General features: G+C 52.8%; 99 protein-coding genes (2 of these 99 cut by a window edge). 53 read left to right on the top strand and 46 right to left on the bottom strand.

Annotated features, from left to right (window positions below):
• Window positions 1-238: the 3' portion of a TroA family protein gene (locus tag MTHE_RS01765; RefSeq protein WP_011695536.1), read on the top strand. 17 nt of this gene lie to the left of the window's left edge; the window shows 238 of its 255 coding nt (coding positions 18-255); the start codon falls outside the window, past its left edge; it ends in the stop codon at window positions 236-238.
• A 1,477-nt stretch (window positions 239-1,715) separates the two neighbouring features.
• On the opposite strand, the gene MTHE_RS01770 is transcribed toward MTHE_RS01765, so the two are convergent.
• The gene (locus MTHE_RS01770) at window positions 1,716-2,399 is read right to left on the bottom strand and encodes a HisA/HisF-related TIM barrel protein (RefSeq protein ID WP_011695538.1); all 684 of its coding nucleotides are present in this window, start codon (window positions 2,397-2,399) and stop codon (window positions 1,716-1,718) included.
• Window positions 2,400-2,425: 26 nt separating this feature from the next.
• Here MTHE_RS01770 and MTHE_RS01775 point away from each other — a divergent pair, with 26 nt between their 5' ends.
• On the top strand, window positions 2,426-3,124 hold the full coding sequence (locus MTHE_RS01775; protein ID WP_175265687.1) for a (5-formylfuran-3-yl)methyl phosphate synthase: 699 nt from the start codon (window positions 2,426-2,428) through the stop codon (window positions 3,122-3,124).
• A gap of 94 nt (window positions 3,125-3,218) precedes the next feature.
• Here MTHE_RS01775 and MTHE_RS01780 read toward each other — a convergent pair whose 3' ends face one another.
• From MTHE_RS01780 to MTHE_RS01825, 10 genes are all read right to left on the bottom strand, one after another.
• Entirely contained in the window at window positions 3,219-3,764 is a 546-nt protein-coding gene (locus MTHE_RS01780) for a hypothetical protein (RefSeq protein WP_011695540.1), read from the bottom strand.
• Entirely contained in the window at window positions 3,761-4,900 is a 1,140-nt protein-coding gene (locus tag MTHE_RS01785) for a radical SAM/SPASM domain-containing protein (protein WP_175265688.1), read from the bottom strand. The genes MTHE_RS01780 and MTHE_RS01785 overlap by 4 nt, the downstream gene beginning before the upstream one ends.
• Window positions 4,873-5,742 carry a polyprenyl synthetase family protein gene (locus MTHE_RS01790; RefSeq protein ID WP_011695542.1) on the bottom strand — a complete coding sequence of 290 codons (870 nt, stop codon included), beginning with the start codon at window positions 5,740-5,742 and terminating at the stop codon, window positions 4,873-4,875. The genes MTHE_RS01785 and MTHE_RS01790 overlap by 28 nt, the downstream gene beginning before the upstream one ends.
• 200 nt (window positions 5,743-5,942) lie before the next feature.
• Window positions 5,943-6,416, bottom strand: coding sequence for a TspO/MBR family protein (locus tag MTHE_RS01795; RefSeq protein WP_011695543.1), 474 nt, complete (start codon window positions 6,414-6,416; stop codon window positions 5,943-5,945).
• Window positions 6,417-6,773: 357 nt separating this feature from the next.
• Window positions 6,774-7,139 carry a hypothetical protein gene (locus tag MTHE_RS01800; RefSeq protein ID WP_011695544.1) on the bottom strand — a complete coding sequence of 122 codons (366 nt, stop codon included), beginning with the start codon at window positions 7,137-7,139 and terminating at the stop codon, window positions 6,774-6,776.
• The gene (locus MTHE_RS01805) at window positions 7,136-7,903 is read right to left on the bottom strand and encodes a DUF6834 family protein (RefSeq protein ID WP_175265689.1); all 768 of its coding nucleotides are present in this window, start codon (window positions 7,901-7,903) and stop codon (window positions 7,136-7,138) included. Before MTHE_RS01805 ends, MTHE_RS01800 begins: the two co-directional genes overlap by 4 nt.
• An 85-nt stretch (window positions 7,904-7,988) precedes the next feature.
• Complete coding sequence (mptA, locus tag MTHE_RS01810; RefSeq protein WP_011695546.1) at window positions 7,989-8,957, bottom strand: GTP cyclohydrolase MptA; 969 nt, start codon at window positions 8,955-8,957, stop codon at window positions 7,989-7,991.
• 11 nt (window positions 8,958-8,968) lie between these two features.
• Window positions 8,969-9,172 carry a hypothetical protein gene (locus MTHE_RS01815; RefSeq protein WP_175265690.1) on the bottom strand — a complete coding sequence of 68 codons (204 nt, stop codon included), beginning with the start codon at window positions 9,170-9,172 and terminating at the stop codon, window positions 8,969-8,971.
• Window positions 9,173-9,854: 682 nt separating this feature from the next.
• Complete coding sequence (locus tag MTHE_RS01820) at window positions 9,855-10,739, bottom strand: permease (RefSeq protein WP_011695548.1); 885 nt, start codon at window positions 10,737-10,739, stop codon at window positions 9,855-9,857.
• Between the two features lie 107 nt (window positions 10,740-10,846).
• Window positions 10,847-11,137, bottom strand: coding sequence for a hypothetical protein (locus tag MTHE_RS01825; RefSeq protein ID WP_232840875.1), 291 nt, complete (start codon window positions 11,135-11,137; stop codon window positions 10,847-10,849).
• 226 nt (window positions 11,138-11,363) lie between these two features.
• Here MTHE_RS01825 and prf1 point away from each other — a divergent pair, with 226 nt between their 5' ends.
• The 9 genes from prf1 (at window position 11,364) to MTHE_RS01870 (ending at window position 21,545) form a co-directional block, all read left to right on the top strand.
• Window positions 11,364-12,605, top strand: a complete 1,242-nt coding sequence (gene prf1, locus MTHE_RS01830; protein ID WP_011695550.1) for a peptide chain release factor aRF-1 — start codon at window positions 11,364-11,366, stop codon at window positions 12,603-12,605.
• Between the two features lie 63 nt (window positions 12,606-12,668).
• Window positions 12,669-13,082: an RNA-binding domain-containing protein gene (locus tag MTHE_RS01835; protein WP_011695551.1), complete on the top strand. Its 414-nt coding sequence runs from the start codon at window positions 12,669-12,671 to the stop codon at window positions 13,080-13,082.
• Entirely contained in the window at window positions 13,079-13,840 is a 762-nt protein-coding gene (locus MTHE_RS01840) for a sugar phosphate isomerase/epimerase family protein (protein WP_011695552.1), read from the top strand. Before MTHE_RS01835 ends, MTHE_RS01840 begins: the two co-directional genes overlap by 4 nt.
• A 44-nt stretch (window positions 13,841-13,884) precedes the next feature.
• A complete protein-coding gene (locus MTHE_RS01845; protein ID WP_011695553.1) occupies window positions 13,885-14,556 on the top strand; it encodes a translin family protein in 672 nt (223 codons plus the stop codon).
• A gap of 66 nt (window positions 14,557-14,622) precedes the next feature.
• On the top strand, window positions 14,623-16,260 hold the full coding sequence (sepS, locus tag MTHE_RS01850; RefSeq protein WP_011695554.1) for an O-phosphoserine--tRNA ligase: 1,638 nt from the start codon (window positions 14,623-14,625) through the stop codon (window positions 16,258-16,260).
• A complete protein-coding gene (gene rpiA, locus MTHE_RS01855; RefSeq protein WP_287262669.1) occupies window positions 16,238-16,942 on the top strand; it encodes a ribose-5-phosphate isomerase RpiA in 705 nt (234 codons plus the stop codon). The genes sepS and rpiA overlap by 23 nt, the downstream gene beginning before the upstream one ends.
• Window positions 16,932-17,951 carry an S-methyl-5-thioribose-1-phosphate isomerase gene (locus MTHE_RS01860; protein ID WP_011695556.1) on the top strand — a complete coding sequence of 340 codons (1,020 nt, stop codon included), beginning with the start codon at window positions 16,932-16,934 and terminating at the stop codon, window positions 17,949-17,951. Before rpiA ends, MTHE_RS01860 begins: the two co-directional genes overlap by 11 nt.
• Window positions 17,952-19,237: 1,286 nt before the next feature.
• Window positions 19,238-19,546, top strand: a complete 309-nt coding sequence (yciH, locus tag MTHE_RS01865) for a stress response translation initiation inhibitor YciH (protein ID WP_011695557.1) — start codon at window positions 19,238-19,240, stop codon at window positions 19,544-19,546.
• 682 nt (window positions 19,547-20,228) lie between these two features.
• Complete coding sequence (locus MTHE_RS01870; RefSeq protein WP_232840876.1) at window positions 20,229-21,545, top strand: sodium:solute symporter family protein; 1,317 nt, start codon at window positions 20,229-20,231, stop codon at window positions 21,543-21,545.
• Window positions 21,546-21,791: 246 nt separating this feature from the next.
• On the opposite strand, the gene MTHE_RS01875 is transcribed toward MTHE_RS01870, so the two are convergent.
• Window positions 21,792-23,090 (bottom strand): tryptophan--tRNA ligase, encoded by a 1,299-nt coding sequence (locus MTHE_RS01875; RefSeq protein WP_011695559.1) that lies wholly within the window; start codon window positions 23,088-23,090, stop codon window positions 21,792-21,794.
• Between the two features lie 378 nt (window positions 23,091-23,468).
• Here MTHE_RS01875 and MTHE_RS01880 point away from each other — a divergent pair, with 378 nt between their 5' ends.
• Window positions 23,469-24,803, top strand: a complete 1,335-nt coding sequence (locus MTHE_RS01880; protein ID WP_011695560.1) for a signal recognition particle protein Srp54 — start codon at window positions 23,469-23,471, stop codon at window positions 24,801-24,803.
• Here the strand turns inward: MTHE_RS01880 and MTHE_RS01885 are convergent.
• Window positions 24,800-24,997 (bottom strand): hypothetical protein, encoded by a 198-nt coding sequence (locus MTHE_RS01885; protein WP_011695561.1) that lies wholly within the window; start codon window positions 24,995-24,997, stop codon window positions 24,800-24,802. The two genes, MTHE_RS01880 and MTHE_RS01885, sit on opposite strands and share 4 nt — an antisense overlap.
• Window positions 24,998-25,337: 340 nt before the next feature.
• On the opposite strand from MTHE_RS01885, the gene MTHE_RS01890 reads away from it, so the two are divergent.
• The 3 genes from MTHE_RS01890 (at window position 25,338) to MTHE_RS01900 (ending at window position 28,442) form a co-directional block, all read left to right on the top strand.
• A complete protein-coding gene (locus MTHE_RS01890; RefSeq protein WP_175265691.1) occupies window positions 25,338-26,066 on the top strand; it encodes a hypothetical protein in 729 nt (242 codons plus the stop codon).
• A gap of 102 nt (window positions 26,067-26,168) precedes the next feature.
• Window positions 26,169-27,188 (top strand): AI-2E family transporter, encoded by a 1,020-nt coding sequence (locus MTHE_RS01895; RefSeq protein WP_011695563.1) that lies wholly within the window; start codon window positions 26,169-26,171, stop codon window positions 27,186-27,188.
• 18 nt (window positions 27,189-27,206) lie between these two features.
• On the top strand, window positions 27,207-28,442 hold the full coding sequence (locus MTHE_RS01900; protein WP_011695564.1) for a tRNA (N(6)-L-threonylcarbamoyladenosine(37)-C(2))-methylthiotransferase: 1,236 nt from the start codon (window positions 27,207-27,209) through the stop codon (window positions 28,440-28,442).
• A gap of 50 nt (window positions 28,443-28,492) precedes the next feature.
• Here the strand turns inward: MTHE_RS01900 and MTHE_RS01905 are convergent, their stop codons facing one another.
• Window positions 28,493-29,035: a hypothetical protein gene (locus tag MTHE_RS01905; RefSeq protein WP_011695565.1), complete on the bottom strand. Its 543-nt coding sequence runs from the start codon at window positions 29,033-29,035 to the stop codon at window positions 28,493-28,495.
• Between the two features lie 402 nt (window positions 29,036-29,437).
• Window positions 29,438-30,235, bottom strand: a complete 798-nt coding sequence (locus MTHE_RS01910) for an HAD family hydrolase (RefSeq protein ID WP_011695566.1) — start codon at window positions 30,233-30,235, stop codon at window positions 29,438-29,440.
• 187 nt (window positions 30,236-30,422) lie between these two features.
• Here MTHE_RS01910 and MTHE_RS01915 point away from each other — a divergent pair, with 187 nt between their 5' ends.
• The 3 genes from MTHE_RS01915 to MTHE_RS01925 all read left to right on the top strand — a co-directional run bounded on the left by MTHE_RS01915 (window position 30,423) and on the right by MTHE_RS01925 (window position 33,835).
• Window positions 30,423-31,307: an MBL fold metallo-hydrolase gene (locus tag MTHE_RS01915; RefSeq protein WP_011695567.1), complete on the top strand. Its 885-nt coding sequence runs from the start codon at window positions 30,423-30,425 to the stop codon at window positions 31,305-31,307.
• 829 nt (window positions 31,308-32,136) lie between these two features.
• Window positions 32,137-33,066: an ABC transporter ATP-binding protein gene (locus MTHE_RS01920; RefSeq protein ID WP_011695568.1), complete on the top strand. Its 930-nt coding sequence runs from the start codon at window positions 32,137-32,139 to the stop codon at window positions 33,064-33,066.
• Entirely contained in the window at window positions 33,056-33,835 is a 780-nt protein-coding gene (locus MTHE_RS01925; RefSeq protein WP_232840877.1) for an ABC transporter permease, read from the top strand. The genes MTHE_RS01920 and MTHE_RS01925 overlap by 11 nt, the downstream gene beginning before the upstream one ends.
• A gap of 228 nt (window positions 33,836-34,063) precedes the next feature.
• On the opposite strand, the gene MTHE_RS01930 is transcribed toward MTHE_RS01925, so the two are convergent.
• Window positions 34,064-36,721 (bottom strand): cation-translocating P-type ATPase, encoded by a 2,658-nt coding sequence (locus tag MTHE_RS01930; RefSeq protein ID WP_011695570.1) that lies wholly within the window; start codon window positions 36,719-36,721, stop codon window positions 34,064-34,066.
• 309 nt (window positions 36,722-37,030) lie between these two features.
• Between MTHE_RS01930 and MTHE_RS01935 the strand changes: the two genes are divergently transcribed.
• The 7 genes from MTHE_RS01935 (at window position 37,031) to MTHE_RS01965 (ending at window position 48,321) form a co-directional block, all read left to right on the top strand.
• The gene (locus MTHE_RS01935; RefSeq protein ID WP_011695571.1) at window positions 37,031-37,924 is read left to right on the top strand and encodes a beta/alpha barrel domain-containing protein; all 894 of its coding nucleotides are present in this window, start codon (window positions 37,031-37,033) and stop codon (window positions 37,922-37,924) included.
• Between the two features lie 436 nt (window positions 37,925-38,360).
• Window positions 38,361-39,020 carry a hypothetical protein gene (locus MTHE_RS01940; RefSeq protein WP_175265692.1) on the top strand — a complete coding sequence of 220 codons (660 nt, stop codon included), beginning with the start codon at window positions 38,361-38,363 and terminating at the stop codon, window positions 39,018-39,020.
• A gap of 140 nt (window positions 39,021-39,160) precedes the next feature.
• Window positions 39,161-39,796 (top strand): hypothetical protein, encoded by a 636-nt coding sequence (locus MTHE_RS01945; RefSeq protein ID WP_011695573.1) that lies wholly within the window; start codon window positions 39,161-39,163, stop codon window positions 39,794-39,796.
• A 15-nt stretch (window positions 39,797-39,811) separates the two neighbouring features.
• Complete coding sequence (locus MTHE_RS01950; RefSeq protein ID WP_175265693.1) at window positions 39,812-40,417, top strand: cyclase family protein; 606 nt, start codon at window positions 39,812-39,814, stop codon at window positions 40,415-40,417.
• Between the two features lie 28 nt (window positions 40,418-40,445).
• The gene (locus MTHE_RS01955) at window positions 40,446-45,524 is read left to right on the top strand and encodes a PAS domain S-box protein (RefSeq protein WP_011695575.1); all 5,079 of its coding nucleotides are present in this window, start codon (window positions 40,446-40,448) and stop codon (window positions 45,522-45,524) included.
• Window positions 45,525-45,640: 116 nt separating this feature from the next.
• Window positions 45,641-47,113, top strand: coding sequence for a cobyric acid synthase (locus MTHE_RS01960; RefSeq protein ID WP_011695576.1), 1,473 nt, complete (start codon window positions 45,641-45,643; stop codon window positions 47,111-47,113).
• A 59-nt stretch (window positions 47,114-47,172) separates the two neighbouring features.
• Window positions 47,173-48,321: a molybdopterin molybdotransferase MoeA gene (locus tag MTHE_RS01965; protein ID WP_011695577.1), complete on the top strand. Its 1,149-nt coding sequence runs from the start codon at window positions 47,173-47,175 to the stop codon at window positions 48,319-48,321.
• 408 nt (window positions 48,322-48,729) lie between these two features.
• Here the strand turns inward: MTHE_RS01965 and MTHE_RS01970 are convergent, their stop codons facing one another.
• Window positions 48,730-49,212: a hypothetical protein gene (locus tag MTHE_RS01970; RefSeq protein WP_011695578.1), complete on the bottom strand. Its 483-nt coding sequence runs from the start codon at window positions 49,210-49,212 to the stop codon at window positions 48,730-48,732.
• Window positions 49,213-49,781: 569 nt separating this feature from the next.
• On the opposite strand from MTHE_RS01970, the gene MTHE_RS01975 reads away from it, so the two are divergent.
• Both MTHE_RS01975 and MTHE_RS01980 read left to right on the top strand, forming a co-directional pair.
• Window positions 49,782-50,162 (top strand): hypothetical protein, encoded by a 381-nt coding sequence (locus MTHE_RS01975; protein ID WP_011695579.1) that lies wholly within the window; start codon window positions 49,782-49,784, stop codon window positions 50,160-50,162.
• 73 nt (window positions 50,163-50,235) lie between these two features.
• Complete coding sequence (locus MTHE_RS01980) at window positions 50,236-51,762, top strand: helicase HerA domain-containing protein (RefSeq protein ID WP_011695580.1); 1,527 nt, start codon at window positions 50,236-50,238, stop codon at window positions 51,760-51,762.
• 81 nt (window positions 51,763-51,843) lie between these two features.
• On the opposite strand, the gene MTHE_RS01985 is transcribed toward MTHE_RS01980, so the two are convergent.
• A complete protein-coding gene (locus tag MTHE_RS01985; RefSeq protein ID WP_011695581.1) occupies window positions 51,844-52,611 on the bottom strand; it encodes a hypothetical protein in 768 nt (255 codons plus the stop codon).
• A 138-nt stretch (window positions 52,612-52,749) separates the two neighbouring features.
• Here MTHE_RS01985 and MTHE_RS01990 point away from each other — a divergent pair, with 138 nt between their 5' ends.
• Window positions 52,750-53,211 (top strand): hypothetical protein, encoded by a 462-nt coding sequence (locus MTHE_RS01990; protein ID WP_011695582.1) that lies wholly within the window; start codon window positions 52,750-52,752, stop codon window positions 53,209-53,211.
• A gap of 115 nt (window positions 53,212-53,326) precedes the next feature.
• On the opposite strand, the gene MTHE_RS01995 is transcribed toward MTHE_RS01990, so the two are convergent.
• Together MTHE_RS01995 and MTHE_RS02000 are read right to left on the bottom strand one after the other, a co-directional pair.
• The gene (locus tag MTHE_RS01995) at window positions 53,327-53,797 is read right to left on the bottom strand and encodes a GNAT family N-acetyltransferase (RefSeq protein ID WP_011695583.1); all 471 of its coding nucleotides are present in this window, start codon (window positions 53,795-53,797) and stop codon (window positions 53,327-53,329) included.
• Between the two features lie 16 nt (window positions 53,798-53,813).
• The gene (locus MTHE_RS02000) at window positions 53,814-54,269 is read right to left on the bottom strand and encodes a lamin tail domain-containing protein (protein WP_175265694.1); all 456 of its coding nucleotides are present in this window, start codon (window positions 54,267-54,269) and stop codon (window positions 53,814-53,816) included.
• 150 nt (window positions 54,270-54,419) lie between these two features.
• Here MTHE_RS02000 and MTHE_RS02005 point away from each other — a divergent pair, with 150 nt between their 5' ends.
• The 6 genes from MTHE_RS02005 to MTHE_RS02030 all read left to right on the top strand — a co-directional run bounded on the left by MTHE_RS02005 (window position 54,420) and on the right by MTHE_RS02030 (window position 61,646).
• The gene (locus MTHE_RS02005; RefSeq protein WP_011695585.1) at window positions 54,420-55,388 is read left to right on the top strand and encodes a radical SAM protein; all 969 of its coding nucleotides are present in this window, start codon (window positions 54,420-54,422) and stop codon (window positions 55,386-55,388) included.
• A 434-nt stretch (window positions 55,389-55,822) separates the two neighbouring features.
• Window positions 55,823-57,250: an NAD-dependent succinate-semialdehyde dehydrogenase gene (locus MTHE_RS02010; protein ID WP_011695586.1), complete on the top strand. Its 1,428-nt coding sequence runs from the start codon at window positions 55,823-55,825 to the stop codon at window positions 57,248-57,250.
• A 12-nt stretch (window positions 57,251-57,262) separates the two neighbouring features.
• Window positions 57,263-58,636 (top strand): potassium channel family protein, encoded by a 1,374-nt coding sequence (locus tag MTHE_RS02015; protein ID WP_011695587.1) that lies wholly within the window; start codon window positions 57,263-57,265, stop codon window positions 58,634-58,636.
• The gene (locus tag MTHE_RS02020) at window positions 58,627-58,917 is read left to right on the top strand and encodes a TrkA C-terminal domain-containing protein (RefSeq protein WP_011695588.1); all 291 of its coding nucleotides are present in this window, start codon (window positions 58,627-58,629) and stop codon (window positions 58,915-58,917) included. Before MTHE_RS02015 ends, MTHE_RS02020 begins: the two co-directional genes overlap by 10 nt.
• Window positions 58,918-60,219: a tRNA pseudouridine(13) synthase TruD gene (gene truD / locus MTHE_RS02025; protein ID WP_011695589.1), complete on the top strand. Its 1,302-nt coding sequence runs from the start codon at window positions 58,918-58,920 to the stop codon at window positions 60,217-60,219.
• A gap of 188 nt (window positions 60,220-60,407) precedes the next feature.
• Entirely contained in the window at window positions 60,408-61,646 is a 1,239-nt protein-coding gene (locus MTHE_RS02030) for a multidrug effflux MFS transporter (protein ID WP_175265695.1), read from the top strand.
• A gap of 288 nt (window positions 61,647-61,934) precedes the next feature.
• Here the strand turns inward: MTHE_RS02030 and cobT are convergent, their stop codons facing one another.
• Window positions 61,935-62,990: a nicotinate mononucleotide-dependent phosphoribosyltransferase CobT gene (cobT, locus tag MTHE_RS02035; RefSeq protein ID WP_011695591.1), complete on the bottom strand. Its 1,056-nt coding sequence runs from the start codon at window positions 62,988-62,990 to the stop codon at window positions 61,935-61,937.
• Between the two features lie 1,482 nt (window positions 62,991-64,472).
• On the opposite strand from cobT, the gene MTHE_RS02040 reads away from it, so the two are divergent.
• Complete coding sequence (locus MTHE_RS02040) at window positions 64,473-67,943, top strand: COG1361 family protein (RefSeq protein ID WP_175265696.1); 3,471 nt, start codon at window positions 64,473-64,475, stop codon at window positions 67,941-67,943.
• Between the two features lie 308 nt (window positions 67,944-68,251).
• Here MTHE_RS02040 and MTHE_RS02045 read toward each other — a convergent pair whose 3' ends face one another.
• From MTHE_RS02045 to MTHE_RS02055, 3 genes are all read right to left on the bottom strand, one after another.
• Window positions 68,252-69,703, bottom strand: coding sequence for a thiamine pyrophosphate-dependent enzyme (locus MTHE_RS02045; RefSeq protein ID WP_011695593.1), 1,452 nt, complete (start codon window positions 69,701-69,703; stop codon window positions 68,252-68,254).
• A complete protein-coding gene (gene mmp11 / locus MTHE_RS02050; RefSeq protein WP_235619478.1) occupies window positions 69,688-70,608 on the bottom strand; it encodes a methanogenesis marker protein 11 in 921 nt (306 codons plus the stop codon). The genes MTHE_RS02045 and mmp11 overlap by 16 nt, the downstream gene beginning before the upstream one ends.
• 325 nt (window positions 70,609-70,933) lie before the next feature.
• Window positions 70,934-71,323 (bottom strand): hypothetical protein, encoded by a 390-nt coding sequence (locus tag MTHE_RS02055; RefSeq protein ID WP_011695595.1) that lies wholly within the window; start codon window positions 71,321-71,323, stop codon window positions 70,934-70,936.
• A 640-nt stretch (window positions 71,324-71,963) separates the two neighbouring features.
• On the opposite strand from MTHE_RS02055, the gene MTHE_RS02060 reads away from it, so the two are divergent.
• Both MTHE_RS02060 and MTHE_RS02065 read left to right on the top strand, forming a co-directional pair.
• Window positions 71,964-72,809: a phosphate ABC transporter substrate-binding protein gene (locus MTHE_RS02060; RefSeq protein WP_011695596.1), complete on the top strand. Its 846-nt coding sequence runs from the start codon at window positions 71,964-71,966 to the stop codon at window positions 72,807-72,809.
• A gap of 155 nt (window positions 72,810-72,964) precedes the next feature.
• The gene (locus MTHE_RS02065) at window positions 72,965-73,810 is read left to right on the top strand and encodes a deoxyribonuclease IV (RefSeq protein WP_235619494.1); all 846 of its coding nucleotides are present in this window, start codon (window positions 72,965-72,967) and stop codon (window positions 73,808-73,810) included.
• Here MTHE_RS02065 and MTHE_RS02070 read toward each other — a convergent pair.
• The 3 genes from MTHE_RS02070 to MTHE_RS02080 all read right to left on the bottom strand — a co-directional run bounded on the left by MTHE_RS02070 (window position 73,788) and on the right by MTHE_RS02080 (window position 76,475).
• The gene (locus tag MTHE_RS02070) at window positions 73,788-74,192 is read right to left on the bottom strand and encodes a response regulator (RefSeq protein ID WP_175265698.1); all 405 of its coding nucleotides are present in this window, start codon (window positions 74,190-74,192) and stop codon (window positions 73,788-73,790) included. The two genes, MTHE_RS02065 and MTHE_RS02070, sit on opposite strands and share 23 nt — an antisense overlap.
• A 73-nt stretch (window positions 74,193-74,265) precedes the next feature.
• Window positions 74,266-75,165 carry a 4-demethylwyosine synthase TYW1 gene (gene twy1, locus MTHE_RS02075; protein ID WP_011695599.1) on the bottom strand — a complete coding sequence of 300 codons (900 nt, stop codon included), beginning with the start codon at window positions 75,163-75,165 and terminating at the stop codon, window positions 74,266-74,268.
• A 62-nt stretch (window positions 75,166-75,227) separates the two neighbouring features.
• Complete coding sequence (locus MTHE_RS02080; RefSeq protein WP_175265700.1) at window positions 75,228-76,475, bottom strand: NAD(P)-dependent malic enzyme; 1,248 nt, start codon at window positions 76,473-76,475, stop codon at window positions 75,228-75,230.
• A 357-nt stretch (window positions 76,476-76,832) separates the two neighbouring features.
• On the opposite strand from MTHE_RS02080, the gene MTHE_RS02085 reads away from it, so the two are divergent.
• A complete protein-coding gene (locus MTHE_RS02085; RefSeq protein WP_011695601.1) occupies window positions 76,833-77,771 on the top strand; it encodes a nucleoside recognition protein in 939 nt (312 codons plus the stop codon).
• Here the strand turns inward: MTHE_RS02085 and MTHE_RS02090 are convergent.
• The 11 genes from MTHE_RS02090 to MTHE_RS02140 form a co-directional block, all read right to left on the bottom strand.
• A complete protein-coding gene (locus MTHE_RS02090; protein WP_217417065.1) occupies window positions 77,709-78,782 on the bottom strand; it encodes a cation diffusion facilitator family transporter in 1,074 nt (357 codons plus the stop codon). The two genes, MTHE_RS02085 and MTHE_RS02090, sit on opposite strands and share 63 nt — an antisense overlap.
• Window positions 78,783-78,789: 7 nt before the next feature.
• Window positions 78,790-79,638 (bottom strand): ribose-phosphate diphosphokinase, encoded by an 849-nt coding sequence (locus MTHE_RS02095; protein ID WP_011695602.1) that lies wholly within the window; start codon window positions 79,636-79,638, stop codon window positions 78,790-78,792.
• Between the two features lie 139 nt (window positions 79,639-79,777).
• Entirely contained in the window at window positions 79,778-81,130 is a 1,353-nt protein-coding gene (locus MTHE_RS02100) for a TldD/PmbA family protein (protein WP_011695603.1), read from the bottom strand.
• Window positions 81,090-81,857, bottom strand: coding sequence for a proteasome assembly chaperone family protein (locus MTHE_RS02105; protein ID WP_011695604.1), 768 nt, complete (start codon window positions 81,855-81,857; stop codon window positions 81,090-81,092). The genes MTHE_RS02100 and MTHE_RS02105 overlap by 41 nt, the downstream gene beginning before the upstream one ends.
• Complete coding sequence (locus tag MTHE_RS02110; protein ID WP_011695605.1) at window positions 81,854-82,036, bottom strand: RNA-protein complex protein Nop10; 183 nt, start codon at window positions 82,034-82,036, stop codon at window positions 81,854-81,856. The genes MTHE_RS02105 and MTHE_RS02110 overlap by 4 nt, the downstream gene beginning before the upstream one ends.
• Before the next feature lie 2 nt (window positions 82,037-82,038).
• On the bottom strand, window positions 82,039-82,812 hold the full coding sequence (locus tag MTHE_RS02115; protein ID WP_011695606.1) for a translation initiation factor IF-2 subunit alpha: 774 nt from the start codon (window positions 82,810-82,812) through the stop codon (window positions 82,039-82,041).
• A gap of 5 nt (window positions 82,813-82,817) precedes the next feature.
• Window positions 82,818-82,988 (bottom strand): 30S ribosomal protein S27e, encoded by a 171-nt coding sequence (locus MTHE_RS02120; RefSeq protein WP_011695607.1) that lies wholly within the window; start codon window positions 82,986-82,988, stop codon window positions 82,818-82,820.
• A complete protein-coding gene (locus tag MTHE_RS02125; protein WP_011695608.1) occupies window positions 82,985-83,266 on the bottom strand; it encodes a 50S ribosomal protein L44e in 282 nt (93 codons plus the stop codon). Before MTHE_RS02125 ends, MTHE_RS02120 begins: the two co-directional genes overlap by 4 nt.
• Window positions 83,244-83,840: a hypothetical protein gene (locus tag MTHE_RS02130; RefSeq protein WP_011695609.1), complete on the bottom strand. Its 597-nt coding sequence runs from the start codon at window positions 83,838-83,840 to the stop codon at window positions 83,244-83,246. The genes MTHE_RS02125 and MTHE_RS02130 overlap by 23 nt, the downstream gene beginning before the upstream one ends.
• 42 nt (window positions 83,841-83,882) lie before the next feature.
• Window positions 83,883-85,070 carry a DNA primase catalytic subunit PriS gene (gene priS, locus MTHE_RS02135; RefSeq protein ID WP_011695610.1) on the bottom strand — a complete coding sequence of 396 codons (1,188 nt, stop codon included), beginning with the start codon at window positions 85,068-85,070 and terminating at the stop codon, window positions 83,883-83,885.
• A gap of 17 nt (window positions 85,071-85,087) precedes the next feature.
• A complete protein-coding gene (locus tag MTHE_RS02140) occupies window positions 85,088-85,825 on the bottom strand; it encodes a nitrilase-related carbon-nitrogen hydrolase (RefSeq protein WP_011695611.1) in 738 nt (245 codons plus the stop codon).
• 171 nt (window positions 85,826-85,996) lie between these two features.
• Between MTHE_RS02140 and nifB the strand changes: the two genes are divergently transcribed.
• From nifB to MTHE_RS02195, 11 genes are all read left to right on the top strand, one after another.
• Entirely contained in the window at window positions 85,997-86,896 is a 900-nt protein-coding gene (gene nifB / locus MTHE_RS02145) for a nitrogenase cofactor biosynthesis protein NifB (protein ID WP_011695612.1), read from the top strand.
• An 882-nt stretch (window positions 86,897-87,778) separates the two neighbouring features.
• Window positions 87,779-89,392, top strand: coding sequence for a hypothetical protein (locus tag MTHE_RS02150; RefSeq protein WP_011695613.1), 1,614 nt, complete (start codon window positions 87,779-87,781; stop codon window positions 89,390-89,392).
• 5 nt (window positions 89,393-89,397) lie between these two features.
• Window positions 89,398-90,840, top strand: a complete 1,443-nt coding sequence (locus MTHE_RS02155; protein WP_011695614.1) for a hypothetical protein — start codon at window positions 89,398-89,400, stop codon at window positions 90,838-90,840.
• Window positions 90,837-91,418: a hypothetical protein gene (locus MTHE_RS02160; protein ID WP_011695615.1), complete on the top strand. Its 582-nt coding sequence runs from the start codon at window positions 90,837-90,839 to the stop codon at window positions 91,416-91,418. The genes MTHE_RS02155 and MTHE_RS02160 overlap by 4 nt, the downstream gene beginning before the upstream one ends.
• Window positions 91,415-92,944, top strand: coding sequence for an FtsZ/tubulin family protein (locus tag MTHE_RS02165; RefSeq protein ID WP_011695616.1), 1,530 nt, complete (start codon window positions 91,415-91,417; stop codon window positions 92,942-92,944). The genes MTHE_RS02160 and MTHE_RS02165 overlap by 4 nt, the downstream gene beginning before the upstream one ends.
• A 133-nt stretch (window positions 92,945-93,077) precedes the next feature.
• Complete coding sequence (locus MTHE_RS02170; protein ID WP_011695617.1) at window positions 93,078-93,962, top strand: DUF4352 domain-containing protein; 885 nt, start codon at window positions 93,078-93,080, stop codon at window positions 93,960-93,962.
• Window positions 93,963-94,729: 767 nt separating this feature from the next.
• A complete protein-coding gene (locus MTHE_RS02175) occupies window positions 94,730-95,830 on the top strand; it encodes an ABC transporter substrate-binding protein (RefSeq protein ID WP_232840878.1) in 1,101 nt (366 codons plus the stop codon).
• Window positions 95,831-95,840: 10 nt separating this feature from the next.
• Entirely contained in the window at window positions 95,841-96,668 is an 828-nt protein-coding gene (locus MTHE_RS02180) for a class I SAM-dependent methyltransferase (protein WP_011695619.1), read from the top strand.
• A gap of 8 nt (window positions 96,669-96,676) precedes the next feature.
• A complete protein-coding gene (locus tag MTHE_RS02185) occupies window positions 96,677-97,462 on the top strand; it encodes a slipin family protein (RefSeq protein ID WP_011695620.1) in 786 nt (261 codons plus the stop codon).
• Window positions 97,459-98,583, top strand: coding sequence for a FecCD family ABC transporter permease (locus MTHE_RS02190; RefSeq protein ID WP_011695621.1), 1,125 nt, complete (start codon window positions 97,459-97,461; stop codon window positions 98,581-98,583). The genes MTHE_RS02185 and MTHE_RS02190 overlap by 4 nt, the downstream gene beginning before the upstream one ends.
• Window positions 98,580-99,368 carry an ABC transporter ATP-binding protein gene (locus MTHE_RS02195; RefSeq protein WP_011695622.1) on the top strand — a complete coding sequence of 263 codons (789 nt, stop codon included), beginning with the start codon at window positions 98,580-98,582 and terminating at the stop codon, window positions 99,366-99,368. The genes MTHE_RS02190 and MTHE_RS02195 overlap by 4 nt, the downstream gene beginning before the upstream one ends.
• Window positions 99,369-99,743: 375 nt before the next feature.
• Here the strand turns inward: MTHE_RS02195 and MTHE_RS02200 are convergent, their stop codons facing one another.
• The 3 genes from MTHE_RS02200 to MTHE_RS02210 form a co-directional block, all read right to left on the bottom strand.
• Window positions 99,744-100,841: a radical SAM/SPASM domain-containing protein gene (locus MTHE_RS02200; RefSeq protein ID WP_011695623.1), complete on the bottom strand. Its 1,098-nt coding sequence runs from the start codon at window positions 100,839-100,841 to the stop codon at window positions 99,744-99,746.
• Window positions 100,842-100,847: 6 nt separating this feature from the next.
• Complete coding sequence (gene cobN, locus MTHE_RS02205; RefSeq protein WP_011695624.1) at window positions 100,848-104,582, bottom strand: cobaltochelatase subunit CobN; 3,735 nt, start codon at window positions 104,580-104,582, stop codon at window positions 100,848-100,850.
• 66 nt (window positions 104,583-104,648) lie between these two features.
• Window positions 104,649-105,737, bottom strand: coding sequence for an ABC transporter substrate-binding protein (locus tag MTHE_RS02210; protein ID WP_011695625.1), 1,089 nt, complete (start codon window positions 105,735-105,737; stop codon window positions 104,649-104,651).
• A gap of 1,090 nt (window positions 105,738-106,827) precedes the next feature.
• Here MTHE_RS02210 and MTHE_RS02215 point away from each other — a divergent pair.
• The 4 genes from MTHE_RS02215 to MTHE_RS02230 are packed head-to-tail and all read left to right on the top strand — an operon-like array spanning window position 106,828 to window position 108,763.
• Complete coding sequence (locus MTHE_RS02215) at window positions 106,828-106,995, top strand: ribbon-helix-helix domain-containing protein (protein ID WP_011695626.1); 168 nt, start codon at window positions 106,828-106,830, stop codon at window positions 106,993-106,995.
• Window positions 106,992-107,354, top strand: coding sequence for a 6-carboxytetrahydropterin synthase QueD (queD, locus tag MTHE_RS02220; RefSeq protein ID WP_011695627.1), 363 nt, complete (start codon window positions 106,992-106,994; stop codon window positions 107,352-107,354). The genes MTHE_RS02215 and queD overlap by 4 nt, the downstream gene beginning before the upstream one ends.
• The gene (gene queC / locus MTHE_RS02225) at window positions 107,347-108,021 is read left to right on the top strand and encodes a 7-cyano-7-deazaguanine synthase QueC (RefSeq protein WP_011695628.1); all 675 of its coding nucleotides are present in this window, start codon (window positions 107,347-107,349) and stop codon (window positions 108,019-108,021) included. The genes queD and queC overlap by 8 nt, the downstream gene beginning before the upstream one ends.
• Window positions 107,924-108,763: a 7-carboxy-7-deazaguanine synthase QueE gene (locus tag MTHE_RS02230; protein WP_175265703.1), complete on the top strand. Its 840-nt coding sequence runs from the start codon at window positions 107,924-107,926 to the stop codon at window positions 108,761-108,763. The genes queC and MTHE_RS02230 overlap by 98 nt, the downstream gene beginning before the upstream one ends.
• A gap of 109 nt (window positions 108,764-108,872) precedes the next feature.
• Here MTHE_RS02230 and MTHE_RS02235 read toward each other — a convergent pair whose 3' ends face one another.
• The 5 genes from MTHE_RS02235 to MTHE_RS02255 form a co-directional block, all read right to left on the bottom strand.
• Window positions 108,873-109,247, bottom strand: coding sequence for a hypothetical protein (locus MTHE_RS02235; protein WP_011695629.1), 375 nt, complete (start codon window positions 109,245-109,247; stop codon window positions 108,873-108,875).
• A 192-nt stretch (window positions 109,248-109,439) separates the two neighbouring features.
• Window positions 109,440-113,018: a cobaltochelatase subunit CobN gene (locus MTHE_RS02240; protein WP_011695630.1), complete on the bottom strand. Its 3,579-nt coding sequence runs from the start codon at window positions 113,016-113,018 to the stop codon at window positions 109,440-109,442.
• Window positions 113,009-113,794, bottom strand: coding sequence for an ABC transporter ATP-binding protein (locus tag MTHE_RS02245; RefSeq protein ID WP_011695631.1), 786 nt, complete (start codon window positions 113,792-113,794; stop codon window positions 113,009-113,011). Before MTHE_RS02245 ends, MTHE_RS02240 begins: the two co-directional genes overlap by 10 nt.
• Window positions 113,788-114,855: a FecCD family ABC transporter permease gene (locus MTHE_RS02250; protein ID WP_011695632.1), complete on the bottom strand. Its 1,068-nt coding sequence runs from the start codon at window positions 114,853-114,855 to the stop codon at window positions 113,788-113,790. The genes MTHE_RS02245 and MTHE_RS02250 overlap by 7 nt, the downstream gene beginning before the upstream one ends.
• 19 nt (window positions 114,856-114,874) lie before the next feature.
• On the bottom strand, window positions 114,875-115,343 hold the 3' end of the coding sequence (locus tag MTHE_RS02255) for an ABC transporter substrate-binding protein (protein ID WP_232840880.1). The gene runs 575 nt beyond the window's last position; the window shows 469 of its 1,044 coding nt (coding positions 576-1,044); the start codon falls outside the window, past its right edge; its stop codon occupies window positions 114,875-114,877.

The raw sequence follows: 115,343 nt of genomic DNA on the forward strand, positions 1-115,343 counted from the left end.
TGAGATAATGTCTCTAACGGGTTTTGATTCAATCGATGCGGTCAAATCCGGGCGTGTATACGTTATGGACATAAACATGGCCAGCGGCCTTTCAGAGCTTATAACACTGCTGTATTACGCCAAGTGGTTCCATCCGGATCTCTTCCAAGATATCAATCCACGGGAGGTACATGCTGAGCTGCTCAAGAAGTACTTCGGCATGGAGATTGATGGCATCCACCAGGTGTACCCAGAATAACTACTAAGGCTATAGGCCGATTCATCTGAGTGGTGAGCTCTGTACAACTAGCATCAATCGCCTCTACTCAATATGCAAGATTGCTGATCCGCTGAATCACAGGGACAGATGGGCCTGTCCGAATAGGGATTAAACGTCTCAGACATCCAAAAGCAAGGCCCAAATCCCCTGCCCTCAGCTTTCTCAGCTCTTATTCAGACGGGTTCGGATGAGCCACCACCAAATTTAACTCTGGGAGAGGGCGCAGTGAGGATGAAAACGAAGCCCTCCCTGCTTCTGGCATGCTCAACGATTTGATGTAATAGATCGATATTATAATTCAATAAATGATTATTATTACAAATATCCGATATTCTCAGATAGTGTGACTCAGCAAAAAGCTAGCTGAAGCGCTGGATGCTTGTAGATGGATAATAGACTTCTCCAAGAGCTGAAAGTAGCCAGAGAAGGGGCGTAGAGCTCAAAATCTATGACACTCAGAACATGATACCGCTTCTGAAACTTGAGCATCCCAAACTGAACCTGATCTATTCTAAAGTGCTTCAGATGGTGAACTACGCGCTTTCTATCATCAAAGGTCTTTCAGCTTCTAAGAATAATGGCCAGAAGATAGGACATCTCCGATTCAAAGGCCCTGGATGATTATGTTTGCCACTATCCGATATTGACAAGCTATGGGCAGAAGGATAGGACATCTCAGAGCCAAATGTCCTAGCTGGCACAAAACCATGAACCATAACCAGTCAGGGTTCAAGCTGGATCAAGATCATGGTCGTTTGCACCTCTCCAAGATAGGTGATATCAGAATCAGAATAGGACCTGTCCGGATAAGAGCTGAGGCCAGAAATTTGGACCTTATTGCTTCTGCATATCATAAACACCTAATCCTTATTCGGACACGTCCTCAGAATACATCGCAAGGTTCAAGGAGTCATCAAAGCAATCCTGATGCATGCATCGTGACATCCATGAGGCATTACTACAATGCTTCCAGGAACATACTCATCGCAGGGAATAACAAAAGCATGCATCGTGACATCCATGATGCATTCTGGTCCAGGTTCATGTTCATGCTCTCGTACGAGGCTGAATGTGCTGGTCGAAGGCTGATCAAATCCCATGAACACCACTCAAAGGTGTTCTGCCTGTGGAAGCATTGTAGAAAACACCCATGACCCAAGGTCACCCATGTGGATGAAAATGGACCTTTGCGAAAACCATTTTCTTACCAAGAGTTATCGGACAGGGTTCATGAGTGTCCTCACTGTGGATTCTCAGTGATATAGACTGCAATGCTTCCATGAACACACATCGCAGGGATGGGACAGCCCGTAGCGCCCATGGAGTCAACTTCTACATCACATTTCTGTGATGCAGGTGTTGGCTATGAGGTGGGAAGCCCTGCTCTTCAGGGTGGGGTAGTCCACGCTATGGCGTGACCTCCTGAAGATTGGAGTTCACATCATGCCGCTTTCTCTCATAGCTGGATCATCTCGATGGGCATTGCCCTTGAGTGCACAGCGGTTGCCACAAGCACTCCATGGACACCGATCTCTTCAAGAGCATGAACATCGCTCAGGCCACGAACGCCGCCGCCAACCAGTACAGGATGATCGCTTGAGGCCACAGCACTGCTCAGAAACTCGATATCTACGCCTGCTGATGTCCCAACTCTGTCTAGCTCCAGAAGTATGATACCGAGAAGATCGAGGTCATTCATCTCTTTTATTAACTCCAGCGGATCCAGGAGACCGCTATGTGATATGACCTTTCTGTGCTTCATGTCTATGCTCACAACTATATCGCGAAGATCAGATGCATCTGAGATCAGATCCAGCGATGCGGTCTCGGTCCCCAGGACAGGTGTTGTGGGTTCTGGAAGCAGAGACAGGTCTGAGAGCGTGGAGATGCCGATGTCTGCCATGGTGATGGCCTTCGACGATATCCTCTCGATCGTCTTGAGATTATCCCCGCTGCCAGAGAGCCTGTTCAGATCTGCGACATACACCTCTTTCGGGGCGAGAATCTCGATGATCTCGATGGGATCCGGGGTTGATACAACTCTGCTGAATGTATTTATTGAGCGGTATCTGGACCTCTCCCCGCGTACCGCATGAACCACCTTACTGTTATATATGTCCATCACGAAGATGCAACGCATCCTTATCCTCTCGGGAACTGATGAATATGAGGCTGTTGGTAAGTCCGATGGATCTAGAAGAGGCAGTAGCTGCCCTGGACGGTGGTGCGGATATAATCGATGTCAAGAACCCGCGGGAGGGATCCCTTGGCGCGAACTTTCCTTGGGCGATCAGGTCTGTAGTGGAGCTGGTTGCAGGGAGAACGCCGGTCAGCGCCACGATCGGGGATCTGCCGTTCAAGCCAGGAACTGCGAGCCTAGCCGCTCTGGGCGCAGCAGTATCAGGCGCCGATTACATCAAGGCGGGCCTGCTGGGTGTGAGCGAGCCAGAGGAGGCGATCGAGCTTCTGAGGCCGATCGTGAGGTCTGTGAGGGATTACGATTCGCGAAGAAAGATCGTGGCAGCGGCATACTCTGATTTCAGACGGGCGGGCTCGCTGCCGCCGCTGGTGCTTCCGGAGATAGCTGCCGAATGCGGGGCTGATGTTGTTATGGTGGACACTGCCATAAAAGATGGCAGATCCACACTGGAGTTCATGTCTGTGGAGGAGCTGAAGCATTTCGTCGAATCCGCCCATGATCTCGGGATGGAGGCAGCGCTCGCCGGGAACCTCGGGGTGAGAGATCTCGAGGCGATCAGAGCGGCATCTCCTGACATACTCGGGGTAAGGGGGGCTGTCTGCGGCGGAGACAGGAACAGCAGGATACGCGCGGAGCTTGTGAGGTCGCTGAAGGATTCTCTCTGATACGTGCGAATCTGATGGAGCGCATGCGGATATAAACGAGGATAACGTCATCGCATATCTATTGCTCAGAAAAGAAAAAGAAGCGGCGGGGGTCTCAGCTCAGCGTTCTGGGCACGTCCTTCTCGCCTCTGATCGTCCCCTGCAGGGATCCGCCGGAGGATGAGTAAGCATCGAAGTATCCTGCGGCAGATCTGCCGCCACCTCCGATCTGGTTCAGTCTTGCGCTATATAGCTCCACATTTGGATATGTCACGATGTTCAGCGTGAGCATGTTATCGACAATCGCGCCATTTGCCGTTACGATCGCATTCGAGCCCCTGACAGTGCCGGCACCGAAGACCACAGTGCCGATCTGGGCCAGGTTCAGGTTGACTGTTCCAACCATCTTATCATCCAGAGTCCTGAGCTCGAAAGACCAGTTCCCCCTGATATCTATGCTCGTGTACGTGGTTGCGCTGCCGGTCGCGCCCCCCGTCTTCGCCAGGTACTCGGCGGTATGCTCTGGGCTCACTATGTTCATCCATCCAAGACCCCCGCCAAGTGAATCATCGTACTGCGGTGGTGTTGATTCGTACCTCTGCGCGCCGGCATTCATCGCCATGAAGGCGATGAGCAGAATAACAGCATAGCAAAACCTCATTTTGGGACCTCCTTTTCAAGGTGCAAACTCCTGAAAACATCATCCTTCATCTGGCATGAGCAGCGATGCCGGAACCAGCTGTACCTGCTCATCCTCCTCCAGATGTTCTTAAGAGAGCTCTTTTTAACGTTGCCGAAGCTGATCGGCATGTATGCACATGGCATGGCATCGCCGGATGGATCAACATGTATCCATCGCCTTCCTGCGAAGCATCCGAACATCTCCGGCGAAAGAAGGTACGGCAGGGCTGTGACCCTCGGCCCGTCTGGCTGCCTGTTCTTCCTCATATGAAACTCGGCTAGACGCTCGATATCTTTGGAGGAGAGAACTTCGTCCAGATGATCCTCCCACCGCCCTACTGCCACGATCTCGTACAGTGAAAGTTCGTGTGCCCCGAGATCTGATGCCAGGGAGTACGCATCTTCAAGCTGGTCTATGTTGTATGGCGAGACGACCATGAAGAGATCCACCAGAAGTCCGGCTTGCAAGGCGTTCCTGGCGCCGGAGATGGCATCTCCGAACGCGCCCCTTCTTCCTCGGAAATGATCATGCTGCTCCTCCACAGGGCTGTCTATGCTCACCCTTATAGCGTAAAGGCCTCTCTTCTTGAGCTCCAGCGCAAGCTTCTCGCTCAGGGCGTATCCGCTGGTGAAGCAGGTCGCTATCGCTCTGTCGTCGACGCTCGCAACCAGATCGGGCAGGTCCAGCCTCAGCATAGGCTCTCCGCCGTCGAATGTGACAAGATACGATCCGAGATCCAGGGCCTCGGAGATCACCCTTTTAACGACATCCCCCTCCAGGACATCCCCGCTTCTCGAGGGTGCTGAGCAGTGGATGCAGCTGTTAGGGCAGCCGCGGAAGACCGAGATCGAGAGCTGATCTGGAACCTTCCTGCGCATTAGATGTCTCAGCTGAGCTGATATCATCCTGTCGAATGCCATGCTGGGCGCAGGCGGGATCCATGTGGAGAATATCAGCCTGTCGCCAGAGCTGATTGGCTTCTCGTTCGCAAAGATGCTGTTGATCTTTTTGACGATCGGCTTAGCAACTGGAGCGAGAGGGCCGGTCGCAGTCATCCGGAGGCCGCCATCCAGATCAACAGCCAGCCTCAGAAGAGGGGACTCGGTAAGCTGCATCTCTTCACCATGCTCTCTGTCATGCAATCCAGTATCATGAGCAGACGCTCCTTCATCTCTGGATCGCCACCTGCGCTGCGCAGTGATGTGTGTGCATTACCTGTGTGCTCTCTCACAGCATCAACACACATCCTCAAGGTCTCCTCCGGCCCGGACCGCAGGGCGTAGATCCTCGGCAGGGTCATCGATTTCTTGGTAGACCTCTTGCCCTGGTCGATGCCGATGAGCTCCTCGAGATCATCCACTATCTGGTAGGCGAGCCCGAGCTCTAGACCGTACCTCTCGTACAGTATCTGATCCTCGCGATCCGCGCCTGCTATCATGCATCCGAGCCTGGCAGATGCCGCGAAAAGGGATGCCGTCTTCTTTGTTATGCACTGGTAGTACTCCTGTGGAGATGCTATCCTCGAGAGATCTATGATCTCCCCCTCTGCCATATCCATGCACGCCTTTGAGAAGAGCCTGATTGCGGGCTCACCGTATGAGGAGATCAGCCCTATAGACATCGATATCAGATAATCACCTGCGAGCAGAGAGGCCTCCATGCCGAATCTCCTGAACGCGCTTGGGGCTCCACGCCTCTCCACCCCGCAGTCGAGTATATCATCATGTATGAGGGATGCCGCGTGTGCGAGCTCCACTGCGAGCGCCGCGTTGAGCGCGTATCGCGGATCGCATCCGAAGGCCTCTGAGGAAAAGAGGAGTATCAGGGGGCGAACCCTCTTGCCAGGAGACATGAGCACGTACTCGATCACCTCACCCACGTGCAGCCCCTGGGACTCCTGCACCAGCGCCCCCAGGCCGTCCTCGATGAGCCCGTGCTCTTCCCAATTCGCAAACATCCAGGCATTCTCTGCGGGAAGGATATTTAGCTTTTGCGTGATTCATCTTGTGGACATTCAGGCTGCTGCATCTATATAAAAATCAGAAAAATGTTTGGATCTGGCATGCCAAGCGCGATGAGGGCGAAGCTCTCTTTGATTCTGATGCGTTTACCGATCAGAGACATCCCGCTCGGAACATCTAAGATCTCCTCGTATGTTCAGTTCAGCCTCCAGATCGTGTAATTGAGGTATGCCGCAAAGCTCACCCACATGATGTAGGGTATAAGAAGAACGCCCGCAATTCTGGAGACATCGTAAAACCGCCTCATGGTTATTATTATCGAGAGCCAGAGTGCAGCTATGACCACCAGCGCGTACAGTGGCGATCGCAATCCGAAAAATGCTCCGGACCATGAGATGTTGAGAAGAAGCTGAACGCCGAATGGTATCAGAGCACTCTTCAGGGTTCCTGACTCTGGCTTCGAGTCCAGCACCAGGAACAGCGATATTCCCATGAGCGTGTATAGCACCACCCAGACAACGCCTATGAGCCATCCTGGCGGGGTGTACGATGGTTTGATCAGCATCGGGTACCACGTGGAGACGGACATATCTGTAAAGTACGACCCGAGGACACCGGCAAGCTGACAGACCGTTATGCACAGAACGATCAAGATGAATCTTTCTCTCATGAAAACCCCACGTAATCTGAAATTCGCTCTTCAGCCTGGGAATGCAGCGTTGATCCCAGTTACCATGTGCATATGTTCCAGGATCTTATTATCTTTTGGCTCATTGGACCTGTCCGAATAAGTGCTGAATTCAGAGATCTGTGGCTTGCTCCTTTTTGATGGAGAATACCCTCAATCCTTATTCAAACAGGCTCAGCTCATACGTGTGATTCGCGGATCGGCAATCCTGCATATGGGGTAGAGGCGATTGATGCTACTTGTACAGAGCTCACCACTCTGACGATTTGGCCTCATGAGCCTGTCTTTCTTCGTACAGGGAACACGTCTGCACACCCGCGCCTGGAAGAAACTCTGGACTCAATCCTCCTCCAGCCTGCAGAGCTCACAGCTGTGATGCCACTTGGGCTCAACCTGTACCTTAACAGGGTTGCTCATCGTATATGCACCGGCCTTAATCTCCCTAATGATCCTGCGCACCTCGTCCTTGTTGTGAGATGAGACCCTTCCAACCTCTGTTCCCACAATGCCGTGGTGTCCCTCAGTCCTCTCGATCCTCACCACAGAATACTCAGGGGCGTCTTCCCTGTCACCGTCTCCGAGATACAAGAGGTCTTCGTGGTAGAATCCATAGCACAGGGGCCATGTGTGCTCCGTGATCGCCTTCACAAGATCATCCTCACTCTCCACCTCCATGAAGGAGAATATACGGTCTGGGTGTTTCATCGGATGAACCTCCATCTCGATCTGACCAGCGATGCAAGCTTCGGGTTCTTGAATGCCATGTATATCTCAGGATCTGTCGTGAATCCCATGAAGGGGTCGATTGTGCCCTCCTCCATATTGGCCACCCATATTTGAACATCTGTGTCCTCGAGGTGGCTCACATGTTCCCGGTAGAACGCCATAAAAGGATCCAGGTTCTCCTCATGTGGCACAATTGCAGCCATACTATCGTAAAGCTCGGAGGCGAGGATGCACTCCTCAACATCGAGCATGCTTATCCTGGGATAGACGAGAACCTCCAGCCTGTCATCGCCCTTCACAAAAGACAGCCTGCCGAGACCTCTGTGAGATTGTGAATATCCGGCCCGGATGAGAAAATCTGTCGTCAGGTCCTCCAGATTGAAGCGGACGAGCTCCAGCAGCTCACCCCTCAATCTTTTGAACGTCTCGTATGCCCTCTCGAAATCCGGACGGTCGTACTTTCCAGAAAGCGGGAAGTGAAAGATCCTTCCATGTATTACTATGAAGCTGTCAAGCTTTGGAGTGTCCGGGAAGACCGGATGTCCGCTCATCATGCTCGAGAATATCCCCGGCGCCGGTCTATCCCCAACCATTCTCCTAAGAATATCCATCTCAGCATCGCTAAGATCTGCCTCGCGAACCGCCTGGTAGATCCTGTGAAGGAGCTCGCATCTCGCGATGATCCCCCTCTCCTTCAGGAGGCTGTTAATCCTCTCACCGATAAGCCCTATCTTGTCTGTCATGATCTCATGAAGCCCCATTTTATCGAATTTGCCTGCAAGCCGTGCATGTGACCTGCTGATATCATCTGCAGGTGCACAGAATTCTTTACATCTGAGAGGCACCGCAGGGCTGCATCTCATGGATTGCAGCGAGCTCCGCCCTCAGCTCTCCCATCTTCGCCACTCTCTCTGCGAATGCATTGTGCCTGTGTATGCTCTCCTCGTTTATCTGCTTCAGCGTTACAACAGCGTCATCTGGAAGTTCTACGAAGGTTGCGACGACCCTCTGGGCCATCTCCCTGACGCAGTCCTCCACAAACATCGGGTTCATGTGCGCCCTTGATACGACAAGCGCCTCATCAGGGCGCTTCAGCAGGCCGTAGACCTTCGAGGACATCGACTCCTCTATGATTCTTATTATGCGATCTATGGGGACGCACTTCCTGTCCCTGACCTCTATGGATATGCTCCCGCGGCCCCGCTGGTTATGCGTGGCCACCGGCACCTTCTTCAGGAAGCCCTCGATCGCGTCCTCGCTTAGCCCGAGGTTAAGGAGATCCCTGCGCATCTGCTCCCTGACTATCTCTTGGGCACAAGGGCAGGCTGTTGTACCAATGACCTCCGCGCCGACGATCTTCTTGACGTGTGGATCAGGTCCGGAGGTGGCCATCGCTTCCGCGAAGATATCCACCACCTCCTGGCAGTTCACCCTTGTGGCAGGGGTCTGCCTCTTCACTATGTACTCGCTCTTCATCTTCACCTCAGCCCTCGTCGCATACTCATGCCGCTCGAGGAGGCGCAGAGCGATCTTGCCGCAGAGCTCCTCTATCTCATAAACAGGCCTCGAGATCTCCTCCTCGAGAACCTCATCGATTGCCTCGGTGTTCCTCGAGAGATTCGCGCCCTTCCTGCTCGATGGCAGATCCACAAACACCTCGAAGTTCGATATGAGAACAATAGGCCTCTCGCCGCTCCTTTCGACCTTCACGAGCTTCTTCACTCCTGTCACCCCGACCCTTGTGAGGTTGATCGGGTACGCCGGGTGACAGGCCTGGACATCCGGCAATCTCTCCAACTCACTCCACCTTACTCATCATCCAGGCCGAGCTCGTCCATCAGCAGCAGGAGCCTGTCGACCTCCTCAAGAAGCTCATCCAGCATCTCTGAGATCCGGCAGTCCCTTTCGTTTATGCCATCCAGAATGGACTCAAGCTCTGCCCGAACACTTCCATCATAGCCTGTGAGCATCAGCTCACGAAGCTGTCTCTCGATATCGTCTGGATCATGCATGTGATTATCCTCACGGTAAAACACCTGTGCCAAAGATATTTGAGCCTTTTCTGATATTCGCGGATCCGCCATAGCTGAATACCTCTGCTGGAAACAGCAACAAACGAGATCTTCCGTGGGTCTGGATGGACTGAGGTATTACCATGAACATGGCATGGGTTTTAACCTCATACGACTCATTTTGAGAAAACGACCATCAAGTGGTTTCGCGAACGCGCAGATCCGATAGGGATTGCAAGATTCCCAAAAGGCTTGAGTGGCTCAGAGTCAGTTGCCCGATCTGTGGAGAGGAGATAACACAGTACCTCTCCATCAGAAGATGGATCGCGCGATAAGCGAGAACTGATACACCGAGAGAGCACGCTCTCTTTGAGGCTGAGATCACACTCGACCCGCAGACGTTCTCGCCCGTCACAGATTGAGCTGAGATGCGAGCTCAATACGTGGGGCTGAAGGAAACGACAACTGCACTCTTCGGATAGCATGAAAAACTATGGAAAAGCTGAGCTTCAGAGTGCGCATAATATAGTGCGCATAATATGAAGGCTCTGAAGTTACTCGGTTCCACCTGAAGAGGGTTCATCGCCCCATAAACAGCATCTGATCATTCCCCATATGCTTTCGTCATCTGCATGAAGACAGAAGACGTTGGTTTCCAACTTCTGTGAAAAAGAAACACGACCTAGAGGAGGTTTCCCATGAAACCTGCAGCCACTGCTATGGTGAAGATGGTGAGCACAAATGCCGCAAGCAGTTTTCTCTCGAAGATGGCCGACAGGAGGGAGAGTTCTGGGATGCTTGCCCCAGCACCACCTATGACGAGCGCCAGCACAGCCCCCACACTCATGCCCTTCTCGATGAGGGCCAGGCCGATTGGCAGAATCGTCTCCGTCCTGATATATAGAGGAATGCCGATGATGGCAGCCGCGGGGATGGCAAGAGTGTTGTCCTGCCCTGCGATCTGGACGACGAGATCTGACGGCACGAAACCGTAGATGAACGCACCAATACCTGCGCCAAGGAGGAGATACGGCATGAGCTGGCAGAACAGTGTGAGGGCAAAATCCGCGGATCTCCGTATCCTCGATCCTGCATCCTGCGCTGGCAGATCGTCCCTCACAAAAGCCACGGATTTCACCTGTGATTTGAAGCCAAGTGCATCCAGCACGAGACCAGCAGAGACTGCCACCAAAAAAGTTACGGCGAGGTACAGCAGAGCGACCCTCCATCCCAGCAGCACAACGAAGAGCGACAGTATCACGGGATTTAACAGCGGTGAGGAGAACAGAAATGACATGCATGCTGCAAATGGCACTCCGGCATTGAGCATCCCGAGAAGCATTGGTATCGTGGAACAGGAGCAGAACGGCGTGAGAGCTCCAAAAGCCGCGCCTAAAACGCTGCCTGCAACAATATGCCTGCCTCCAAGCGCTCTCTTTACCGCATCATCTGACACATACTCGTGGATGAGCCCCACGAGAAAGCTCACGCCTATGAACAAGACGGTCAGTTCTAATGCAATCTTCACAAAGAAATTGATGACTATCATTAAGCTGTCATAAAACACACAAACCACCCCTAACACGCAGAGCGCAGAATCTGGTAGAAGGTAGAGGGCGCAAACTCCTTTGGAGGAAGCCCGTGCGAAAGATATAGATGAGCGGATGACCCGCTCTACTTCGTTCTGGCCTCGTAGTACCGCCTGTACTCCCTCAAGAAGGCCTCTTTGTAGTACTGTTCTGCTCCCTCAGCGATGTAGTTGAACTTTCTGAGGTCTTTTACGAGCTCATCACCGGTCACATCATCAGGCGTTTTTCCTTTCTTGAAATACTCCTGGAATACCTCGTTCATCCCCATGATGCCTATGATGCGCCCTCCAACGTTTATCTGCTGAAGGCTGACAACACGCCCGCAGCAGCCACCACTCATCCTGCCAAAGACCTTATCCAGCAAGCTACCACCCAAAAACGCATCAAGTTTAATTGATATATAAACATTGCGTGAAGAAATTTTGATGCTTTTATACAGCTAAATAAAAAATACGCATCTACAAATGTTGATGCTAATTACAGATCGACTCGAAGAGGTTGGACTGCCCGGCATTTGCATTTGATGGATGCCTGTCCAGCCACGCAAAGGATTTTATCTGGGTCTGCGACTACTTCAGCCAGTATCAATCTGAGGAGAGAAGATGGAGATCTCTGCACAGGAAAAGTACGAGTTCAAGCGTCTGCTGGATGAGCTCAGATCAAAATCAGGAAGGGGCACGGAGCTCATCTCCCTATACATACCGCCGGACAAACAGATCTCTGATGTGATGGCACAGCTCAGAGAGGAGCACGGCCAGGCTGCCAACATAAAGTCCAAGCTCACGAGGACCAATGTTCAGAGCGCGCTGGAGTCAGCAATGGCCAGGCTCAGGTTAATCCCGAGAGCACCTGAGAACGGGGTTGTTCTCTTCATCGGCGCTGTGGACATCGGCGGCAACAGGACTGACATGTACACAAAGGTCATAGAGCCGCCGGAGCCGATCACCACATACCGGTACCACTGCGATTCGTCGTTTCTCCTGACACCGCTCGAGGAAATGCTCTCGGAGAAGAAGACATTTGGTCTGATAGTTCTTGACAGGAGAGAGGCGACCATAGGCATACTCAAGGGCAAGAGGATTGAACCTTTAAAGCATCTAACATCCACAGTTCCTGGTAAGCAGAGGAAGGGAGGGCAGTCTTCTCACAGGTTCCAGCAGCTGAGGCTAATAGCGATCCACGACTTCTACAAGAGGATCGGGGAGGCAGCAAACGATGCGTTTCTGAGCATAGATCAGAAGGAGCTCCAGGGCATCCTCATAGGCGGGCCATCCCCAACAAAGGAGGAGTTCATAGCCGGAAACTTCCTGCATCACGAGCTTCAGAGGAAGATTGTGGATGCATTCGATGTATCATATACAGATGAGGCAGGACTCTCGGAGCTCGTCGAGGCTGCGCAGGACAGGCTTCTCGATCTGGAACTCACCCAGGAGAAGCTGGCCATGCGCCGGTTCATGAAGGAACTCGTGAGCGACAGAGGTCTCGCATCTTATGGAGAGAAGGAGGTGCGCCACAACCTCGCCCTCGGCGCGGTTGATCTCCTTCTCCTCTCTGAGGAGCTCAGGAAGACGAGAGCAAAGGTCAGATGCCAGAACCAGAGCTGTGATTATTCAGAGGAGATGACGAGAACACCATCCTCCCCTGCGATAGGGACGTGCCCCAAATGCGGCTCGCCCCTCACGATAACTGAGGAGGTGGATCTGATAACAGAACTCTCCCAGCTGGCAGAGCAGAGCGGAGCAGCCGTGAAGATCATATCCACAGACTTCGAGGAGGGTGCGCAGCTCCTGCATGCATTCGGCGGGATCGCAGCTGTACTGAGGTACAAAACATCGCATCGCTGATAGAAAAGCTTCGTGCGGATTCAGGTGCTTACATCCAATCGTAAAAGATACACGGATACGACCATGATCGAAGTCACAGTTCGCACCCTGGTGAGGCCCACCGAGAGAGTGGAAAAGGTTGTGGCGGCAATAGAGCGGATCTTTCCCGGACTGACGCTTGACATAAGAGATGACCTGGTACAGGGCTACGGAGGAATATCCTCCCTTCGGGTTTTCCGCAAGGTATTAAGAGATGAGAGGATACTGGATACAGCGAGGTCTGTGATGCTCGCGGGCAGGATAGGCGATTCGTATCAGTTCAGGATAAGCAAACCCGGAGCCTTCATGGGGCGTGTGGGCTTTCCGCCAGAGGAGGAGCCGCTCGGATCGATTCATGTCGAGATATCCGGCGGCGAGGAGGTCATAGACTGGCTTGCGCCCAGAACCATCGATGGGAAGCCGGTCGCGGAGATAGAGCTGGATGAGGTGGAGCAATGATAAGTTTCTCCTCAAGCGCGCTGGTGGACAGGCCATTCGACTGGGCATACCAGCTTGAGGATTTAGGATACACAGGCTGGGAGATCGTCTGCGAGGGCATGCAGCGTCTCACCGAGGATAACGTGGACGAGGCGAGAAGGATCGCGGAGACGACAGATCTGGTGATAACACTGCATCTTCCCTACTCGGATCTGAACCTCGCATCTGTGAACCAGCCGATATGGGAGGAGAGCGTCAGGCAGATGAAGAGCTGTCTGACTCTGGCAGCGGATTTCACAGAGCTCGCTGTGGTCCACCCGGGCCATCTCTCCCCGCTCGGAGCGCAGGTGCCGGAACGCGCGTGGGAGCAGAACATTCTCGGCATACGGAGCATATGCGATCATGCAGAAGATCTGGGAATCACCATTGCCGTTGAGAACATGGTCAACATACCCACGCTGCTGGGCAGGGCACCGTTCGAGATAGTTGGAATCATGGACACAGTCGACAGGGAGAACCTTGGATTCACGCTCGATGTGGGGCATGCAAACACAAATGGAAACCTGAAGGAGTTTCTGCAGCTACGAGAGAGAATAACACACATCCACATACACGACAACCATGGAGAGAGGGACGAGCACCTGCCTGTCGGCTCAGGGACTGTCGACTGGAGGCTGGTTTTCTCCTCGCTCAACGGATACAGAGGCAGATACGTCACAGAGGCGAGATCCCTTGTACAGGGTCAGACCAGCCTGAGCAGAATAAAAATGTTGATGTAAAAGGGCAGCATATTACCCTGTATTCCGCGCCCCTGATTCACGAGATGCACCCGAAAGAAGAGTCCAACAGGAGTGATCTGGACGATCTCATCGATGCGCTTCTGAAACACTTCGATGAGAAGGATGCTGCCAGAGAGGAGGCGCTGAGGTTGTCCAGAATCGTCATTAGATTGTCATCAACCGCCATACGCGCCACTCACAGAAGAGAGAGGCGCGAGGCGGAGAGTCTGCTTAAAGATGCGCGTGAGCATCTCACCACGATAAAGGACCTCTTGGTCGAACATCAGGACGTGAGGTACTCAGGATTCGTGGATGATGCGGAGCAGGAGTTCGTCGAGGCGAGCGTACTCTACTCCCTGATATTCGAGGGCAGGATGCCCACACATGAGGATCTGGAAGTTGACCCGGTGAGCTATCTCAGTGGCCTTGGCGATCTGACCGGCGAGCTCAGGCGGAACATCCTGGAATTAATAAGAAACGGCAGGCCTGAGGACGGAGAGGTCCTCCTCGAGATAATGGAGGAGATATACCACATGCTCATGCGGTTCGATTACCCTGATGCACTGATGCGCGGTCTCCGCAGGAAGACAGACCTGACGAGGTCGATGATAGAGAGGACGCGCGGCGATATCACAAACGCGCTCCAGATACAGTCACTGGAGAGGCATCTCGCCCTTCTGGAGGATAAGCTTAAAGGCTTATACTCCAAGCTGTAGAGCGTCAACTACTCCGGTCTGAAGACCAGAGTTTCTGCTGCCCTGCACCCCCCAGGAGGTTACTTTATGAAATTCGACCCGGCCGAGATCAGAGAGGCTGCTGAAAAGGACTTTGATGGCACATGGAAGCGTGGCGTTGACTATCTTGAGAGGCCCTCGCTGGAGAGGATCTATCCGAGGAGGAGCTATCCTCACGGAAGACCGCATCCTGTGTTTGAGACCATCCAGAGGCTCAGGGAGGCGTACCTGCGCATGGGGTTCACGGAGATGATGAATCCCGTCATAGTGGATGCGCAGGAGGTCCACAGACAGTTCGGGTCTGAGGCACTTGCAGTTCTTGACAGATGTTTTTACCTCGCAGGCCTGCCGCGGCCGGATATTGGCATCTCAGAGAGCAGGCTGTCAGAGATAAGCTCCATAGTGGGAAAGGAGCTCACTGCTGAGGAGATCGAGGCTCTCAGGGAGATCCTGCACAGCTACAAGAAAGGGGCTGTGGAGGGCGACGACCTGGTTCCGGAGATTTCTAAAGCGATCAACGCATCAGACTCCCAGGTCTCGATGATGCTCGAGAGCGTGTTCCCCGAGTTCAGGGAGCTCAGGCCGGAGCCTACGAGCAGAACCCTTAGGAGCCACATGACCTCAGGGTGGTTCATATCGCTCTCGAACCTATGGTACAGGATGCCCCTGCCAGTGCGTTTGTTCTCTGTGGACAGATGCTTCAGAAGGGAGCAGTCTGAGGACGCGGCCCGTCTGATGTCCTATCACTCCGCGAGCTGCGTCGTGATGGACGAGGATATGTCTGTGGATGAGGGCAAGGCGATCTCAGAGGGACTCTTGAGCCAGTTCGGCTTCGAGAACTTCAGGTTCAGGCCGGACGAGAAGCGCTCGAAGTACTACATCCCCGGGACGCAGATAGAGGTCTACGCATACCATCCGGGCCTTGTGGGTTCAGAGACGAAGTACGGCAGCGGCTGGGTCGAGATTGCGACCTTTGGGGTTTACTCGCCAACAGCGCTGGCGCAGTACGATATCCCATACCCTGTTCTGAACCTCGGCCTCGGCGTCGAGCGCCTGGCAATGATACTCTACGGATCGAAGGATCTGCGTGCTCTCTCATACCCGCAGCTCCAGCCAGACTGGAGTCTGAAGCCGATCGAGATCGCCAGGATGATACATGTGGATAAAAGCCCGATGACCGTTACGGGAAAAGAGATCGCGAGATCGGTCGTGGAGACATGTGTGAAGTACGGGAATACACCATCGCCATGTGAGTTCGACGCATGGGAGGGCGAGCTCTTCGGCCGGAGAATAAAGGTATCTGTGGTCGAGCCCGAGGAGAACACAAAGCTCTGCGGTCCCGCTTACCTCAATGAGATTGTTGTCTACAGGAATGAAATACTTGGAATACCGAGGACTCCGAAATGGGAGGCTGCCTTCGAGGAGGGCGTCCAGACAGGAATAAGGTTCATAGACGCGTTCGCGGAGCTGGCAGCGCATGAGATCGAGATGGCGACCATTGAGGGAAGAGGGAGCGAGACGAGAGTGAGGATTGTGAGAACAGCGGGCGAGATCAATGTGAGAATCGATCCGGCGCTGGAGAGGTACATCACGAGCTATAAGAAACGGATAGACATCCGGGGACCGGTATTCACGACGGTGCGCTCAGAGCTTATGCAGGGGGATAAACACGGAGAGAAAACCTGATCGCAATATCGATGAGAAGAGGCTCGCCGGCGAGTCTGCTGCATTGCTTGTCAGGGATGGTATGGTCGTTGGCCTAGGCACAGGCTCCACTGTTGCATGGACGATCAGGGCGATCGGAAGGATGGTGGCTGAGGGGCTCGATATTCTCGCCGTTCCAACATCCTATCAGTCTGAGGCGCTGGCGATAGAGTGCGGGATTCCGCTTACAACATTATCGCAAAATCCAGTGCTCGATCTGGCCATAGATGGCGTTGATCAGATTGATATCAGGATGAACGCCATCAAGGGCGGAGGCGCAGCGCACACCAGGGAGAAGGTGGTATCGATCGCTGCCAGGCGCTTCGTGGTCGTGGCAGATGGATCGAAGCGTGTGGAGGTGTTGAACAGACCGGTCCCTGTAGAGGTCCTGCCGTTTGCTGCAATGGTCGTCGAGCGCGAGCTGGTCAGGATTGGCGGGTATCCTGTGGTCCGTCAGGCCCGGATGAAGGACGGCCCGGTGATAACGGACAACGGGAACTTTGTGATGGACGTATCATTTGGGGAGATCCGCGATCCTGCAACTCTCGCTCAGGAGATATCGCAGATACCGGGCGTTGTCGATCACGGGATTTTCACAAAGATAGATGAGCTGCACATCGCCCACAACGGAACGGTGGAGGTGATCAGGAGAAATGATCTCTGAGTCCAGAACCATCTGGTGGGACAATGGAATAAAGACCATCGACCAGACCAGGCTCCCGGCGGAGTTCGTCGTGATCACGATCAGAAGCATTAAGGAACTCGTAAACGCGATCACCTCCCTCAAGATACGCGGCGCGCCCGCGCTCGGTGCAGCCGGGGGGTACGGCATCGCACTGGCAGCGATGCGTTCGAAGTTTCAGGAGAGGGACGGCGTGCTGCATGAGATGGAGATCGCCGCGGAGATGATCAAAAACTCGAGACCTACAGCGGTAAACCTCTCATGGGGCGTGGATAGGGTTCTGAGGGCAGCTCAGGAAGGAGAGATAGCTGATGAGGTGAGGGAGATCGCACTTCGCGAGGCGGAGAGGATCGCCGAGGAGGATCTGATCATCAATAAGATGATCGGCAGACATGGCGCGAAGCTCCTGAATGATGGTGACAGTGTTCTGACGCACTGCAATGCCGGCAGGCTTGCCTGTGTTGGGTGGGGCACCGCACTCGGTGTTATACGCCAGGCTGTGATGGACGGGAAGGAGATTCACGTCTACGCATGCGAGACCAGGCCTCTGAATCAGGGATCGAGACTCACATCCTGGGAGCTGATGGAGGACAATATAGATGTGACACTAGTGTGCGACAGCGCATCTGGCATCCTCATGCGCAGGGGCATGATCGACAGTGTGATCGTGGGAGCAGACAGGATCACGAGGGACGCGGTATTCAACAAGATAGGAACCTACACGCATGCAGTCCTCGCGAAAGCACATGGAATCCCGTTCTATGTGGCTGCGCCGCTCTCGACGTTCGATGCATCACACGATGAGAGCGAGATAGTGATCGAAGAGAGGGATGGAGACGAGCTCAGGCGTCTCGGTGTGACGAGACTTGCGCCTGATGGCGTGAAGGTTTACAATCCAGCGTTCGACGCCACACCGATTGATCTCGTCAGTGCGATGATAACAGAGAAGGGGGTCTTCAGGCAGCCGCTCATGCCTCCGGGGATTCTGTGAGGTTGATGGTCGAATGTTTAACATGATGTAAGTTACAAAACAGAGCATGACCCCACAGTCAATCTTGGTGTGCTTGCTCAGAATCCAGCAGCTTAACTCTGGGGAGTGGAGAGGGCGCATTGGGGATGAAAACGATGCCCTCCCTACCTCAGGCATGCTCAACGATTTTATGTAATAGATCGATATTATAATTCAATAAATGATTATCAGCTACAAGAGTATTCCTATAAACCCTTATTTTTACAATGGCGGATTCTCGCTGATATCGTATTTGGCTCACATTTGCCTCAAAACCGGAATACTCACAAGTATCCTATATTCCAGACGTGACTCAGCAAAAGCTACCAGATGCGCTGGATGCTTGTAGATGGCTTTATAACATGCTTCTTCAAAATTTCCCTTTTTATATCCATCCACTTCTGACTTCAGTCAGCCTGATCAAGCGTCGTATTTTGTATCTTGGATATTTGACGACCATGAACCGCGGGTCTTCTTCGATTAATGTGCGTAGCTGTTTTGCGCAATGGTACGTGACGCTGAGCAGTTTCGCGGCCTGTGTAAACGTGACCTGCCGGAGGCTGTTTCTTTTCATTACCGGGTAGAGATCGTCGATGCAATTGAATGGCCGATCGATGTGGACAAAGGTCTTCAATCTCGTGATCCTCTTCCGATCCTGCGCGACCTCTAACTGCAGATCGACGTATATCTTATCAATTTCAGCGATGTGTGAATATTTCACTTCCTCGAAGCCATGCGCGGTTACGAAACAAGACGGTACTGGCGGTAGATCGTGGATTTTATGGTCTCGGATCTCATCCGCGCTCTCTGGATGGCTCTCAGTTGATGGCTGCGCAGAATGCAGCGGGTCAGAAATTTCCATTTTTGAAGGGGAAATTTGAGCGAGCTATTCCTCTAAATCCGCGCGATAAGAGGCTCTGTGGCTGCTTTTACAGCATGCTCTATGATCGCCTGTGTGCAGGCGTCAGGACGATTGGCTGATCGATGGGTTTGTGCATTGTTCACAGGACCTGTGAGGATAAGAGCTAAGGCCAGAGATTTGGGCCTTACTGATTTTGTATGTCTGAGATACTCTATCCTCATCCGACACACGCCCTTACGCGGACGTGTCCGAATAAGGATTTGGTGTTTATGATGTGCAGAAGTGGGGAAAGATCCAGATTTCCGACCACAGCTCTTATCCGGACAGGTCCATGTGAGACACCACCAGATTTTAATAGCAAATCCTACGGATATAGATTGGGTTTTATGGAGGTACCTGCAAAAAGATGAGCTCAGAGATGTGCACGGTCTGCGGTCTTCCCAAGGAGCTCTGCATATGTGAAGAGGTAGCCAAGGAGCAGCAGAGAATCGTCGTCAAGATCCACAAAAGGAGATATGGCAAAGAGGTCACAGTCATTCAGGGCATAGATCCACATGAGATAGACCTGCAGGATCTCTGCACCTATCTCAAGTCCAAACTTGCATGCGGCGGGACTGTGAAGGACGGCGTCATCGAGCTCCAGGGCAATCACATCGGCAGGATCAAAGACCTGCTAAGTAAAAAAGGTTTCAGCGCCAGTCAGATAAGCCTCTGAGAGCGTATTCGGCGAAGCCTGCCTTCGGAGCATAGCTTTGCATGCAGATCTTTGCGGTCTGGCGCACAACATCTCTTTTAGTTTATAGATTGTCTCATCACTGGAGAACATGCCTGAATAATAAGTTGAAGCCGTAAATTTGGGCCTTACTGCTTTTGGATGGGATGTTTCCGAATAAGAGCTGAATTCAGAAATCTGTGGCGTGCTGCTTTTGCAGGGAGGAGCTACTCGATCCTTATTCGGACAGGTCCTTTGGATGTCATAGACATTTACGCTCTTATCCATTTGATGACTTGCCCGAAGGAACAGTGGTCATGATATGCGTTCGTGTCGAATGAATGCGTGCTATCACCAACCACATCGCATGCCCTACAAGTTGCCACGTACATATGAGAGAACATTTAATCCTTATTCGGACAAATCCTCGCTGCTGTTGAGTGGATCGGTGATCTCACAGAGCGAGGTATGGGGCGATTGATGCTGGTTGAATACATTTGCTCCCCTGGTGCTTCGGCCTCATGGATTTATAGGCGATCTCAGCGGGTGCATCAGCAGCCTTCTGATTTGAAGCATGTAACCGCACCATTCAGAGGAGAGCTACAGCGCTGCAGATTGGCGTTGGCGTTCGATATCCTATTGTAAACCGAAATTGAAATAAATGTTTACAATTTCATTTGTAGGTATGCACGATGGCCACCTGATGCTGATACCTATACTTCTGTACCTTCTGATAACAGCATTCCTGGGATACCTTGTCCGAAGCGAGCGGTCCTGGAATGATTTCTTTCTTGGGGGCAGAGGATTTGGCACGCTTCACATCACAGGATCGCTCGTTGCCACGATATTGGGAGCATCATCCACGATAGGTCTTGTCGGCCTCGGATACTCCAGAGGACTCCCCGGGGCATGGTGGCTCCTCTCCGGCGCCCTGGGACTTCTCGTCCTGTCAAAGGTGGCACATGCTGTGAGAAGAACTGGAGCGCGAACGCTGCCCGACCTGATAGGAATTTTTTATGGATCTTCCGCTAAAAAAACAGCTTCCATCCTCATCTTGATCTCATGGCTTGGAGTGATCGCAGCCCAGATTGTCGCTGCCGGGAGGATCATGGGCGCGCTGTTTGGGCACGACTGGTTCTGGATGTCTGCCATGGCAGTCGTGCTGGTTGCGTACACGGCACACGGCGGACAGCGTGCGGTTGTCAGAACAGACTTGTGGCAGATCTATGTGATTCTTGCAGGAGTGATCCTCATGTTCGCGATATGCCTGAGATCTGCGCCCGAAGCTCTGAACCGCCTGGAATTTCCAATGTCTGAGCAGATGAGTCTGCAGGATATTATATCAATGGTTGTGGTGGTCGGGTCGATGTACCTCATCGGCCCTGATATCTACTCAAGAGTCCTCTCTGCCAGAAACCCCGAATCTGCCAGGGTCGCCGCGATATTCTCAGCGATGATAATCATACCACTTGCATTCGTCATCACATCCATCGGGATATTCGCGCAGCATCTGCTCCCTGATATCCGGCCGGAGGACGCGCTGCCACTGCTTATAACTGATATCCTTCCCCCGTGGGCGGGAGGAGTGGTCGCAGCAGCATTTCTGGCGGCCGTGATGTCATCAGCCGATACATCTCTCCTGACCGCATCCTCCATACTCACCCTCGATCTCGGCCTGGGATCGGGAGTGAGAGCACGATGGCTGGCGGCGCTCTTTATAGGCACATGTTCCATGTTGCTGGCGATGAGCACTCCAGGGATCATATCAACGCTGATGCTCGCCTACACTGTATTTTCAGGGGGCTTTCTGGTTCCGGTGATTGCAGGTTTTCACAGAGAGCGGCTTGGACTGACCCAGAGCTCAGCAACTGCCGGCATGCTATGCGGTGGAGCCACATCGCTACTGCTGGCTGAAGTTTTCCCACTCTCTGGAATATGCGTATCAGCTTTAACGATGGCGATTGTCAGCGCAGTGGAGAAAAGACGTAGAGTGACTGAATGAGTTCAGAGACATGAGTGCCCGGAGAATGCCGGTAGTGAGATCTTACCAACCTCTCCACGACTTTATTCCCTCCCCTAAAGGGTCGGAGACCCTCTGCGATTCAACAAACTTGAACGATTAAGTGATCTGGTTCATCAAGTGGTGCACGACCGATGTGGGGAGACGATTGATACGGGTCTGAATACACCCGAACCCGGATCTCCTCCGATACAGCAACGTGAGCCAGAAGAGAAGATCTGGCTCAGATCACGCCTTCAACCCGAACTCCTTCAGTCTGTTAATCGCATCCCTACGGGCGCTCTGATGCTCTTTCAGGAACTCCCTGATTCGGGCTGCAGCGATCTTCTTGCACGAGCCACACATCTGCCTGCCGCTCCTGCATTCCTTGTACAACTCCTCCAGCTCACTGTCATCCTCGGCTAGGTGGAACAGCAGAAACTCGTAGACAGCGCACCTCTCGGGTTCCCCTCCATAGCGTCGATGCTCGGCGAGAGATTGCTTCCCTCCGGTTATCGCCTTCATGATCTTGTTCGCAGCCTCATCAGGATCCTCTGTCAGTGCTATGTAGCTCTCCGGCCGGCTGGACGACATCTTCCCTCCTGTCAGGCCGGTCATGAACCTGTGGTATATGGAGGCTGGTGGGATGAAGCCGAACTCGCCGTTATTCACCTCAACCTCTCTTATGAGCTCGTCGATCCTCTCAGCACTGACACCGTCGAAGAGATCTATGTGCTCTGAGTACTGCTTTATCGTGTATCCAGCCTCGCTAAGCGCATTTGCAGCCGCTTTGATGAGATCAGGACCCGCCGCCTTGCCCCGAATGCTTATGTATCCTTCCCTCTGCTCGACCAGAAATTTTCGCATCCTGTATGCGAGATCTCTGGTCAGCCTCATGTGTGCATCCTGGTCGGACCCCACCGGAACGACAACAGGCTTCGGACCACCGTAGTCCGGAAGCTGCGGATGGAGGATGTCTGCGCTCTGAGCCATCACGCTCTCCATGTGGCCGATTGATGTTTCTCCGGAGAATCCGTATATCGCGCTCACCTCCGAGAAGTTCGCCTCCGCGGCTAATTCAAAGGCAAGATCTCTCATCCTGTAGTTCTCAGATTGGAAGTATATGTGGCCTGTGGGCTCGAAGCCGAGCGCTATTAGGCTTAGGATATAATCATTGATGCCGAGCTCCCTGCACCTCTGCCAGCTGATCCCGCGCACGGCATGTGCCTCCATGTTTGCGATGGCCACAAACGCATCCGCGCCGTGCTTCTGATGCCATATGATCTCGTTCATCACCATCATATGGCCGAAGTGCGCCTTGCCGCTGGGCATGAAGCCGCTCATGACTGCAAACGGCCTATGCTCATTCATCGCCCTTAGGACGACATCATAATCTCTGTGCCCGAATATTATACGCCTTCTCATGTATGGATGTGGATCATCGATCTCCGGCAAGATCTCCTCGAACCGAGAGATGCCAAACTCCTCAAACAGCTTTGAGTAATCTTCGATCTGAGATGTGCCCCAGGGGTCCAGCTTCACTTCCATGGCTGGGGGCAATGATCCGGACGTATATTTAAGTTATCTCATCCCCGATCCAGACCTATCCGAACAAAGGCCGTGTGTTTGAATCGTGCGCCTTGAAGATATTGTCCATCAAATAGACTCCCTCCTTATCCGGACACGTCCCCCGGGCCGGACATGTGCAAACAAGGATTTAAGCGCTTGCGACGCATGCCTAGTGATTGTGATAGCGCCACCCCCATGCAAGCCGGACATGTGCAAACAAGGATTAAGCGCTTGCGACATCCGAAATCAGTAAGGCACAAATTTCTGGATTTATCTCATATTTCGGACAGGTCCGGGTTTTCAATGCCAAAAGTTATGAACATGTAGATACAGCTTCTGTAAGTCTGTGTGAGAAATATGGTGCTCGATAACCTAGGCGGATCGCTTCGAGGTGCCCTGAAGAAGATAGCCTCGGCAACACGTGTTGATAAGGCTCTTGTGGACGACGCTGTGCGCGACATCCAGCGCGCCCTGCTGCAGGCTGATGTGAATGTCAAGCTGGTGATGAGCCTCTCGAACAGGATACGCGAGCGTGCGCTCAACGAAAAGCCACCTGCAGGGATGAATCCCAGAGAGCACGTGATAAACATAGTCTATCAGGAGCTGATCAATCTCATCGGGAGGGGCACGGACATCCCTCTTAAAAAACAGACGATCATGCTTGTAGGCCTCCAGGGAAGCGGCAAGACCACCACAGCTGCAAAGCTTGCGACATACTTCCAGAGGAGGGGGTTGAGAACAGCTGTCATATGCGCGGACACCTTCCGGGCGGGGGCGTACGATCAGCTCAAGGCACTCTGCGACCGCCAGGGGATATTTTTCTACGGGGAGAAGGGAAACGAGAACGCGCCTGAGGTCGCAAAGAACGGCCTTGAGGCAACAAAGAAGTACGACGTGCGAATAGTGGATACAGCTGGTAGACACGCACTCGAGAGCGATCTGATCCAGGAGATGAAGGATATCCATGCGGTTGTGAATGCGGATCACAAGCTGCTCGTCATGGATGCTGCTATAGGACAGCAGGCGAGCGAGCAGGCCAGGGCATTCAACGAGGCTGTTGGGATTACAGGGGTCATAATAACAAAGCTCGACGGCACCGCGAAGGGCGGTGGTGCGCTGAGCGCGGTCGCCGAGACGAAGACATCAGTCGCGTTTATAGGCGTTGGCGAGACCGCATCGGATCTAGAGAAGTTCGAGGCTGACAGGTTCATATCACGCCTTCTCGGCATGGGAGACATAAAGGGATTGATCGAAAAGGCGCAGGAGGTCCAGATCGAGAGCGATGTCGATGTCGATGCGATGATGAAGGGGAAGTTCACCCTGAAGGACATGTACAAGCAGCTCGAGGCCATGAACAAGATGGGTCCGTTGAAGCAGATTATGCAGATGCTCCCATTTGGTGGAATAGGCATCGAACTCTCTGATAAAGAGTATCAGGTAACAAAGGAGAGGCTCGAAGCATACAGGTTCATAATGGACTCCATGACAGATGAGGAGCTTGAGGACCCGAAGATAATTAACGCCAGCAGAATTAAGAGGATCGCACGCGGAAGCGGCACACGGCCTGAGCTTGTCAAGGAGCTTTTGAAGTCACATGCTGCAATGCAGAAGGCCATAAAAGGAATGAGAGGGGGAATGGGGCGCATGAACATGAAGAAGCTCATGAAGCGTCTGGGCCAGCCGAAGGTCTAGACCCTCGACTCCTCATATGCTATCCATACTATCACAATTCCCACCAGTATCAGCAGCGGGCCTATGGACCCTTTGATTATGCTTGCTGTGTACGACCACCAGTTCAGCCCGTACATCCAGCTATTATGCCCGAACCATGCCGGGTTGGCCATGGTCCATATGCCCACGACAGCCACCAGAATGCCAATGATCACCTTCAGAACATCTCCAAGCTTCAGGCATATCCCTCCCTTCAGATTATCCTGATGTAAGTGAATGGGAACGAATCAATATATAAATGCCCATCCCCTCAGGAGGATCGGTCCGAATAAAAGGTTGGGGCCAGAAATACTAGCCATACAGCACTTGTTTGCCATGCATTACATTCTTATGCGATTATACAACTCTGGGTTCGATGGCGCAGCAATGGCCATGTGTGTATCCATTTACTCAGAAAGGTATTTAAATGATGCTACATATTCTCGCAATGATGATTTACTTTGTGTTACTATAGGGGTGATATGATTGTATACACGTCTGTCTTTTGTCTTTATTATGCTCGTGATGCTGCTCACAATCTCCTCTGCCCAGGAGCCGTTATGGCTTGGACGCGGCGCTACTGAGGATGTCATGAACCTGAATGTAGGTGCGAGGTCGCCGGGATATGTTCCCGCATTTGGGACCAGCGGATTTGCAGCGCCTGCATCCCCACAAGTGATGGCGCTGAGCACCAGCGCGATGGTGCATCAGGCAGAATCATTGCTGTCTGAGATGAAGAGAGAGCGAGATGAGATCCTCTCGATATACAATCTGACGAGAAAGATGGCGGTTTATGCATCTGAGAACGCGAGCATTGCCAGATCGATGGCTGAATCGGCTGAGATGAATGCGAGAAGAGCGGAGACGAGCGCATACGAATGCAGGGTTGCACTCAATGAGACCGAAAGTGTGAGATCTGAGATCCTCTCGATATACAATCTGACGAGAAAGATGGCGGTTTATGCATCTGAGAACGCGAGCATTGCCAGATCGATGGCTGAATCGGCTGAGATGAATGCGAGAAGAGCGGAGACGAGCGCATACGAATGCAGGGTTGCACTCAATGAGACCGAAAGTGTGAGATCTGAGATCCTCTCGATATACAATCTGACGAGAAAGATGGCGGTTTATGCATCTGAGAACGCGAGCATTGCCAGATCGATGGCTGAATCGGCTGAGATGAATGCGAGAAGAGCGGAGACGAGCGCATATGAATTCAGGATGGCGATCAACACGAGCAGCTGAAGCTCCAGCTGAGATGAATCCGATCCCCGCAGCTGGGGCTGTATCTGTGCTCATCGGAAAAGATTTTTACAGTTTGACATTCTTGGGCAAAGCAGTGAGACCTTGAACATCAAGCGTAACTGGATGATAGCTGTTGTTCTCATAGCGTTCATCGCCATAGCCTACTTCATGTTCCCGCTAGTGGATGGCATCATCCTCGGCACAGTCTTCGCATACATCGGCAGGCCGATACGCGATATGTTCGGGCCCCGGAAACGCCTCGGCTCAGCCATCGCCACCATAGGGATAATAGTGCCAATCTCGCTGGTTCTGATCCTGGGTGTGATGGAGATAGCGAATTTCTTCATGTGGATCGCCCAGAACCCTGGCAGCATGGCGAGGGAGATGAGCAGCACCATATCTGGCCTCGAGATTCCTGATGAGATATACACCCTCATCACAGGAAGCCTTCAGAGCATTCTGAGCTTTGTTGCTGACGTTGCAGCGAGGATGCCACTGCTCGATTATGGGAGGAGAGTGGTTCTGCTGGCGGTGAATATCATAGTTGCAATACCAGTATGCTATTTTCTTCTCTGCGATGGCGAGCGGTTTGTCGATTCCTGGTTCACAATAGTTCCTGAGGAGAGCCTTGACACATACAGGGCGTATTTCAACAGGATCGACAGGATCCTGAGCGGTATATTTCTCGGCAGCATGTACACCGCAATCGTTGGAAGCGTGATCTCTGCCATAGTCTTCTATGCATTCGATGTCCCCAGGCCGTTTGCGATGGCGAGCCTGGTTTTCATAGCAGGGCTGGTGCCTGCACTAACAGCATGGGCTGTCATTGTGCCGGTATCTATATACAGATACATCCACATGGGGCCTGCCGAGGCGCTCATGTTCTTCGCCGTAGCATCCGCCCTGATCTACCTCCCATCTGAGCTGATCGTGCGCCCGTATCTTGTGGCCGCACGCTCGTCCATACATCCTCTGCTTGTGATGCTCTCTTTTCTGGGCGGAGCGATGGTGGCTGGCATAGGCGGTTTCTTCCTGGCACCTGCGGTCATGGGTGTGATCGTAGGCATATATCAGGTCAGGAGGGAGCAATCCCTGGCAGCGAAAGAAACTCAGAATCTGTAAGGTCTCTGAGGTAGAGGCATGAGGTTCTGCATAGAGACATACGGCTGCACATCGAACACCGGGAACTCCATGGAGCTAAGGGGAGCGCTGATTGCGCATGGGCATCAGGAGAGCGATCTTGATGGCTCGGAGGTCGTGATCCTCAACACATGCGCAGTGACATCGCGCACGGAGCGGAACATGCTCAGGCGGATCGGCGAGCTCAAAGGCAGGAGGCTGATAGTGGCAGGCTGTTTGCCTGCTGCCATTCCAGAGCTGATTGAGAGTGTGGAGTGCGTGGGTGTTCTGAACAGATGGGGCATAGACAGGGTCCTCGATGCTCTCGGAAGATCCGAGCATCCAACATCGGAGCTCTCTGCATCCTGTCTGCCCGGCAGCCTCTGTGGCGTTGTCAACATCTCAGAGGGGTGCCTGGGAGCATGCGCATACTGTATAGTGAAGAGGGCCAGAGGGACTCTGAGGAGCAGAGAACCGCACGAAATAGAGAAAGACGTCATGCGTCTCATAAGCAGCGGTGCTGTTGAGATCCAGCTGACCTCACAGGATGCCGGAGCTTACGGATGTGACATTGGCGCGTCGCTTCCGGAGCTTCTCGATCTTCTCTCTGATATAGATGGAGCGTTCATGATACGGGTAGGTATGATGAACCCCAACTCTGTCCTGAAAATTCTCGACGATCTCCTGGATTCTTACAAAAACGAGAAGATTTACAGATTCATTCACCTCCCACTCCAATCCGGCTCCGACAGGGTCCTGGAGAGGATGAGACGGGGTTATACATCCGATGATTTTGTTAATGTCGTGAGTGCGTTCAGATCGAGATACCCGGAGATCTCGCTTACAACAGATGTCATAACCGGTTTTCCGGGAGAATCTGATCAGGATTTCAGAATGACGGAGGATGTGATAAGAATAACGCAGCCTGATAAGGTGAACGTCACGAGATTCTCGCGGAGACCTCACACACTTGCCTTTATGATGCATGATATGCCTGACAGAATAAAGAAAGAGAGATCGCGCAGAGTGACAGAGCTCTGGATGGATATCGCGCTAATACGGAACAGGCGGTACATAGGGGAGACGCTGGATGTGCTGGTCACCGAGCAGGGGAGAGCTGGCACCATGAAGGCGAGGACCAGGAACTATACCGGAGTTGTGGTTCATGGTCTCAGCTCACCCGGGAAATGGGTGAAAGCGAGAGCGATAGATGCAACACCCTTTTACGTAAAGGCCAGATACACTGAAAGTCTGTGAACACTCCAGTCGGAGTGAAAGTCTACAGAGCTCGACTGTATGTCAGCCATCTATGTGAGGGCCATGAGCTCTAGCTTCATGCGCTCCCGATCGCTCATATCAGACCCACTGTTGGATGTGAGCGATTCGTCCAGCAGGTATGTCAGTGTCAGCTTCCTCCGCTTGCCGTGTGTGAGCCTGACATGTCTGGGATCGAGCTCTGCGGCACGCTTCATAACCGAGATCACGGTCGTTTTATTGAGCCCAAGCATATCAACAAGCTCCGCAGTGGTGTATTCCCCGGGCCTCTCGCTCATGATCTCTATCAGCGCTCTGGCATGCCTGTCTATCGCACGCCCCTCACTGTGCTCAAGATCCTTTGCGGCTCTGGCATGTCTCGCTCTGAGCTGAGTCTTCAGATCTGCGACCTCTTTTGATAATCTGTCTACCTGATCGATCAGTCGACCGAGCAGCTCAACATCCCTTCCATACCCAGCACTCTCTGTCAACCTGTTTACGGCAGTTATGAGCTCAATCATGGCCTGCTCTTCCCTCAGCTTCCGTTCAGTTTCAGCGGCCCTGTTTTTATACACCTCTAAAAGCTCTTCGAACATCTGCTTACACCTATCAGTTATATGGTTTGTTTGGATTAAGCAAAATATTATTTGCTCTTAAACAGACGCTACTATATATAGATTTCGATGTACACTCTGCGGTTTCCACAGGAGATTTATGGGTCACAGCGATCCATTATACCAGATCAGCCGTGTTTATGAGCTCGCTTTTATCCATGTAAATGCTTGCCAGAAGAGGCACCTGTCCTGCTATACATTCCTGGAGAATAAATGAGTACTTCCAGAGCCAGATTGCATGTCCTCCAAGTTATTGAGACACAAGAGCTTATGAGGCTTGTGCAGCGTTATGAGCCTGTCTCAGGTTTCTGTTCACAGGATATATGTCTTCGCAACACTGCTGACTGGATGCGCCACATGAACTACATTGTCTCAAGTTTCTGTTCACAGGATATATGTCTTCACTGCAGCCGGAAGCTGGCGGATATCTCTTATCATGACATCCGCCACCTCTAGCAGCCTGGGGTGCGGGTCTGGATTCTGCTGGATTGTAAGCACCCCCAGATCTGCCTCCTCTAAGGCATAGATATCGTTGAGACCATCGCCGACCATCACCACGGCTCTGTGATTCTCCTTGAGCCTCTTAACGATCTCCCTCTTCCGCATCGGATCTGCAACAGAGTATATATTTTTAGGATCGATGCCGTAATCGACCATATGGATCAGACTTCTGGCGCTGTCTCCAGACGCTATGTAGATATCCGCTCCCATATCCCTGAGCTCATCCAGGACAGATCTGACACCGGGGAACGGCACGCCACCGGTGCTTACAATGTACGGTACAGTCATATCCACGGCATCCACGATTAACCCTGTCGTGTGATATGTTTCAGGGCATCTCTGTCTGACTGCATTATGTGCTATCAGCAGATCCCTGACGGTCGCATCTGAGCACCTTATTGCTTCAATCACATCCGAATGTGAGACGGGTGTGCTGTAGCAGCTTATCTCTATGCCCTCAGAGCTCATCTCTATCAGCTTGAGCAGATGTGTGTCCTCTGGGCACCTCTGGATATCCCCCGGATCCATCTGGGGCACAACAAGCGCCCGCCCCGGCCTCTCTATGATGAGCTGCGCTGTCACAATCCCCTCCAGGATCCTCCCGTGAATTAGATCATTGGCCACACGATACATCCGAAGCAGCGTGCCTGCCACATCAAGAACAACTGCCAGCTCGCCCATTACCACTTGATATTCGCGGATGGGTGATGAATATATCGATCAGGAGCAGAGGGTGAGATGCACCTGATGGGAGAAATCGGGGACGCTTTTCGAGGTATCGGAAGAGATAACTCCAATGAGCGCGCATCCGTTGATCGTCAGGTGCTCCGGTATGCAGCCCGGATCCTTCGAGCACCATGGAGGCGTTATGAACCTGATCCCCATCGCCTTCGATAGCCTTGGTGTGAGATCGATGGCCACATGCCTGGAGGCAAGAGGCCTCAGGGTCATGATAGATCCTGCTGTCTCTCTTGGCCCGAGAAGATACGGCCTACCGCCGCATCCCATTGAATTGGACCGGCTGAATACAACATGGCAGGATGTCAGAGGTCTCGCGGAATCCAGCGACATACTTATTGTCACACATTATCACTACGACCATCATAATCCCAATGATCCTGATCTCTACAGAGGAAAGATCGTTTATATCAAGGATCCAAAGAACAGGATCAACTTCAGCCAGAAGCGCCGCGCTCATTACTTTCTGAGCAGAATCGAGGACGCTGATATACAGATCGCGGATGGAGGGGAGTTCGGTCACGGCCCGCTTACTATAAGGTTCTCCCAGCCGGTATACCACGGCACCGGAAACAGACTCGGTTATGTTATCGAGGCCTCAATATCATGTGGAGAAGATAAGGTAGTGTATACCAGCGACGTGGAGGGGCCGGCAATGGATGATCAGGTCACTTTCATACTCGAGGAGAGCCCAAGGACTCTGATTCTTGATGGACCGATGACCTACATGCTCGGCTACCGTTACTCGGAGGAGGATCTACGCAGATCTGTGAATAATATTATAAAAATAATATGTAATACATCCGTTAAGACAGTTGTTATCGATCATCATTTCATGAGGGACATAGGTTATGCGGAGAGAATACCTGAGGTCTACAGGAGTGCTGAAGATGCTGGCGTTAGGGTGCTGTGCGCGGCAGAGCTCATCGGCAGGGCACCGGATCTGCTGGAAGCCAGGAGAAAGGAGCTATACAGATCCTCTCCGGTTGGCGAGGAGAGCAGCAAGCAAGAATGACGTGCAGAATATCCAGAACCATGCGCAGGCAACCCTCCACCATGCCCGGCCCTCTCGACCTAGAGCGGCACCACAAACCGGGGTATAAAGCCAGCCCTCAATGCTGAGTCAGTGCCTAAGTCGGTGCTGGGACCCAGATGAAATAAAATTACGCTGTACTGGCACTACATCAGACCAAAGAGTGCCGACAGCAGATATACCGGGAACATGAATGCGATCAGGAAACCCAACACCATCACTGCTATTGCGAAACCGTTTCCTCCCATACGATCCACCACCATATGCCATTCTAAGGGGCGATATATTAACCTTTGGGAGAGCGACGCGGACCTGTCCGAATAAGGATTGGGTATCTCCTCCATTTAAAAGCAGAAAGCCACAGATCTCTGATTTCGGCTATTATTCGGACACGTCCAGCGATGCTGCTGTGCGGTTGGATCGCGTGATCTGCATCGCTGTGCTTGGGACATTGTATTGTACGCGTATCACTGAAATCAGAGACATACGACCTCGTGGTGTTCGTGTAGCATTATGCCGGTGCACGCTAATCCCTGAGAGCCTATTCAGCTATCCGAGTATACGGCAGCGTGTACTCAGATCATCGAACTCAGCAGTGGCATCGCGGGATTTGCGATCTGTTGTGACAGTGTATGCAATTCCCGAATTTCCATTCAGCGATCTGGTACATGACCTGAGCACAAATGTTTTAGGCATGCCAGCTCAGAGATCGGATGCTCGAGATCGGTCGTCTCTGGCTGGCATGATACCTTGGCGAACGGTCGAATGCGCAGTGAAATGAAGAGCATTTACTGCTGGAGAATGTGAGATAATGAAGGATGCGGTCTGTGCATCGGGGATATGCAAGGGATTCAACACGATATTTCGGGGAAAAAAAGAGGTTCTCAAGGACATCAATCTCCTGATAGACGGAGAGGAGATATTCGGCATACTTGGTCCGAATGGCTCCGGGAAGACCACCTTGCTCTCGATATTCTCCACGCTCATCTACCCTGATAGTGGTGAGCTCACCATCCTGGGGATCGATGCCCGGAGGAACACACATGAGGTTAGGAAGCTCATAAACATAAGCACTGGGAAGCCGAACTTTCCGTGGAGCCTTACCGTCAAAGAGAACCTGCGCCACTCAGGCATGCTCTACGGTCTCCATGGAAGAGAGCTCGATAGGGCCGTGGACTGGTCGATGGAGAGCTTCGAGCTGTACCAGTATCAGGACACTCGCTTCGAGAACCTCTCCACCGGGGTGAAGCAGAGACTGTCGCTTGCGAAGGCGATGCTGAACGGTCCGAAGCTTTTATTTTTGGATGAGCCGACGACCGGCCTGGATCCTCAGATGGCGCAGAGGACAAGGGCACTCGTGAAGAGAATTCACAGAGACATGGGAGTCTCTGTTGTCATGACCACGCACTACATGCCAGAGGCAGAGGAGCTTTGCGGGATGATAGCGTTCCTGAAGGAGGGGCGCATCATCGCCCAGGACACGCCTGCCAGGCTGAAGAGGAACCTGAAGATCGGAGAGAGGATGCGGATAAGGTACAGTGGAAATATAGATTGTGACGCCCTGAGATCGATTCCGGGGCTGATTTCAGCTGAGATCTCAAAAGGAAGGGCGGATCTGGTCGTCGATAAAAACGAGGCGACATTCAGCAGGGTCATGCGCACCTTCCAGAGTGCTGAAATACTTGAGCTGGAGCTTGAAGAGCCGGATCTGGAGGATGTCTTCATTGAGCTTGCAGGGTGAGATCAACAAGTGCCTCTCAGCGGCATACAAGAACTGGATAATATCCAAGAGGAACGTGTTCACGGTCTTCGAGCTCGTATTCTGGCCTCTTATCAGCCTCCTCTCCATAGGTCTGATGACCAGATTTTTGGGGGTGGGAGGAGACACTGTCGCATTTCTCCTGGTAGGGGCGATCGGGCTTACAATACTCCAGATATGCCAGATAGATGTTGCATACGTCCTGCTCTTCGATATGTGGTCTAAGAGCATAAAGAACACGTTCGTCTCTCCTGTGCGCGGATACCATCTCGTCCTTGGTGCCCTCCTCTTCGGAATGGTCCGGGGAACATTTGCATTCACGATACTTGTTGTCATCAGCAGGATCCTGTTCGGATTCGATTTTCTCGCAGGAGGATTTCACACAGTGTTGATATTTCTGGCAGGGGTATTCGCGGTCTCAGCTATCATCGGTATGATCGTCTGCATCTCGATACTTCTCTTCGGGCAGAAGGCAGACGTTGCAGCATGGAGCCTCAGCGGTGTGATAATGCTCATAAGCGGGATATACTATCCTGTCAGCGTCCTTCCGGAGCCGCTCCAGCTCATGGCCCGTGCCGTGCCGCTGACGTATTTTCTGGAGTATTACAGATCTGCGTACGGCTTTGGAGATCACAACATCGTGATAGGGGTGTTAATGGTGGCTGCATACATGATCGCGGGCCTGATCGTCCTCGAGATGACGATCGAGAGGGCGAGGAAAACAGGCATACTCCTGCGTCTATCAGAGTGATCTGGGGGTGCGCAAGGAATTCTCCTGGGATGGAAGCTACTCAAAAGCCAGCTTGACATGTCTCCTTATTCCTGGAGAAGAGTGGAGAATAACTGCAGTCAGCTCCTGCGTGCTCAGCAACCCGGAGGAAATGCAATCCGGCTGCTGGAAGCACCACTCATTCTCCAAAAACGCATAGCAATACAGGTGCCTCTTTCCGGCAAGCCCATTGGAATAAGTGCGTTGCAATCAATGGCTTGCACATGTTTTAGACGCCTTGAGCATCGACCTCTTCAGCACCTCTGCTACGACTATCACTATCGTCGAGACCAGCCAGACCTGGAGCCAGGAGTTCATTGTCAGCGGCAGCGTCTCGAATGCCCCCTGAAACACCGGAACGTATATGACCATCAGGACGGACGCGAGCGAGGTCACGATCCCAGCAAGCAGCTTCCTGTTCCCCATGGGATTCATCTGAAGCACGGAATGATGGAATGATCTGCTGCTGTATGCATTATATATCGCGCATATGCCGAGAGACGCGAATGCCACAGTTCTAGCGTAGCCGAGCCCGCCATCGATGTTGAGGAGAAACAGCCCCAGCGTTCCGATGAGCATCGCAGCCGACGTGCCGATGGTGTATATGAGAAGATCCCTCGACAGAATCGGCTCCTTCGGGTTTCTCGGGCGCTCGTTCATGATGCCCGACCTTGCTGGCTCCACAGCAAGGCCTATCGCGGGGAAGTCCTCTGCCACCACATTGATCCAGAGTATCTGGAGCGCCAGGAGCGGAGCGGGGAGGCCGACAAGCACCGCAATCAGAATGACAGCGACCTCTGCGAACGTCACTGCTAACATATATGATGATGCCTTCCTGATGTTCTCATAGATCCTCCTGCCCTCCTCAACGGCTGCGACTATCGTGGCGAAGTTGTCGTCCGCCAGCACCATATCCGATGCCTCCTTGCTAACATCAGTTCCGGTCCGGCCCATCGCGATCCCGATGTCTGCCGACCTTAAAGCAGGTGCATCGTTCACCCCATCCCCTGTCATTGCAACGACATGGCCATGCTCCTTCAGCGCCTTTATTATCCTCATCTTGTGCTCTGCCGTGGCCCTTGAGAACACAGAGATTCTTTCTATGCGATCACTGAGCTCCTGATCGCTCATGCTGTCGAGCTCAGAGCCATCCAGAACTTCCCCGTTGAGCATGCGCAGCTCACTCGCGATAGCCTCAGCTGTGCGCTTGTGGTCTCCTGTGATCATCACAGGTCTTATGCCTGCTTTCTTGCACACATCTATAGCTCCGCAGACTTCATCACGCGGCGGGTCCATCATCCCGAAGAGACCTGTGAAGATGAGATCACTCTCCAGAACCTCCCTGTCCGGTTCTTCGGATTCGATCCGCTTGAACGCAGCTGCCAGGACCCTCAGAGCCCGTCCCGCCATCTCATCCGCGATCTCCAGAATCCTCCTCCTGTCCACATCTGTAAGAGGTTTAAGACCGGTGGAGTCCATCATGTAGGCGCATCTCTCCAGGACAACCTCGACCGCGCCCTTCATCGAGACTCTGAGACCACTGTCGCACTCGTGCACCGTGGTCATTCTTCTGGTATCAGATGCAAATGGGTACTCGGTGACCTCCCTGCACATCTCGCGGACGTCAAGACCTGCTTTTCTGGCGAGCACGATCAGCGCACCCTCAGTCGGATCACCGACGACATGCCATCCATCCTCAAATACGATCTCGGAGTTGTTGCAGAGAGCGCCTGTGATTATCGTCTCCCTCACAGCAGCATCAGATCCTAGATCGATCTCAGATCCATTGACCCTGAAGACGCCCTCGGGCACGTATCCCGAGCCGGTCACCTCGACCCTGCACCCGCACCAGACCTCTCTCACAGTCATCTCTCCTCTGGTCAGAGTGCCGGTCTTGTCGGTGCATATCACTGTCGTGGATCCGAGCGTCTCGACTGCGGGAAGCCTTCTCACAATGGCGTTCCTCCTGGCCATGCTCTGCGTTCCGTACGCCAGAGCGAGTGTCACAACGAACGGGAGAGCCTCAGGTATGCCGGCGACCGCAAGAGCCGCTGCGATCAGAAGCGTGTCAAGAACGGGATAGCCCCTGTAGACCTGGATCGAGAAGACCACTAGGGCTGCGATGAATACCAGAACCGCGAGGCTTTTGGAGAGCTGCTGCAGACGGATCTTGAGCGGAGGCTCTGCAGGAGTCTCCTGGATCATCCCCGAGATCCTTCCGATCTCTGTATCGGAGCCCGTAGACGTCACAACAGCTTTGCCGTTGCCGTAGATGACCATTGTGCCCATGAACACCATGCTGCTCCGATCCGCCAGAGGCGCGCCCTCCTCCACAGGATCCGGACTCTTCCTCACCGGAGTGGATTCCCCGGTCAGTGACGACTCCACGGTCTTCAGGGCGGCTGCATCAAGTATCCTCGCATCCGCGGGGATGATATCGCCGGCCTCCAGGTAGATGAGATCCCCAGGTACAAGATCTCTGGCAGGAAGTGTGATCAGTTTGCCGCTTCTGAAGACCCTCGCCTCGGGGGCGACCATCTTCCTGAGCGCTTCCATCGCCCTCTCCGCCCTGTACTCCTGGACGAACCCCAGGATGGCTATGAACAGCAGTATTCCAAGAACAACGATCGCATTCGATCTCTCCCCCGAGAGCCACGATATCACAGCGGCAGCCATAAGTACAATTACCATGTAGTTCTCGAACTGTCGCAGCAGAATCCTGACAGGACCGGGTCCGGAGATCCGGGCGAGGTCGTTCGGCCCGAACCTCTCAAGACGGGATGCGGCCTCCGCATCTGTGAGCCCGTCGGGTCCGGAGTTCAGGAGCTTCAGAGCCTCTTCAGGCGGCAGAGCATGCCAGTTTGCCATAAGCTCGCAGTCTGTGGTCGGTGCTATTAACCCTTGTGATGGCAACACATCATCTGGCAGAGACCCGTCCGGAGTATGAGATGGTGCCAGAAATTTGGGCCTTACAGCTTTTGCATGCTGGAGATACTTAACCGGATACACCCTACTGCAGGAACCTGTCCGGATAAGGATCGAGCACCTTCTCCATCCAAAAGCAGCACGCTACAGATTTCTGAATTCAGCTCTTATTTGGACGCATCCTACTGCAGTGCAGCAAAAGATTAAGGGGATGAAGGCTGAAACTATTGCAAGACTATCGGGGTTATGTGAATGGATCTGAATGTGCCACTTGATGTTCCGAGAAACGCCAGGGATGAGTACATCAGGAACTACATGGAGATCACGAGGGGTTCGGGCAGACTGATGCTGTTTGCAGGCGATCAGAAGGTTGAGCATCTGAACGACGACTTCTACGGTCCGGGGATATCAGAGGACGATGCGGATCCGGAGCATCTCTTCAGGATAGCCAGCAGGGGCAGGATCGGCGTTTTTGCGACGCAGCTAGGCCTGATCGCCAGATATGGCATGGATTATCCTGAGGTCCCCTATCTGGTCAAGCTGAACTCCAAGACGAATCTTGTAAAGACATCACAGGCAGATCCCCTGAGCAGGGCGTGGCTGGACGTCTCGCAGGTCATGGAGTTCAGGAGGGAGAGCGGGCTCAGGATACTGGGTGTCGGCTACACGGTCTACCCGGGGAGCGAGCACGAGGTTGTGATGCTGAGAGAGGCAGCTCAGGTGGTGCACGAAGCTCACAGGCACGGTCTTGTCGTGGTTCTGTGGATGTATCCGAGGGGCAAGGCTGTGAAGGACGAGCGTGACCCGCATCTGATCGCCGGAGCATGTGGGGTTGCAGCCGCACTGGGAAGCGATTTCGTGAAGGTGAACTACCCCAAGGCGGAGAATCCCGCTCTCGCATTCAGGGAGGCTGTGATGGCAGCAGGCAGAACAAAGGTGATATGCGCTGGCGGATCGAGCGAGGATCCTGAGTTATTCCTCCAGCGGCTCCACGAGCAGATACACATCTCAGGTGCATCCGGAAACGCCACGGGCAGGAACATACACCAGAAGCGCCTCGAAGATGCGATCAGGATGTGCAACGCGATATACGCCATAACCGTCGAGAACAGATCTTTGGAGGAGGCGCTGCGCATGCTGCGCTGAGCCCCGGGCTTCACGCAGATCCTTCGATACTCTCATAGGCAGCCGGTTCTGCTGCATCATCCATTCGAGACCGCGGCCCCGGTGCGCCCACACGCGGCGGCGCTCTTTTCCTGTAAATCCAAGTGAGTCACTCAATCGTATACTGTGCAACCGGTCCGCACTTCAGCAGCACAGGGCTCACAGAACGAAAAGCGCATCGCGTTACTGATATCCAATACCTCCATACATCATGAAAGAGACACATACAGCATCTCTGTCAGAGATTGATCCGTCTGAATAAGAGGCATGTGCCAAAATTATGTGCCTTACAGCTCTTGTTTATCACAATTATTTTTCGCTTATTCGGACAGGTCTATCAGAGATGACGATAAAATTTAAATCAAGTAATGATGATATTTCATGTGAAGGGGGTATAAAGACGAGAATTCTCATCCTCATGGCTGTGCTCATTACTGTTAGCTCAGCTGTCGCAGACCCGAGCTACGGCTCCAAGGTCCTGCCATATGATGCTGATGAGTCAAGAGCACTCAGCGCGTTCTCATCCGCGCCTGTGTTCGCCTACTCCGATGCGAACATACGTGGAATCTTTGACATCTCAGATCCTGTTTACATCGATGTTGACCCATCAGATGATGCCGTCAACGAGAACGATGTGAGGCTGACGCCTTTCGGATCGTATCCTGCTGGAAGCCAGGTCAGGCTGGGTGATCAGGATTACGGTTACAAGCTCACGCCATTCGGCGTCAGTGGCATGCCCGGCGCACAGCTTGTCTACTTCGATGTTGACGGAGATGAGGCGTACAGCATCGTGGATCCTGTTTACCTCGACGTCGGTCCGGAGTACGGCAGGATCGACGCAGGGGATGTGCGCATAACAGGATACATGACGCTCCAGGCGGGAACCAGGGTCAGAGATTCGGATCCTGATAACGACAAGCCCGCGCCTGTGCTGCCAGCGATGCTGTGCTTCATGAACCTGAACGGAAACATAAACAGCGGTGGCTGGGCAATCTACGACCAGGGAGATCGCATATATGTGGATACACAGTATCCGTTCTATACGGTGACCGTGAATGACATAAGACTTTTTGTATAAGCATGCATTCCTCATAGCCGGAGCGCGAGGGACGGCATGATTGCCCTGTAGATCTACCGATGGCGCTCCGCCCAAGCCGAACCTCGCCATCCCGGTTATGCAATGGCAAATATTAATATTAGCAGAGATACCTGCTATCTATGCTCAGATGTAAGTGGTCTCATGCAGCCCTTCTGGTTGTGTTCGTGTTCTGCACATGCGGAGGGCTGGCTCAGAACGCGACCATCGATCAGCCAGCTCTCGAGGGCATATGGAGGCTCTCGCTCGGCCAGAAGGCCGTGACGATGGTCATCCATCAGTACGAGGACCAGCTCTTCGGATCCGCCAGCTCCTCTGAGGAGTCGTGGAACGGCGTTGCTATGGGTTCGACGAACAACAGCACAGCGGAGATTATAATTACATTCTTAAGAGATGGCGGCATCGCTGAGATAAGACTGATCGGCAGCTGCTTGGCCGAGGAGATGCGCGGAACCTTCTACAGATCTGACAGCATCGGAAACGCAGAGAGCGGAGAGTTCGATGCTATCCTTATAAATCCAGATACCTCTGGATACACCCCAGTAAAGGAGGCGCAGTCAGACATCGTTACCACACAGCCTGAATCCACAACCACATCCTCCAACACAACATCCGTGGACTCATCTGAGACGCAGGGTACCGGCGCCCAGAGCAGGTACACAGATGTCCACTCCCTGGCGCACCTCGTGCCTCCTGCGGCAGGTGTGATCCCGCCAGGCATCAACATGGGTGGAGCCGGTGGCATGGGGATGAGTTGATAGATGCGCTCTCATTTGATTTATGATGTAACGCATACGATGAGCAGCAGCCTGCCCGTATATCCAGGGGATCCAGGGTTCTCAAGAGATGTGCTGAAAAGCCTGGACAGAGGAGATCCGTACACGCTCTCAGCACTCCATCTCAGCGCCCACGCTGGCACGCATATCGACGCGCCCTCTCATTTTATCAGCAGCGGCAGATCTGTTCATGAGATACCGATCGAGAGGTTGATCATGATGGTGGCTCTCATCGACTCTGGAATGGTCGTCTCTCCTGAGAATCTATCGGGCCTGAACCCTCCTGCAGAGGGAGTCATGTTCAGAACAGGATCTCTCATGGGAGAGATCTCAGAGAGCGCTGCCAGGGCGTGTGTGGATCTCAAGTTAAAACTAGTGGGAACAGATGCGCTTTCTGTGGACAGTTTAGAAGGAGATGTTGTGCACAGGATTCTGCTATCGAATGACATTCTGATCCTGGAAGGGTTGTGTCTGGATGGCGTTCCAGCCGGCATTTACACGCTTATCTGCATGCCGCTCAAGATCGAGGGCGCTGAGGCGTCTCCGGTGAGGGCCATCCTGGCTCCGGCTGAGTGGCGTCTAACTACTGAGACTCCGTCCTGAAGGTAGGAGCATGTCATGAGGGAATTGTATGGATGCAGATCAACCAGCAGTATACGTGTTCGATGAAAAGGGCCGCATCAGATACCTGAGCAGGACCGCTGAGATGTTATCCGGGGGAATCTCGAAATGCAGATCCATCCATGAGGTCCTGGGGGTATCGTGCAGCGAATCCCTTGCATCCGCAATTGCATCTGATGCTCCCTCGAGGATCAGGGCGCGGATAGGCTGCTCCGGCTCCGAGATCCCTCTATCGGTTATTCCACTCAGGGATGCCGACGGCTCCAGGGGGCTGATGATCATCTCAGACCCCTCAGGTTCTTTCAGGGAGGAGGGGAGAGAGGAGCGATGGTACAGAACAGCGCTCGACAGATGCAGGGAGGCTGTATTTTTCGTGGAGGCCGAAAGCAGAAGGATACTCGATGCAAACGCTGTCTTCCAGGAGCTGCTGGGGTACCCTCCTGAGGAGATCCACTCTCTCACGCTCTACGACATAATGGAGCAGGACAGGGAGGAGATCGATGAGATCATCAGGCACGCGATGAGCCGGGAGACCGAGAGCATCCAGGCGTACAGAACCATAGACGGCTCGAGCATCCAGATGAAGGGAAGGTTCAGCCCGACCGAGGGCGATGGGACGCTGTGCGTGATACTCTCCCCACCTGAAAATCATGAGGATTACATCCAGAAGAGGGACGTCCTGCTCGCTGGCGTTGCCATGTCCGCAAACCAGCTCCTCACAGTGGATGGGTTCGAGAGGAGCCTGATGAATGCTCTCGAGTTCCTCGGATCCGCAGCAGATGTGGATCGTGTTTACGTCTATCAGAACACCGACTCCGGGGACGAGGCTGTGCTCAGGTTCAGGTGGGAGAGGGGCAGCGTCCACGCAAGATTGGATGAAAGAATTCGGTATGATGTACTGCCGCGCTGGCGCGAGCGTTTCCTGAATGACAGGCCCGTCCATGGAATTGTGGAGGAGATGCCTCTGCAGGAGCGGGAGCTGCTGAAATGCCGCGGGGCCAGGTCTGTTCTGATCTTCCCCATCACAATAGCGGACAGGTTCTGGGGGTTCATAGGGTTCGAGGACTGTGAACGCGAGCGATCCTGGAGCTGGAACGAGATATCAATACTAATGCTCGGTGTGGCCAGCATAGGCGGTGCGATAGCGAGAAGTGTAGCTGAGGAGTGTCTCCGCAGGAGCGAGGAGAGGTACAGGGAGCTCGTCGAGAGCGCGAACAGCATAATCCTGAGGCTGGACAGAAGAGGAAATGTGAGGTTCATCAACGAGTTCGCCCAGCAGTTCTTCGGCTATTCTGAGAGCGAGATCCTGGGGAAGTGTGTGATGGGTACACTAGTCCCTGAGGTCGAGTCAACGGGACGGGATCTTAGAGGTATGATCGCAGAGATTCTCAAAGCGCCTGAGGACTACAGGACGAATGTGAATGAGAACATGAAAAAGAGCGGGGAGCGCGTCTGGATCGCATGGACGAACAAGACAGTCAGCTCTGAGAGCGGAGAGATGGAGATCCTGTGTGTTGGAAATGATATAACAGAGCTCAGACGCGCGAAGGAGCGTCTGGAATCGATGAACCAGTGGCTTCTGGAGATAATAGAGTTTCTCCCGGATGCGACTCTTGTTGTGGATGCTGATGGCAGGGTGATGGCCTGGAACAGAGCTATGGAGGAGATGACTGGGATCCAGAAGAGCGAGATGCTCGGGAAGGGGGATTTTGCCTATGCTCTGCCCTTCCACGGATGCAGAAGGCCGATGCTCATAGATCTCGTCATGAGATACGATGAGCATATCGCATCCCTTTACGAGAATCTCGAGAGAAGGGGAGATACGCTCTACGCATATGTTTACGTGCCATCGCTCTACAGCGGCCGGGGGGCTTATCTTTGGGTCAAGGCCTCTCCGCTCAAGGACAGCGATGGCAGGATTGTGGGCGCGATCGAGTCGATGAGGGATATCACCGAGAGCAGGATTGCTGAGATGGAACTGCTCAGAAGAGACCATCTTCTTGCCGGATCTGCCCTTGCGATAAGCAGTCTTCTGTCAGGAGAGGACTATGAGTCATCGATAAACGAGGCGATGCAGATTCTGGGGCTCATCTCAGATGTGGATCGCGTCTATGTCTTCGAGAACCATGAGGAAGATGAGCTCTGCCTGAGGTTCGAGTGGTGCAGGGATGGAATCAGAAGCTGGATGGACGATCAGATCTTCATGGGTCTCTCGTACAGCAGGTTCTTCCCGGGATGGTATGAGGTTCTCAGCTCTGGCAAGGTCATAAAGGGGCTTGTGCGTGATCTTCCTCCTTCTGTAAAAGAGATCCTGGAGCCTTATGGTGTTCTCTCCATACTCATAGTCCCGATAACAGTGGGCGGGAGGTTCTGGGGTTTTGTCGGATTCGATGATACCACATATGAAAGAGAGTGGAGCGACGCCGAGATCTCGATCCTGGTCGCCTCCGCCAGCACTATAGGGGAGGCTGTGGCAAAGAAGGACTCCATAGAGCGGATGAGGCTCCTCGAGTCCGCGGTGGTCAACAGCAATGATGCAATCGTCATAGCCGCCCCAGACCCGTCTGACGGCATGCCCAAGATCATTTACGTGAACTCTGCATTCACCAGGATGACAGGGTATGCAAGAGAGGAGGTGCTCGGAAGGTATCCGGATTTTCTCGAGGGCCCGGAGACCGACAGATCGAAGATTATGGAGATCCTGGAGGCAGTAAGGAATGCGCAGCCGGTGAACCAGGAGCTCGTTAACTACAGGAAGGACGGCTCCAGGTTCTGGGTCGAGCTGAACATCTTCCCTGTGAGGGATCACATGGGTGAGGTCACCCATTGGGTATCGATACAGAGAGACACGACCGAGAGGAGGGTTGCTGAGGATCGCCTCCGGTGGAGTGAGCTCCTGATGAGGTCCATGACAGAGAGCATACCCTTTGGATTCTATGTGCTCAACAGGGCCACGGGGAAGAGCCTTTACCTCAACCACAGGTTCTGCGAGCTTCTGGGAGTTGAAGATCTCGAGGAGGATCTCAGATGCGGAAGGCTGGATGGCAGCGCTCTCTTCTCACGTATAGGCTCGATGCATCCGGATGCTGGAGATTCTCTTAGAGAGATATACAACCGCACCGACGAGGCCGAGATCGAGATCAGAACAGCGGATGGCAGAGTGATAAAGGTTTTCGCTACAGACATCAGGGACAAATCCGGCAAGTACTTCGGGAGGCTGGGCATCTTCGAGGATGTGACCAAGGATATAAAGGCAGCTGAGGAGCTCAGAAAAGCGAAGGAGGCTGCTGAGGAGGCTGCGAGATCGAAGGCGGAGTTCCTTGCGAACATGAGCCATGAGATAAGAACTCCCCTGAACGCGATCATAGGCATGTCAGGGCTTCTTCTCAGAACAAACGTCACCCCTGAGCAGAGGTCTTACGTCAGCGCGATACAGAGCAGCGGAAATGCGCTTCTGGAGATGCTCGCTGACATACTCGATCTATCAAGGATCGAGGAGGGGAAGCTAGAGCTCGATTCGAGCACGTTCAGCATCTTGGAGTGTGTCGAGACATGCATAGACATCCTGTCTGTTAAAGCAAGCGAGAAGCAGATCGAGCTGGCCTATCTCATCGACGAGGATGTGCCGGAGCTGGTTCTGGGTGATGCCACAAGGCTGAGACAGGTGCTGGTCAACCTTCTCGAGAACGCGATCAAGTTCACCGAGAGGGGCGAGGTGTTTCTGAGAGTGATCTGCCAGTACATGGATGAAGATCTCTCAGAGCTCCACTTCTTCGTCAGGGATACCGGTATAGGGATTCCCCCGGAGAAAATGGACCGTCTATTCCACACATTCAGCCAGGTCGACTCCTCTATCACAAGGAGGTACGGCGGGACAGGTCTTGGTCTTGCCATCAGCAAACATCTCGTTGAGATGATGGGCGGCAGGATCTGGGCTGAGAGCATCCCTGGAGCAGGCTCGACATTTCACTTCACGATAAAAGCCAGGGTCTCAGAGAGATCTCAGGAGAGGAGCGATCTACTGAAGGGAAGGCGTGCCCTGCTGATCTACAGGAACGATACCGCCAGAAGTGCGCTCAAAATGCTGCTCCTCTCTCATAATATCGATGTCGTGGATGCACCCTTCCACGATGAGTCTCTTCTGACAGGCAACTTCGATTTCGTGATTGCAGAATTTGCTGATGACAGCGATATCATGAAGATAAAATCTGCTCTGCCGGACACACGAATTCTCCTGATTACGGATCTCCAGAGGCAGGGCATCTCGCATGATACGTCGTTGATCCCGAAGCCTGTGAAGCACTCGCAGATGATCTCAGCGATGATCAGTGCCCTAATTGGAGAATCGATTGAGGTGGAGCCATCTCAAGAGGTCGGGAGAAGCGACCTGAGGATCCTCGTCGCTGAGGACAATCCGGTGAACCTGAAGGTGGTGCTCATGATGCTCTCGCATCTCGGCTACAGAGCAGATAGCGCGCGTAACGGGCTGGAGGTTCTCAGCGCTCTCGAGCATCGCGATTACGATCTGGTCTTCATGGACGTACAGATGCCTGATATGGATGGTCTGGAGGCGGCCCGCAGAATCCGGGATATGAAGGGATATGAAGGGCCGCGTATCGTGGCGATAACAGCCTATGCACTTGAGGGTGATCGGGATAGGTGTATCGCAGCGGGAATGGATGACTACATAAGCAAGCCTGTGACAATGGAGAAGCTGAAGGCAGCGATCGAGAATGTGGAGAGCGCTCTGGACCCCTCGGCCATCTCCAGGCTCAGGGAGCTCCAAGAGGCAGGCGAGCCGGATGTGGTCGCGGAGCTGGGGGAGATATTCCTCAGCAACGCACCCTTGAGGATAGCATCGATGTATGAGGCTCTTAAGAGGAATGATCCGTACGCACTTCACAGAGCTGCACACAGCATGAAGTCGGCGAGTGCGAGCATAGGGGCGCTCCGCCTCTCCAGGATCTGCGCGGAGATCGAGGAGCTCGTGCGTGAAGCGAGGCTCGATGGTGTGGATGAGATGCTGAGTGCTCTGGACGAGGAGTTCGAGAGGGTCAGGAGGGAGCTGAATAGGATCGTTGAGCTGTGATCCTCACAGGCAGGCTGTCATAGTGAGGTTGAAATTGCGATCGTGTGACCTTTCCATGCTCTCGCCCAATGCCCACGGGTAAAGCAACAAATACAGCCACATCGAGGTTATGCTGGATGACGAAGTACCTGATCATTCTTGGAACAACATCACACTCCGGGAAGAGCATACTGGTCACCGCTTTATGCAGAATGCTCAAAAACCGCGGGCTTCGCGTCGCTCCATTCAAGTCGCAGAACATGAGCCTGAACTCGTGGGTGACAACCTCAGGAGGAGAGATTGGGATAGCCCAGGCGGTGCAGGCATGGGCTGCCGGCGTGGAGCCATCTGTTCTCATGAACCCCATACTGCTCAAGCCAAAGGGAGACCGCACATCCCAGGTCATAATAATGGGGAGACCAGTGGCAGACAAGTCGGCTGCTGATTACTATAAGGATATAGACAGCCTGAAGGAGGTTGTCGATTCAGCGATCGAGGAGCTGAGCAGGGATTACGATTACATCATCGTTGAGGGCGCAGGCGGGGCGGCTGAGATAAACCTCTTCGACAGAGATATCGCGAACATATACGTCGCATCCAGGCTCAGAGCACCCATAATACTCGTGGGGGATATCGAGAGGGGTGGGGTCTTCGCGAGCCTCTACGGGACTGTGAAGCTCCTCCCGCCTGAGATAAGAGAGCTCGTGAAGGGGATGGTCATAAACAAGTTCCGCGGAGATCCCACGATACTTCAGCCGGGCATAAAAATGCTGGAGGAGCTAACAGGGATCCCTGTGCTTGGGATTCTCCCTTACCTGGATCTCCAGATACCCTCTGAGGATTCTGTATCGCTCTTGGACAAGACGGGCCCACAAAAAGAACAAAAAGAGGACCTGCCGGAGATAGCCATCATAAAGTTACCCAGGATATCGAACTTCACAGACTTCGAGCCACTGGAGCGATACGCAAGGGTCCGCTACGTAGATCTGAAGGACGATCTCGGAAACCCAGATGCTGTTATAATACCTGGCACAAAGAACACGGTCTCAGATCTTGCTGAGATGAGGAGGCACGGAATGGATCGCAAGATCCTCTCTTTAAAGAACGTCCCGATAATTGGAATCTGTGGAGGGTATCAGATTCTCGGAAGGGAGATCATTGACTGCGGAATAGAGGACATCTGCGGATCCATTCCCGGGCTGGGGCTCATCGATGCCGTGACGCGATTTGATGCGTATGAGAAGAGGACTGTTCAGGTGACAAAAGAGGTCACTGGCGATGGGCCGATACTTGGAAGGATAAAGGGAGAGTATGTAAAGGGATACGAGATACATATGGGGATCACAGAGTCGAGGGAGAGAAGCGCATTCGGTGATGATGGCGCTGTTGCGGGGGATGGAATGGTGATAGGCACCTACCTTCACGGCCTCTTTGAGAACGAGAACTTCAGGAACGCGTTTCTCGATTACCTCTACGATCAAAGGGGGCTCATGCGCCGGGAGCTCTCGCGCGATACCGGCTTCGATGCACTCTCAGAGGCTGTGGAGAGGCATCTCGACATGAAAAGCATACTGAAAATGCTGGAGCTGGATGTCTCAGCCAGTAAATGAAGTCCGGCTGTATGGATATGCATCACAGGATAAATATCATGCAATAAAATCGGTGAGACATGTTCAGGAGGCTATCATCTCTCAGTTACGCCCTTGAACGTCTCCTCGATCTGTGCAATCCTTTGGAGGAGAGGGAGAAGATCCAGATCAAGGATGCGTGCGGGAGGGTTCTCGCATCTGATGTTCTGTCGCCTGAGAATCTGCCATCTTTCAACAGGGCTGCCATGGATGGATATGCCGTCAGATCTCACGAGACGAGGGGTGCGTCTCAGAGCTCCCCCGTCCGGATCACGGAGTACGTGAGGGTTAGAACTGGCGCTGCTCTCCCTGAGGGTTTCGATGCGGTTGTGATGCTCGAGGATTCGTTTTTACGCGGTAACGTCCTGGAGATCACAGCCGAGCTCACGCCATACAGAAACGTCTCGAGGATCGGCGAGGATGTGAGGTCAGGGGATATCGTGCTTAGCTGCGAGCACAGGCTCAGGCCGCCAGACCTTGCGCTTCTCGGGGCGGTTGGCATCGATGAAGTGGAGGTTTTCAAAACTCCACGTGTTGCTGTTATCCCAACAGGAGATGAGCTCGTCCCCAGGAGCTGCGTGCCTGCACCTGGGGAAGCGAGGGAGATAAACAGCATTATGATATGCAGCTACGTGAAACTCTGGGGCGGTGAGCCGCAGCTCTCTGGAGTGATACCGGATGAGAGAGATGCGATAAAAGAGGCCATAAAGAGATGCACGGGCTCTGATCTGATACTGGTCTCAGGCGGGACATCAGTCGGTGATAGAGATTATGCGCCGGGCGTGCTGGATGAGATGGGTGAGCTGATGGTTCACGGGATCAGGCTGAGCCCTGGCAGGCCCACAGCCCTCGGAGCCATCAATGGCACCCCGATTGTGTGCCTTCCGGGATACCCCGTGGCTGCTCTGGCATCGCTCTACCTGCTCGTGAGGCCCGCGGTAAAGAGGCTTGCGCATCTAAGCGATGATACTCAGAGAAGAGAGGCGAGGCTCTCAAGAAAGATCCCGTCCAGGCCAGGTTACATCACATTCGCAAGGGTCTCGCTGAGGGATGGGATCGCCGAGCCGGTCATGGTCAGCGGAGCCGGTATACTGAGCTCTGTCGCGCGGGCTGATGGATTTGTTCTGGTGCCGGAGGATCTTGAGGGGCTGGATGAGGGGGAGAAGGTAGAGGTGCATATCTTCGAGTGAGGTTTAAAGAGATCTCCAGCAAAAGATCACAGATGATAGACTATCGGAAGGATATCATATTTTTGTGTGAGTATTCCTATAAACCCTTATTTTTACAATGGCGGATTCTCGCTGATATCGTATTTGGCTCACATTTGCCTCAAAACCAGCGGTTTTTAGGAATACTCGTGTGACTCTTGAGCTCATCCATGGTATTTGCTCAATATCGTGAGCGTACTTGAGTCATATCAAGTGAAGTCATTATCATCGGGCATAGTTTGTTCTTCCAGAAATCTGCCAAGAGGGCAATTTACATCAACTCGTTGAGCATGCTCCATCAATATCACCAAAAAGTGAGACACAGTTCCAGAATCTTATTCTGGAAGATCTGCAGCAGCCCCGCATTGGTCATATCAAGGCTGTATTATCTTACAGGCTTGTTGGCACCGTATGGTATGGGGGTTTTGTCGAATATTGCTTTATATCGTATGTGTCTCTGGTCTTGACGAACTGCTGTATGTCGTATGTTGGTTTCTGCATGAAGTACGCCTGTACATCGTAAAGTGGTTTCTGTCTGAAGTACATCTCAACGTCGTATGTGTCTCTGGTCTTGACGAACTGCTGTATGTCGTATGTTGGTTTCTGCATGAAGTACGCCTGTACATCGTAAAGTGGTTTCTGTCTGAAGTACATCTCAACGTCGTATGTGTCTCTGGTCTTGACGAACTGCTGTATGTCGTATGTTGGTTTCTGCATGAAGTACGCCTGTACATCGTAAAGTGGTTTCTGTCTGAAGTACTGGTCTACATTATATCCCTGCGCCACCTGCAAATTCTCCTGAGACGTGGTGGTGAGAACCATTGCAGATAAAACCACTATCAGGAGCAATGCTCTGCATATCAAAATTCTCATATTCGACCCTCCTTGCAGCAAACGTATGTAATCCCACATAGCACTCTTGTGTATTTAACTGGCCTATCATGGGTTTTGTATATAACTTTAACTCGTGCTGCGAGGGACCTATCCGAATAAGGATTAGGTGTTTCCGACCTGCAGAGGGCGGTAAGATCCGGATTTCTGGCCTCAGCTCTTTATCAGAACATGTCCGCTGCGAGTGGGCCTGAATGTGAATCATTTCATACAACATGCGTGGAATGAAAACAGGGTCCTGTGCTCGGTCTCACTGAAATGTTGCATGCGATAAAAGGCGTGCCAAAAGATGAAAGCATTTGAGATGCGGTCAGTCTCGTCTATAGCTGATTTGATAGTGGGTTAACCCTCCTGTCGCACTTATGGTATGAGCATCTGTCCACACAGCATTAACGAGCTGCTGCATGGGCCAGCATGTGGATCCGCTGGAGGATTCTTCGAGACGTAGATGCATACTTTCTATAAATATCTGCAAGTTTCAAAACAAATTATTTATATGATTACGTTATTTCCATTATATGTAAAAGTTCTTTGGATAATGGTGGTCGTGGATGAAGGATTACACTGTAAAGGTGCTGGACGATCGGGATCTGGAGTTCATCGAGGCGCTGAGAAGTCTTGGTGTGCAGAGGAACGTCGCGGCTCTGGTCACATACCTATCAAACACAAAAGAGGTCTCATCAAGAGAGATCGAGATGGGCACAGGGCTCAGGCAGCCAGAGGTCAGCATAGGAATGAGATATCTCAGACAGAACGGCTGGATCGATGAGCGTGATGTCAAGGGTGAGGGCAAGGGCAGACCCATGAAGGTTTACACCCTCAAGGTCTCGATAGACGATATCATAAAGCACTTTGAGGATCAGAAGCTAAAGGAGTCTGCCAAGGCGATGGAGTCGATAAGGAAGCTCAGGGAGCTGACCTCCGCGACCTGATCTCTTTAGGGAAAATATAATTAAGGTGGAGTACAGACTGTCAGAGGGAGTAGCTTAGCAGCGGTGATGACTCTTGCGAGGTTCTGTTGGTGTTATAGTGGGTGAGACCAGTCCACTCCAGTTCAAATTCATGATACATGGCGCTGTGGGCAGGGGCGACTATGTGAAGGTCAGAGGAGATGGAAGAAGCTGGATACTTGCTCAGGTTGAGGAGATACGGAGATCGAACACTGCGTACAGCCTCGCTCACATGGAGAGGGGGTGCACACAGACATGCAGGGAGTGGGTCGTTGCAGATGCGCGTGTTATTGGAGTGCCCTCAGATGGTCGCATAAGATCGCCCGCGATGCCACCCAGGCCTGGCGAGGAGGTTTTTGCAGCAGATGAGAAGATGATAGCTGCTGCACTTGGTCTCTCCAAGGGAGACATGTACATAGGCATTTTGAAAGGGCATGATCTGCGAGTCGAGCTGGATGCCAACACGCTTGTGCAGAAGCACTGTAGTGTTCTGGCCAAGACCGGCAGCGGCAAATCGTACACCGCTGCGGTCATCCTGGAGGAGCTCCTTGATAAGGGTGTGGCGCTTCTTGTGATAGACACGCACGGTGAGTATGGCTCGATGAGGTACCCGAACAGGGATGGTGACTTCAACAGGTTCAGGGTGAAGCCAAAGGGTTATAACATAACGGTCTACACCCCAGCAAATCTCGCGATAAACCCGAGGGCGGACAGGCCCTTCAGATTCGACGGATTGAACCTCTCAGCCAGGGATATCGCCAGGATGCTCCCCGACGACCCGACCAATGGATCGGTGGCTCTTCTATACGAGGCAATAGCAGCTCTTAGATCGGAGAGGGAGAGCTACGATCTCGAGGATATCATAAAGCAGGTCGAGAAGGCCAACTCCAAGTCGAAGTGGACACTGATCGGGCAGCTTGAGCAGCTGCTCGAGATGGGACTCTTCTCGGGAGAACCAACTAGGCCTGAGGAGCTTCTCCAGCGGGGGCATGCGTCTGTGATCGATATGACCGGAGTCCCCCAGGAGATGCAGCCGATGATAGTTGCAAAGCTGCTCACAGACCTCTTTGAGGCCAGGAAGCTTGGCAGGGTCTGCCCCGGGATGGTTGTCATAGAAGAGGCACACAACTACATACCTGAGAGAGGGACGGGAAGGGCAGCATCGACATCGATAATAAGAACGATCGCGGCGGAGGGGCGCAAGTTTGGTATGGGTCTGATGATAATAAGCCAGCGGCCTGCAAGGGTCGACAAGAATGTCCTGTCACAGTGCAACACCCAGATAATAATGCGTGTGACGAATCCAAATGATCTAAAAGCTCTATCGAAGGGGCTAGAGGGGATGAGCACCGAGCTGGAGGAGGAGATCAAGAGGCTGCCTCCAGGGACTGCGATGATTGTGAGCAACGAGATCGAGAGGCCCATAGTGGTGAACATAAGGCCCAGGAGGTCGAAGCACGGCGGCGTGAGCACCCCGATAGTAATGACAGACCATCCTGTGAAGGGTCCTGTGCCCAGGAGAGAGCCGCAAAAGGGCCCAGGTCTATTTCTCAGAAAGGTTCTCGGCCCGAGAGGCGCTTGATAGCGACCTCATCCGGCGCGCTGGGATTGCCTCCTGCGTGCACCTCTCTCCATGAAACGGAGCAGCCGGAGCCCGGATGCTCTATACTGTCAGATGCACATCGTTGACAGAGACAACACCGGGCGATAGCGGCGAGAAGGGTACGTCTATGTACACTTCGTCATTGTAATCGTAGATCGGTACGCCATTCATCGTGTTGCCGTTTGCGTTGTAGAATCTGATCGTCGCTATGCTTTCCTGCCAGACGGGCGGATAGATCGGGAATCCAATTATCATCGGGATTATGAGTCTGTTATGGTCCGCGTGAAAATCCAGAACCTTAGTACCTGCAGACAGAACAGTGCCATTGTAATGAACCGCATTGCTCAGTCGCACATCATTTGTCGCCGTGATCCCGGCTGGAAGCAGGGTCTTCAGGTATATCAGATCATTGACATCGTATCCAGGCGAAGAGCCGTACAGATCCATAAAGTATATGCCTGCTGTGAGTGGCGGTGCTGGCAAGGGCAGCAATGGCTTGCCGCAGTCGATATCACTTGCCCTCACCTTGCTGCCAGCGTTCAGTCCCAGGTCTGATCTGGTTGTCAGACGAATATCATTCGCATTGATCGTTGTGGGAACCGCGCTTCCGAAGTGGAGGTAGACCATATCATCCTCATCGAAGATTTGCGGATTCGGCCCGACATCCCAGTATCCTATGTCTATTGGCACCTGGGATCCGCCAAAGTCGACCAGAGGATAACCCAGATCTGGTGAGGTGTTATCCACCTTCGAACCGAAATCGTACGATGATGCGACCCCAATCAGTATCACAAAGCCCACCGTGAGATACAAAGTACTGCGGAACATGGAAGCCTCCTTTTTGAAATAGGCTAAACTTAATTTTAAAGTTTTCTTATATATGGCTTTTGGTTATGCATCGGAACCTGAAGGGCGAGGACGTCCCCCGGCAATAGTTTTATCTATCGCCATGTAGATCATGATATCATGAGGTGTCTCACCTATCCTTATCCGATCGAGACGCTCAGGCACTGGTACGTCACGCCTGTTGGTGGGAGATCCCCGGAGCTGGAGCCGGGGGAGCTCGGGCTGAACCGGGAGGCGATAGTCGAGAACACCGATCTGATACCATTCGAGGACAGGGTTCTCCTCTCTCGACTGGAGGGTGGAAGCCCCAGGCCGCTCTTCGCCAGGAAGTACTTCAGGATCGTTCCTCTTGACAGATCCAAGCCGGACGCTCTCTCGAAGTCTCCTCTTGGCGAGGCCATACTCCCCGCCTCTGATAATGAGACCGGCCCCATAAAAGTCGGGGAGATGGTGGTGATAAACAGCGTCCTGAGCAGGGTGCACACCCATGGTCTCCCATCGATCATTGACAGGATGATACGAAGCAGATCTGATGTGCAGATGCTGGACGTGATATACACAAAAGAGAGAAGGCAGAGCTGATTTGTATTCTGCGGTGTAAATCCGGATCATCAGGGTACGCTCCTTTCTCATGAAGTCAACATGTACTACCCTGCATCTGTCTGAGCCACCAGACCATGAATCCCACAGAACCTCGTCACAGAACCTTGCGCATTATCAGAGCTGCTTCACCATCTGAGTAATAGGTTGGTATCACGTTATCGACCACAAAGCCCATGGATGCATAGAGCTTCTGCGCCCTTCTGTTTCCTATCCTGACCTCGAGTGTTGCGCTCAGAGCACCGAGCCTGCTGAAGATGCGGAGGATCGCGGAGAGAAGGCTTCTGCCGATGCCGTGCCCCTGGTAGGCCTGCCTCACCGCGAGCCAGAAGACCCTGCCCTCGAATGGGGTGGGCTTGAAACCGATCGCGACGCCCACAACCTTTCCGTCGATCTCGGCGACGAGCATCGTCTGTGGGTGGTACTCATGGAATGTCATGAAGAGTTCCGGGCTGTAACCACCCCCGACCTCCCTGTCTATCTCCATGAGCTCTGGCAGGTCCTTAATCTCGAACTGCCTGATCACCGGCCGGAATCTGCGATCCCCGCCGCATGAGCTCCTCTCCATTGCCTGAAACGCCCTTTCAGTAGGGCAGGACGTTCGGCCTGCCCCGCGTCGATGGGATGTATGCCCAGTCTGAGGTTCGGTCTGTGTCAATGCCATCCGGATACCTGGACCAATCCGAGCCGTCATCCCTGTCATCCATAAGCATCGGGGTTCTGTCGACCTCATTGCCCACCTGGTCGTAGAGTATAACGGTCGCGTTGAACCCGTGATCCCATCTCTGGTCGCCGGTGAGAACCCTGTACTCGCCGGCCTTCAGGACCGTTCCAAGGGGCACGGTGATCTTTCCGGACCATGGAAACTGGGCTCCGGTCTCTCCGGGCACTGTGGAGATGATCACCGCTTGCCACCCTCCAATATCCACATCCTCCTCACCGGAGTTTAGAAGCTCGATCCACTCCACAGCATACGGCTGGTCGGATGGCGGATTCAGTTCAAACTCGTTAATGACCACGCTCCCCTCTGCGAGGACCATGATGCAGATCATCGAAAGCAAACATACAGCATAGCATCTGTTACCCGACATCGAGCATTGTTCATGGCGGCCAAGGGATATATACTGCGCGGTATCCTCCGGTACATCCAGGCTCGGATTTATATACAAAATTTGCCCGGAGTAATCTGGATGGATACAGCCACCAAAGCGTACCTTATATCTGTGGGGACCGTGGAGCTTCAGGGTTTGACGCCGCAGGGTCCTGCATCCACGGCCGGACCGAGCGCAGGTGAGGGCTCGGTTTTCTTCAAATCCGGAGATAGGATCGTCCGGCTCACGGTCGCCCCGAGTCGGCTCAGGCTTGTGTTTGAGGGTGAGGAGCATCTCATACTCGAAGGAGACAGAGTTGTGGCCCGCGGGCATCTCGTTGAGCCGCTGCTCCACTGCCCGGATCAGGCTTACATAACCGTATCTGAGAGATGCATTTACGACTGCAGGTTCTGCGCGGTCCCTAAGCTCATGGGCCCGACGAAGTCAAAGGAAAAGGTCATCGAGATGGTAAGGCGCGCGGCCATGACAGGCAGGCTAAAGGCGATCTCGCTTACGAGTGGTGTGGAGGTCTCTCCAGAGCATGAGGTCGAGAGGATCGCAGAGATCGCGCGCGCACTGAAAACCTTCAACGTTCCCATCGGCATCTCCGTCTGTCCGACGGAGCGATCGAATGAGATTTTAAGGAGAGCAGGCGCTGTCGAGGTCAAGTACAACCTCGAGACGCTCGATCCTGATATATTCCAGACTGTATGCCCCGGGCTCTCATTTGAAGACATAAAGAATGCTCTTGCAGATGCTGTAGGCGTCTTCGGCATAAACAGAGTCTTCACGAACGTGATAGTGGGCCTCGGCGAGTCTGACAGGGTTCTGCTGCAGGGAATAGATGAGCTCACAGAGATGGGAGTGATGCCCGTGCTTCGTGCTGTCTACCCGCATCCGCTCCGCATTGCAGATCTGGAGATGCGCAGGCCGTCCGCGGAAAGAATACTCAGACTTGCAGAGCATCTGAGGAGGGCTCTGGACAGAAACGGACTCAGAGGGGATTTGCCCCTGACAATGTGCTACCCGTGCACAGGATGCGATCTCATACCCCACCGGGATCTGTGAGATCTCCTCGAATGACCGATTCCCTGTGTGGGAAGAGCACTGTGCGGTATCTCAGACAGGCAGCATTTCCCGCTCTGATACATATCTTCACAGGAGGCGCTCAGGGCTCAAAATCCTCATCACTGTCTCAGGCAGGCCTTCTCATCATCGCGCCATGTGTTCACGCCGGACTGTGCGATATCTTGATACGAAGATCGTGATTGCTGGATCTGCTCATGGAGCATCGTGCTTCACAGATTTTTATAATGCACCACGTCGCAAAAGAGATTTACGCCTCAGCCACTGCCTGGAGCTGGGACCTTGGCCGGATAAGAGCCAAAACCCAGAGATTCGGGCTTTACTGCTTTTTGAGGTCTGAGACGCCTTAATCCTTATTTGGACACGTCCTAGACATGAGACCAAATATTTCTATATCGTTCTCCTGATATCCTCTCATGTACCGTTCGATGATGCTGATAAACGGGGAGCGTGTTGAGGGCGCTTCTGGGAGATATGACCTCATACATAATCCAGCAAACCAGGAGGCTGTGGCGGAGGTTGCGATCGGAGATGTCATTGATGCTGTCAAAGCGCTCGAGTCTGCACAGCGTGCATTTCCAGGATGGTCATCCATACCTGCAACAAAAAGATGTACCCTGCTGCATGATGCAGCTGAGATCGTGAGGGAGAGAGCAGATAACATCGCGAAACTTCTCACAATGGAGATGGGGAAGCCCATCAGGGACTCCAGGAGGGAGGTCCTCTCAGCCGCCGATTCTCTAGATTACTTCGCGGAGGAGGGGCTGAGAAACATTGGAGAGTGGATCAGCGCGGGCGATACGAGGAGCATAGTGGTAAGGCAACCAGTTGGTGTTGTCTCCCTCATAACACCCTGGAATTATCCTGTGGAGCTGCTCGCCTGGAAGGTCGGCCCGGCGCTCGCTGCGGGCTGCACCGCAGTGGCGAAGCCATCAAGTCTGGCGCCGGTTGCGGCCACGGAGTTCGTCATGGCGATCAACGACGCCGGACTTCCGCCGGGTGTTATGAACATCGTCCATGGATCAGGTGACACTATCGGCGCTGAGCTTGTGAAGAATCCGATACCGAGAAAGATCTCATTCACTGGCGAGACATCCACAGGTAGATGGATAATGGGAACCGCGGCAGAGTATCTGAAGAGGATCTCCCTTGAGCTCGGCGGGCACGCGCCCATGATCGTGTTCGATGATGCGGACATTGATACAGCCGCAGGCGCATGCGTGAGAAGGGCATTCGGCAACATGGGCCAGGTCTGCATTTCCGTGAACAGGGTGTATGTGGATGAATCGATTGCAGAGGATTTTACGGAGAAGGTGATCAGGAGAACGCTAGAGCTCAGGATCGGCGACCCGCTAGATCCAGATGTGGATCTGGGCCCGATGGTGAGCGAGGCCCAGCGGAGAAAGACCAGGGAGCACATAGAGGATGCTGTTGATAGGGGTGCCAATATCCTCTGCGGCGGCCGCGAGCCCGAGGGATTCACCAGAGGTTATTACTTCATGCCCACCGTTCTAACAGATGTCGATCACACCATGCGTATCATGAGGGAGGAGACGTTCGGGCCAGTCGCCCCGATCATGCGGTTCAGGGACGAGGAGGAAGCTGTCAGGCTCGCGAACGATACAGAGTACGGTCTTGCAGCTTACGTTTATACAAACAGCCTGAGTAGAGCGGTTCGCACAGCTGAGAGGCTCGAGGCGGGAAGCGTCGGTGTGAATGTCGGAAGCGTTATAGATCGCCACGCTCCATTCGGCGGCTGGAAGCAGAGCGGCATCGGCAGGGAGCTGTCCCACAGAGGCATCGAGGAATATATGGAGATAAAGCACATAAGGCTGGGGCTCTGAAAGCTCTCCTGAATGGTCGAGAGCATAGATGCCAGGGGCGCTGCTAGGGCAGTGTTCTTCACGGTTGTAATAGTGGCAGTATACAGCGCCATCTACATGATTCTCATGCGGTATGAGGGCAGGTCCGAGCTTGCCCATCCGATGAACGCTGTGTACTGGGTTGTGATGACCATTACGACCGTCGGCTACGGGGACATAGTCTTCAGCAGCTCTCTGGGGCGCCTATTCAGCATCGTGGTGAGCCTGAGCGGTATAGCTCTGGTCTTCGCTTTTGTCTTGCCTGGCATCGTGACACCGTGGTTCGAGCATCTCGGAAGAGAACTTCCCGAAAGGGTGCCGGAGTGGATGAGCGGCCACATCCTGATCTGCGGCTATGGCCCGATGGTCGAGAGGCTGACAGAAAGGCTCGATGAGATGGGAATTGAGTTTGCGATAGTCGAGAGCAGAGAATCTGTGGCAAGGAGCATCTTCAAAAGGTACATTACCGTCTGGGGAGACCCATCGGATGTGCAGGTCTTGAGAAACGCAAACATATCGACGGCCAGGATGGTCATGGTGAACTATACAGATGAGGTAAACGCGGATGTGATTCTTACGATCAGGGAGGTCTCCAGAGTCGAGATAATCGCGATGGTCGAGGACCTGAGACACTCCAGGTTTCTGAGCTATGCCGGAGCCTCCAGGGTTCTCTCGCCCAAGACGATGCTGGGAACGTTCGTCGCACAGATATCAAATCCATCCTGCGGGGAGTGCATTTTTCCAGGGGCGGTTCAGCTCTTTGGCACTTTGAGCCTGGTGGAGGTACCTGTGCTTCCTGGCAGTCCTCTCTCTGAAAGAGAAATCTCAGATCCTCTCCTGATCCAGACAGGGGCTGCTATCGCCGGTCTATGGAAGAGGGGGGAGTTCATGCCCAGACCGGCTGGGACCGAACGCATCTCCACCGGATCGGTCGTTCTTGCAGTGGGGGATTCGGAGCAGCTCATGCGCCTCAGGTCGCTGGGTGCTGGAGATGAGATGGAGAAGAGGTTTCTCGTCGTGGGATACGGCGACGTTGGGCAGAGGCTTGTCCGAGTCTTGTGCGAGCACGGGGTAGTGCCTGTAGTTGTGGACAGGCGGGATCTGGCCACGGATCGGTTCGAGCACGTCAGGGGCGACGGCTACTCAGAGGATGTCCTCGTCAGGGCTGGCGTGAAAGAGGCAACATGCATAATGATCATGCTGAACAACGATCATGACGCGATATACGCGACACTCGTCGCCAGGAACCTGAACCCGGACGCGTTCATAATAGCAAGAGCAAACCATCTCAAAACCACGGAGAAGCTCTACAGGGCTGGAGCAGACTATGTGGCATCTGTGCCTATGGTAGGAGCAAGATGCTCCTGAACATGATCACCCCGGAGAGCGAGGATCTGACGATACTCTATGAGGGCCTGGAGCTCAGGAGGTATGAGGTCCGTAGAAGATCCCATATGGCACGCAGGACTTTGAGAGAGCTGGCACTCATAGAGCGTTTCGGATGCGCTGTTGTGGCGATCAATCGGGCCGGGGATGCCTTACTAAGCCTCTCAGGGGAGACGGAGGTACTGCCTGGAGATGTGCTCATCCTCCTCGGGCCGCCGGGATCCATGGACAGGTTCAGCAGGGTCTTCGGAGATGGTGGATAGATGGAGGGGCTTATTCCAGCGGCTGAGCGCGACAAAGCTTTGGGCATGGAGATCTACATCACCAGAACTCCTGGCATCGGTGGGGTTATACGCAAGAGCCCCGAGGATTTCGTCGTCGAGGAGATATTTGATGAGGATCATTACGAGGGTGGGAGGTATCTCGTCGTCGAGGTCGAGAAGCGTGACTGGGACACGCACAAACTGGTAAGAGAGATCGCGAGGGCCCTCAGAATAAGCCAGAGGCGAATAAGCTTCGCAGGCACCAAGGACAGGAGGGCGGTCACAAGGCAGAGAATGGCGATCATGAACCTCGATGAGGATGAGCTGATAGATCTGAGAATCCCTGATCTCAAGATCTCTGTTCTCGGAAGAACAAACAGGCCTCTCGGTCTTGGAGATCTGAAAGGCAACCGCTTCAGGATTGTGATAAGAGATCTCGCAGTCGATGTAGATTCCGCCAGGGAGCGTATGGAGCGCATAACCTCTGAGATACTGGAGATCGGGGGAGTCCCGAACTACTTCGGCGTCCAGAGGTTCGGCGAGATCCGGCCTGTGACGCATCTTGTTGGCGAGGCGATCGTGAGAGGAGATCTGGAGCGTGCGGTATTCACCTATCTCTCCATGCCATTTGATGGTGAGCCTGAGGAGACGAGGGCTGCGCGTGAGGAGCTCTGGGAATCGGGGGATGTGAGAGCAGCGCTCAGGAGATACCCGAGGCATCTCACATACGAGCTGGCTATGCTGAACCATCTGGTCTCCAGTCCAGGAGATCATGCAGGCGCTTTGATGGTTCTCCCTGATAACCTGAGGAGGATGTTCGTTCATGCCTACCAGTCATATCTCTTCAACAGAATGCTCAGCATGCGTCTCCGGAGATGCCTCACATTCGAGCCGGTGGAAGGGGATATCGTCTGCTTCTCCAAAGATGGAATGCCGGATGTGAGCAGGATTGAGAGAGTGACAGCAGAGAACATCGAGGCCGTAAAGAGGTTGTTTGATCGAAAACGCGCATTCGTCACCCTCCCGCTGATCGGATATGAGTCTGAGCTTGCTGATGGCGAGCAGGGCGAGATCGAACGTAGCATCTTGGAATCAGAGGGGATTTCCAGGGAGAGCTTCTCTGTGAAGACCTGTCCGGATCTGAGCTCACCCGGCGCGAGAAGGCCAGCTCTTCTGCAGGTTGATCCGGTCTTCGAACTTGGTGCTGAAAGCGCATGCATTCGGTTCTCCCTTCCTCCTGGATCGTATGCAACGGTGGTGCTGAGGGAGTACATGAAGGATACCAGGGATGTATCCGAATGAGGATTAGGTGTGTCCGACCTGTTTGAGGCAATAAGGTCCGGATTTCTGGCCTCGGCTCTTATTCGGACACGTCCGATAGCAGGAGAGCAAATGATAAATCACATGAGGTGCTCCTGGGGATATTCTAACTATAGGGAGACGCCGCTACTGATTCGTACATGGCAGATCCGCAAAACCAGAGATCCGGCATGAACCTCACATATTCGGGAAGGACCAGACAGAAGTACCTCGGGAACAAGGGGCTCATTGTGCTCATATCGCTACTGAGCGCCTTTGTACCGCTATCGACAGATCTGTATCTTCCTGCGCTTCCTGGAATGGCAGATTATTTTTGCGTCTCTTCAGACCTCGCAAACCTCACCTTAACAATGTTCTTCCTATCATTTGGCGCAGGCACCCTCCTTTGGGGCCCGCTCAGCGACAGGTATGGCCGCAGGCCGATGCTTCTTATAGGTCTCTCCTTGTATTCAATTGCCAGCCTCGCATGTGCGTTCTCCACAGATATCCACCTGCTGATAGCATTTCGCGCTCTGGAGGGGATCGGCGGAAGCAGTGGGTTTGCCGTGGCCACTGCCATGATCAAGGATGTGTACGATGTCAGGAGCAGGGAGCCCATATTGGCAGTGGTACAGACGATGGTCCTGATTTCCCCGGTGTCGGCGCCTGTTATCGGTGCCATCCTGCTAAAATTCACTACATGGCGCGGGCTCTTCGAGGCCCTGGCATTCATAGGCTTACTGGCACTTGCAGGAAGCATCGCTCTCCAGGAGACGCTGGAGAGACGCTGCAGCGGCTCGCTGCTTCATTCACTGGGAAGGCTGTATGTGGTTGCAAGAAATCCAGCGTTCGCATCGCTTCTGCTTCTGTTCTCTCTTCCAAGCATTTGCGCGCTGGCCTTCATAGCATCATCCTCTTACATTTACATCAGGGGCTTCGGGCTGAGCGAGCTGGAGTACAGCTACTTCTTCGCGTTCAACGCCATCGGGATGATCTCCTCTCCGACAATCTACCTGAAGCTCTCAAGAAGGATGTGCCGCAGGTCATTCGTAACGATGTGCTTCGGTGTGATGATCTTGAGCGGGACGCTGATTCTGATTCTGGGGACATGGAGCCCATGGATATTCGCAGTCGCGCTCCTGCCATCGACAATCGCCGCGGGGGCTGTTCGCACGCCAGGGACCAACCTGATGCTCGAGCAGCAGAGGGAGGATACGGGATCTGCAGCTGCTCTGATGAGCTGTTTTGGAATAATTGCAGGAAGCATCGGCATGACTTTGATATCCATGACCAGGGAAAACATGATTCCGGCTCTGGGGATGATGTACATGCTCATCGGCACCATCTGCGCAATACTGTGGCATTACATCTCGAAGAAACCATATGTTAGTCACGTTCCTGACAGATATGCCACAGCGACAGGTAGCTGAGAAGATGAGGAGGGCGTGCTTATCACTATGTGCTGAATGTGCGTGCACGCCACAGGCGTATGATTACAGAATGCTCAGCTGCTATTAATAAAAATTCACAAAATTTTCTGTCAGTATGCAGCTCCTCGCCATGCTCAATAGGTCGATGTAACTTGCCCTCTCGGCAGATTTCTGGATCTATGACTGCGCCGATGATAGCGGCTTCTTGATCATAACATAAGTACGCCCACGATATTGAGCAAATATCTTTCCTGAAAATCTATGCATCCGCATATCTTTCGGCGAAGCTCATGCTTTGGATGCGCATCCTGGAAGCTCCACAGTCATCAGCACTCTGTCAGTCTCCTCAACCAGTCTCTCCTGCGTTACGCCGAGGATGCCTGCGAGGAGCGCAGCACCTCCCGCGCCGACCCCTTCCTTCACGAAGCCCCTGGTGAACGCCTGGATCACGGGAATCCTGGATCTCTCAAGGCCTGGATCGACAACGTAGTAATTCCATCCTGAATCCTCGACGATATCTCTGAAGCTTGCGCTGGGATCCTCGGCCACATATTTTGTTGTGGCTATCGAGAAATCGCCCTCGATCCCAAGCCGTTTTGCCAGAAGGAGCACTGCAGCGAGCTGGGTTCCGCCGGAGAGAACCACACGCGTGGTTGAGCCGATGCCTTTGAGAAGGCCCAGGGCACATGGGATCATCGGGTCTCCGAACTCCACGATCGCCCGCATTATGTCATCTCTGAATTCCCCTGGCTCTGAATCGCATCTCCTCAGAGCCTGCCTGACGATCTCCGACTTGAGCTCAATTGGGTTTGAATCGAAGCTGCTGCTGACGCTCCCATTGTATCCTATGGCGCGCAGGACTGCGAGAGCTGTGGTTGTGCCTCCGGCGATGGACTCTCCAATGAATATGCAGTCTGAGAGTGCCGATACCTTTCTTCCGAGGAGCGCGGCCTTCTCCAGTATCTCAGGAGCCTCGGGCACGCCTGGGGTGTATCTGATATCTCCGCCTGCCGCACCACCAAGTTCAACATATGGAACAGCGGGCTTCTTATCAAGACCGCTGGCGACGAAGAGCGCCGGAACCCCAGTCAGGCTCAGCGCGGCCCTTGTGATTATGCCGGGCGTTGGGCATCCGCCGGGCGTCTCCGGAAGCCCTGGCATTGTGACGATCCTGTTGAACTCGACCAGCTCCGCATCCGCGCCCGGTGTGTAGAACGTGAACTCGGGCGTGACGCCTGCGGCGCTCACTCCTGGGATCTTTCCGACGTGTGTGTTTGAGATTATGCACATGAAGAGAGGCCGCAAGGGCCTGAAATCGAAATCCGGGTGTATCCATCTGGGCATGATCTATACTCTGCAAAGGTCTATATTAAATCAACGGTGGATTATTTAAATCAAATTTATTTGACTAATGCTCAAGAGCGGCTTAGCAGGCCGCGATTCGTCTGACACTTCCGCCCCACAGACCTATTCCAGATGGCTTATTCCAGATCGCCTTCATGATACACATGTCACTCCTTGAGGGCTGGATTCGCTACGGCCCCTGGCCATCGATTTAACTCTGGGGGAGAGGGCGCAGTGTGAATGAAAACGAAGCCCTCCCTGCCTATGGCATTCTCAACGATAGATAGTTCTGTGATACAAGTGGTGGCTATGAAGTGGATAGCCCTGCCCTTCGGGGCAGGATAGTTCACTGCATGTAGGCGTCTCAAAATTGCCAGGAGCATTGATTTATGTGGATCGCATTGGGCGTGTCCGAATAAGAATGAATTTAGAGATCTGTGGCTTACTCCTTGTGGATGGAGAAGACACTTAATCCTTATTCGGACAGGGTCATCGCATTTCCGCACAGGATCAACACAGATCTGCATCATTGCTCAAACAGTTTCGAGACGACTTCACACATGAGTAGAGAATGCTGGAATAATTTCTGTAAAAACACCTATGACCCAAGGTCACCCATGTGAAAATGGACCTTTGCGAGAACCATTTTCATACCAATGTTTATGTTTTGCATATTTTGCTCGATATCGCGAGTGTACTTGAGTTATGATCAAGAAGCCACTATCATCGGGGCAGTCATAGATCCAGAAATCTGCCGAGAGGGCAATTCACCCCAACATATTGGGCATGTTCTATTTTGAGCCTGTCTCGCCATCCCGCTGTCATCGATAGATATGATTAGCAACTATAACCCAAATAACATATCCCAGCACCGACTAATCTTAGTGGATGAGGTCATCGATGGATATGATCAGCACCTATAACCCAAATGCATGGCAAGACACCATGTCATAACTGATGGGCAGCTGGTTTCAAGACGACTTCTTACTATTACCTCGCGAGGAGGTGTTAGTGTTATTCAGACAGCCCCATCCATGCTCCCGCCAGAGCAGAGGGTTCGCAACCATAACATATTTATTGATTAATAACTATCTTAAATGTGATTTTTAACTTTTGAGATGCCTAGATAACCTCGCGAATCAATACATTTTGATTTCATTTTAAATTTTAAAATTTTTTAATTATATGACGGAAAACGCATTCAGAGGGGCCATAACATAAAATAATGGTGATATACAGGTTGCGTAGAATGCTTTCTCTCTCCGAAATGTTTATACATAGAAACCATTAAAATATTTCATGGGGTAGCAGATGAAGGGACTGGGCATTGTTTGTAGCCCGACTACGCGAAGCTGTATCCGGTTTTCAGCTTGGCTTAGCCTCGGTCTCCTTTTCGTATCCCTCCTGCCATGTACGATACCCTCAGCATGCGCCTGGCCCTTCTGGCTGCCCCTCCCTACCTCCTCCAGCCCAGAACTGGAGATGACAGTCAGAACCGATTTTACGGATGTCGCCGCCGGCGATGTACTGGATTACACCTGCATCCTCAGAAACACCGGAGATCGCACACTCTCAAATATATCTGTTACAGATGGCACCAGAGAGATAGGGTTTCGCGACACCCTGCCACCAGGGGACGTCTTCAGCATAAGAGCGAAGACGCCACCTATCTTATCACCATCACGGTTCAAACTCACAGCAAGCTCAGATGGGAGAGAGTTGGCATCCCAAGAGTTCAGCATCGGGGTTGTGGAGAAGGAGGAGCGCAGTACACCATACCCTGCTCTCAGGGCAACTGTTGAGAGCAGCAGGATCGGAGGAGGTTCTGAGCACAGGATACGGATCGCGAATACTGGGAAGACCGAGCTGAGACGCGTTAAGATAGTCGACCGCAGGAACAGCGTCCTCGGCATAATACCTGCGCTTGCCCCAGGGGAGAGCCATACGCTTGTGATAGGCTCAGTGGATGTTACAGGTCTTAGAGTCCTGGCTTTAAACGAGGCCGGAGAGCATCTTGCCGGTGATGTCAGATACACTGGGTCACGCCCGGGATCCGCAATCGCTGCTGAATCCTCAGAGACCACCCTCCGGACTATGGAGTACAGGCCATCCAGCAGCCTGGATCTGATCCTAGAGACGAGCACTACCAGAGCACGAGCTGGGGAGAATATCAGCTACCGATGTACTGTCATAAACTCTTGCAGCGACGTTATCTACAACGTGGATCTGCTCTGCCATGAGAAGAGAATGACAACCCAGTTCATCCTTCCCAAAAGATCTGTATGCATAGAGGGTAACTTCACCATCAACTCCACGACAGAGATCAGAGCGAACGTATCCGGGAGCGACAGGAATGGTGCTCTAGTCACGAATGAGACATCTGTGCTGATATGGGTCGTCTCACCTGAGCTGAATATAAGTGCCAGCGCCGACCCCCCAAAGATAATATCGGGAGGGGTGACAAATATCACCGTCAAACTGGAGAATTCCGGATCTGATTTGCTCAGGGATATCGTTGTGGAGGACAGCTTCGGCCATATAGGGGAGATAAAAGAGCTGAAGCCAGGTGAGGTGAGCCATGTAAGCAGGAAGCGACAGATCACCTCATCGATAGATGATATTGTAATGGCGTCTGCCAGGGACTCAACTGGCAAGGAGATTTATGCGTTCTCACAGATAGCTGTGCATGTCTACCGAGCCGGTATGAACCTCTCGCTGGATCCATCAGAGCTTTTTCTCTATCCGGGAGAGGAGACAGAGGTCCTGTGCACAGTGGAGAACACCGGGGAGGTATCTCTCAGGAACGTGACGCTTGCTGGAATCAGGAGCGCCAGGATCGGGGAGATCCCGCCAGGAACTGAGACGAGAATAGCTGCTTCCATCTCATCCGATATCTCAAAAGATGTAACGATCACCGCAACCGGATACGGGGATGGCGATCAGGTCGTCTCCGACACTGCGGTTCTATCGATGAAGGTAATCAGGCCGAACATAACGCTGTCTGTGATGCCGACTCGCGTTGTGACCCCTGCTGGAGATGAATTCAACGTGAGCTGTCTCGTCTCCAACTCCGGCACGGATCTCCTGCATGATGTGCAGATCTCGGAATCCGAGATCGGGACTGTTGCATCCCTTGGAGACCTGGCGCCTGGCGAGTTCAGAACAGTCACTCCTTCAATTTCCGTTAACAAGAACCGCACGCTGAGATTCACGGCCGCCGGAAGAGACGCCCGCGGCAGGATCTGGAGCGCAGATGCATCCTCTGAGGCGGTTGTGGTCGAGGCAGCTTTGAATCTCAAGATCAGCGTCTCGCCAGAGGCGGCACGCTTTGGGGATAAGGTGAGGATCTCATGCACCGTTGAGAACGTGGGCGGTGTGCCGCTGCAGGAGATATTCGTAACGAGCAGGGTCATAGGGCCCATGGGAAGCATAGATTTCCTGGCCCCGAAGCAGAGGAAAACTGTGACCATGACGATACCGCTCACAATGGACATCTCGGATACGGTTACAGCTGAGGGGCTGACCCCATCGAGAGGGCATGTTCTGGATAGGGAGCCCCTGAGCATAAGGCTTCTCAAGGGGCTCGAGCCGAGGCCATCGGGAAAATCGCAGAACAGCGCTCCGGCTGCATCAAAAGCAGGCGTGTATGTTAACGATTCTTCAGTAAAAGAGATCGGCGCGAATGCATTAAACGAGAGCGAATCGATCGCATCGCTCGCCAAAACAGTCACATCAAACACTACCAGTTCCTTCACAGATGGTGCAGCTGGGAATTCATCCTCCGGAAACGCGGTCGCATCTGAGAACGTGAGCAGAGCTGTAAAGGAGAGGGCATCTGATGTGCTCAGCTCAGATGGACACCGCGAAAGCATTCCTACATCGAAAGATCAGTCTGCTCTCTCAATCCTCAGAGATGTGATCAGATACATCCAGGAGTTGATAACGAGAAAGCAGATCGATGTCTCGAGACAGAACGCCACTGGCAGAGATGTGTCATCTGAATCTGGCAACATTTCCCTGGAAGCATACGATCCATCCCTGAACACAACACTGGGGATAGAGAGCGTGAGGGATATTCGGGTTCCGGTCCGCATTCTGGACGTCACTGCTATACCGCCAGAACCTGTTGCAGGTGCTCCTGTCAGGGTTGTCGCCCACATCAGAGGCGACTCAGATGTTGATACTGTCGTCCTGGAGTACGGGGTGGCGGACCAGAGCATAGCCAGAGCCGATATGGTAAACATGAAGAGGACCTCCCAGATCAAGATGCTCCTTGAAAGCGGTAGCAAGAGTGACGGCTATTGGAGCTGCTTGATCCCCGGGCAGAGCGCGGGGACAATTCTGGGGATATCGGTCAGGGCCGAATGCGGCCAGAGCAGCGCAGAGGATGGGCCGTACATGCTGCAGTGGGTCTCCCAGGCTCCATCAAGAAGACCGAGCCCTCTGCCTGAGACGAAAACAAAGGGAGACGGAATGCTCTACATCGAGTCCACGACTGTTAGCGGAAGAGGGGAGGTCTCGATAAGAGACACGTTCATGGAGAACTCTATGTCATATGAGGAAGACCTGAAGGGAAGCGGGAGCCTGGACATGGAGTCTGTCAGGTGCATGGAGAAGTCGAACCCCACGGTCAACTTCACCGAGATCAAGGATATCTCCTTCGATGGCGGCGTTCTGAAGGGCTTTAAGCGGTTCGACTCGCCTGTCTTCCACGGCGGGATGGGCGCAAGCATCACAGAGCGATTCAACATGAGCCAGCTCGATAAGAGCGAGCGAGGGATGATTCGATCTATAAATTACAGAAACAACACGGTGGCGTTCTCCACAGAGCAGGCGTTCGAGGGAATGTGGAATACCAGAACCGAGTACTCCAAGTTCAGCAAGAAGATGAAGGCTGATCAGAGACTCAATGGAAGCTTCCAGATACAGAAGAACATAAAGTTCCAGGACTAGCGACCTCCTCTCACCGGCCGAGACGGAGTTTGCGCTTCGCTCTTATGTCTTTGGCAACTTGTCGGGCATGCAGACGGGCCGCTAAAAGCACTCTACTTTCTAGAAGCACTTTCTAGACCGTGTCCAGTAACGTCTAGCCTAGCGTAGGGAGGCTAAAAGCACTCTACTTTCTAGAAGCACTTTCTAGACCGTGTCCAGTAACGTCTGGCCTAGCGTAGGGAGGCTAAAAGCACTCTACTTTCTAGAAGCGCAGCAAGACAATGCCTCTCAAGTCATTAGATGGATAAGAGCGTTGCACTTTGCAGCTATCACGTGCTCCGATCGGTGCATCTGCCCCTGAAGAGTACAAGTGAAACTCCATGGGACCTGAGCTCATCTTTCAGTATCTGCTCGATCTCCTGCTCAGGCGCAGGCATATCCACGATCCTCATCTCAGGCATAAGAGCTTTTAGGACATGCTCGAGATCGAAAACCTCCTGGAATCCTGTCATTGCAGCGACGCGATTCCAGATCACGCCCACAAGCACGTTCTTCCTGCTCCAGATGGCATTGATCAATCCCTGGATGCCGGTATGCGCAAGCGCGTAATCCCCCACGATCGCGATCCCCTTCTCCCTGAAGCCAGATGCGACTCCGATCGATGAGCCGAGGCCGTAGACCATGTCCACAGCTCCCATCCTCAGGGAGAGTATCGTGCATCCGGCATCGCCCGCGATCGGCACATCAATTCTGGAGAGGGCTTTGTAAAGGGGCAGAAACGGACATCCCTCGCATATCGATCTCCTCGCGGGACGGCTTGCAGCAGTCTCCATCTCGATGCTTCCTCTGAGATCGGAGATGTGGATCAGGCTGAGCGCAGTTCTGAGATCATTTGCTTTGACGCGTCCGTACGGGAGATGGCCTGTAAGCCTGCCGCGCACGTCTTTAAGATGAGACTCTATGAACGTCCCCGGTCCCTCTGCCACAAGGACGAGACGGTGCATCTCCAGAAACCGCTCGATGGTCTTCCATGGGAGCGGATAGGAGTATAGAGGGGCGAGCAGCGACGATCCGGTCTCCTCGCATACCCTCTCTGCCATCGGAATCACAGATCCAGCTGCTATCACACCCCGATCTCCGCGGAGCTCCACCCGAACTGACGCCTCTGATACCTCGCTCAGAGCGGGAAGAACCTTCGCCAGATGCCTCTGGCGGCGACCCTTCGCCGTCAGATCCCAGATGGATCTGTCGAAGCGTCTTGGCGTCTGCTGGAGAGATGCCGGCACGCCCTCTCTGATGACAGCCTCAGTGCTTGCATCCTCGAGCACATCTGAGGTGACCCTCAGTATTACAGGTATAAAGTACTCCTCCGACACCCTGAAAGCCTCGGTGACAGCTCTGTACAGACCCGGAGCTGCGGGATCGAGAACTGGCAGCTCTGTCAGCGGGCCGTAGAATCTGCTGTCCATCTCGATCTGCGAGCCTCTCGGTCCGAGATCGTCTCCCACTAGTACCACGATACCAGCGCCTGTGGTGTGAGTCGCAGATATAACAAGGGGATCTGCGAGTATGTTCATGCCGAGCTGCTTCACAATTACCAGAGATCTGATGCCTGTGGCAGATGCACCCAGTGCGCACTCGAATGCGACCTTCTCGTTCACAGCGATCTCAGCCCCGAGAGACTGAGCGAGATCTGTTATCGGGTAGCCTGGTACATATGCGACGTAGCCCACCCCCACATCCCTCAGGGCCTTATATATCTGCTCTAATGCTCCTCGCATAGCCACTCCGGCACAACAGATCGATCAGGGTCTCCAAAGTACGGCACTGCAGCAACCGCGCCAATGAGCCCCTGCCCATCCATCACAATCTCCAGCCCGGCGCTCTGCGCGGCGTTCAGTGCATCCTCATAGCTCACCCTATCCAGCCTACAACGCTTTGCATATTCGAACAGCATGGATGGGTCGAAGCTCCTGCATACCACCATACCAGTCTCATCTGAGACTGTGTATCTCTCAAGAAGATTCCTGAAATCCTCTATCATGCCACGCTCTCTTCCGGGGATGCATGCGAACTCCACCGCGGTCGAGACGCAGTTCTGGGTCTTCGTGGGAACGGGGAATAGCTGAACGAGAGAGTGTGAGATGTACCTCGCCTCGTATCTGTCGACCTTCTCGGAGATGTTGTGCACGAGCGACCATGTCGCTCCTGTGGTCTTCGAGTCTGTGTTGTCGACCCCGATCACCAGCCGCTCCCTTCTCGGGACGACAATGGTTCCTGTCGCCACCCTCCCCCCACCTGCCTCTGTTGTTCTCGATCTCAGCACATCTCCAGCTTTCGCCCTTGTGAACGTGGCACCGACACCACCTCCTCCGAGGCCTGTATAGGTAATCTCGACCTCATCGCCTTTCACAAATACAGATGAGATGCCAGCGGACCTTTTTGAGGATATGAGATCCAGATCCACCTCTCCTGTTCTGACGAAGTATCTGAACCACTCGCCCAGGTTTCTTGAGGACACAACCAGCGGGCCCTTGCTGTAGTGATACCTGGCCCAGGCAGAGCCGCCGTAGCAGCTGGACCTCTCGAGTATCTCCACCAGATCCCCGGACGGGCTGGAGATGGCATGTATCTGCTTGTATGCCACCACGTAGGGATCATCCAGATCGCAGACCACCAGACACACCTCTTCTCAATACATCTCCATGCACCCTTCATGCCGACCCAGGGTCCCACGCGCACCGCAAAACCGACTGTGACCGGCATTGTCGAGATACACCCACAGCCTCGTGGTATGTGTGCCCCTGGATGGCGATTCCTGATAAAATACTCAGCGAATCGAACCAATGATCAAATACATCAATGGGAGTGATGGTTCACCCCCATAAAAAAGCTCCGCTGGATGAGAGCGTCTCCGGCAGCGCGCAACCAATGTGCAGATCGGAAAATCCCGTTGCCTTCGGCCAGTGAATTTCCTGCTACACACAGCTGATTGGAGATCACTTTTTAATTCAGGAGGACTCGCTCTGGCTGAGCAGAGCTCTGAGCTTCTGTATCCGCTCCATGGCTCTGTTCGCCTCCTTGAGCTTCTCCTCCTCGTAATATTTCAGTATCTCATCTATCGATGCCTTGAGCCTGTATACCTTCACCGGCCTGCCGGTGCCATCGTTCCTCCGCACGCTCTCCTCTATCCAGTTGTGCTTCCTCAGGGTTCGCAGGGCTATACTCACCTCTGGCTGCCTCAGATCTGATCCCCTCTCGATGTCTCGAGACGTGGCCTCCTCCACGTTTGCCAGGTAAGCAAGCATGTTCGAGACCTTTCTTGGAACCCCCAAGCTCCGAAGGATCTCGACCACCTGCATATCCCTAGAGTCGAACTTCATCACATATGACTCCTTCATGCTACTCCCTCAAGATTGTTCCCTTCAGAATGTAAGGTGGAGTTTATACTATAAATAGTTTATTTCTGTTAAATAATTCTAATCAATCTTTTTACTTTGGTACATGATATTAATAGTAAACAACATATGCGCAGCCTCTTGAGAATGAAGTTGAGGGCTCTCAGAGATCGCATTTGCCCAATATCGTGAGCGTACCTGAGTTACTTGATCAAGTGAAGTTGCTAAAGTCGCTATCATCTGGCATACGCTCTTATCCAGCCGGTAATTTGCCGGAAGGAGCAGTGCTCATGCTATGCGTTTGTGGCGAATGAATGAGTGATATTACCAACCAGATCGCATGCCATACAAGTTGCTACGCATATATGAGCGCTGGCATATTCGTTCATCCAGAAATCTGCTAAGAGGGCAATTTACCTCAACTTATTGAGCACGTTCCAGAGATCCACAACATGCAAGCTGATCTCAGCATATCTGCAGAGCGTTCTGATATGAAGCAGATGCAAAGCTGAACAGCAACCAGCTGCGGTCATGAATGCAAATTATTAAGTTGATGCATCTGCCCGTCATCTCGCCACATGAACGGTGCCATTCGATCACACAGAACGTGGCAGTTATATATGATGCTAGGAGACTGTGATTGATGGCAGTACCTAAAATAGTGGGCATCATTCCTATCCTGATACTGATCGTCGTGCTCATCCTGCTCGCTCTGCCATCAGACAGTGTGGATAGGATTCGCGTCTCCGGATCCACCACCGTCATGCCCCTTGCAGAGCTCTGCGCCGAGGAGTTCAATTTCATGTACAGGGAGTACATGGTGACGGTCACAGCCGGCGGATCCGGTGTGGGGATAATCGACGCTGCCGAGGGAAGAGCGGATATAGCCATGTCCTCGAGGGAAATAAAGCCCTCTGAAAGGGCGCTTTATGAGAGGCCTGATCGCAAATTCAAGGAGATACTGGTCGGCTACGATGCGATAATAGTAGTCGTGAGCCCGCAGATATACAACAGCAGTGTGAGGAGTCTCACAGCGACAGAAGTCAAAAAGATATATTCCGGAGAGATAAGAAACTGGAAATCCGTCGGAGGCCCTGATAGAGAGATCATGGTGGTGGGAAGAAAGGCGGGCTCCGGTACCAGGGACACATTCAATGAGATCATCATGGGATCCGCGGCCGCTGAGACCCCGGGTGTGAGCATCGAGGCCCTGGACAGCTCTGAGGTCAAGACCGCGATACTCGGGAGCGATAGGGCCATAGGCTACCTAGGATACAGCTATGTCAGGACTGGTGGAGTTGTTCCGCTCGCGCTGGATGGTGTCTATCCAACTATGGATAACATCAGGGGCGGAAACTACACGCTCGCTAGGAAGCTGTACTTCTACACATTCGGCGAGCCGACCGCTGGAGCAAAGGCATTCATAGACTTCGTTCTTGGACCGGAGGGTCGGAGAATAGCGGAGACGAACGGGTTCATCCCACCATGAGCCGAATCCCTGTGTGCATCAGCCCGTCGAGATCAAGATCGTATCCGAGAACTCCATGAGTGCAGCTGGGAATAGAGTATGAGAATCATATGCAAACAGGCGGGACGCCGCTTTTCTGTGACGATATGTCAGTTTGGTCTGAGGGTGTTATCTTGGTGAGATTTGGCGTGCATATATCGATAGCTGGTGGCATTCACCTCTCTGTGAGGAGGGCGATCGAGCTTGGATGTGATACATATCAGATATTCACATCGAATCCGAGAGGCTGGCACACAAAGCAGCTCTCAGATGATGTCATAGAGGCCTTTAAAAGCCAGCTCAGCCGCTCGGGAATATGGCCGGTTGTGGGACACATGCCATATCTTCCTAATCTGGCCTCCCCCAGGGAGAGCGTTTATTCCAGATCGGTACAGGCACTGAAGGATGAGCTGATGAGATGCAGCGCCCTGGGGATTCCGTATCTGGTAACGCACATGGGAAGCCACCTGGGTTCTGGCAGAGATTCAGGCATATCCCGCATAGTCGGCGCGATCGAGGCCGCACTCCCTGATTCAAATGGCACAAAGATCCTTCTGGAGACAACATCTGGATCAAAAAACAGCATCGGTGGCAGGTTCGAAGATCTTGCTGATGTCCTGGAGAGGGTTGGGTCGGATCTACTCGGCATCTGCCTTGATACTTGCCATGTATTCGCTGCCGGATACGATCTCAGGGACGAGAAAAGCCTGGATGCAACCCTGAGAGCATTCGACAGCACCGCTGGACTGAAAGACCTCATGCTGATCCATCTCAACGACTCGGTGGGCGATCTCGGATCTGGCCTGGACAGGCATGAGCACATCGGCATGGGCAAAATCGGATTGAACGGATTCGCAGCGGTGATAAACGATTACCGCCTCAGAGAGCTGCCCATGATACTGGAGACGCCTGTCGATAAGAGGAGAGACGATCGTGGGAATCTCGAGGTCGTCCGTGGAATCAGCCGAATAGTGCCCTCATGACCAAGATCATCGCGTCCCTTGAGACCGGCTTAACGAGGTACGTGCTCGCTCCAAGATCGTAGCTCTTCTGTATGTCAGAATCCGCATTGGAGCATGTCAGCATCACCACGGGTATTCTGGAAAACCTGGCGTCGCCCTTAATGCTCTTCAGCACCGCCATGCCACCCATGTCCGGCAGATTTATATCGAGAAGAATGAGATCTGGCAGGTGCTCCCCTGCCCTGAGCATATCCTCGAGAATCCGCAGAGCCTCCGCACCGTCACCTGTGATCTGCATGTCTCCATCGAGACCGCTCTTTCTCAGAACCTTTCTTGTGAGAAAAACATCCTCCGGATTGTCCTCTACAAGGAGTATCCTGAGCTTTCTTGTATCTTCACCCATAATGCAAGCACTTCTTGAACTCATCTGCAACCAAGCTTTCTGAATCTTTTTAGCAGGCTCTTGGTCCTTTACCTCACAGTTTATCTAGTTTTCTCTGGACGTTTCCACGGGTGAGGAGAGCCACCCTGCTGAGGCTCACCTGGTCCTCCAGTGTGTATCCCATGGATTCGGCAAGCGCCGAGGCGAAGCTCACGACCTCCTCATGTGATGGCATCGCGTCTCTCGATAACCTGTATCTCGATCTGCCGAGGTGCATGTAGGCCTTTACCTCCACGAAGTCCGGCTCTGCATCCAGAAGTCGGGCGTATGCATCGGGGTTGAACATGTTCACGCCCCTGATGAGCGTGATCCTGACCACGGTCCTGCATCTCAGATCGCGCATCATGGCCAGGCTCTCCAGGATGCGATTCCAATCCCTCCCGCCGGAGACCCTTCTGTAGGTATCCTCGTCCGGAGCGTTTATGCTTATGTAGAGCTGCGTCGGATCCACATCTTTCAGAACATCAGGATTCGTGCCATTGGTGACCAGGAACGATGTCATCCCCCTCTCGTTTATCGCCTTTATCAGACCTCTGAGATGCGGGTAGAAAGTTGGCTCCCCCATGAGCGATATCGCCACATGTTTTGGTGTAGAGGCATCCTGGAGCCTCGCGCGGTCGACGACATCGGAGCCCCAGTAACCGGACAGTATCCTCCTCTGCTCCCTGAGCACTAGATCCAGGAGATCCTCCGGCTCGGTCCATCTCTCAGGCAGTGGAAATGAATCATCCACAGGCCGCCAGCAGTGGAGGCAGAGATGGTTGCAGTGCAGCACCGGCGTCATCTGCACACAACGATGGCTCTCAATGCCGTAGAAGTGATGCTTGTAGCACTGCTCTCTCCCTCTCAGGCTCCTCTTAAGCCACAGGCATGGCTTCACCGCGCCTTCCCCAACGAGATGGTACCCCTGTCGCTCAAGTGCCGCAGGATCCATATCCGCCTCCATTCAGTTTACGTTATTTGCCAAGATCTCCTTGATGTTCTGGTTCTATTAATTTATCCGATTTCATGGTCCTCTGGCAGCTCATCCCACTCCTTCGATAAAACCGCTACCGCATGTGCCCTCACCTCAGAGGGATCGACAGGCATGCGTGCCACGCCGCTTTCAATTGCAGCTGCAGCCACAGCCTCTGCCACCGCAGGAACAACCCTCCTGTCCAGCGGGGATGGAATTATGCAGTCCTCTCTGACCGGATCGACCAGAGACGCTATCGCGAAGGCGGCAGCTCTCTTCATCCTCTCATTTATATCGCTCGCCCTGACATCGAGCGCGCCCCGGAATATGCCCGGGAAGCCAAGAGCGTTGTTCACCTGGTTGGGATAGTCTGACCTTCCGGTGGCAACAACCCTCGCGCCCGCTTTCCTCGCCTCATCCGGCATTATCTCAGGCACTGGATTTGCCATCGCAAACACCACCGGGTCCCTGCCCATTCCCTCGACCATATCCCTGCTGACGATTCCTCCAACAGAGAGCCCTATAAACACATCCGCACCTCTCATCGCATCTCTCAGGGTGCCGGTAATCCCCTCTGGGTTCGTGAGTTCAGCCAGCATCCGCTTGATGGGGCTGAGATCCTCCCGCCCCCGATGGATTATGCCCTTCCTATCGCATACCCTGATATCCCTCACGCCGAAGTCCAGCAGGAATTTTGTCACAGCGACCCCTGCGGCCCCTGCGCCGGATACAGCTATCGAGATGTCCTTGAAGCTCTTGCCGACCAGCTTCAGCGCGTTTATGAGAGCTGCAACCACGACAACCGCGGTTCCGTGCTGGTCGTCGTGAAATACAGGGATGTCAAGCCTCTTCTTGAGCTCCTCCTCAATCTCGAAGCACCTGGGCGCGCTGATATCTTCCAGGTTTATGCCGCCGAAGACCGGAGAGATCCTGACCACGGTCTCCACGATCTCAGCTGGATCCTTTGTGCTCAGAGCTATCGGAAAGGCATCTATCCCCGCAAACTTCTTGAAGAGAAGCGCCTTGCCCTCCATGACGGGTATCGATGCCAGCGGCCCTATATCACCGAGGCCCAGAACCGCGGTGCCGTCTGTGACGACGGCCACCATGTTCCCCTTCGATGTGTAGAGATACACATCGTCCGGGTTCCTGCTTATCGCGAGGGAGGGCTCTGCCACACCGGGTGTGTATGCGAGGCTGAGATCTTCAGCATCCTTTAAAACGACTCTGCTGGAGATGGCTATCTTGCCCATTATGTGGTACCTGAGAGCATCGTCTTGAAGCGACATCGCTGGGCATCTGGATGCATTTGAGATAAATATTGCTGTGGATTCTAAGGACTTGTCCGGATAAGAGCTGTGGCCAGAAATCTGGATCTTCCCCTCTTTTGCACATCATAAACACCTAATCCTTATTCGGACGCGTCCGATTCTGATCATGCCAGAGATTGGTAAATTCGCCGAACAGTCTCTGTAATCGGTATTCCATGGCATAACACTCCATGAAATTCTGCGAGCCCGCAATGCACTTGATCTCATGTGCCAGTAGACAACATAAACAACCGGGATAGATCGCTCTGGTTCCCACATATCCAAAGGTGCTCGACCAGTAATTTGATCTACGATCGCTTTAAAACAGACTTGGGAATGCTCGACCTACTGCTCAGAGCTCTGGAGACCACGATACCTGTGCTGGTGACGGTATTCCTCGGGCTGTTTCTAGCGGGCATGCTCATGGAGCTCGGTGTTCTCGATCGCCTCTCGGTCCTGTCAAAACCGCTCGTATCCATGGCGAACCTGCCATCGATATCTGCATCATCGTTCCTCGTCTCCCTCGGTTCAGCGGTTGCAGCAAACTCAATGATAGCTGAGTTCAAGATGCGTGGCGCCATCGATGACCGCGAGACCGTGCTCTGTGCTATGATGAACAGCATACCTGTGTACATCAGAGAAATCTTCACGTACCAGATACCGGTGGTTGTTCCACTTCTGGGACCGGTGGTCGGCCTGTTCTATGCGGGCGTTTTCATAATCACAGCCATTGTAAAGGTTCTCATGGTGATAATCCTCGGCAGGCTGATTCTCAGAGGAAGGAATGGTGCAGAGATCTCCTGGGAGGCACCCCGAAGAAACATAAACTCTCTTGATGCCACGCTTAAGATCCTGCGCACACAGATAAGACCGTTCGCCAGAATATCCATCACATACATGGCGATGACACTGCTGGTCCTCTCGCTGAACGATCACGGCTTCTTCGACAAACTGAGCGTTCTCCCGATCGCTCAGACATTCGGCATCTCCCCTGAGGCGTTAGTGCCCCTCACGACATACGTCGCGAGCCCGCTCATCGGGCTATCCATGCTCAGCCCGATGATCCAGAGCGGATCTTTAACGGAGATACAGGCAGCGACCGTGCTCATGCTGGGAAGCATGTTCATGCTCCCGATATTCGCCATGAAGAGCATGGTGCCGAACTACACCGCCATATTCGGCCCGCGGGTCGGTCTTATGATAGTCGCGATATCAACAGGCCTGAGCGTCATGGTGCGGGCCGTCTTCCTGCTGGCGCTTCTGTGGATTGGATGAATGATCTGTGCTGTGTTCGGTCACTTCGTGCTGATGGCTCTGGCCAGGAGATGCCTCAATTGCCCTCCGTTCCTCCTCGCTCAGGATGCATCCCTTAACACATCCCGGATCGCAGCAGAGCCTGCACGGCTCCACATGTATCGTGACAAACGAACACGGGTAATGCTCACGTATGGCCTTTTTAAGTATATCTGTGAGCTGATGCGATTCCTCAACGGTCATATCCGAGTCCACCAGGATGTGGAACTCGGCAAACCTATACGATCCGGACCGCCTGGTTCTGAATGCGTGGAACCCGCGGACATCCGGCTTCATTGAGATTATCTTCTCCATTATGAGGGTCTTCTCGTCATCCGGCAGGCTTGAGTCGAGGAGATCGCGCGCAGAGTCGATTGTGAGATGGATCGCAGCCTTCAGGATCAGAATGGATACGAAGATCGCGGCAAGTGGATCCAGGATTCTCAGGTCCAGTGATATCCTGTCGCCGATCCAGATCGCTGCAAGGCTCAGCATCACACCAAGTGATGTGTATACATCTGTCCGTAGATGCCATGCGTCTGCCTGGAGGGCAACAGACTCTGTTTCACGCCCTACAGAGAAAAGCCTCCGGGAGACGAGCGTGTTCACAACCGCAGATATGAGCATGACCCCAGCGCCAAGCCACAGAGTCTCGATCTCCGCGGGATTCCAGATCTTTGACCATGCCTCAGAGAGAATCCAGTAGGCGGCGAGGAATATCAGCAGCGCCTCCACAGTTCCTGAGATGTTCTCGATCTTCCCGTGGCCGAATGGATGATCGTCATCCGCAGGCCTGCCGGCGATCCTGACGGAGAGAAACGCCATGGTTGCTGCTACGAGATCCACTGCGGAATGAGCAGCCTCTGAGATGATCGAGACAGAGCCGATCATCATCCCCACAGCTAGCTTTAGAACCACCAGACACGAGCAGGCGATCACGGAGAGCCTTGCCGCCCTCCCCTTTACCTCTGCCCTGCTCTTCATTTCAGCCATGTGCTCCTCATATCGATCCGGCGATAAGGGGCGCTACAGAGACCGTGCTCACCCCGCGGTCGAGGGTGTCTGTGGCTGTGACCCTATCAACGCCAGCATGATACAGCTTTAAGAGAGCGTTTCCCGTAAGCACCGGATGTACAGCTGCCAGATGAACGCTCCGGGCGCCCTGCCTCCGGAGCATCGATATCGCTGTGGCCATCGTGCCACCTGTCGCTATCATATCGTCCATGATCACGACATCCCTTCCCCTGACATCGATCTCCTTTGGTGCTATAGATACTTCTGTGCCACTATGCCTGGTCTTCTCCAGATGATCGAAGTCGCATCCAAGTATCTCAGATGCCCTGGATGCCATCGCCATCGCGCCCTTGTCCGGTGATATAACAACAGGATCCCGCAGATCGAGCCTGCGGATCTCCTCTGCGAGATGAGGAGTCGCATCCAGACTCTCTGCTCTGCACATGAAGTGAGTGAGCACAGATGGAGCATGGATGTTCACCGTGAAGACCCTGGAGTTGTCATTCAGGAACGGGTTCAGGGCGCTGGCTATCGCCCTCGCGGTCAGCGGCTCCCCCGGTTTGAATATCTTGTCCTGCCTGGCGTATCCGAAGTAGGGGATGACCAGGGTGATGTTCCTTTCCCTGACTATATCGAGGAGCTGAAGAAGGTAAACGATATCCCTGTCTGACGGGGTGCTCTGTATCACGACAACATCATCATCGATCTCGGACTGGAGCTGTGTGTATGCCTCCCCGTCCGGGAACGTTCTGTACTCGCAGAGCGCCACCCTTTCCCCGAGGATCGAGGCGACCCGCCCGGCGAGCAGCTGCGACGATGGACCTCCTATGATCATGATAACCTCCGCGGCGCAGGTGCAGCGTCTCCTGATGAAATCGAGGCGATCACCCACGTCTTGTATGTTGACATTATCGCGTGATTGCATGTATGCAGCATCTTCCGATGGGATCATGGATCGCCATCTGCGACCCGCATCAGCAAACCACTCTCATCCGCACCCTGACGCCTGGAGTCACGATCGGCCCGACGGCTCTCGCATCTCTCCCGACATCAATATGCTTCAGGAGGTCGAATATGTTCCCTGCGATCATGGCAGAACGCACGGGCTCTGCGATCTCACCGGCGCGGATGCGAAATGAATTTCTTGCCTCAACTGAGAAGTCTCCAGATATGGGGTTTGCGGTGTGCGCCCCTATCACGCTGTTGACCAGAACTCCCTCGCGCACGCCGTCCAGCATCTCAACAGGCTCTTTTGAGGAGATGATAAGATTGCGTATGCCGATCCTGGGCATCTCCGAGTAGCCTGATCTGACCGAGTTCCCGGTGCTCGATCTCCCCTCCTTGCCAGCAGTATAGCTATCGTAGAGATAGCTCCTCAGCACGCCGTCCTCCAGGAGCACGTTCCTCTGTGAGGGGACGCCTTCACCATCGAACGCCGAGCTCCCCATGCCCGCTGGAAGCGCACCATCATCAACCACCTGAAGCCTCAAATCAGATACACTCTTGTTAAGCATGCCAGCGAGCGTGGATCTTCCTTTCTGGACGTTCTCTGCAGAGAGCGATGGAATAAAAGTGCTCTCTAGAAGCTCTGCAAACGCGACCGGCGAGAGCACAACATCATAAGTATCAGTCTCTATGGATATTCCGTCTAGAGAGCGTCTTGCGAGATCCGCGGCCTTTTCTCCCACAGCTCTTGCGTTGACGCTGAAGCTCCGCGAGTTGTCAAACTCGCTTCCCGTCGCAACCCCTGAGCTCCCTCTGGCGATCGTCTCAAGGGCGAGATGGATCGATGTACCCTCCTCTGAGAGGTCGAGACCGCTGGAGTTGATCAGGATCTCCAGGCTGTGCGTGCATGATACGCCGCCCGATACCGGCTCAACTCCACCAACAGCTCCACATCCGCCCAGGAGCTCCTCCGAGATCTCCAGGAGAGTGTCTGTTTGGACATCCGCTATCCTGCGGTCGAACACGCCATCCACAGAAGGCATGCGAGATTTTCCTGGAAGTCCCCTCCAGAGTCGATCCGGCCCGAAGATGCGGGCTGCGCTCACGGCAGCCTCTGCGACATCATCGATCCTGCTCAGATCTGATGTGCTTGAAAAACCAACGCCGCCCTTGATGATAGCGCGGAGCCCAAGGCCCCTGAGAACGCTCGCGCTGATGCTCTCGACACGGTCCCTTCTGAGCTCAAGCGTCAGGTTCCTGCTCCAGACCCCGAATACCTCAGCCTCGTCCGCTCCCAGGCCTAGCGCCCTCTCAAGCAGCCTCTCCGCAGAGATCTTCAGATCATCCGATGTACCTGAGATCCTCCTCGCCCCCGCTCTCATAGGGCACCTGTGCCCTCTCCATCTCCTGAAGCTTGCTCACTATCCTCTCCATCTCGGCGGCCCTCTCCTCGAGAGCTTGCGTCCTGACCTCTATACCGATCGCTTTGCAGAGGACCTTGAGAACAGCATGTGCGGACTTTGGATCTACCAGATACCCGCTTGTCGTGCCCATGAGGCATACGGCATCGATGCCCCTCAGGCCGCCAAGCCCCACCAGGAGACCGCTGACCCCGATGATCCCCCCTCCAGGCTCATTCTCGTGGAAGACCACGCCTAGACTCTTCATCTCCTCAACGAGCTCAGACCTGTTCGTTGCGCCGATCACCTGAGGCTCCACAAACTGGCCTGTTCCGTAGCCTCCAAGGGTGTAAATCCTCCTGACACCGAACTCCTCTGCTATGTCAAGAAATATGCCAGTGAGCTCGTAATGCCCCTCATTCGTGGCGCTCTGGTAATCGCCCACCAGGATCAGGAGATCCGGCTCTCCATCAGCTCCCTTGTATGCGTAGATCTCGTTCCTGACCTGCCTGACGGTGCCATCAGACTGGACCAGGACCTGCGGAGGGAAGTGCGGTGAATATATCTCGATGATCTTCTCAGCTTTGAGCTCTTCAATGAGGTGCTCAGCGACGAGCTTTCCAACATGTCCAACCCCGGGCAGGCCCTCCACCAGAATGGGGCTCTCGAGGGACAGATCCTTGAGCCTCCTAACAAAAGTCTTCTTCATGCTTTCTCCTCTTCCCGTCCGCTTTCAGAGAACAGAGCACGCCGGTACCTTCCATACCTGTCCTCTGGCGAGAACCTTGCCGGCTTCGTGCCGGTTGTGTGGGATCCACATCTCGGGCAGGTCTCCTTGAGAGTGTAGAGCCTGCACCGCTCGCATCTCAATATCTTGGATCTTACCAATGCTAGGCCTCTCTCACGAATGCGCCCTCTCCACCATGCTGCTCCATGTACTTTATCGCAGCCTGTGCCGACTTTTTCAGGGCGGCCTCAGCATGTTTGTAATCGGGAGCGATCACCTTTATCCTGTACCTCGGCGCGCCGACGTACTTTATCTCGAGTGTCGCATCCTTGTCGCGTATCCGCTTAGCCTGCTTCAACGCCTTTTTGATGATCTCTATACCGTCTGGCGCGAATGATCTCAGATCCACATAGCCGGAGATCTCGACCATCGGTATCTTGACGTTCTCCTTCGCCAGGCGAGAGATTATCTTTATGTCCTCTTCTGTGAGCCCACTGTCTGAGAGGCTCTCCTCGCCGCTTATCGCGGTCTCCTCCAACGCCCCATACAGGCTGTTGTAGCTTTTCATCAGAGCATCCTTGACACGCTTCAGATCGTCCTCTCTCCCCTCATAGGCCATCTGAAGCCACTTCCACGCCTTCAGGTCGGCCTTCCACGCCTGGATCTTCTCCCTGCGCTGGTGCTCGTTGACGTCCTTCAGGGAGAGATCGATGTGATGCTTCGATTTATCGACATTCAGAACCTTGCAGACAATCTTCTGCCCCTCACGGACATGATCACGGATGTACTTGATCCAGCCGCTCGCCACCTCTGAGATGTGGATGAATCCCTTTTTGTCCACATACTCATCCAGTGTGACGAACGCACCAAAATCCAAGACCTGATCGACCGTGCATACAACCAGATCCCCAGGCTCCGGCCAACCTTCGCGCTGCATTCAGATCACTCTAGGACCTCGAGAATCTCTGTCTTGATGTCGGCCTTGCCGCCTCTCGGTTCGGCAAGCGTCCTGCCGCAGACGAGACATTTCACAACAGTGGCTGCCCTGCTGAATATCACCTGCACGTTCTCGCAGTCGTTGCACTTGACTCTGAGAAACTTTGACAGACTCATCCCTCCACAAGCTCGAATTTTCCGAGGCGTATTCCCTTTCTGTTATGAGCTTTCTTGCACAGGCTGCACCTGTATCTGAGGTTGACCCTCTTAGTCGGCTTGTCTCCACCAGGCACCTTTGAGAACTTGCCCTGGTTGCCCGTACCATTCGCCCTGGCTTTCTGTCTTGCGATACGCGTCATGGAGCGCGCCTGTCCCCTTCTGACCCTCTCCACAGTATGAGTTGTGTGCTTCTTGCAGAAAGGACAGTGAGCCTCAATCTCCTTTGGCATCTTCATGATTCATCCTCACTTCCACAGCTATCTTTTTGCTACACAGATTCCTCGCATGGATCTCCGGGAGCATGACAACATCATCTTTCCTCAGAGCATACCGCTTCCCGTCGACCCCTACAAACATCGGGACTGTCTCCAGCAACCTCACAGCGATGTATTCCTTGGCTATATCTTTTTTGGCCGTTAAAGGTCTTTCGGTGTTGGTATACGAAAGATGCGCGAGTATCTCCTCTCTGCATCTGGTCAGCGCCTCCAGTATGGTTTTGTAGAGAACGACCTCCTCCTCAGTCATGCCGTCCGGCGGCTTTCCAGGTGTCGAGGAGCTGGCCTGCATCATCGCCTTCTTGGCTATCTTTTTTATCCTCAGATCCATGAGCTTGCTGATGCTCTTTCTGCTGGACTTCAGCTCGTCCTCTATTATCTGCGCCTCCACGCTGAAGTGGTCCTCGAGCTTTTCCAGATCCCTCTCGAGGGATGCTATATGCCTTCCAGCAAGCCTGTAGAAATCACCCTCGAGATGCTGGAGCTCTGCTGACTGCCGCTCTCCTCTCAGGACGTTTGCCAGGTCAAGCTCCATGATAACCCGCAGTAGTTCTCTCCGGCGAGGACTTAACCTTTATCAGCCCACCTCAGCGAAACCTCTTGCCAGGAGAAACACAGCCGCATACTCCGGAAGCTCTGTCTTTCCCTCAAGGAGATCGAAGCGCTCACCCATGAGCTCGAGGGTTGTGGGACGGATGATCTCCACATGAACAGGATCGTCGCCGAAGACGACCGCATCTTTCAGCGGATCAAAAGCATGCAGCGAATTGATGCTCAGACTTGTGACTCTGAGACCGGTGCCGCCATGGAGGCTCTCAGGGAATCTTATGAGGCGATGCACATCCGCGGTCACAGGCTCATCAGTCTCGCCACCAAGAGCGCGAACAGTCTCCTCCATGATGTAAGGTATTATAAGATTCCATATACCAGAGGCGTGCTTGAAGAAGTCCAGATTCCCGGCGCGAATGCTCTTTATCGCATTCTCCTCCCTGATCTGCGATAGGAAGAGCCTGGCCTTCTGTTTGCCAATCCCCTTCACGTTTTTCAACAACCTCAGCGCCTCCTCATCATCGAGCTCTCTTAGGTGCATGACCATTGACTCGATCGCCTTGTTGATCCTCCCTCCCCAGCCAGGCGCGTCAGACGCAGGCCCCCTCAGCGATCTCGCCCTTTCAACACCAGCGTCCCCATCAACACCGATCTTATGTATGAACCTCTCCGGATCAAGCCCTCTTCCAGTAAGGTAATCCACGATCTCGCGCCTGGCATCGCTCCTCAGCTTCAAGACCGACTTATCGCGTACGTGTATGTGATATCCCCTTCCGCCAGAGAAGGCCACACTTATCATCCTCTCATCAAAACCGAAATCGCTCAGCAGAAACTCCAGAAGCTTCATGGTCTCTCCTTTTACGCGCTCGAGCATCTCCCTGAAATCCCTAATTCCAGAACCCCTGTACTCCGCGAGGTGATCAGCGTCCAGATCGAAGATCAGATCCGCTCCCTTCCATATTTTCTCCTTCATCGTGGGAGCATCTGGCTTCAGATAGTATGCAGCGGAGTGATAGACATGCGCAGGCACGGTGCTCCTGATGTAATCGACCAGCTCCTTCCTGCTCCTGAAAGACCTGTGCCGCCGCATGCCGGGCGTGTCGTAGAATATGAACCCCCACTCTCTCGCCTCCATTCCAGGCGGAGCATCCATTGATGCGGTGAGGTAGTACTCCCTGAACCTGGCACGCAGGTAGGTCGAGGTCTTGCTCTCCACACAACCACCTCACCAGATCAGTAAAGCTCTGGCCTTCTGTCCTCCCAGCATGTGATGGCTCTCCTCACGCGATCTCTCTCATCCAGGTCGAGGTCCGCAGTTATGACGCACTCCTCCACGCCTGCCTCTGCGAGCACCTCACCCGCAGGCCCAACAATCATGCTCGATCCGCCAGCTGATCCAGAGGCGTTACATGCAATATGATGTATCTGATTCTCTATCGCACGTGCCGTCACAAGAGCCCTCCAGTGGTGTATCCTCTCCGCGGGAAACTGTGCGATCGTGACGAGAAGATCCGCACCAGACGCGCAGAGCTTGCGGGCGACTTCGGGGAACCTGATGTCGTAGCAGATCTCGAGCCCGATCGATAGCCCGCCAACCTTCACAGGGGCGATGATCTCCCCCGGAATGAAGTGTTTCTTTTCATCACCAAATGGATGCGTCTTGCAGTAAAACCCTGTCTCGGCTCCGGCCATGCAGAATCCCATGTTGATCGGCCCTCGATCTGATGATGCCATGATGGAGCCCACGAGGATCGCGCCTGAATCGAGCGAGAGTGCTCTGAAGGACATCAACGATGGATATGGGATGCTTTCCGGCTTTAGATCATAACAGAAACCTGTGAGGAACAGCTCGGGAAGGACTATGATATCCGCGCCAATGTCAGCCACATCAGATGACAACTGGAGAGCTCGACGCTTATTATCACCTACATCACACTCTCTCACCGAGAGCTGTACACAGGCAGCACGCATGAAATATAAATGCCAACTCCATGTATATTAGGAGATGCTAGGCGCTTCCTCCAAATGTGGCGGGCAGGGTTCCAGCACCCCCCACCCATTCACGGCAGACATTGACGCACGTGCATGCAACACAGATAGGCTTTTAGCTGAAGGATGTGAATGTAGTTAAGGTGAATCCAGATGGAACAATACCCGACGGCCATCGTGGCTGACAGGGAGGTCCCCTTCGATCCGGAACAGCTCAGGAGGATCCGGGAGCATCCTTGCTTCAGCGAAAAGGCATGCCACGCCTTTGGAAGGATGCATCTCCCTGTTGCTCCGAAGTGCAATATACAGTGCAAGTACTGCATAAGAGATTTTGATTGTGTGAATGAGTCGAGGCCGGGAGTGACGAGCAGAGTTCTCACTCCACAGGAGGCGCTGGAGCGGGTCGATGAGGTTCTATCGAAATATCATTACATCAAGGTCGTGGCTGTCGCCGGACCCGGGGAGCCTCTGGCAAATGAGGAGACGTTCGAGACGCTCAGGCTCGTCGGGGAGAAGTATCCGCATCTGATACTATGCATAAGCACAAACGGCCTGCTTCTCCCGGACAGGATCGAGGATCTCGATCGTATTGGAGTGACCAACATCACAGTTACACTCAACGCTGTCGATCCCACCATAGGTGAGCAGATATACGATTACGTTATCTATAAAGGAGAGAGATATGAGGGGCTGGAGGCCGCAAAAATCCTGCTCGATAACCAGCTCAAGGGTATCGAGGAGGCTGTGCGCCGGAAGAAGATAGTCAAGGTGAACACAGTCCTGATCCCGGGAATAAACGACAAGCACGTCTTTGATATCGCGAGGAAGATAAAGTCGATGGGTGTCTTCATTCACAACGTGATGCCGCTCATACCCCAGTACAAGTTCGCGCACATAAAACCACCTACGCCGGAGGAGAAGAGAGCGATACAGGACGAGCTGAGCAAGATAATAAAGCAGATGCGCCACTGCAGACAGTGCAGATCTGATGCGATCGGCAGGCTGGGATGCGATATACAACAGGAGCTTGAGAAGGGCAAAAAGAAATCATGATATGCTCTCGTCCATCTGGCAACTGATGGGTTTGGGAGTGGGGGGATATGTTTGAGAGGGGATAAGCCGTCTCAAACGCTCCCTGGATCTTGATGGGCCATATGCTTTTGATTTTGGCTCATGTGGTAGTGGTATCGGAGAGTCGATCTTCCCATAACACGTCGATCGCCTTTGCTTCGAATTCGTCTCGAAACTATTTAAGCAACGATGCTGACTGCATCGATCCTGCGCGGAAATACAATCCACATAAATCAATATGCTTGGGAATTTTGAGACGACTTCTTTAAGGTGCACCGATCCGCCGGATCACAGGAAGGAGCATCGATTTGCCATGAAAGCACGATATGAAAGATGCATTCTACTGTATCGAGACGTTTTCAAAAGAAATCGAGCATGGACCTGCCTGAGTAAGAGCTGAGGCCAGAGATCTGGGCCGCACTGCTTTTGGAGGTCTGATACGATTAATCCTTCTGGCTCATCCCTGTGATTCGATCAGTAACCTCGCAGAATGAGAGAGGCGAAGTCGAATGCTGCTGGTTGTGCTCGTAAAAATCGCTACTCCGACGGTTCGACTATATGAGCCAACTCCTTATTGGGCAGGTACCTTTCAACGAACATGTCCGGATAAGGATTAGGTTTCTGATATGCAGAAGGCGGAGAGATCCGGATTTCCGGCCTCATCTCTTATTCGGACAGGTTCTACCATAACTTCGCGAGGACGTGTTAGTGTTATTCGGACAGGTCCCATTCAACATTCAAAAGGCTTTAATATCATACTTGTAGTATCTGTCGTGAGGAGCAGCCCGTCAGAAAGGGGCACAATCTTTGTATGCAAATCATAGCGATGGTGAACATGTGCCTGCCAACATGGGGGTTAACTGATTGAGAAGATTGTTGTGTCTCACGGCACTCGTGTTTGCCATCACATCTTCCTGCGGAATAGATGTGTCGATCTACTTCTCCCAGGAGGGGACGCCCCGAGAGCCTCTGGACGTCGGCAAGAGTCTAGTCTACATCGTGGAGCTCTCGGGCGCAAAGAACTCGATGATGTACACTGTGGAGCTCACGGCTGGTCCGGATTCATCCGATACCTCGATCTCGAAGAGCTTCACGGAAAAACTGAACCTCAACCCGGGCTCCACTGGCATTCTCAGATTCGAGGTCAACTTCCAGTCCCCGGATCTCAGAAAGGGCGATTTCGGGAGATGGTTATCCGATAAGAATGACACGAGCATATGGGACAGGACCTGGTACAAGGCAACTGTCACATCTCTGGATCCATTCGAGAAGCCGGTAGTCAGGGAGGACTATACCGGCCATCCAACACTGGTGAAGGTCTTCGAGGAGTTCAGGGATGCCTCTGTGACCCCGAGAAAAGGAACCAGGGAGGATCTATACACGTACGAGGTGAGCGTCTTCTCCACAGCACCTGACAACATAACGCTTGAGGTCGCTCCATCAAAGAACGGTCCCTGGACGCCTGTGGGAACACAGGATTACACAGTTCCAGGAAGCTGGAAGGTGCTGAGATGGCAGAACGTCTCCCTTGACTTTGACTTCACATCTGCCTACTACAGATTTGTGGGCAGAAAGGAGAAGACCTTCGACGGGCCATTCTGGCCTGTCTCGGTCGAGTTCAGAAATGAAAGTCTCTCTCCCGAGAGGGGTCTTCCCGACACTCCTTTCCGGTACGCTCTGGAGGTCAACGCATCCAAGGAGATAGAAGTCTCGCTGAATGTATGGGATGTCGGATCGAAGAGCTTTGTTATGGTGGGAAGGCGCACTTACAGAAACGTCTCCAGCTGGGAGAGGCTCGAGTGGGATGATGTTCGTGTGACTGCGACACCTGAGGCGTATGGATCATCCCAGTACTACTACGGGTTTCACTACGTGGATGCGGAGTCACCCTTCGCCACAACAAAGGATATGATAGGGAGGTATTACGCTGGTCCTGACGTGGTGGTTGTGTGGGTGAAGAACACAACAGTCTCGCCTGAGAGGGGCAGCGCATACACCTCATACACGTACACTGCTGAGATCGAGACCACGAAGCCGAGGTGCGATCTGGAGCTGCAGATAAGGCCGCCGGAATCTGATATATGGGTCTCAAGGGGAATGGTAACGTACACCGGCTCCAACAGCACCCTCGTCTGGAGGAACGTGACCTTCGATGAGGTTAACGAGGATCAGCTTGGGATGGCGGCATACAGGTTTGTTCTCGACGATAATGTGCTCGGCGAGTTCCCCGGACCGGAGTTCGATGCGAGCTTCAGGAATGTGACATACAACAGGATAGGCAACACAGACAGATTCAACTACAAGGTCTCAGTCAGAGCCCTGAGGCCGATTGATGTCGAGCTCCTTTACACAGACGATGGAATAAACTGGATCAACTCGGGTCTCATCCAGAACTACAGCGCTCCGGGTAACTGGACCGATCTCTCCTGGAATAACCAGCCGTGGCATCAGACGGTGAAGTTCGACGTGAAGAGGTAATTAAGATGCGATACAGGCTTCTCGCTCTCCTGCTGCTCATGCTTGTGATCTCAGCATATGCTGAGGGCCCGACCGTGAGCCCTCCACCCCCAACACCCTCCGAGGGCGGCGGAGGTGGGAGCAGCCACAGACAGACCGACATGGAGAAAATAATAAAGGCGCTCGAGCAGGGGAAGAAGCAGAACCCGAAGAGATTTGAGTATCTGCAGACGCTCCTGTGGAAGGAGTACACGCCTCCTGGGGAGTACAAGCTGCCTGCTGTGCTCATCTACTACAAAGGAAACAAAACGGTTTGCAGGAGCGATCCGCTGGAGATACAGGCGTATGTGACAAACGAGAACGCGCTTGAGATAAGGCGGCCGCTTTACATCTACCTTGAGATGGCAGAGCCAGGAGAGGATTTCAGGCAGGTCAACAGTCAGACCCAGATCGTGCAGGTAAATGAGTACTACACAAGTGACGGTATCAATTACACATACAGAAAATTCCCGGAGATAACCGACCTGCGGGACCTGAAGAAAACAGGAAATGTCAGTTTCAGGATCAGGTACACCGACAGCCTGTACGATATGTACTCATCGAACTGGTCGATATCATCACCGCAGCTATTCCCGGTGCTGGTGCTGGATGTGATCAACAATCCACCCTTGGTGAACTACACGAATGTCACATACAAACCGAGATACAGCGATCCGATAGAGTATGTGGCGGAGATAAGCGATCCAGATGGCGATACTCTGAATGTAACGCTTCACATCCTGGAGGCGGATAACAGGACTGAGCGGATGAACGTCACCCAGGAGCTCGTGGGTGGCGGGACAGTGAGGTTCAAGAACAGCGAGTACGGTTTCTTCGGAAAAGACGATGCGGGGAAGGCCTTCCGCTACTACTACACTGTGGGTGATGGAATTAATGTGACCTCGACGAATATCACATGGGGCCCAGAGATAAGGCCCACGCCGAAGCTGCTCGTCGAGAGCCCGAGGATGGTTGCGGAGGATGAGAATTATTACTGGTGGAGCGGATACAACTTCAGCATAGACGTGAAGAGCCAGGACGAGAACTCTTTCCCGCTGACTGTGTACCTGTACACCAGCACGCCATCAAATCCCTGGAAGCCCCGCGGCTCAAAGACCATCACAGTGACGCCTGAGAGGCAGACTGTATCGTTCGAGACCAGCTTTGACGTATCAGACTGCAATCAGACGTTCGCATACAGGTTCTCCTACTCAGAGCCGGATCAGAACGGCAGGACTAGCATCGATCTCAGAGTGGATAAACCGATAAATCCGAGGATCGTGAGGTACACCATATTGTCGCCTGTGGGCATCGCAAATGTAATTCTGACTCTGGTGATATGCATTTTCGCTGGCGTGATTGTAGAACGCGTGAGCAATAACGGGGGAAGGAAAAAGGAGATCAAGGGCAGACAGGAGGAAGACAGATGATTTTGACTGCGATGCCGCTCGTGCTGCTGCTCATAGGGCTTGTGCTTCACAAGATGAACTTCGAGCGCATATACCGGAGACTCTCTGAGCTGTCAGATAGCGTCTCCAAGGATAAGCTGTATGAGGTGCTATACATAGATCACGGAGCCAACTTCTCTGCCATGGTCTTTTCATCCTGGGTCGCGTTTTTCATCGCGTTTATGTATTACCTTATACCGTCAACGACCCCCTGGCTGCTCAGATCAGGGTTTCCGATTGCCACTGACTATGGGCTGGCATTTTTCGCTATACTAGTTGCAGTGCTGGCATCGATCCTGCTATGGGCCATCAGACGCCTTCCCGTATGGCTGCGGCTCTCTGAGATCCACAGCATATACCCTATATCGAGAAATGAGAAGAATCTGTGTGCAGCCACAGTGCTGGTGCTTGCGTTCTCAGCGATATTCTCGATCTACAATTTCGTCAATTATCCCTTTGTGAACAAGACGCTTGAAGCTGCATCCTGGGTGCTGATTATAGTAGCCGTGATTTTGCTTTTCATACCTGTGGTTAAAGAGTTCGTGGAGGCAGGTAGATGAGATCGTGCTGTGTTGGCATAGGCGGATGTGGAGGTAAAATGCTTGAGGTGTTTCTCAAACCACTGGATATTTATTTACCCTTTCGCGATCCTGAACCGGTGGCATTTGGCAAAATTAAGGGCGTATACATAGAAGCATATACGCCAGATGCCCAAAAAAACAAATTCTTTAAGCCAGCAAACGTGGGATATCCAGGATATGTCATACCTCATGCATCAATACCCGATGATTCCAAAATATTGAGTTACGTATCTCATAAGTATGGATTCTATCTTAAGAAGGAGGGGTTTCACCGAAAGGCAGAGTATCTCAAAGCCATATTTGAGATATTTGAGATCGATGAAACACTGAAAGGAATCGCTAAAATGGAGAATCCAATACTTGATGCAACATGGGATGCTATAAAAAGATATACAACGTTAGCTGAAAGCGGAGAGTGTGACAATATTCTATTCATTGTGTCACTTGGTGGCGGTACAGGTACGGGCTTCATAAACCCTATAGTCAACTATATACGATCAGGGGGAAGAAGGGAGTTTCCTGTTTTTGTTCTTGGAATACTAACGGAGGAAGGGGAGGACTCCAGAACTGGTGTATCCGAGGAGCAAAGAGGACTGGCAGCAGCAATATCAATATACGACCTTCTCACGAAGAACAAAGATGAAGGCGTGGACGCTCTTATTCCCATAGATAATCAGATTCTTATTGATAAGTTTGGGTCGAACTATACAAGTATAAATGATTATATATCTCGTGTTATGAGACCGTTTCTTGCAGATCGTCCTTTTCCACAAGAGGAAATGGATGGTCAAGGCCTTAGAGAGGAGTTCTTGAAAAACCTATCTAAACCGCCTGTCATGATTCCCTGCTATGCATCATTGGACAGCAAGAAGTCCAGCAACCCTGAGACGGAACTGGTCTCAAAAGCCCTCACAGGAAGCGTGCAAAATGATGAATGCGGCCCGCTGTTCCCATGCAACCCGGAAATGGCGGAGAGGGCGTTTGTCTTCTCGAGAGGGTATATATCAAAGGATAAGCTAGAGTCATCCGTACAGAGCATCACGGGACTTGATAGGAAAGACATATTCGTATGGAGAAAACTCGGAGAAAACAGGAAGAGTGATGTTCTGGTACTGCTGCGAAACCCCTACGGATCAGGATACAGTGGGCCGTTTGAAAAAAAGATGTGCCGCATTATCTCCCTCGCTTTGGATTACATATCACAGAAAAAGCAAGAGACTCTTCAAGTTGTAGAGGAGGGTGATGACCAGGCGCTGACATCTCAGTCTACCGATGCTCTGAGCAGCTACTTCAATCGCCTCACCAGTGAGCTGAAGAATGCAAAGTCCAGGCTCAAGGAGGGAAAGAAGCCGTTCTTCTTAAATGAGCTACAGATATTCGAGAGATCGTCGAACAACACGCATCAACAGGACAACGTTATTCAGAACAATCACGGGCCTTCAGAGGAGATGATCAGAAAGATCGTGCAGGAAGAGCTCAGGAAGCTGCTTCCAGCAGCGACCTGATGCTCTCTTCCTACTGCTGATGCTGGGGAGGTATGGGCCGACAAGCTGCAGCTCCCATGTGCTTCCACCGGAAAAGTAGATATATAGTTACAATATATCTTGGAAGTAATTCATAACATCCGTGGTGGCTGACATGATACGAACAGCTGCTCTGGGGGTCATGCTCATACTGATGCTGTGCGTGATGGATTCCGCATCGGTGCTGCCTGTGACAGGCGGCAACGGAGAGCTCTGCTGCACAGTCTTCGACATTTTCAAAGGGCCCCTGTATCAGGGAGGCTCTTACGATGCAGACAGGATGATTCTGTACATTGATGCCGGTCTGAGATGGAGCAACGGGAGCTGCGCGGAGCTTTCCCGTGTCAAATATATTCTGATCGACGGAAATGACAGGAGCTACAGCAGAGATATAGCATCGAGCAGGCCCGTCTCTCCGGGACGGGAGCTCCTCGCATTCGTGGTTCCGAGAGAGGCGATCCCGAAGAGTCTTGTAGTGGACTCTGGAATCGGGGAGGTGTTCAAGGTGGATCTCGGGGAGCCGCTGAACTATTCGGATGAGAACATCACGGTCACATATTATGGCATCATGGGATCGAGGCTTGATTACAATCGGAAGGCGCTTGATATAGATATCTCTGTAAGAAACAACTCATCCAATCCCATGAGAATATCCCCTGAGAACTGCACACTAGTGGACCAGTGGGGCTGGGGATACAGGGCGACTGATGGCTTCGAGACCAGAACGCTGAACGCCAACGAGAGCATCCGGGGAGTGGTGCGGTTCAGGTACCTCGCGCCATCCAGCATCCCATCACTTCTGCTATACAACCTCTCGTATGGGGATGGGATGATAGTGATAAGCGAGGGTAGCTGCGAGAACACAACCGAGCCCTCCAAGGAGGACTCATCTGGAGAGTGCAACAGCTGTACTGTAGATGAGAGCAGCGTCAAGGGGCGGGTCGCAGCTGCAAAGGAGCGCCTCGCCAGGGTACGTGCCGCACATGATACCGAGTCGTAGGATGCTTATCTGACTGACCTGTCAGTGGCATCAGTGGCGCCGACTGGCTGTGCATTATGGAAACTGATTGAAGAGGCTGGTCATCGGCTCGAATCGCTGAATGGATTCTCAGAAATTGGCATTTACAGGATCAATACAACACAAATCATGCGAAGCCACCTGCTAGTGGCAATGTACTATATTTGCTGTAAATTCAAAACTGATCGGTACACTTCGCACCAGCACGAAGCAAATTTACAGCAATTTCGGCTCACCACCTGCTATTACCATGAAAGCACGAGAGATAGGGTTTATTCCACTTGTGTTTTGTCGTTCCTGAAGAACATGCTCGATACGCTGATATAAATTGCCCTCCTGGCAGATTTCTGATGAAAGACTATGCCCAATATTGAGGGTTCAGTCGGTCAGTATCCAAGTACGCTCACGATATTGAGCAGCTACTCCTTGAATGAGACTGACCGCACCTCAAACGCTTTTCATCTCTTTGGCATGCATTTTTGTTGCATGCGGGGTTTCGATGAAGCACACGATTGATATCATAAGTTCTGAAATAATTATATTATCTAATAATACATAGAAAATTTTAAGTAGCACCTAATATTACGAAGTTTGTGAAATGCGGCTAGAGCATAAGAAGCTCTGCAACATAACCTGCTGTAATGACGGCCCTCTCTAATGCGTCACATGTGGCCGGTGCTTGCTGCCTGCAGGGAAGTGTTAAGCATGCCTGAGGGAGTTTGATGAGACGGTATGGATTGATTGGCGTAATGCTGATAGTGGTATTTGTGTTGTCAAGCTTTATCGCAACAGCATCATATCCAAAGACATTCACAGATACCCAGGGTCGTGAGATCACACTTGAAAAGCCTGTAGAGAGAATAATAACCAGATCTCCGGATGAGGCCAGAATCATCATAGCACTTGGCGCAGGAGATAAGCTCATAGCATCAGAGCAGGCTACAAAATACTGCCTCTGCCCAATGACATTTGGTGATACCTCCGAGGGATGCGTTAATTGCTTTGAGACCATCATCGAGGGACGCATGCCAGATCTTCCAGAAATCAGCACCAGATATGACATATATTTCGAGAAGATCGCAGCTCTGAATCCCGACATAATTTTTTGTGGAAGCTTGAAGGATGCTGAAGCATTTGAGGATAAGATCGGTTGTCCGGTTGTGGTTCTTGGCGGTCGTGGTTGGAACTTCAGCGATGAAGGATACTTTAATAGCATCGAGGTGGCTGGTAAGGCGCTGGACAAAGAAGAAGAAGCAAAAGAGCTTATCGATTTCATAAAAAGCAAGATAGATAGAGTAAAATCTGTAACCGATGAGATGGATGATAGCGAGAAGCCCAAGGTCTACTTCGCATCAAGGGGTGCCAGCGCGGCATTTTATGATCCAAAGGAGGGGCGGGATTTCACAAGAACCGAACCGGAATACGATCCCCTGACGGTAGCAGGTGGTATAAATGTTGCATCTGATATCCCAGGATCAACGGTCAACGTGGGGCTAGAACAGATAATCGCCTGGAACCCCGACTACATATTCATAGCAAGCAGCGATCCTGGAAACTACACGGCACTGAATTTCATCAAAAACAGCCCTGAGCTTCAGTCAGTCAACGCAATCAAAAACGGCAACGTGTACTATTGCTTCTATCCGCACTGCCGCGGGACGCCTCCCGATAGAAACCTGCTGAACATGATGTACATGGCAAAGATTCTGCATCCAGATAAGTTCAGGGATCTCGATCTCGAGAAGGAAGGCAATGAGATCTTCAGGGCATTCCTGGGAGTTGATAACGTCTTCACAGAGTATGCAGATTACCTCGTGTGGCCAAGAGATTACCTCAACAGCCTGAAGTAGGGGGGTGACGATGCCAGGAATCATCAACTGGGATGAGCTCTGGAAGGCTGTACATCCAGGTGGCTTCCATCACAACGGTGATCCAGCAGCCTACTGGGACAAGAAAGCGAAGGCATTCAACCAGAGGGTCATGAAGCACAGAGAATGGGCGGAGATGCAGGTAGCCTCCCTGAAGCTCCAGCCGCACGAAACTGTGCTTGATATTGGAGCCGGCACAGGCAGGCTCGCCATTCCGATGGCCAGGATGGCTAAGAGTGTAACAGCCCTGGATCGTTCCGGAGGAATGCTGAAATGTCTCAAAGCGAACATGCAGGCAGAGGGCATTTCGAATATAACATGCATCCAGAGGGATTGGGAGGAGATCGGGGTGGACGAGATCCCACCTCACGATGTCGTCCTCTCATCCAACTCTCTTGGCGTCGTTGATCTCAGAACGGCTCTTGCCAAGATGGACCAGCTGGCCAAGAGAGCTGTTTACATATTCACATTTACAGATCACAGACGAGATGGCGGCTTTATGGAGTTTCTGATGCCAGAGCATTCTCGCCGATCCCCCAGCTGGCCGGCTGATTATCTGATTATATATAATTTGCTTGCAGATATGGGGATCCATGCTGATATCAGTATCCATAGGTTTGAGTCATCTGAGTATTATGCCAACCTCGATGACGCAGTAGCAAGCTGGAAGGAGATGCATGATATCTCTGATGAAAAGGTGCCGAAGCTAAGAGAATTCCTTTCGCAAAAGCTGATTCCAACCGATCAGGGGCTTCAGATGCATCGGCGATCAAAGATTGCGAGAATCTCCTGGCAGAAAGATATGCAGTTTGAGGTTTAGGTGGGAATATGCCGATCCCTGTAACTCTCTTGGCTGCATCTGTACTTTTTGCTGTAGCATTCATGGTGTCCGCCAGAGTGGTAAGGCAGTACGAGCGAGCGGTGGTTTTCAGACTCGGAAAGCTGCATGGCGAAAAGGGACCGGGGATTCTCTTTCTGTTGCCATTGATAGATAGAATGATACGTGTGGACATGCGGGTGAGGGAGCTGGATGTCCCGAAGCAGACTGTTATTAGCAGTGACAATGTAACGCTGGAGGTGGACGCAGTCATATACTACAAGGTGAGTGATGCCTCAAAAGCAATCATCGAAGTAGAGGACTATGAGGCGGCCACACTTCTGCTTGCCCAGACCACCCTTAGAGATGTTCTTGGACAGAATCAGCTTGACACAATCCTCTCTGACAGAGACGACCTCAATAAGAAAATACAGGAAATCCTGGACACCATCACGGGTCCATGGGGAATGCGCGTGGTGATGGTTACCATGAGGGATGTGGCTCTGCCTGAGAACATGCTGAGGGCTATTGCCAGGCAGGCGGAGGCAGAGAGAGAGAAAAGGGCCAGGATCATACTGGCGGAAGGTGAGCTGCGGGCTTCGCAGATGATGAACGATGCTGCAACGATGTACGAGGACAAGCCCAGCGCGCTAAAGCTCAGAGAGTTCCAGACCCTGGCAGAGATTGCCAGAGAGAAAAATCTGATTGTGGTCGCTTCTGGAGTTAATGACGATCGTAAGGCGTCTGAAACTCCCCTTCTAATGGCACTTGCAAAGGCAGCTGCTGATAAGATATGAACACCAGGGTCTTTTTCCGCGGAAATGCTCGTAAAAGAGCGCCGATTGCAAGACGCACTGGTAAAAAGAGCGGTATGCAGCTTGCTCACGAGCAGTTCAAGCTGTTCAGATCAATATTTGTGTTGGCGATACTCCTGTTCCTTCTTCTCCTAACAGGCTTTGTAATAACACTGGGCCCTCTCAATATATCCATGTATGATGCATATTCTGCTCTTCTCGAGCGCTTTTTGCCTTCGTATTTTCAGGTTGATGCTCTCACTTCACGTGTGGTCTGGAACATAAGATTCCCCCGGATAGTCGGTGGACTAATGGCAGGTTTCGGTCTTGGGATGTGCGGGTGTGTTATGCAGGCTGTGCTGAAGAACCCGCTTGCCAGCCCGTTCACACTGGGTATAAGTGCCGGAGCCCAGTTTGGAATTTCTGTGGCAGCCGTTATCGGGTTTGCGATTTTTGGAGGACCTTATTTCATCATCGGGAATGCATTCATCTGCGCTCTGCTCTGCTCATTGCTTATTGTTGCTCTTGCTGCCATTAAAGGTGCCACATCCGAGAACCTTGTCCTCGCAGGCATTGCTGTAAATTATTTCTTTACCGCCATGAGTCAGCTTCTTAAGTACTTCGCATCTGATGAGCAGCTTAGAATTATGACCAACTGGGGAATGGGCGATCTGGCCGCATTCTCCTGGGCAAATTCAAGAATACTCCTGGGCATATTTCTGATATGCTTCCCCCTGCTCATATCAAGATCCTGGGATCTCAACATCATGACAGCTGGAGATGATGCGGCCAAGAGCATCGGCGTGGATGCGGAGCGAACTCGCATATTCATAATGGTCATCTCGAGTTTACTGGTTGCGACAATAGTTTGCTTTGTGGGGACGATTGGTTTTGTGGGTCTGGTCGCACCTCACATGGCCCGTATGGTGATAGGCGGAGACCACAGGTTTCTGATTCCAGCATCCGGTGCACTTGGCTCGCTGGTTCTAGTATCAGCAGACGCTGTTGGGATGAACGCGATTGCGCCTACCATAATTCCCACTGGCATAATGACCTCAATTATTGGGGTCCCATTCTTCATGTATCTGATGCTGAAGGGCAAGCGCAAGGAGTTCTGGACATGATGATCAAGCTGCAGGCCAAGAACCTCACATTTAGCTATAACAGCCATCCCATATTGAACGATCTCAGCTTTGAGATACCACCATCAAATCTTGTCACAATAGTCGGTCCGAACGGTTCTGGCAAATCAACACTCATAAAGTGCATTGACCGTATACTCTCACCCCAAAAGGGCAGCATCTTGATCGACAGGAAGGAGCTCACGAGGATGAACAGGAGAGAGGTGGCCAGGTATCTCTCCTACGTACCTCAAAGCTCCGTGAGGGTCTTCCCCACAAACGTCTTTGACACCATACTGATGGGAAGAAGGCCCCACATCGGATGGTTGGGAAGCCAGGATGACGAACGCAAGGTATGGGATGTCCTGAGGCTTCTTGATATCGAACATCTGGCCATGAAAAACTTCGATGAACTCTCAGGAGGTCAGCAGCAGAAGGTTCTCATCGCTCGAGCGCTGGTTCAGGAGGCAGAGGTCATGCTGCTGGATGAACCCACCAGCAACCTGGACATATGGCATCAGATCGATGTGATGAATGTGATCAGGGACATCGTCAAGAGCAGAGATATCACTGCCATAATGGCACTGCATGACCTCAACCTGGCATCTGCCTATTCAGATCGAATAATCATGATGCACAAGGGCAGGATCGTGGCCGTCGGAGACCCGGAGTTTGTGATCACAAAAGAGAATATCGCATCGGTGTATCGTGTGGAAGCTGCTGTGCGAAACGTATCTGGCAAGCCTATTATTCTGCCTCTGAGACAGATCCGTGAGAAGATGTACTGAGTCGATACCAGCTCAACGACTTGAAGGTAAATCTATTGGCAGAGTGTGATTTTTCGACTCGCTCTTATCCATTTGATGACTTGCCCGAAGGAGCAGTGGTCATGCTATGCGTTCGTGGCGAATGAATGTGGTCATCACCAACCACATCGCATGCCCTACAAGTTGCTACCCACATATGAGCGAATTTTGTTTGGTTTCTTCACATATTCCTAACAAGTGATGGCAACATTCAGGTATTTGCTCAATATCGTAAGCGTACTTGAGTTATGATCAAGAAGCCGTTATCATTGGGCACAGTTATTCATCCAGGAATCTGCCAAGATGGCAAATTACCTCAACGTATTGAGCATGTTCATATTCAGAGATTCAATTGAGCTAATGCAGAGAGCCGGTCACGTACTTCACGAAAACCCTTTTCACTGCGCACTCAATTTCCGCGCCGCCAGCTCTGCTGAAGACACCAGCTGGACAAGGGCCACCGCAGAGCCAGAGTTCTGAGCATGTCATGCACTTATGTGGTGTTTTTATGGATCTCCTGGCATCTCGCAGCCTCTCCGAAATCGTGTCCCAAAAACGTGGTTCCAATATGTTGCCGAGGCGGAAATCTGGATGGTGTAGAGACGCACATGGATACGCATCGCCATTTGGGCAGACCATCAGCGATTGGTATGCATCGAAATAGCAGCGATACCGTCGAACCCCTCCAGTCTTTAAGAGACACCTCATCCGCTCAACTTCTCTGAACCTCACAGGATTCCCGCCGGATCCAGCAAGATACTCTGAACGTTTGATCGCTTTATAAAGATGCTCTGCAGTTAAGTGAGGACTTGGCATCATATCACAACTACCGCGTCCGAGAGGTCTCAGCGGATCCAGGGAGATGCCTGCCACATTGCCCAGGTAGCTTGCCAGATCTACCAGCGAAGAGAGACCTTTAACGCTTGTGCTGGAAAGAACAGATGTCATTCCCACAGAGATTCCTGCATCACGGAGATTTCTTATTCCATTTATAACGGAGTGAGTGGAACCATGCCCATCTGCAAAAGGGCGGAGATGATCATTTATAGCAGGCACACCATCAAGACTCACGCCCACACCGATACCAAGAGCTCTGAGACGGCTGGCGATAGCCGGGGAGATAAGTGTTGCATTGGTCTGAAGCTGAATGCTCGCGTCCGCTCCCAGATCGTGGATGTAAAAAACGATCCTCTCGATCAGACCAAAATTAAGCAGCGGCTCACCACCTGCAAGCTGTACCTTAAAACAATCAGCACCTTCTGCAACAAGATCTATGGCACGCTTTGCCACATCCCAACCCATGTATGCCTTATTATCGCCGCCGTTCGCATAACAGTACACGCATCGCAAGTTACAGTCGGTGGTGACCCAGAGTATGAGTGTTCTCGGATGCGTTCCGCTGGCATCAATATCAATTTGTGCATCCTGGTCAGTCACCCCTGCTTGTTTAGGCATGTCCCATCACTCTTCAAGCGTCCCCTCTACATCCAGATATATGCTGCGCAGTTTCTCACGCATACTCTCTGTTGCTCTCCACATGCCTCTCTCAATCGCCTCCAGCAACCGTTCAACTATGTTCTGCAGAGCATGTGGATTTACCTCCTTCAACCACTCCTGCATATCCTTATCAAGAGCATATCTGTTTGCGAGCTCCTCGTACATCCATTCCTCAATAACCTCAGATGTTGCATCCCATCCAAAAACCACATCCACCGTCCTGGAGAGGTCTCCTGCGCCTTTGTAACCATGCCGCTTCATGCTCTCGATCCACTTGGGGTTCAGTATTCGAGCACGGAAGATGTGCATCGTCTCTTCAGATATACTCCTCACCTTCACGCGTTCCGGATCAGAGCTGTCTCCGCAGTAAGAACGTGGTCTATCTCCTCTGAACGCTCTAACAGCTGCGATCATGCCCCCATGATATGAGTAGAAGTCATCGCTGTCGAGCATGTCATATTCTCTTGTATCCTCGTTCTTGACGGTCAGCTCTAACCTGCAAAGGCATTTCTTAAAAGATTCTGGTACTATCGTTCCATATTCCTGTCTTGTATAAGCATATCCACCCCAGGTAACATAGATCTCAGCAAGGTCTTTCAAATCCCTCCAGTTTTTGGAGTCCACTGCCTCACAGACGCCTGCGCCGTATGCACCTGGCCTGCAGCCGAAGATGCGATAGGATGCCTCTATCCTTGCCAGCTTCGGATCAATGCCATCATCCAGTTTCTCATTCACATCCTCTGCCACATGTCTGGCCAGATAGTTCATATCATGTGGTTCGTCCAGACTGGCCACCATCTCCACCGCTTCATCGATCAGATGAACTATATTTGGAAAAGCATCCCGAAACAGGCCGCTTATGCGTATCAATACATCTATACGTGGACGTTTGAGCTCCTCTAGGGGTATGACCTCCAGACCCTGGACTCGTCCGTTCCTCCGATCCCAGATGGGCCGAACACCTATGAGATACAATGCCTCTGCGATATCATCCCCCTTTGTACGCATTGTGCTGCTACCCCAGATCACCATCCCGATCGCCTCTGGATAACGACCCTCTTCACGAATGTAGCGCCTCAGCAGAGCATCTGCATTTGCGACCCCCACATTCCAGGCTGCTGGAGTGGGTATCGCCTGAGGATCTACGGAATAGAAGTTCCTGCCAGTCGGAAGTATATCAGCCATACCGCGAGTTGGAGCTCCGGAGGGTCCGGAAGGCACGTAACATCCCTCTGATGCAGCCAACAGATTGTTCAGCTCATCCTCTGTAGAAGTTATTTTTTGGGAGAGCTTTATTATATAATTTAATACCAGCTCTAACCTCGCATCTCTTCTTCCCAGAATCTCGTCCTCTACTTTGGGAATGGATTCAGGGTCAAAGCCATTCTCACGAAGTTTAGCTACGAGGTGCAGGGATAGCTCGTCGATATCTTCAAGTAACTCTCCGCCAGTCTTCATTCCAAAATATCTTCCTCTGCCGGCCATGAGACTGCTGTAATCGTAACCCATAATTAAAGCGAGCGTTTCTCTCAATGATGGTACCTCGCCATTTTGAAGTCTCGTGAGCGAGACCAGGAATTCATCAAGGCGAGTATCTTTTGGCGGCACCCCCAGAACATGTAGACCATCTCTTATCTGCGTGTCTGCGATCTCGTTCAGGTAATCGTGCAACCTCACCAGCAGTTGATCGAAATCGGATAATGCTGTATTCTCATCGATACCAAGGTCGCGGTCCAGCCTGGCCTGTACGACCTTTTCCCATACGATTCTCTTCATGCTCTCAAGCTTTCCCGGATCCTCTGATGCAGCATGATGGTAATCTCGGAGCATCACCTCAAGCTCAGCAAGATGATCGTAGAGGTTCGCCCTGTGCATCACCGGAACAAGGTGATCTATAATACAGCAGTAACTTCTTCTCTTCGCTTGTGTGCCCTCCCCTGGATTGTTGATGATGTACGGATATATGTTGGGCAGGTCCGATATTGCAATATCAGGAAAACACGAATCTGAGAGTCCAACAGATTTCCCAGGAAGCCATTCCAGTGAGCCGTGCTTTCCTATATGCATTATCAAGTCTGCCCTGAAGATGTCACGTATCCATCTGTAGTATGCATAGTAATGATGCGGTATGGGCAGATCGGGACTGTGGTAGATCGCAGCTGCATTCTCCAGAAAGCCGCGTGGTGGCTGGAGACCGATGAAGATGTTGCCATTTATGATACCAGGGATTAGAATACCACCTCTGTGCACAAAGAGCTCCCCCGGTGGGTTGCCCCAAGATTTTACCATTCTTCTACGAATGTTGATCGGCAGCTCGTCAAACCATTTCATGTACCGCTCTCGCGAGACGCTCGCTACTGCTCTGCTCTTCATCTCCTCCGGGCTTCTCAGCCGGTTATCATTTGTGAGATGCTTTTTTATATCTCGTATCAAAGCATCTCCGCTCTCCGGAATCTCATATATACGGTATCCTGCAGCCTTGAGCACACGCATTATATTCAAAACCGAGGCAGGGATATCAAGACCGAAAGCTGTGCCGATGCGATCGTCTCGAGGCGGGTAATTGTGAAGGATTATGGCAACCCTTTTCTCATCGTTTGGTTTATGTCTCAGCCTGGCCCAATTCAGGCTCAGCTGAACGAGCTTCCGGACCCTCTCCGGAATCGGCTCAAGCCGGGTCACTGTCACCCCTGTCAGAGGATCTCGCTCAGTTCTCTCTTTGGCAGCCACCGGTACCGTGATGAGATCTCCATCGAACTCTGGCATTGCAACACTCAACGTGATGTCCATCGGAGTCAAGCCACATTGCGACTCCTGCCAATCTTTCAGGGAATTATAGGTTATGATTGCCTTTATGATGGGTACTCTGAGCCTGGAGAATATCGATGATCCCTCTGTACAGGATCTCATCGATATCGAGAACATCAGAGGGTTGATCAGCACATCTATTATCGGCCTGCCGTTTTGCATGAAATAGTTCTCGATAACCCATTCTGCGCCTCTCGTCCCCAGATCCTCATCCTTGAGGGAGTACATGAATACAGGGATCACGTTTGCACCTGCACGTTCAACCTCTCTGATCATCTCATCTACAAATGCGGTGTTTCCCGACTGCCAGAAGCTGTGGTAAAACCAGATACCAACTGTCAGTCTGTCCTCTCTGCATCTCTTCTGCATGTACTCCTCGAGAGAGGGAACATGATCGAACTCCGGATGGTATATCCCCTCCCAGACAGACTTCTCTGGATCTCGAAATGCATATTTAGCACCGGCAAATCTATTCGCTAAGTAGAGGACGAGATTCCTGAAGTTCTCCCTTCCACCGTAGCTGATGTACTCTGATACAGTTTCATAGACATCTTCTGTGACGGTAGATACTTCCCTGAGCTCCAGATCATGCTCCGCAGATCCTGACTGGGCAAAGATCGGAACCCCTTTCTCGGAAAGTCGTTTGATCAGCTCATCGAAACACGGAAGGCTCTTCTTTCCCCCCATCAAGCTGAATATTATGATGTGAGAGCTGATTGCAAAATTTGTCAGCTCTTCGATCTGTTTGAGGTCAGAGAGATCGTCTCCAGACCGCAGCTGCAGCTCAGCTATCTCGCCCTCTTTATCGAGAATCTCCCTGAACGCTGTGACGAGAGGCACCACATCCTTGGATTGCTGAGTCGTTATGTAGGCAATTCTGACCTTCTCCATACGAGACCTCTTTTTCAAAGTTGGATATGATTTAATTCGTCCAGAATAAATATCTAAAAATTCATACTATTTTGGTACTTCAGGATAGACAAATATCCTGTCATCTGGATAGTCCAGACCTGTTATCCTCTGATATTCCTCCCAAATCTCATGGGGGTCCAGATCTGCATCCGGATGCAGCAGTTTGGCTATATATGCCAGACCAACCACATTCTCCAGCCCGGAAAGCATCATAGAATGACAGAGAAATACCCTTTCTGCGTTCACCGCACTGATGCTGGCACCACCCGGCCGGTCAAGAACTTCATTAAGTTTCCGTTCCAGTTCTACAGTATCTTCACTTGGCGACGGCTCCCAGCCGACAGAATCTGCTGAGTACCATACCAGAATCACATCGGGATTCTGTGATACAACCCATTCCCATGATACCTTGGGGAAGACCTCTCCCAGCGATCCCGCGATGTTATCCCCGCCAGCTATTTTGACAAGTGTGCCCATTCCTGATTCTGGTCCAAACGCTGTAAGCTCGCCCAGTCCTTTAGAGGCTCCAGATTCAATATACACCCGAGGCATTGGCTGGCCTTCCACAGCAGATTTCACCAGCTCTATCTGCTTCTGTCTCCATTCGTTGATCTCTCTTGCCTTCTCCTCTTTACCCAGAATAACTCCCAGCTTGTACAATGAGTCTGTGAGGTTCTCTGGGTTTGTGAAGTCCAGTGCAATCAGCGTTATGTTCTCGAACGGAGCAAACCCCTTCTCAAAGGAGTCGATCGAGAAGGACATTCCCTTATAATAGTAGCATAGTACTATGATATCAGGAGTTATGGTATCTCCTCTCTTCGCTATCTCACCAACCAGCTCGTAATCGAACGACTTCCATGTTCCGACCACCTGCTTGTCCGTAAGCAATGGATACAGCTCTGGATTTTTGGGTATGAAATCCGCGACCCCAACCACCTTATCAGCAGCATCCAGCGCCATAAGAGCTCTGGCAGCACCGCCATTCTGTACGATTATCCGCTCCACCGGCATCTTGATCTCAACTTCACGCCCGGCAGAGTCTATTATCGTCCTGGGATAACCCTCGTCTGCATGAGCAGTCGAGACAAGAATGCATGCTAAAAGAGCGACCTGCAGAACAGATTTTAGTTTCATCTCAAACCTCCAGATCAAATAAAGTTTATTTAAATAAGATGTACTTTAACTAAACATTATCTTAAGTAAAACAAATTCATCTTAATAAAAGTTTTGGTGGGATCGTCGGACCTGTCCGAATAAGGATTAAGTGTCTTCTCCATCCACAAGGAGTAAGCCACAGATCTCCGAATTCATCTCTTGTCCGGACAGGTTCCGCACAACCACCGAAAATCCACAGCTTCTGCTCAACAGGTTCGCGAATGGTCAATCTGCTAGAGGTTCGTTGAGCTACTTGGTGATCAGGGAAGATACAGTCCCCTTGAAGACATTTAAATAAAACCTAATTATGAAATTTCGGCGCACACATGATGGATAGCAGCAGAAGCAGCAGCCAAACTATTAATATGATGATGTGATGCATCATCGTCTCTCTGTTATCAAGAACTCCAAGCCTCGTGATGACCGCATGAATAAACCTCTCTGCCATAAACCTCACGTTTATTATTGTTATTCGCTGATTGTTAATAAATTTTCCTAATCAATTCCTGGACCTGTCCGAATGAGGAATAGGTGTTTCCGACCTGCGGAAGGCGGTAAGGTTCGGATTTCTGGCCTCAGCTCTTATTCGGACATATCTCAATTTCTAGACGTGTCCGATTAAGGATTGAGTATCTCCTCCACCCAAAAGCAGTAAGCCACACACTTCTGAATTCCTTATTCAGACAGATACCAATTTCTCATAATGTCAGAAGAAGAGCGAGCTCAGAAATGTGTGGTGAGCGTTACAGTTTTTGTTTAGCGGAGAGGTCTTCACATTATTCTGGCATGTTCATCTGGATCACGGAAGGGTGAGGCCTTCAGGTACACCATCTCTGCTCTTCAGAGTGGAATCGCCGATTGTGTTAATGTCAGGGGTTCCCGGCACAGACAAAATAACACTGGTACCCTGTTGGTATAAAAATGGTTCTCGCAAAGGTCCATTTTCATCCATATCTACGACCTTGGGTCATGGGTGTTTTTTTATGATTATCTTCAGCCACACCGATGGGGATAACTTCATATCCTAGTTATTCTTCCTGGAATACCAGAAGAATATCAGAGGAACACCATGCCGAAGGTCACGGTTGAGATACCACAACACATCATAGATGATGTGAACAGGCACGTAGGGAATGGAAAGAAGTTCGTGAGCTTCTCAGATGCCGTGCGCACCGCTCTCAGGAAGATGCTCGACCAGCTCGATGAGATCGACAGGATGCGGGGACGCCTAGAATGAGAATGGGCTTATCGATGGAGTTCGACGCGGCCCACCACCTTCCCATGCATGATGGCAAATGCTCCCGGATTCATGGGCATACATACAGGGTAGAGGTTGTTCTCCAGGGAGATCCAGGAGATGATGGTATGATCATAGATTTTTACATGCTGAAAAAGATCGTGGGCAGGGTGATCCAAGAACTAGACCATAACAATCTCAACACAGTTCTCCAGAACCCAACCGCTGAGATGATCGCATCTCACATCCACAGAAGACTGCACGAGGAACTGAAGATGACCGGTTTATCTGATAAAGCCACACTTCTCTCGGTCAGGCTCTGGGAGGGTCGCGACAAGTGGGTGATGGTAGATGGGTAGAGCTGTGTGTCTCTGCTCCGGCGGCCTAGACTCGACCGTCGCCGCGACGATCGCGCGCAGATCCGGCATGGATGTCTATCTCATACATGTCAGCTATGGGCAGCAGGCGGAGCGGAGAGAGATCGAGGCGATCGAGAGGATCGCAGATGCGATCGGAGCATCGGATCTGATGTGCTCACGTATCGATTTGTTCAGGAATATCTCGGCACTGACCACCCAGGGCGCCAGGATACCGCGGGGCGAGGAGGTCTCGCTCGATTCAGAATCCACACCGCCGACGTGGGTTTACTGCCGCAACACCGTGCTGCTCTCGATGGCTGCCGCATACGCCGAGTACCTCGGAGCACATAGCATCTACGTCGGCTTCAATGCTGAGGAGGCCATGTCATATCCGGATAACAGGCCCGAGTTCGTCGAGCAGTTCAATGCGCTTCTCGAGAAGGCGGTCGCATCGTTCAGCCGGCCTCCGAAGGTTGTGGCGCCGCTTGTGGACATGAGAAAGAAGGATATCGTGCGTCTCGGCGCTGATATAAAAGCCCCTCTGGAGCTCACCTGGTCCTGTTATCTGAATGGAGAGATCCACTGCGGTACGTGCGAGTCATGCCAGCACCGCAGGCGAGGGTTCGTGGAGGCTGGGATCCCTGATCCGACAGAGTATCAGCACTGAAGGCTATATCGGCGAGATCTTCACCAGCCTTCAGGGAGAAGGACCTCTTCTCGGGCGAAGACAGATCTTCGTGAGGCTCTCCGGATGCTCTCTGAGATGCAGCTACTGTGATACCAGAAAGTATCTGAAGCGCACAGAGATGTGCAGGATTGAGGCTTCTCCTGGCTCGCGCGTTTTTGTTGAAATCAGAAACCCCATCACCGTGGATAAGACTATCGAGTGCGTGAAGCTCCATGCGGCTCCAGGGATTCACAGCGTATCGATAACCGGAGGGGAGCCCCTGGAGCAGCCGAAGTTCACGGAAACACTTGCAGAAGATCTGAAGAGCCTGGGTATGAGGGTCTACCTAGAGACGAACGGCTGCTCATTCGAGTACTTCTCGAACATCGCGGAGCACATAGATATCGCAGCGATCGATGTAAAGCTGCCAGGCACAGTTGGATGCAGCAGAGTTCAGTGTGACAGTCTGATAGAAAATGAGCTCGCATGTTTAAGAAGATCATCTGAGATGGGCGTATACACGATAGCAAAGTTGGTTGTTCTGCCCGATACCGCAGAACACGAGCTGGAGCGCGTCTGCCGTGAGATGCCATCTGTTGATGCTATCGTGATACAGCCGGTCTCCGGTCAGAGGATGAGCGAGTCCAAGCTTATGGCACTCCACAGCATCGCAGCAAGGTATCTCGGTCCTGAGAATGCAATGGTGATCCCGCAGATGCATAAAGCTCTGGGCATGATGTGAAAGATGTCAGAACTTCATGCTGCCAGGGAAAAAGCCGGGCATCCGGGGTTCTGGATCTGCAGATGGTGATAGATAGCCCAGAGCCCCTGCAGTTCTGTACGGCTCGCTTTCAGCGCATCATGCCTGTGCTGGAGTCCAGAGCGCTCCCGCCAACATCCTCTGCAGCCTTCTTCTCGCGCTCCTCCTTGCTGAGTGGCTTGTACATCTTCCTGTACTTCTCGCCCCTCTCGTCCCTCTTCCACTCCTCTAGCTTTCTGTCCAGCGCCTCGAACATGTACTTCTCGGCCTGCTTGATCGTATCGAGATCTCCACGCAGCACGAGTATCTCCCGCTCGTCGACCTCCCCGATCACATCGACCCTGGCGCGCCTCTTCACAAGATCGACCTCGAACTTCTCCACGAGCTCCCTTATGACGCTCACCGGTATGCCCGGAGGTATGGCAAGATCGTAAAGCCCCTCCAGGTCCTTCTTACCGCTCTCCATCGCAAAGACCTCAGATCAAGTTAAGAATCGAGAGATTTAAGATTGTCGAGATGCCTGGCGGGTCTCGCCCTAGCGTGATGCCCGGCCAGCACATCCACTTTCAGAGAGGAGACATGAGCTGCAGTGAGATCAAAATTACTGAATGGGGTAGTATGAACTGACATCTACAGGCGGATACACAGCTGTTGGTCCTCACTCTATCCCCGCCTCCCGCAGTATCTTGGAGGCCTTCTCGCGCCACTCTGCGATGTCCTTCATCGTCATCACATCTATCGAGCCGCCCTGGAACCCGCCGTCTCCGACCTTTTCCTCGATCCACCCCTCGATCTCGAGGTACGCGGATCTGAGCGAGTCCAGAACCTCAGGGTCCGCATCCCACAGTCCCCTCTGATGGGCCTCCAGCAACCTCCTCCCGATCTCCTCGAGCGCCCACGGATTGCTATCCTCAAAGAACCTGCGCATATCCTCATCGAGCACGAAGGTCCTCGCTATATCATCGAAGATCCAGTCATCGACCTCCCTCGTCGTGGCCTCCCAGCCGTAGACCCTGCCAACCCTCTTCGAAATATCTCCAGCGCCCTTGTAGCCGTGACGCTTTATCCCCTCAATCCATTTTGGGTTCAGAAGCTTTGTTCTCACGACCCTTCTTATCTCATCGGCAAGCGTCCTTATCTCGATCCTCTCACTGTCCCTGGTATCCCCGTAGTACGTGGAGATTTTGTGCCCTGAGAGGCTCTCAGCAGCGTTCGTCAACCCCCCATATGTGCCGAAGTAGCAGCAGCAACCGAGGAGATCGTACTCATCGGTGACGGTCTTGTTGAACGCCACATCCACCGAGCTCAGCATCTTCTTCAGCGCTCCTGGCGCTGGATCTCCGAAGATGTCCTTCCCATAGGCATAGCTGTTCCACTGCATGAACACATCCGTGAGATCCTTCTCGTCCTTCCATGCCGAGGCATACACCGCCAGATTCACGCCGCTCCCGTAGGTCCCAGGGGGGCTTGCAAAGATCCTCAGAGCCCTTCCATCCCCGCTCTCGATCATGTGCTTTCTCACATAATTCATCTCAGGCGGTTCATCCAGAGATGCCACATCCTGTATCGCAGAATCGAGAAGCTCTATGCATCCCATGAAACAGTCCCTCGTGATGCCGGATACGCGGACAGTGAGATCTATGCGGGGTCGTTTGAGATCCTCCAGAGGCATTATCCTGTACCCGCTTACCCTTCCGCCCCTCCACACCGGCTCCACGCCCAGAAGATAAAACATCTGTGCCAGCTGCTCCCCGTCAGACCACATTATGTCGCTGGCCATCCAGTACATCGCCACGTTCTCGGGCCATCTCTTGTGCTCGCTCCTGTATCTCTCGAGGAGCTTTTCAGCAAGCTGCTTTCCTATCAGGGCCGCTGCCTGCGTCGGGACGTTCCCCGGGTCCAGGGAATACATGTTCCTGCCGGTCGGGAGGACCTCAGGCTTTCCTCTTGTGATCAGCCCTGAGGGCCCTGGCCTGACGAACCCACCATCGATCGCATGCATCAAACTCCCCATCTCATCAGATTCGTCCATCCGTCTGGATATGTCCAGGACGAGCTCCCCAATCTCTGGATCCGCATCCCCTCCGCTCAGAACCGCTCTGACAGCATCTTTGAGATCTGCGGAGCTATTGACCAGTGGCTTTGCGATGGCGCTTATCATCTCCACCCTCTTTTCGCCCTCCGGGACCTCGCCGAAGATGTGCATGCCATCTGGAATGTATGAGCTGTATATCTCTGAGAGCTTTGCATGTGCTCTTTCGAGGATCTCCTCGAAGTTATCATGATCGTGACCCGCTCCAAGCTCCCCTGCTAGATTTGATCTCTCCAGGAGCTCCAGGATTATGTGCTTCAGAGCATGTTTTCTCCCGTGATCCTCAGCCTTTCTGTACTCCGCTATCCTGTCGTCCAGCTCCTTGAGCTCGCCGTAGAGGCCTGCGGTGGTCATCACGGTCTGCATGTGATCGACGATCACAGCGCAGCTCCTGCGTTTCGCAACGGTCCCCTCCGGAGGATTATCGGAGTTGTAGATGTAGAGATGCGGCGTGTCGCCTATCGCGATATCGGGGAGGCAGTTCTGCGACAGAGCAACAGACTTTCCGGGGAGGAACTCGAGGTTCCCGTGTGTTCCCACGTGGATTATGATATCCGCGCCGAAATCTTTCTGGAGATACCTGTATGTCGCCAGATACTGGTGCGGAGGCGGGATCTCAGGATCGTGGAGTATCCTGCACGCCTGGCCATCGCATCTCGCCCCTGCACACCCTCTCTTCGGCTGGACGCAGACCACGACATTCCCGTACCTCCTGCCGGTGACGACGATCTTTCCCTGGTAGACCATAGGCGCAGGTGCCCCCTCCCTGGGCTCGCCCGGCGGCATCCCCCATGCGCTGCAGATCTTCGACCTGCTCTCCTCAGTGAGCTCGTTGAACCATTCGCTGTACTTTTCCTGATCCACAAGCGCCAGCGCTCCGCCCCTGCTCACTATCTCCTGGACCGTCGTCCACCTGAACTCGGAGATCGCCTTGTGATTCAGTATGTCCTCTATCAGCTCCTTCCCGTTCCCTGGGAAGGAATCCAGCGTGTATCCGAGCTCTGCGAGTCTGGACATTATCCGCGCCACGCTCTCCAAAGAATCGAGATGCGCCGCAGCTCCCACAGTTGCCTCGACGGATGCGCACGGGCTGTTGTGGAGTATGAAAGCAATCCTTCTCTCAGACCTGGGCTTCGATCTGAGTCGTATCCACGCTCGGATTCTTCTGACCAGTTTCTCAATGCGCTCCTCTATGGGATGGTGGACCTCTACCTCATCCCCCCACATCTCCTTTCTGTAAGCTACGCCTATCGGTATGTTCTCTATCAGCCCCTCGAACTCAGGCAGTGCTACAGACCAGCCGATCTCGCCCGGATCCATGCCCTTTATGTCCTCCCTCCACTCCTCCTCTGTCTTGTGATAGAGTGTTAGAGGATGCAGGACAGGTACATCGATCTCCTCCAGGGATCTCAAGGAGACCTCAACGCTTCCAGCGTGGAATACCGACTGGAGATTTATGATCAGATCCACACGACCTGAGAGGAAATCCCTGACCACCTGATCTATGGGCTTTGCGTCCGTCTGTTTTGATCCTACGCTGCCGAGACCGAATGCAGCGATCACATTGAACTCCCGCTCAAGGGATCTTATGAGACGATCCACGATCTCCAGATCCCCGTTCGCCCAGTATGTTCTGAAGAAGAGAATTCCCACGGTGTGCTCATGCCTGAACGGTCTCCACTCCAGGTACTCCTCGATCGTGCTGAACGCCTTCCTGGAATCAGGATGGTATATCCCCTGCCAGAGCGTCTCCTGAGGTTCTCTGCAGGGGAGATCGAGACCGAGGACCTCTCTTCCTATGTAGAGAAGCATGTTCTTGATGTTCTCCAGGCCGCCGTAGACCACGTACGCATTGACTGCGGCCACGACCTTCTGGGACACATTCCGGGAGAAAGACCAGAGTGCGGGATCGAAGCCGAATGCTATGACTGGCTTATCTGTCTCCAGCAGCTCATCAAACCTGCCATCGTGCGTGGGATGTACGAGAATTACGTCCGCTTCATTCAGGGATCGTCTGCATTCCTCAAGCGTTTCTGAATCGAAGAGTTCCTGGACCGACCAGACCCTGAGATCTATCCCGAGCTCAGCGCCTGCCTGTACCAGCAATGCCTTGTCACTTGCCCATGTAAGCGCTCTCACTCGCATGCCATCCCTCCGTTGAGGGATCTTATGGGGATGACAAAGGGCCGCTCGAGCTGCATGACCACCGCCTCCACGCTGTATACCTCTCTTATGATATCGGGCGTGAGGAGTGACGATGCGTCGCCGGCAGCCCATATCCTGCCGTTTTTGAGCACTGCGAGCTTGTCGACGAATCGCGCAGCGAGATTCAAATCGTGTACAGCCATCACCGCGGATATGCTCTTTCTCTGCACCATCTCCCTGATGATCTCCATGACCTCGAGCTGGTGCTTCATGTCCAGGTTTGATGTTGGCTCATCTAAAAGAAGGACGGACGGCTCCTGGGCCAGTGCGCGTGCTATGAGAACCTTCTGTTTCTGGCCGCCGCTGAGCTGGCCGAAATCCCGCATCGCGAGATCCTCGAGATGGAGGAGCTCTATGACCTCTGTTACGATCTCAAGGTCTCTATCAGATACCCGCCAGCTGATGTGCGGCCTCCTCCCCATGAGTATCGTCTCGAAAACGGTGGTGCCCATCGCGCTGCTACCCGACTGGGGGACGTACCCGATCTCCCTGGCGATCTCACTCCCCTCCATCGAGGAGAGGTCTCTTCCGTCGAGGAGTATGCTCCCCCTTGGCTTCAGTATCCTGTCGATGCATTTTATCAGGGTGGTCTTTCCGGAGCCGTTAGGGCCTACGAGCCCGAGGATCTCTGAGTCCCCGACGACCAGGTTCAGATCGTTCAGAATCAGATTTGAGCCGTAGCTGAATGATACGTTCTGGATGGTGATCTTCACCAAAACTCCTTCCTCCTTTTCATGAAGAGATAGACGAAGAACGGCACTCCCAGGAATGATGTCATTATTCCAACGGGCAGTATGACCGGTGCGAGAACAGTCCTCGCGAGCGTATCGGCTGCGAGGAGTATAACAGAGCCCATGAGCGCGGATCCAGGGATAAGAAACCTGTGATCTCCGCCTATGACCATCCTGGTCATGTGCGGCGCCACGAGACCTATGAAGCCGATGGTGCCCGTGAAGCATATCACGCTTGCTGTAATGAGAGATGCAAAGATCATGGAGAGAACACGTATCCGCTCAACATTCACCCCCAGACTCTTCGCGGTCTCATCGCCCGCCCCTATCGCGTTTATGTCCCACGACTTCAGGATCAGATACGGAAGACAGATGATAATCATAAGCGCTGATGCATAGACCTTATCCCATGATGATCTTCCGAGCGAGCCCATCATCCAGAACACAACCTCCTGGACCTGCTCCGCTCTCCCAACATACTGGAGAAAGGATGTCATCGCTGAGAAGAAGTACATGATCGCGATGCCCGCGAGGATCATCGTCTCGGGCGTTATACCCTTGTACTTGGCCAGACCGTAAACCGCAAAGGTTGCAAGTAGCGTGAAGACGAACGCGTTTCCTATTATCAGGTACTCGCCGCCCGCAAACCCGGCTCCAAGAATTATGGCGAGCGCTGCACCAAACGATGCTGCTGATGATATCCCGAGCGTGAACGGACTCGCCAGCGGATTCTTCAGTATGCCCTGCATCGCAGCACCCGCGACACCGAGCCCGGCGCCTGCCACCACGCCCATCAGAATCCTGTGGAGCCTCAATCCCCACACAATCGTATCCGCAAACCAGGTCGTCTCGAAATATCCTGGGAACGCCCTGGCGAGTATCGCGCTGTAGACCTCGAAAACAGAGAGGTTCGCAGAACCCAGTGTCGCGGATATCCCTGCTATTATCACTATACTCAGGGAGAGGGCTGCCATGAACAGCAGCTTCCTCCCCACGAATCTGGTGTACTCCTCCTTCAGGGCGATCCTTGATTCCATGCAGTCCATCTGCGCTCAGCGTCTCCCATTACACTTCAGGGTACACGAATATCCTGTCCTCAGGATAGTCCACGCCCAGGAACTGGAGGTACTCCCTGTAAACGCTCTCCGGATCCAGATTCACATCAGGATGCAGGATCTTCGCAAGATATGTCAGGCCCACAACATCATCCAATCCGGCCATGATCTCCCAGTTGACAATGTAGACTCTGTCGTTCTTCACAGCATTCACAGCTGCTGCACCGCTTCTGCTGAGGACTTCGTTGAGCGTGTTCTCCAGATTAGTGGAATCCAGAGATGGCGGTTTTTCCCAGCCAAGCTGCGTGGATGTCGATCTCTTTATTATGACATCTGGATTCTTCGAGATGACCCACTCCCACCCGATCTTTGGATACGCATCTTTCAGATCATTCGCTACGCTGTAGCCCCTCGCCATTGAGACAAGCTGCGCTGCGCCTGAGCCTGTGCCCATCGTTGTGAGCTCTCCACCCTTCGAT

This window comes from Methanothrix thermoacetophila PT (assembly GCF_000014945.1).
In the GTDB taxonomy this organism is placed as follows: Archaea; Halobacteriota; Methanosarcinia; order Methanotrichales; family Methanotrichaceae; genus Methanothrix_B; species Methanothrix_B thermoacetophila.

What these genes read in the sequence shown, in the direction of transcription:
- MTHE_RS02160 (WP_011695615.1), top strand. Translation starts at nt 90,837, where the DNA reads ATGATTTTGACTGCGATGCCGCTCGTGCTGCTGCTCATAGGGCTTGTG.
- MTHE_RS01955 (WP_011695575.1), top strand. Translation starts at nt 40,446, where the DNA reads ATGGATGCAGATCAACCAGCAGTATACGTGTTCGATGAAAAGGGCCGC.
- MTHE_RS02125 (WP_011695608.1), bottom strand. Translation starts at nt 83,266, where the DNA reads ATGAAGATGCCAAAGGAGATTGAGGCTCACTGTCCTTTCTGCAAGAAG.
- MTHE_RS01805 (WP_175265689.1), bottom strand. Translation starts at nt 7,903, where the DNA reads ATGACAGACAAGATAGGGCTTATCGGTGAGAGGATTAACAGCCTCCTG.
- queD (WP_011695627.1), top strand. Translation starts at nt 106,992, where the DNA reads ATGAGAATGGGCTTATCGATGGAGTTCGACGCGGCCCACCACCTTCCC.
- MTHE_RS02010 (WP_011695586.1), top strand. Translation starts at nt 55,823, where the DNA reads ATGTACCGTTCGATGATGCTGATAAACGGGGAGCGTGTTGAGGGCGCT.
- MTHE_RS02165 (WP_011695616.1), top strand. Translation starts at nt 91,415, where the DNA reads ATGAGATCGTGCTGTGTTGGCATAGGCGGATGTGGAGGTAAAATGCTT.
- MTHE_RS02105 (WP_011695604.1), bottom strand. Translation starts at nt 81,857, where the DNA reads ATGAAGAAGACTTTTGTTAGGAGGCTCAAGGATCTGTCCCTCGAGAGC.
- MTHE_RS02000 (WP_175265694.1), bottom strand. Translation starts at nt 54,269, where the DNA reads ATGGTCCTCGCAGAGGGGAGCGTGGTCATTAACGAGTTTGAACTGAAT.
- MTHE_RS02085 (WP_011695601.1), top strand. Translation starts at nt 76,833, where the DNA reads ATGCTCGACCTACTGCTCAGAGCTCTGGAGACCACGATACCTGTGCTG.
- MTHE_RS02195 (WP_011695622.1), top strand. Translation starts at nt 98,580, where the DNA reads ATGATGATCAAGCTGCAGGCCAAGAACCTCACATTTAGCTATAACAGC.
- MTHE_RS02180 (WP_011695619.1), top strand. Translation starts at nt 95,841, where the DNA reads ATGCCAGGAATCATCAACTGGGATGAGCTCTGGAAGGCTGTACATCCA.
- MTHE_RS02250 (WP_011695632.1), bottom strand. Translation starts at nt 114,855, where the DNA reads ATGGACTGCATGGAATCAAGGATCGCCCTGAAGGAGGAGTACACCAGA.
- MTHE_RS01965 (WP_011695577.1), top strand. Translation starts at nt 47,173, where the DNA reads ATGTTCAGGAGGCTATCATCTCTCAGTTACGCCCTTGAACGTCTCCTC.
- MTHE_RS01940 (WP_175265692.1), top strand. Translation starts at nt 38,361, where the DNA reads ATGGCTGTGCTCATTACTGTTAGCTCAGCTGTCGCAGACCCGAGCTAC.
- MTHE_RS01780 (WP_011695540.1), bottom strand. Translation starts at nt 3,764, where the DNA reads ATGAGGTTTTGCTATGCTGTTATTCTGCTCATCGCCTTCATGGCGATG.
- MTHE_RS01835 (WP_011695551.1), top strand. Translation starts at nt 12,669, where the DNA reads ATGATCGAAGTCACAGTTCGCACCCTGGTGAGGCCCACCGAGAGAGTG.
- MTHE_RS01800 (WP_011695544.1), bottom strand. Translation starts at nt 7,139, where the DNA reads ATGAAACACCCAGACCGTATATTCTCCTTCATGGAGGTGGAGAGTGAG.
- MTHE_RS02080 (WP_175265700.1), bottom strand. Translation starts at nt 76,475, where the DNA reads ATGTCGCTTCAAGACGATGCTCTCAGGTACCACATAATGGGCAAGATA.
- MTHE_RS01795 (WP_011695543.1), bottom strand. Translation starts at nt 6,416, where the DNA reads ATGAGAGAAAGATTCATCTTGATCGTTCTGTGCATAACGGTCTGTCAG.
- MTHE_RS01900 (WP_011695564.1), top strand. Translation starts at nt 27,207, where the DNA reads ATGAGGTTCTGCATAGAGACATACGGCTGCACATCGAACACCGGGAAC.
- MTHE_RS02055 (WP_011695595.1), bottom strand. Translation starts at nt 71,323, where the DNA reads ATGAAGGAGTCATATGTGATGAAGTTCGACTCTAGGGATATGCAGGTG.
- MTHE_RS01975 (WP_011695579.1), top strand. Translation starts at nt 49,782, where the DNA reads ATGAAGGATTACACTGTAAAGGTGCTGGACGATCGGGATCTGGAGTTC.
- MTHE_RS02190 (WP_011695621.1), top strand. Translation starts at nt 97,459, where the DNA reads ATGAACACCAGGGTCTTTTTCCGCGGAAATGCTCGTAAAAGAGCGCCG.
- MTHE_RS02215 (WP_011695626.1), top strand. Translation starts at nt 106,828, where the DNA reads ATGCCGAAGGTCACGGTTGAGATACCACAACACATCATAGATGATGTG.
- MTHE_RS01920 (WP_011695568.1), top strand. Translation starts at nt 32,137, where the DNA reads ATGAAGGATGCGGTCTGTGCATCGGGGATATGCAAGGGATTCAACACG.
- MTHE_RS02090 (WP_217417065.1), bottom strand. Translation starts at nt 78,782, where the DNA reads ATGGCTGAAATGAAGAGCAGGGCAGAGGTAAAGGGGAGGGCGGCAAGG.
- MTHE_RS02230 (WP_175265703.1), top strand. Translation starts at nt 107,924, where the DNA reads ATGGAGAGATCCACTGCGGTACGTGCGAGTCATGCCAGCACCGCAGGC.
- MTHE_RS01815 (WP_175265690.1), bottom strand. Translation starts at nt 9,172, where the DNA reads ATGCATGATCCAGACGATATCGAGAGACAGCTTCGTGAGCTGATGCTC.
- MTHE_RS01890 (WP_175265691.1), top strand. Translation starts at nt 25,338, where the DNA reads ATGCTCGTGATGCTGCTCACAATCTCCTCTGCCCAGGAGCCGTTATGG.
- MTHE_RS02040 (WP_175265696.1), top strand. Translation starts at nt 64,473, where the DNA reads ATGACAGTCAGAACCGATTTTACGGATGTCGCCGCCGGCGATGTACTG.
- yciH (WP_011695557.1), top strand. Translation starts at nt 19,238, where the DNA reads ATGAGCTCAGAGATGTGCACGGTCTGCGGTCTTCCCAAGGAGCTCTGC.
- MTHE_RS01905 (WP_011695565.1), bottom strand. Translation starts at nt 29,035, where the DNA reads ATGTTCGAAGAGCTTTTAGAGGTGTATAAAAACAGGGCCGCTGAAACT.
- MTHE_RS02100 (WP_011695603.1), bottom strand. Translation starts at nt 81,130, where the DNA reads ATGAGAGCGGGGGCGAGGAGGATCTCAGGTACATCGGATGATCTGAAG.
- MTHE_RS01915 (WP_011695567.1), top strand. Translation starts at nt 30,423, where the DNA reads ATGAACCTGATCCCCATCGCCTTCGATAGCCTTGGTGTGAGATCGATG.
- MTHE_RS02015 (WP_011695587.1), top strand. Translation starts at nt 57,263, where the DNA reads ATGGTCGAGAGCATAGATGCCAGGGGCGCTGCTAGGGCAGTGTTCTTC.
- truD (WP_011695589.1), top strand. Translation starts at nt 58,918, where the DNA reads ATGGAGGGGCTTATTCCAGCGGCTGAGCGCGACAAAGCTTTGGGCATG.
- MTHE_RS02170 (WP_011695617.1), top strand. Translation starts at nt 93,078, where the DNA reads ATGATACGAACAGCTGCTCTGGGGGTCATGCTCATACTGATGCTGTGC.
- cobN (WP_011695624.1), bottom strand. Translation starts at nt 104,582, where the DNA reads ATGGAGAAGGTCAGAATTGCCTACATAACGACTCAGCAATCCAAGGAT.
- MTHE_RS01945 (WP_011695573.1), top strand. Translation starts at nt 39,161, where the DNA reads ATGCTCAGATGTAAGTGGTCTCATGCAGCCCTTCTGGTTGTGTTCGTG.
- MTHE_RS02030 (WP_175265695.1), top strand. Translation starts at nt 60,408, where the DNA reads ATGAACCTCACATATTCGGGAAGGACCAGACAGAAGTACCTCGGGAAC.
- nifB (WP_011695612.1), top strand. Translation starts at nt 85,997, where the DNA reads ATGGAACAATACCCGACGGCCATCGTGGCTGACAGGGAGGTCCCCTTC.
- MTHE_RS02020 (WP_011695588.1), top strand. Translation starts at nt 58,627, where the DNA reads ATGCTCCTGAACATGATCACCCCGGAGAGCGAGGATCTGACGATACTC.
- MTHE_RS01860 (WP_011695556.1), top strand. Translation starts at nt 16,932, where the DNA reads ATGATCTCTGAGTCCAGAACCATCTGGTGGGACAATGGAATAAAGACC.
- MTHE_RS02115 (WP_011695606.1), bottom strand. Translation starts at nt 82,812, where the DNA reads ATGCAGCGCGAAGGTTGGCCGGAGCCTGGGGATCTGGTTGTATGCACG.
- queC (WP_011695628.1), top strand. Translation starts at nt 107,347, where the DNA reads ATGGGTAGAGCTGTGTGTCTCTGCTCCGGCGGCCTAGACTCGACCGTC.
- sepS (WP_011695554.1), top strand. Translation starts at nt 14,623, where the DNA reads ATGAAATTCGACCCGGCCGAGATCAGAGAGGCTGCTGAAAAGGACTTT.
- MTHE_RS01845 (WP_011695553.1), top strand. Translation starts at nt 13,885, where the DNA reads ATGCACCCGAAAGAAGAGTCCAACAGGAGTGATCTGGACGATCTCATC.
- MTHE_RS01875 (WP_011695559.1), bottom strand. Translation starts at nt 23,090, where the DNA reads ATGGAAGTGAAGCTGGACCCCTGGGGCACATCTCAGATCGAAGATTAC.
- MTHE_RS01775 (WP_175265687.1), top strand. Translation starts at nt 2,426, where the DNA reads ATGAGGCTGTTGGTAAGTCCGATGGATCTAGAAGAGGCAGTAGCTGCC.
- MTHE_RS01840 (WP_011695552.1), top strand. Translation starts at nt 13,079, where the DNA reads ATGATAAGTTTCTCCTCAAGCGCGCTGGTGGACAGGCCATTCGACTGG.
- twy1 (WP_011695599.1), bottom strand. Translation starts at nt 75,165, where the DNA reads ATGGATCCTGCGGCACTTGAGCGACAGGGGTACCATCTCGTTGGGGAA.
- MTHE_RS02175 (WP_232840878.1), top strand. Translation starts at nt 94,730, where the DNA reads ATGCTGATAGTGGTATTTGTGTTGTCAAGCTTTATCGCAACAGCATCA.
- MTHE_RS01960 (WP_011695576.1), top strand. Translation starts at nt 45,641, where the DNA reads ATGACGAAGTACCTGATCATTCTTGGAACAACATCACACTCCGGGAAG.
- MTHE_RS02045 (WP_011695593.1), bottom strand. Translation starts at nt 69,703, where the DNA reads ATGCGAGGAGCATTAGAGCAGATATATAAGGCCCTGAGGGATGTGGGG.
- MTHE_RS02210 (WP_011695625.1), bottom strand. Translation starts at nt 105,737, where the DNA reads ATGAAACTAAAATCTGTTCTGCAGGTCGCTCTTTTAGCATGCATTCTT.
- MTHE_RS01880 (WP_011695560.1), top strand. Translation starts at nt 23,469, where the DNA reads ATGGTGCTCGATAACCTAGGCGGATCGCTTCGAGGTGCCCTGAAGAAG.
- MTHE_RS02130 (WP_011695609.1), bottom strand. Translation starts at nt 83,840, where the DNA reads ATGGAGCTTGACCTGGCAAACGTCCTGAGAGGAGAGCGGCAGTCAGCA.
- MTHE_RS02070 (WP_175265698.1), bottom strand. Translation starts at nt 74,192, where the DNA reads ATGGGTGAAGATACAAGAAAGCTCAGGATACTCCTTGTAGAGGACAAT.
- MTHE_RS02120 (WP_011695607.1), bottom strand. Translation starts at nt 82,988, where the DNA reads ATGAGTCTGTCAAAGTTTCTCAGAGTCAAGTGCAACGACTGCGAGAAC.
- MTHE_RS01970 (WP_011695578.1), bottom strand. Translation starts at nt 49,212, where the DNA reads ATGAGAATTTTGATATGCAGAGCATTGCTCCTGATAGTGGTTTTATCT.
- MTHE_RS01930 (WP_011695570.1), bottom strand. Translation starts at nt 36,721, where the DNA reads ATGGCAAACTGGCATGCTCTGCCGCCTGAAGAGGCTCTGAAGCTCCTG.
- MTHE_RS02155 (WP_011695614.1), top strand. Translation starts at nt 89,398, where the DNA reads ATGCGATACAGGCTTCTCGCTCTCCTGCTGCTCATGCTTGTGATCTCA.
- MTHE_RS02140 (WP_011695611.1), bottom strand. Translation starts at nt 85,825, where the DNA reads ATGCGTGCTGCCTGTGTACAGCTCTCGGTGAGAGAGTGTGATGTAGGT.
- MTHE_RS01770 (WP_011695538.1), bottom strand. Translation starts at nt 2,399, where the DNA reads ATGCGTTGCATCTTCGTGATGGACATATATAACAGTAAGGTGGTTCAT.
- MTHE_RS02095 (WP_011695602.1), bottom strand. Translation starts at nt 79,638, where the DNA reads ATGATCATAGGAGGTCCATCGTCGCAGCTGCTCGCCGGGCGGGTCGCC.
- MTHE_RS02060 (WP_011695596.1), top strand. Translation starts at nt 71,964, where the DNA reads ATGGCAGTACCTAAAATAGTGGGCATCATTCCTATCCTGATACTGATC.
- MTHE_RS02005 (WP_011695585.1), top strand. Translation starts at nt 54,420, where the DNA reads ATGGATACAGCCACCAAAGCGTACCTTATATCTGTGGGGACCGTGGAG.
- MTHE_RS01995 (WP_011695583.1), bottom strand. Translation starts at nt 53,797, where the DNA reads ATGGAGAGGAGCTCATGCGGCGGGGATCGCAGATTCCGGCCGGTGATC.
- prf1 (WP_011695550.1), top strand. Translation starts at nt 11,364, where the DNA reads ATGGAGATCTCTGCACAGGAAAAGTACGAGTTCAAGCGTCTGCTGGAT.
- MTHE_RS02240 (WP_011695630.1), bottom strand. Translation starts at nt 113,018, where the DNA reads ATGCGAGTGAGAGCGCTTACATGGGCAAGTGACAAGGCATTGCTGGTA.
- MTHE_RS01990 (WP_011695582.1), top strand. Translation starts at nt 52,750, where the DNA reads ATGAGGTGTCTCACCTATCCTTATCCGATCGAGACGCTCAGGCACTGG.
- cobT (WP_011695591.1), bottom strand. Translation starts at nt 62,990, where the DNA reads ATGCCCAGATGGATACACCCGGATTTCGATTTCAGGCCCTTGCGGCCT.
- MTHE_RS01790 (WP_011695542.1), bottom strand. Translation starts at nt 5,742, where the DNA reads ATGTTTGCGAATTGGGAAGAGCACGGGCTCATCGAGGACGGCCTGGGG.
- MTHE_RS01870 (WP_232840876.1), top strand. Translation starts at nt 20,229, where the DNA reads ATGCACGATGGCCACCTGATGCTGATACCTATACTTCTGTACCTTCTG.
- MTHE_RS01785 (WP_175265688.1), bottom strand. Translation starts at nt 4,900, where the DNA reads ATGCAGCTTACCGAGTCCCCTCTTCTGAGGCTGGCTGTTGATCTGGAT.
- MTHE_RS01985 (WP_011695581.1), bottom strand. Translation starts at nt 52,611, where the DNA reads ATGTTCCGCAGTACTTTGTATCTCACGGTGGGCTTTGTGATACTGATT.
- MTHE_RS01935 (WP_011695571.1), top strand. Translation starts at nt 37,031, where the DNA reads ATGGATCTGAATGTGCCACTTGATGTTCCGAGAAACGCCAGGGATGAG.
- MTHE_RS02185 (WP_011695620.1), top strand. Translation starts at nt 96,677, where the DNA reads ATGCCGATCCCTGTAACTCTCTTGGCTGCATCTGTACTTTTTGCTGTA.
- MTHE_RS02200 (WP_011695623.1), bottom strand. Translation starts at nt 100,841, where the DNA reads ATGCCTAAACAAGCAGGGGTGACTGACCAGGATGCACAAATTGATATT.
- MTHE_RS02235 (WP_011695629.1), bottom strand. Translation starts at nt 109,247, where the DNA reads ATGGAGAGCGGTAAGAAGGACCTGGAGGGGCTTTACGATCTTGCCATA.
- MTHE_RS01910 (WP_011695566.1), bottom strand. Translation starts at nt 30,235, where the DNA reads ATGGGCGAGCTGGCAGTTGTTCTTGATGTGGCAGGCACGCTGCTTCGG.